The organism is Phenylobacterium sp. (assembly GCF_030693625.1).
GTDB classification, from domain to species: domain Bacteria; phylum Pseudomonadota; class Alphaproteobacteria; order Caulobacterales; family Caulobacteraceae; genus Phenylobacterium; species Phenylobacterium ferrooxidans.
This window is the reverse complement of the sequence record NZ_JAUYAF010000070.1, coordinates 1-110740: the sequence shown is the minus strand read 5'-3', so window position 1 is coordinate 110740 and position 110740 is coordinate 1. Positions and strand designations below refer to the sequence as shown.

The 110740-nt window shown below is 68.9% G+C and carries 108 protein-coding genes and 1 pseudogene (1 of these 109 cut by a window edge); 63 read left to right on the top strand and 46 right to left on the bottom strand.

Annotation, left to right across the window (positions count from 1 at the left end; translation table 11 throughout):
* The 3 genes from Q8N10_RS16040 to Q8N10_RS16030 all read left to right on the top strand — a co-directional run.
* On the top strand, window positions 1–422 hold the 3' end of the coding sequence (locus Q8N10_RS16040; protein WP_304779121.1) for a DUF2336 domain-containing protein. The gene continues 790 nt to the left of window position 1, outside the view; the window shows 422 of its 1212 coding nt (coding positions 791–1212); its start codon lies off the left edge, out of view; it ends in the stop codon at window positions 420–422.
* Window positions 423–711: 289 nt separating this feature from the next.
* Entirely contained in the window at window positions 712–1131 is a 420-nt protein-coding gene (locus Q8N10_RS16035) for a MucR family transcriptional regulator (RefSeq protein WP_215341617.1), read from the top strand.
* Window positions 1132–1337: 206 nt separating this feature from the next.
* Window positions 1338–1832: a PAS domain-containing protein gene (locus Q8N10_RS16030; protein ID WP_304779117.1), complete on the top strand. Its 495-nt coding sequence runs from the start codon at window positions 1338–1340 to the stop codon at window positions 1830–1832.
* Here Q8N10_RS16030 and Q8N10_RS16025 read toward each other — a convergent pair.
* Window positions 1829–2251: a SufE family protein gene (locus Q8N10_RS16025; RefSeq protein WP_304779114.1), complete on the bottom strand. Its 423-nt coding sequence runs from the start codon at window positions 2249–2251 to the stop codon at window positions 1829–1831. The two genes, Q8N10_RS16030 and Q8N10_RS16025, sit on opposite strands and share 4 nt — an antisense overlap.
* A 46-nt stretch (window positions 2252–2297) precedes the next feature.
* Entirely contained in the window at window positions 2298–3083 is a 786-nt protein-coding gene (locus tag Q8N10_RS16020) for a sensor histidine kinase KdpD (protein ID WP_304779112.1), read from the bottom strand.
* Window positions 3084–3278: 195 nt separating this feature from the next.
* Here Q8N10_RS16020 and Q8N10_RS16015 point away from each other — a divergent pair, with 195 nt between their 5' ends.
* Window positions 3279–4949 carry a HAMP domain-containing sensor histidine kinase gene (locus Q8N10_RS16015; protein WP_305339176.1) on the top strand — a complete coding sequence of 557 codons (1671 nt, stop codon included), beginning with the start codon at window positions 3279–3281 and terminating at the stop codon, window positions 4947–4949.
* 40 nt (window positions 4950–4989) lie between these two features.
* On the opposite strand, the gene Q8N10_RS16010 is transcribed toward Q8N10_RS16015, so the two are convergent.
* The gene (locus Q8N10_RS16010; protein ID WP_304779106.1) at window positions 4990–5856 is read right to left on the bottom strand and encodes a hypothetical protein; all 867 of its coding nucleotides are present in this window, start codon (window positions 5854–5856) and stop codon (window positions 4990–4992) included.
* Between the two features lie 136 nt (window positions 5857–5992).
* Here Q8N10_RS16010 and Q8N10_RS16005 point away from each other — a divergent pair, with 136 nt between their 5' ends.
* The 7 genes from Q8N10_RS16005 (at window position 5993) to Q8N10_RS15975 (ending at window position 12694) form a co-directional block, all read left to right on the top strand.
* A complete protein-coding gene (locus Q8N10_RS16005; protein WP_304779104.1) occupies window positions 5993–6325 on the top strand; it encodes a DUF1491 family protein in 333 nt (110 codons plus the stop codon).
* 105 nt (window positions 6326–6430) lie between these two features.
* Window positions 6431–6811 carry a hypothetical protein gene (locus Q8N10_RS16000; protein WP_304779102.1) on the top strand — a complete coding sequence of 127 codons (381 nt, stop codon included), beginning with the start codon at window positions 6431–6433 and terminating at the stop codon, window positions 6809–6811.
* A gap of 54 nt (window positions 6812–6865) precedes the next feature.
* Window positions 6866–7897, top strand: coding sequence for an ATP-dependent DNA ligase (locus tag Q8N10_RS15995; protein ID WP_304779099.1), 1032 nt, complete (start codon window positions 6866–6868; stop codon window positions 7895–7897).
* 32 nt (window positions 7898–7929) lie between these two features.
* Window positions 7930–9531, top strand: a complete 1602-nt coding sequence (locus Q8N10_RS15990; protein ID WP_304779096.1) for a peptide chain release factor 3 — start codon at window positions 7930–7932, stop codon at window positions 9529–9531.
* Window positions 9532–9535: 4 nt separating this feature from the next.
* The gene (locus tag Q8N10_RS15985) at window positions 9536–10432 is read left to right on the top strand and encodes a class I SAM-dependent methyltransferase (protein ID WP_304779092.1); all 897 of its coding nucleotides are present in this window, start codon (window positions 9536–9538) and stop codon (window positions 10430–10432) included.
* Window positions 10429–11163, top strand: coding sequence for a pseudouridine synthase (locus Q8N10_RS15980; protein WP_304779090.1), 735 nt, complete (start codon window positions 10429–10431; stop codon window positions 11161–11163). Before Q8N10_RS15985 ends, Q8N10_RS15980 begins: the two co-directional genes overlap by 4 nt.
* A 157-nt stretch (window positions 11164–11320) precedes the next feature.
* Entirely contained in the window at window positions 11321–12694 is a 1374-nt protein-coding gene (locus tag Q8N10_RS15975) for a hypothetical protein (protein WP_304779087.1), read from the top strand.
* A 10-nt stretch (window positions 12695–12704) separates the two neighbouring features.
* Here Q8N10_RS15975 and Q8N10_RS15970 read toward each other — a convergent pair whose 3' ends face one another.
* The 8 genes from Q8N10_RS15970 to Q8N10_RS15935 all read right to left on the bottom strand — a co-directional run bounded on the left by Q8N10_RS15970 (window position 12705) and on the right by Q8N10_RS15935 (window position 23986).
* Window positions 12705–13802, bottom strand: a complete 1098-nt coding sequence (locus Q8N10_RS15970; protein ID WP_304779084.1) for a DUF2336 domain-containing protein — start codon at window positions 13800–13802, stop codon at window positions 12705–12707.
* 7 nt (window positions 13803–13809) lie between these two features.
* Complete coding sequence (locus tag Q8N10_RS15965) at window positions 13810–14517, bottom strand: hypothetical protein (RefSeq protein ID WP_304779081.1); 708 nt, start codon at window positions 14515–14517, stop codon at window positions 13810–13812.
* A gap of 47 nt (window positions 14518–14564) precedes the next feature.
* Window positions 14565–15332, bottom strand: coding sequence for an ABC transporter permease (locus tag Q8N10_RS15960; protein WP_304779078.1), 768 nt, complete (start codon window positions 15330–15332; stop codon window positions 14565–14567).
* Window positions 15329–16081 carry an ABC transporter ATP-binding protein gene (locus Q8N10_RS15955; RefSeq protein WP_304779075.1) on the bottom strand — a complete coding sequence of 251 codons (753 nt, stop codon included), beginning with the start codon at window positions 16079–16081 and terminating at the stop codon, window positions 15329–15331. Before Q8N10_RS15955 ends, Q8N10_RS15960 begins: the two co-directional genes overlap by 4 nt.
* 1 nt (window position 16082) lies before the next feature.
* Window positions 16083–17096, bottom strand: a complete 1014-nt coding sequence (locus Q8N10_RS15950; RefSeq protein WP_304779073.1) for an ABC transporter substrate-binding protein — start codon at window positions 17094–17096, stop codon at window positions 16083–16085.
* A 162-nt stretch (window positions 17097–17258) separates the two neighbouring features.
* Window positions 17259–19325, bottom strand: coding sequence for an ATP-binding protein (locus Q8N10_RS15945; protein WP_304779071.1), 2067 nt, complete (start codon window positions 19323–19325; stop codon window positions 17259–17261).
* Window positions 19326–19850: 525 nt separating this feature from the next.
* Window positions 19851–21653: an ABC-F family ATP-binding cassette domain-containing protein gene (locus Q8N10_RS15940; protein ID WP_304779069.1), complete on the bottom strand. Its 1803-nt coding sequence runs from the start codon at window positions 21651–21653 to the stop codon at window positions 19851–19853.
* A 119-nt stretch (window positions 21654–21772) separates the two neighbouring features.
* Entirely contained in the window at window positions 21773–23986 is a 2214-nt protein-coding gene (locus tag Q8N10_RS15935) for a transglycosylase domain-containing protein (protein ID WP_305663956.1), read from the bottom strand.
* A 54-nt stretch (window positions 23987–24040) separates the two neighbouring features.
* Between Q8N10_RS15935 and Q8N10_RS15930 the strand changes: the two genes are divergently transcribed.
* The gene (locus Q8N10_RS15930) at window positions 24041–24505 is read left to right on the top strand and encodes a YcgN family cysteine cluster protein (protein WP_304779065.1); all 465 of its coding nucleotides are present in this window, start codon (window positions 24041–24043) and stop codon (window positions 24503–24505) included.
* Here the strand turns inward: Q8N10_RS15930 and Q8N10_RS15925 are convergent.
* A complete protein-coding gene (locus tag Q8N10_RS15925) occupies window positions 24502–24912 on the bottom strand; it encodes a DUF805 domain-containing protein (protein ID WP_304779062.1) in 411 nt (136 codons plus the stop codon). The genes Q8N10_RS15930 and Q8N10_RS15925 overlap by 4 nt on opposite strands.
* 147 nt (window positions 24913–25059) lie before the next feature.
* Between Q8N10_RS15925 and Q8N10_RS15920 the strand changes: the two genes are divergently transcribed.
* Both Q8N10_RS15920 and chrA read left to right on the top strand, forming a co-directional pair.
* Window positions 25060–25992, top strand: coding sequence for a DnaJ C-terminal domain-containing protein (locus Q8N10_RS15920; protein WP_304779060.1), 933 nt, complete (start codon window positions 25060–25062; stop codon window positions 25990–25992).
* 245 nt (window positions 25993–26237) lie between these two features.
* Window positions 26238–27629 carry a chromate efflux transporter gene (chrA, locus tag Q8N10_RS15915; protein ID WP_304779057.1) on the top strand — a complete coding sequence of 464 codons (1392 nt, stop codon included), beginning with the start codon at window positions 26238–26240 and terminating at the stop codon, window positions 27627–27629.
* 39 nt (window positions 27630–27668) lie between these two features.
* On the opposite strand, the gene Q8N10_RS15910 is transcribed toward chrA, so the two are convergent.
* Window positions 27669–28787: a sensor histidine kinase gene (locus tag Q8N10_RS15910; protein ID WP_304779054.1), complete on the bottom strand. Its 1119-nt coding sequence runs from the start codon at window positions 28785–28787 to the stop codon at window positions 27669–27671.
* 209 nt (window positions 28788–28996) lie between these two features.
* Between Q8N10_RS15910 and Q8N10_RS15905 the strand changes: the two genes are divergently transcribed.
* The 4 genes from Q8N10_RS15905 to Q8N10_RS15890 all read left to right on the top strand — a co-directional run bounded on the left by Q8N10_RS15905 (window position 28997) and on the right by Q8N10_RS15890 (window position 32945).
* A complete protein-coding gene (locus Q8N10_RS15905; protein WP_304779051.1) occupies window positions 28997–29332 on the top strand; it encodes a PepSY domain-containing protein in 336 nt (111 codons plus the stop codon).
* A 71-nt stretch (window positions 29333–29403) separates the two neighbouring features.
* On the top strand, window positions 29404–30096 hold the full coding sequence (locus tag Q8N10_RS15900) for a response regulator transcription factor (protein ID WP_304779048.1): 693 nt from the start codon (window positions 29404–29406) through the stop codon (window positions 30094–30096).
* Entirely contained in the window at window positions 30093–31481 is a 1389-nt protein-coding gene (locus tag Q8N10_RS15895) for a sensor histidine kinase (protein WP_304779045.1), read from the top strand. The genes Q8N10_RS15900 and Q8N10_RS15895 overlap by 4 nt, the downstream gene beginning before the upstream one ends.
* 84 nt (window positions 31482–31565) lie before the next feature.
* A complete protein-coding gene (locus Q8N10_RS15890) occupies window positions 31566–32945 on the top strand; it encodes a hypothetical protein (RefSeq protein WP_304779043.1) in 1380 nt (459 codons plus the stop codon).
* 262 nt (window positions 32946–33207) lie between these two features.
* Here the strand turns inward: Q8N10_RS15890 and Q8N10_RS15885 are convergent, their stop codons facing one another.
* Window positions 33208–34803, bottom strand: a complete 1596-nt coding sequence (locus Q8N10_RS15885; RefSeq protein ID WP_304779040.1) for an AbgT family transporter — start codon at window positions 34801–34803, stop codon at window positions 33208–33210.
* Between the two features lie 518 nt (window positions 34804–35321).
* Between Q8N10_RS15885 and ccmI the strand changes: the two genes are divergently transcribed.
* From ccmI to Q8N10_RS15845, 8 genes are all read left to right on the top strand, one after another.
* The gene (gene ccmI / locus Q8N10_RS15880) at window positions 35322–36401 is read left to right on the top strand and encodes a c-type cytochrome biogenesis protein CcmI (protein ID WP_304779037.1); all 1080 of its coding nucleotides are present in this window, start codon (window positions 35322–35324) and stop codon (window positions 36399–36401) included.
* Window positions 36398–36898 carry a cytochrome c maturation protein CcmE gene (gene ccmE, locus Q8N10_RS15875; protein ID WP_304779034.1) on the top strand — a complete coding sequence of 167 codons (501 nt, stop codon included), beginning with the start codon at window positions 36398–36400 and terminating at the stop codon, window positions 36896–36898. The genes ccmI and ccmE overlap by 4 nt, the downstream gene beginning before the upstream one ends.
* The gene (locus tag Q8N10_RS15870) at window positions 36895–38856 is read left to right on the top strand and encodes a heme lyase CcmF/NrfE family subunit (protein WP_304779031.1); all 1962 of its coding nucleotides are present in this window, start codon (window positions 36895–36897) and stop codon (window positions 38854–38856) included. Before ccmE ends, Q8N10_RS15870 begins: the two co-directional genes overlap by 4 nt.
* A complete protein-coding gene (locus Q8N10_RS15865) occupies window positions 38853–39299 on the top strand; it encodes a cytochrome c-type biogenesis protein (RefSeq protein WP_304779028.1) in 447 nt (148 codons plus the stop codon). The genes Q8N10_RS15870 and Q8N10_RS15865 overlap by 4 nt, the downstream gene beginning before the upstream one ends.
* A gap of 137 nt (window positions 39300–39436) precedes the next feature.
* Window positions 39437–40993 carry a Do family serine endopeptidase gene (locus Q8N10_RS15860; RefSeq protein ID WP_304779025.1) on the top strand — a complete coding sequence of 519 codons (1557 nt, stop codon included), beginning with the start codon at window positions 39437–39439 and terminating at the stop codon, window positions 40991–40993.
* A gap of 27 nt (window positions 40994–41020) precedes the next feature.
* On the top strand, window positions 41021–41692 hold the full coding sequence (locus Q8N10_RS15855) for a response regulator transcription factor (protein WP_304779022.1): 672 nt from the start codon (window positions 41021–41023) through the stop codon (window positions 41690–41692).
* A gap of 310 nt (window positions 41693–42002) precedes the next feature.
* On the top strand, window positions 42003–43406 hold the full coding sequence (locus tag Q8N10_RS15850) for a HAMP domain-containing sensor histidine kinase (protein WP_304779193.1): 1404 nt from the start codon (window positions 42003–42005) through the stop codon (window positions 43404–43406).
* 38 nt (window positions 43407–43444) lie between these two features.
* A complete protein-coding gene (locus Q8N10_RS15845; protein WP_304779020.1) occupies window positions 43445–43768 on the top strand; it encodes a hypothetical protein in 324 nt (107 codons plus the stop codon).
* A 308-nt stretch (window positions 43769–44076) separates the two neighbouring features.
* On the opposite strand, the gene Q8N10_RS15840 is transcribed toward Q8N10_RS15845, so the two are convergent.
* On the bottom strand, window positions 44077–44703 hold the full coding sequence (locus Q8N10_RS15840; protein ID WP_304779018.1) for a trans-aconitate 2-methyltransferase: 627 nt from the start codon (window positions 44701–44703) through the stop codon (window positions 44077–44079).
* An 82-nt stretch (window positions 44704–44785) separates the two neighbouring features.
* Between Q8N10_RS15840 and Q8N10_RS15835 the strand changes: the two genes are divergently transcribed.
* Window positions 44786–45466: a metalloregulator ArsR/SmtB family transcription factor gene (locus tag Q8N10_RS15835; protein ID WP_304779190.1), complete on the top strand. Its 681-nt coding sequence runs from the start codon at window positions 44786–44788 to the stop codon at window positions 45464–45466.
* A gap of 215 nt (window positions 45467–45681) precedes the next feature.
* Here Q8N10_RS15835 and Q8N10_RS15830 read toward each other — a convergent pair whose 3' ends face one another.
* Complete coding sequence (locus Q8N10_RS15830; RefSeq protein ID WP_304779016.1) at window positions 45682–46536, bottom strand: FkbM family methyltransferase; 855 nt, start codon at window positions 46534–46536, stop codon at window positions 45682–45684.
* A 135-nt stretch (window positions 46537–46671) separates the two neighbouring features.
* Between Q8N10_RS15830 and vapB the strand changes: the two genes are divergently transcribed.
* Complete coding sequence (gene vapB / locus Q8N10_RS15825) at window positions 46672–46893, top strand: type II toxin-antitoxin system VapB family antitoxin (protein ID WP_304779014.1); 222 nt, start codon at window positions 46672–46674, stop codon at window positions 46891–46893.
* On the top strand, window positions 46893–47303 hold the full coding sequence (gene vapC / locus Q8N10_RS15820; protein WP_304779011.1) for a tRNA(fMet)-specific endonuclease VapC: 411 nt from the start codon (window positions 46893–46895) through the stop codon (window positions 47301–47303). The genes vapB and vapC overlap by 1 nt, the downstream gene beginning before the upstream one ends.
* A gap of 4 nt (window positions 47304–47307) precedes the next feature.
* Here vapC and Q8N10_RS15815 read toward each other — a convergent pair whose 3' ends face one another.
* On the bottom strand, window positions 47308–47982 hold the full coding sequence (locus Q8N10_RS15815; RefSeq protein ID WP_304779008.1) for a DsbA family protein: 675 nt from the start codon (window positions 47980–47982) through the stop codon (window positions 47308–47310).
* A 227-nt stretch (window positions 47983–48209) separates the two neighbouring features.
* Between Q8N10_RS15815 and Q8N10_RS15810 the strand changes: the two genes are divergently transcribed.
* The 5 genes from Q8N10_RS15810 to Q8N10_RS15790 all read left to right on the top strand — a co-directional run bounded on the left by Q8N10_RS15810 (window position 48210) and on the right by Q8N10_RS15790 (window position 53088).
* Window positions 48210–51107 (top strand): bifunctional [glutamine synthetase] adenylyltransferase/[glutamine synthetase]-adenylyl-L-tyrosine phosphorylase, encoded by a 2898-nt coding sequence (locus Q8N10_RS15810; protein ID WP_304779005.1) that lies wholly within the window; start codon window positions 48210–48212, stop codon window positions 51105–51107.
* Between the two features lie 65 nt (window positions 51108–51172).
* A complete protein-coding gene (locus Q8N10_RS15805; protein WP_304779003.1) occupies window positions 51173–51592 on the top strand; it encodes an EF-hand domain-containing protein in 420 nt (139 codons plus the stop codon).
* Window positions 51593–51627: 35 nt separating this feature from the next.
* Window positions 51628–52173 (top strand): RNA polymerase sigma factor, encoded by a 546-nt coding sequence (locus Q8N10_RS15800; protein WP_304779001.1) that lies wholly within the window; start codon window positions 51628–51630, stop codon window positions 52171–52173.
* A gap of 10 nt (window positions 52174–52183) precedes the next feature.
* Window positions 52184–52606, top strand: a complete 423-nt coding sequence (locus tag Q8N10_RS15795; protein WP_304778998.1) for a hypothetical protein — start codon at window positions 52184–52186, stop codon at window positions 52604–52606.
* Window positions 52606–53088: a periplasmic heavy metal sensor gene (locus Q8N10_RS15790; RefSeq protein ID WP_304778995.1), complete on the top strand. Its 483-nt coding sequence runs from the start codon at window positions 52606–52608 to the stop codon at window positions 53086–53088. Before Q8N10_RS15795 ends, Q8N10_RS15790 begins: the two co-directional genes overlap by 1 nt.
* Here the strand turns inward: Q8N10_RS15790 and Q8N10_RS15785 are convergent.
* From Q8N10_RS15785 to pepN, 3 genes are all read right to left on the bottom strand, one after another.
* Window positions 53085–55616, bottom strand: coding sequence for an ATP-binding protein (locus Q8N10_RS15785; protein WP_304778992.1), 2532 nt, complete (start codon window positions 55614–55616; stop codon window positions 53085–53087). The two genes, Q8N10_RS15790 and Q8N10_RS15785, sit on opposite strands and share 4 nt — an antisense overlap.
* A gap of 100 nt (window positions 55617–55716) precedes the next feature.
* The gene (locus Q8N10_RS15780) at window positions 55717–56235 is read right to left on the bottom strand and encodes a response regulator (protein ID WP_304778989.1); all 519 of its coding nucleotides are present in this window, start codon (window positions 56233–56235) and stop codon (window positions 55717–55719) included.
* 109 nt (window positions 56236–56344) lie between these two features.
* Window positions 56345–58963, bottom strand: coding sequence for an aminopeptidase N (gene pepN, locus Q8N10_RS15775; protein WP_304778986.1), 2619 nt, complete (start codon window positions 58961–58963; stop codon window positions 56345–56347).
* Window positions 58964–59158: 195 nt separating this feature from the next.
* Here pepN and Q8N10_RS15770 point away from each other — a divergent pair, with 195 nt between their 5' ends.
* On the top strand, window positions 59159–59806 hold the full coding sequence (locus Q8N10_RS15770; RefSeq protein WP_304778983.1) for an OmpW family protein: 648 nt from the start codon (window positions 59159–59161) through the stop codon (window positions 59804–59806).
* A 4-nt stretch (window positions 59807–59810) separates the two neighbouring features.
* On the opposite strand, the gene Q8N10_RS15765 is transcribed toward Q8N10_RS15770, so the two are convergent.
* Entirely contained in the window at window positions 59811–60386 is a 576-nt protein-coding gene (locus Q8N10_RS15765; RefSeq protein ID WP_304778981.1) for a hypothetical protein, read from the bottom strand.
* 143 nt (window positions 60387–60529) lie between these two features.
* Between Q8N10_RS15765 and Q8N10_RS15760 the strand changes: the two genes are divergently transcribed.
* Window positions 60530–61651, top strand: coding sequence for an acyl-CoA dehydrogenase family protein (locus Q8N10_RS15760; RefSeq protein ID WP_304778978.1), 1122 nt, complete (start codon window positions 60530–60532; stop codon window positions 61649–61651).
* A gap of 13 nt (window positions 61652–61664) precedes the next feature.
* Entirely contained in the window at window positions 61665–62891 is a 1227-nt protein-coding gene (locus tag Q8N10_RS15755; RefSeq protein ID WP_304778975.1) for an acyl-CoA dehydrogenase family protein, read from the top strand.
* On the opposite strand, the gene Q8N10_RS15750 is transcribed toward Q8N10_RS15755, so the two are convergent.
* Together Q8N10_RS15750 and Q8N10_RS15745 are read right to left on the bottom strand one after the other, a co-directional pair.
* On the bottom strand, window positions 62888–64108 hold the full coding sequence (locus Q8N10_RS15750) for a glycosyltransferase (protein WP_304778972.1): 1221 nt from the start codon (window positions 64106–64108) through the stop codon (window positions 62888–62890). The two genes, Q8N10_RS15755 and Q8N10_RS15750, sit on opposite strands and share 4 nt — an antisense overlap.
* A 101-nt stretch (window positions 64109–64209) precedes the next feature.
* Window positions 64210–65916 carry a VWA domain-containing protein gene (locus Q8N10_RS15745; RefSeq protein ID WP_304778969.1) on the bottom strand — a complete coding sequence of 569 codons (1707 nt, stop codon included), beginning with the start codon at window positions 65914–65916 and terminating at the stop codon, window positions 64210–64212.
* Between the two features lie 280 nt (window positions 65917–66196).
* Between Q8N10_RS15745 and Q8N10_RS15740 the strand changes: the two genes are divergently transcribed.
* Together Q8N10_RS15740 and Q8N10_RS15735 are read left to right on the top strand one after the other, a co-directional pair.
* Complete coding sequence (locus Q8N10_RS15740) at window positions 66197–67660, top strand: tetratricopeptide repeat protein (protein ID WP_304778967.1); 1464 nt, start codon at window positions 66197–66199, stop codon at window positions 67658–67660.
* Window positions 67657–69126 (top strand): right-handed parallel beta-helix repeat-containing protein, encoded by a 1470-nt coding sequence (locus Q8N10_RS15735; protein WP_304778964.1) that lies wholly within the window; start codon window positions 67657–67659, stop codon window positions 69124–69126. The genes Q8N10_RS15740 and Q8N10_RS15735 overlap by 4 nt, the downstream gene beginning before the upstream one ends.
* On the opposite strand, the gene Q8N10_RS15730 is transcribed toward Q8N10_RS15735, so the two are convergent.
* Together Q8N10_RS15730 and Q8N10_RS15725 are read right to left on the bottom strand one after the other, a co-directional pair.
* Window positions 69120–69758 (bottom strand): hypothetical protein, encoded by a 639-nt coding sequence (locus Q8N10_RS15730; protein ID WP_370690206.1) that lies wholly within the window; start codon window positions 69756–69758, stop codon window positions 69120–69122. The genes Q8N10_RS15735 and Q8N10_RS15730 overlap by 7 nt on opposite strands.
* A 98-nt stretch (window positions 69759–69856) precedes the next feature.
* Window positions 69857–70039 (bottom strand): CsbD family protein, encoded by a 183-nt coding sequence (locus Q8N10_RS15725; protein ID WP_304778962.1) that lies wholly within the window; start codon window positions 70037–70039, stop codon window positions 69857–69859.
* Window positions 70040–70336: 297 nt separating this feature from the next.
* Here Q8N10_RS15725 and ettA point away from each other — a divergent pair, with 297 nt between their 5' ends.
* The gene (gene ettA / locus Q8N10_RS15720; protein WP_304778960.1) at window positions 70337–72004 is read left to right on the top strand and encodes an energy-dependent translational throttle protein EttA; all 1668 of its coding nucleotides are present in this window, start codon (window positions 70337–70339) and stop codon (window positions 72002–72004) included.
* A gap of 3 nt (window positions 72005–72007) precedes the next feature.
* On the opposite strand, the gene ygiD is transcribed toward ettA, so the two are convergent.
* Window positions 72008–72781 carry a 4,5-DOPA dioxygenase extradiol gene (gene ygiD, locus Q8N10_RS15715; protein ID WP_304778958.1) on the bottom strand — a complete coding sequence of 258 codons (774 nt, stop codon included), beginning with the start codon at window positions 72779–72781 and terminating at the stop codon, window positions 72008–72010.
* Window positions 72782–72894: 113 nt separating this feature from the next.
* Entirely contained in the window at window positions 72895–74007 is a 1113-nt protein-coding gene (locus tag Q8N10_RS15710; RefSeq protein WP_304778955.1) for a saccharopine dehydrogenase family protein, read from the bottom strand.
* Window positions 74008–74100: 93 nt separating this feature from the next.
* Here Q8N10_RS15710 and Q8N10_RS15705 point away from each other — a divergent pair, with 93 nt between their 5' ends.
* Together Q8N10_RS15705 and Q8N10_RS15700 are read left to right on the top strand one after the other, a co-directional pair.
* Window positions 74101–74553, top strand: a complete 453-nt coding sequence (locus tag Q8N10_RS15705; protein ID WP_304778952.1) for an Lrp/AsnC family transcriptional regulator — start codon at window positions 74101–74103, stop codon at window positions 74551–74553.
* A gap of 75 nt (window positions 74554–74628) precedes the next feature.
* Window positions 74629–75972: a cytochrome P450 gene (locus Q8N10_RS15700; protein ID WP_304778949.1), complete on the top strand. Its 1344-nt coding sequence runs from the start codon at window positions 74629–74631 to the stop codon at window positions 75970–75972.
* A gap of 304 nt (window positions 75973–76276) precedes the next feature.
* Here the strand turns inward: Q8N10_RS15700 and Q8N10_RS15695 are convergent, their stop codons facing one another.
* Window positions 76277–78088: a methyl-accepting chemotaxis protein gene (locus Q8N10_RS15695; RefSeq protein WP_304778946.1), complete on the bottom strand. Its 1812-nt coding sequence runs from the start codon at window positions 78086–78088 to the stop codon at window positions 76277–76279.
* 267 nt (window positions 78089–78355) lie between these two features.
* Between Q8N10_RS15695 and Q8N10_RS15690 the strand changes: the two genes are divergently transcribed.
* Window positions 78356–79486 (top strand): carbohydrate porin, encoded by a 1131-nt coding sequence (locus Q8N10_RS15690; RefSeq protein ID WP_304778944.1) that lies wholly within the window; start codon window positions 78356–78358, stop codon window positions 79484–79486.
* A gap of 42 nt (window positions 79487–79528) precedes the next feature.
* On the opposite strand, the pseudogene Q8N10_RS15685 reads toward Q8N10_RS15690, so the two are convergent.
* The 3 genes and pseudogenes from Q8N10_RS15685 to greA form a co-directional block, all read right to left on the bottom strand.
* Window positions 79529–79672, bottom strand: a pseudogene (locus Q8N10_RS15685) (transposase); the annotation flags it as partial.
* A gap of 168 nt (window positions 79673–79840) precedes the next feature.
* Entirely contained in the window at window positions 79841–80326 is a 486-nt protein-coding gene (locus Q8N10_RS15680) for a hypothetical protein (protein ID WP_304778942.1), read from the bottom strand.
* Between the two features lie 161 nt (window positions 80327–80487).
* Window positions 80488–80961 carry a transcription elongation factor GreA gene (gene greA / locus Q8N10_RS15675; RefSeq protein ID WP_304778940.1) on the bottom strand — a complete coding sequence of 158 codons (474 nt, stop codon included), beginning with the start codon at window positions 80959–80961 and terminating at the stop codon, window positions 80488–80490.
* 247 nt (window positions 80962–81208) lie between these two features.
* Here greA and Q8N10_RS15670 point away from each other — a divergent pair, with 247 nt between their 5' ends.
* Window positions 81209–81481 (top strand): hypothetical protein, encoded by a 273-nt coding sequence (locus Q8N10_RS15670; protein WP_304778938.1) that lies wholly within the window; start codon window positions 81209–81211, stop codon window positions 81479–81481.
* Between the two features lie 33 nt (window positions 81482–81514).
* Here Q8N10_RS15670 and Q8N10_RS15665 read toward each other — a convergent pair whose 3' ends face one another.
* The 6 genes from Q8N10_RS15665 to Q8N10_RS15640 form a co-directional block, all read right to left on the bottom strand.
* Complete coding sequence (locus Q8N10_RS15665; protein ID WP_304778934.1) at window positions 81515–82762, bottom strand: MFS transporter; 1248 nt, start codon at window positions 82760–82762, stop codon at window positions 81515–81517.
* A gap of 290 nt (window positions 82763–83052) precedes the next feature.
* The gene (locus Q8N10_RS15660) at window positions 83053–83478 is read right to left on the bottom strand and encodes an OsmC family protein (protein WP_304778931.1); all 426 of its coding nucleotides are present in this window, start codon (window positions 83476–83478) and stop codon (window positions 83053–83055) included.
* A 169-nt stretch (window positions 83479–83647) separates the two neighbouring features.
* Entirely contained in the window at window positions 83648–84376 is a 729-nt protein-coding gene (locus Q8N10_RS15655) for a hypothetical protein (protein ID WP_304778929.1), read from the bottom strand.
* A 22-nt stretch (window positions 84377–84398) separates the two neighbouring features.
* On the bottom strand, window positions 84399–84788 hold the full coding sequence (locus Q8N10_RS15650; RefSeq protein WP_304778926.1) for a hypothetical protein: 390 nt from the start codon (window positions 84786–84788) through the stop codon (window positions 84399–84401).
* A 91-nt stretch (window positions 84789–84879) separates the two neighbouring features.
* The gene (locus Q8N10_RS15645; RefSeq protein ID WP_304778924.1) at window positions 84880–85674 is read right to left on the bottom strand and encodes a Cof-type HAD-IIB family hydrolase; all 795 of its coding nucleotides are present in this window, start codon (window positions 85672–85674) and stop codon (window positions 84880–84882) included.
* A 30-nt stretch (window positions 85675–85704) separates the two neighbouring features.
* Complete coding sequence (locus Q8N10_RS15640; RefSeq protein ID WP_304778921.1) at window positions 85705–86499, bottom strand: trans-aconitate 2-methyltransferase; 795 nt, start codon at window positions 86497–86499, stop codon at window positions 85705–85707.
* An 81-nt stretch (window positions 86500–86580) separates the two neighbouring features.
* Here Q8N10_RS15640 and Q8N10_RS15635 point away from each other — a divergent pair, with 81 nt between their 5' ends.
* Entirely contained in the window at window positions 86581–87858 is a 1278-nt protein-coding gene (locus Q8N10_RS15635) for a C69 family dipeptidase (protein WP_304778918.1), read from the top strand.
* Here the strand turns inward: Q8N10_RS15635 and Q8N10_RS15630 are convergent.
* Entirely contained in the window at window positions 87843–88859 is a 1017-nt protein-coding gene (locus Q8N10_RS15630; RefSeq protein WP_304778915.1) for an aldo/keto reductase, read from the bottom strand. The two genes, Q8N10_RS15635 and Q8N10_RS15630, sit on opposite strands and share 16 nt — an antisense overlap.
* A gap of 145 nt (window positions 88860–89004) precedes the next feature.
* On the opposite strand from Q8N10_RS15630, the gene Q8N10_RS15625 reads away from it, so the two are divergent.
* The 8 genes from Q8N10_RS15625 (at window position 89005) to Q8N10_RS15590 (ending at window position 98361) form a co-directional block, all read left to right on the top strand.
* A complete protein-coding gene (locus Q8N10_RS15625) occupies window positions 89005–90330 on the top strand; it encodes an aspartate aminotransferase family protein (RefSeq protein WP_304778913.1) in 1326 nt (441 codons plus the stop codon).
* A 36-nt stretch (window positions 90331–90366) separates the two neighbouring features.
* On the top strand, window positions 90367–91290 hold the full coding sequence (locus Q8N10_RS15620) for a 2-hydroxyacid dehydrogenase (RefSeq protein WP_304778910.1): 924 nt from the start codon (window positions 90367–90369) through the stop codon (window positions 91288–91290).
* Between the two features lie 88 nt (window positions 91291–91378).
* Window positions 91379–91678, top strand: coding sequence for a VOC family protein (locus Q8N10_RS15615; protein ID WP_370690205.1), 300 nt, complete (start codon window positions 91379–91381; stop codon window positions 91676–91678).
* A gap of 31 nt (window positions 91679–91709) precedes the next feature.
* On the top strand, window positions 91710–92681 hold the full coding sequence (locus Q8N10_RS15610) for a metalloregulator ArsR/SmtB family transcription factor (protein ID WP_304778908.1): 972 nt from the start codon (window positions 91710–91712) through the stop codon (window positions 92679–92681).
* Window positions 92678–93601 carry a methylenetetrahydrofolate reductase [NAD(P)H] gene (gene metF / locus Q8N10_RS15605; RefSeq protein ID WP_304778906.1) on the top strand — a complete coding sequence of 308 codons (924 nt, stop codon included), beginning with the start codon at window positions 92678–92680 and terminating at the stop codon, window positions 93599–93601. Before Q8N10_RS15610 ends, metF begins: the two co-directional genes overlap by 4 nt.
* Entirely contained in the window at window positions 93598–94662 is a 1065-nt protein-coding gene (locus Q8N10_RS15600) for a homocysteine S-methyltransferase family protein (protein ID WP_304778903.1), read from the top strand. Before metF ends, Q8N10_RS15600 begins: the two co-directional genes overlap by 4 nt.
* Window positions 94663–94916: 254 nt before the next feature.
* Entirely contained in the window at window positions 94917–97562 is a 2646-nt protein-coding gene (gene metH, locus Q8N10_RS15595) for a methionine synthase (RefSeq protein WP_304778900.1), read from the top strand.
* A 106-nt stretch (window positions 97563–97668) separates the two neighbouring features.
* Window positions 97669–98361, top strand: a complete 693-nt coding sequence (locus tag Q8N10_RS15590) for a M24 family metallopeptidase (RefSeq protein WP_304778897.1) — start codon at window positions 97669–97671, stop codon at window positions 98359–98361.
* Between the two features lie 72 nt (window positions 98362–98433).
* On the opposite strand, the gene Q8N10_RS15585 is transcribed toward Q8N10_RS15590, so the two are convergent.
* On the bottom strand, window positions 98434–98937 hold the full coding sequence (locus tag Q8N10_RS15585) for an RES family NAD+ phosphorylase (protein ID WP_304778894.1): 504 nt from the start codon (window positions 98935–98937) through the stop codon (window positions 98434–98436).
* A complete protein-coding gene (locus Q8N10_RS15580; RefSeq protein WP_304778891.1) occupies window positions 98934–99722 on the bottom strand; it encodes an antitoxin Xre/MbcA/ParS toxin-binding domain-containing protein in 789 nt (262 codons plus the stop codon). The genes Q8N10_RS15585 and Q8N10_RS15580 overlap by 4 nt, the downstream gene beginning before the upstream one ends.
* Window positions 99723–99937: 215 nt before the next feature.
* Here Q8N10_RS15580 and Q8N10_RS15575 point away from each other — a divergent pair, with 215 nt between their 5' ends.
* Window positions 99938–100720: a hypothetical protein gene (locus Q8N10_RS15575; protein ID WP_304778889.1), complete on the top strand. Its 783-nt coding sequence runs from the start codon at window positions 99938–99940 to the stop codon at window positions 100718–100720.
* A gap of 112 nt (window positions 100721–100832) precedes the next feature.
* Window positions 100833–101729, top strand: coding sequence for a TauD/TfdA family dioxygenase (locus tag Q8N10_RS15570; protein WP_304778886.1), 897 nt, complete (start codon window positions 100833–100835; stop codon window positions 101727–101729).
* Window positions 101730–101750: 21 nt separating this feature from the next.
* Here Q8N10_RS15570 and Q8N10_RS15565 read toward each other — a convergent pair whose 3' ends face one another.
* The gene (locus tag Q8N10_RS15565; protein ID WP_304778883.1) at window positions 101751–102443 is read right to left on the bottom strand and encodes a lysoplasmalogenase family protein; all 693 of its coding nucleotides are present in this window, start codon (window positions 102441–102443) and stop codon (window positions 101751–101753) included.
* A 146-nt stretch (window positions 102444–102589) separates the two neighbouring features.
* On the opposite strand from Q8N10_RS15565, the gene Q8N10_RS15560 reads away from it, so the two are divergent.
* Both Q8N10_RS15560 and Q8N10_RS15555 read left to right on the top strand, forming a co-directional pair.
* A complete protein-coding gene (locus tag Q8N10_RS15560) occupies window positions 102590–102697 on the top strand; it encodes a hypothetical protein (RefSeq protein WP_304778880.1) in 108 nt (35 codons plus the stop codon).
* 7 nt (window positions 102698–102704) lie between these two features.
* Window positions 102705–102953 carry a hypothetical protein gene (locus tag Q8N10_RS15555; protein ID WP_304778877.1) on the top strand — a complete coding sequence of 83 codons (249 nt, stop codon included), beginning with the start codon at window positions 102705–102707 and terminating at the stop codon, window positions 102951–102953.
* A gap of 93 nt (window positions 102954–103046) precedes the next feature.
* Here the strand turns inward: Q8N10_RS15555 and Q8N10_RS15550 are convergent, their stop codons facing one another.
* The 3 genes from Q8N10_RS15550 to Q8N10_RS15540 all read right to left on the bottom strand — a co-directional run bounded on the left by Q8N10_RS15550 (window position 103047) and on the right by Q8N10_RS15540 (window position 104891).
* A complete protein-coding gene (locus Q8N10_RS15550; protein ID WP_304778875.1) occupies window positions 103047–103871 on the bottom strand; it encodes a class I SAM-dependent methyltransferase in 825 nt (274 codons plus the stop codon).
* 169 nt (window positions 103872–104040) lie between these two features.
* Complete coding sequence (locus tag Q8N10_RS15545) at window positions 104041–104505, bottom strand: hypothetical protein (RefSeq protein ID WP_304778872.1); 465 nt, start codon at window positions 104503–104505, stop codon at window positions 104041–104043.
* Entirely contained in the window at window positions 104502–104891 is a 390-nt protein-coding gene (locus tag Q8N10_RS15540; protein ID WP_304778870.1) for a YMGG-like glycine zipper-containing protein, read from the bottom strand. The genes Q8N10_RS15545 and Q8N10_RS15540 overlap by 4 nt, the downstream gene beginning before the upstream one ends.
* A 119-nt stretch (window positions 104892–105010) precedes the next feature.
* On the opposite strand from Q8N10_RS15540, the gene Q8N10_RS15535 reads away from it, so the two are divergent.
* On the top strand, window positions 105011–105403 hold the full coding sequence (locus tag Q8N10_RS15535; RefSeq protein WP_304778867.1) for a hypothetical protein: 393 nt from the start codon (window positions 105011–105013) through the stop codon (window positions 105401–105403).
* Between the two features lie 145 nt (window positions 105404–105548).
* A complete protein-coding gene (locus Q8N10_RS15530) occupies window positions 105549–107000 on the top strand; it encodes a sensor histidine kinase (RefSeq protein WP_304778865.1) in 1452 nt (483 codons plus the stop codon).
* A gap of 175 nt (window positions 107001–107175) precedes the next feature.
* Here the strand turns inward: Q8N10_RS15530 and Q8N10_RS15525 are convergent, their stop codons facing one another.
* Entirely contained in the window at window positions 107176–107562 is a 387-nt protein-coding gene (locus tag Q8N10_RS15525; RefSeq protein WP_304778862.1) for a response regulator, read from the bottom strand.
* 148 nt (window positions 107563–107710) lie between these two features.
* On the opposite strand from Q8N10_RS15525, the gene Q8N10_RS15520 reads away from it, so the two are divergent.
* Window positions 107711–108319, top strand: a complete 609-nt coding sequence (locus tag Q8N10_RS15520; protein ID WP_304778860.1) for a nucleotidyltransferase domain-containing protein — start codon at window positions 107711–107713, stop codon at window positions 108317–108319.
* Window positions 108320–108405: 86 nt separating this feature from the next.
* Here the strand turns inward: Q8N10_RS15520 and Q8N10_RS15515 are convergent, their stop codons facing one another.
* Entirely contained in the window at window positions 108406–108681 is a 276-nt protein-coding gene (locus tag Q8N10_RS15515) for a hypothetical protein (RefSeq protein ID WP_304778857.1), read from the bottom strand.
* 275 nt (window positions 108682–108956) lie between these two features.
* Between Q8N10_RS15515 and Q8N10_RS15510 the strand changes: the two genes are divergently transcribed.
* Genes Q8N10_RS15510 through Q8N10_RS15500 form a run of 3 tightly spaced genes read left to right on the top strand, consistent with a single transcriptional unit; the run spans window position 108957 to window position 110553 of the window.
* A complete protein-coding gene (locus tag Q8N10_RS15510) occupies window positions 108957–109334 on the top strand; it encodes a VOC family protein (protein WP_304778855.1) in 378 nt (125 codons plus the stop codon).
* Window positions 109335–109336: 2 nt separating this feature from the next.
* Window positions 109337–110167 carry a 5'-methylthioadenosine/S-adenosylhomocysteine nucleosidase gene (locus Q8N10_RS15505; RefSeq protein ID WP_304778852.1) on the top strand — a complete coding sequence of 277 codons (831 nt, stop codon included), beginning with the start codon at window positions 109337–109339 and terminating at the stop codon, window positions 110165–110167.
* A gap of 20 nt (window positions 110168–110187) precedes the next feature.
* Entirely contained in the window at window positions 110188–110553 is a 366-nt protein-coding gene (locus tag Q8N10_RS15500) for an EthD domain-containing protein (RefSeq protein ID WP_304778850.1), read from the top strand.
* Window positions 110554–110740 lie beyond the last annotated feature (187 nt).

Here is a 110740-nt window from a genome sequence, read left to right as displayed (position 1 = left end):
CTGCGGCGCAAGGTGGAATGACCCGCGAGACGGCGGAGGAAATCTCCTACCTGTCGGGCCTGAAACCCATGACCGGCGCGAAGATCTTCACCGATCCGGGCGGAGAACCGCTGGCGATCCTGTGCAAGGCCACGGGCCTCCCCAAGCAGGCTGTGCGGGCCCTGTGGCGGGGCCTTCGGCGCCCCGAAACCGCGGCTGACGGAAGCCCCGATCCGAACCTGGATCGGGTGCTGACCACCTACGACATGATCGCGGTTGATCGTGCGCAAACCGTTCTACGTTACTGGAATTGGTCCCTCTCCTCCGCCCTGACTCCGGCATTGCTCAAGGCGATTCGCGACGGCGATGAGGACGGGGCAGACGAATACTCAATTCCACAGCGCGCGGCCATGCTGGCGCTGTCCAAGGAATTCGGCCGCTAGGCGCGGCAGGAGCAAAAGTCTGATTTAATGTTGCTCAGAACCAGCTGCTGATCAACGCTGGCTCTGCGGACTGTCGTGTTCGAGATTATCGCGCCTTCGCTACTGCGGTGCGGCGCCACCTTTGGGCGAAAAACCGATGTTCGTCTTTGCAGCGAACGCGTTCGCCCAAGTTCATCCCGGTTCGCGCCACTTGTGCTTGGCTTGAGTCCCCTATAATGACCCCGTAACTGATGTCGTGAATCAGTCATCCCCCCCACTTGGGTAGTTTCCCAATACGGAATCGAGAATTATGGACGAGAAGTCGGAAGTCATTGAGATGACGGCGGATATTGTCTCCGCTTACGTCGGCAACAATTCGGTCGCGGCCTCGGATTTGCCCGCGCTTATCCAGAGCATCCACCGCGCGCTGTCTGGTATTTCACAGGGTTCTGACGTTCAGGAAGCTGCGCCGAAGGAACCTGCGGTCCCCGTCCGCCGCTCAATCACGCCGGACCATCTGGTGTGCCTGGAGGATGGCCGCAAGTTCAAGTCTCTGAAGCGCCACCTGCGTACGAAATACAATATGAGCCCCGAGGAATACCGGGCCAAGTGGGGTCTGCCGAAGGATTACCCGATGGTCGCGCCGAACTACGCCAAGGCGCGCTCGGACCTCGCCAAGCAGATGGGCCTGGGCCAAGGCGGCCGTCAGGCCCCCCGCAAGCGCAAATAAGGCCTCTCGCTTCTTTCGCGATGAGAGACGGAACGCCCGCCCACCCGGCGGGCGTTTTGCTGTCCGGAGCGTGCCAAACCTGGACCTGCCGCCTGCGGCAAATTCGGATTTCTTGGCCTGCGCCACGATTTCGCCTTGCCGCAGATTCGCGGCTCAGGCGATAAGTGATTCGTCGTGATTCCAAGGGGTTGTTAAGGAATCTGAATATGGCGGCACAGATCGGATCATCAGCAGCGGCCGCCCGCGCCCATGAGGAGCTCTATGCCTACTGGGCGGGACTCCGGAGTGGGCCCAGGTTGCCGGGCCGGGGCGACATCAAGCCCGAGGACTTCAAGCGCCTCCTGCCGACGGTCAGCCTGATCGACGTGCGTCGCGATCCCTTGGACTTCCGCCTGCGCCTGGCCGGCACCGGCCTCTACAGCGTCTATGGCCGGGAGATCACCGGACGCGGCCTCGACGACGTCTACAACAGCGCCGCCGCCGACTACTGGCGGGTCGAATTGGGCAAGATCGTTGAAGATCGGCGGCCAGCGGTGGGGGTCCACAGCCTTTCCTGGCGGGGCGCCTCGCACATGTCGATCCTCTGGTTGCGCCTGCCGCTGGCGACCAACGGCGTCGATGTCGACATGATCCTGGGCTACGACGCGGTGGTCGGCATCCAGGGCCAGACCAGCTCCAGCAGCGGCATCCGCGCGGCTTAAGCCGCCAGCGCCTCGGCGTCGCGCCGGATACGACCCACCATCGAGGCCAAGCCATTCGATCTCTGCGCCGACAGGTGGCCGCTCAGGCCGAGCTGGTCGAAGGCTGACTTGGCGTCAAAATCGCGAATCGCGGCGGCCGCCTTTTCCGAATAGAGCCGCAGCACCACGGCGATCAGGCCCCGCACGATATGGGCGTCGGAATCCCCCCGGAAGGTCACCGTGCCGTCGGCGTGAGGCTCGGTCACCAGCCAGACCTGACTGGCGCAGCCCCGCACCTTGTTGGCCTCGCTGCGTTCGCTGTCGGTCAGCGGCGCAAGGTCTTTCCCCAGGTCGATCACGTAGCGGTAGCGTTCCTCCCAATCCTCCAGGAGGTCGAACTCCGAGACCAGGTCGGCGAGATCGTCTTCGATGGTGCGCATGCTGTCGGCGACTTAAGGGGCCGCAAGCCCGCGCGCAACCGTGGGCTCAGCCCGCCGGCAGGCGAACATTGGCCAGCAGGCCACCCTCGGGGCCGGGGATCAGCTTCAGCCGACCGCCCATGGCCTGGCACAGCAGGTTGACGATGGGCAGGCCCAGGCCCGCCCCCTCGCTGCGGCGAGTCAGGGCGCTGTCGCCTTGCTCGAAGGGGCGCAGCAGGCGGGCGATATCGGCCGGGTCGATGCCGGGACCCTGGTCGAGGACGCGGATGTCGATCTCGTCGCCGTCTCGCGTGGCGGTGATCTCGATGGCCGAGCCCTCCGGCGAGAACACCACGGCGTTGTGGATCAGGTTGGTGAGCACGGTGCGAAGGCCGCGCGGATCGGCCCTCACCGACGGCAGGGATCCTTCCTCGCGCACGATGACCACTGTTTTGCGGTTGGCGATCTCCTCGCGCAGGCCGTCCAGGGCGTCGTCCATCGCGTGGTCCAGGGCCTCGACCCGCAGGTCCAGGTCCATGGCCCGGCCTTCAAGGCGCGCGATTTCCAGAATCTGGTTCACCAGGTTCAGCAGACGCTGGCCGCTGGCGCGGATGATGCCGGCATATTCCTTGTACTGCGGCGCGCCGAGCGGGCCGTAGAGCTCCTGGGAGATGATCTCCGAGAAGCCGAGGATGGAGTTCAGGGGGGTCCGCAGCTCGTGGCTGACCATCCGCAGGAAGGAGCGCTGCTGGTCGTCCAGGGCGGCCTGACGGCGCGCGCGGGCGTTCGACCGCGGCGCAGCCGCGAGCGGCGAGTGGTCGTCATTGTCGGGAAGGGCCGCCGGGTGGGCCATGAAGACGTTCGCGCCTTTGACTGTTGATCCCCAATGTGGGGCGCAGGCGCTTACGATTTCGTTTCTTCCTGAAAGATCATGGGCTTGGACTTCATCCCCCAGGACGCGAGGAGCCTCGCAGGGACTCACCTGCCAGCGTAATGTTCCGCACTGGCGCCGTGTGCGCGCCGATGGGCGGAGGTCCCGAGACTAGACGTGGTCGAGAACGTGTCCACCCGACCCATGGGGACCCCCGGCGGACAACCGCCGCAGGAGCTCATATGGTGGCACGCGACCTGGCTCGCCGTGCTGGGTCTCGGGGTAGGCGTCATGCTTTTCGCCCCGATCCTCCAGACCGCCTCGGCCATGAGCGCCCTGGCGCTGGGCGCCGCGCCCGCCCTGGCCGGCCTCGTGCTCGCCCGGTCACGGCACGTGGCGGCCCACAGCCTGATCCTGTTCAACTGGGGCGCGGGGGGCGTCCTGGCCGCCCTGCTCACCGGCGGCGTCGCCGGTCCCCTGGCCGTATGGCACCTGGCGCCCCTGGCCGCCGCGGCCGCCATGGGGCGGATTGATCGCCTGGCCATGGGGGCGGCGATCAGTCTGGCGGCGATCTGCGTCTCCCTGCTGGCCGGCCTGACCCTCGGCTTGCCGCCCGCGCCGGCCCATGACCTTGCCTCGGGCCTGGGAGCGGTGGCGGTCATCACCACCTCGGTGGGGCTTGGCCTGGCGCTCATCGTCCTGCAGCGGCGGGTGATCCTGGACACACGCCGCCGCGCCCTCATGGAGGTCCGCCTGCGGGAGGCGCTGGGCGATCAGCCGCATCTGCTGTTGATCGTCCAGCCCGGCGGCAAGCTGGTCACCGCGTGGGGGAACGCGCCGCGCGGCCTGAAGGGCCAGGTTTTAGCGGGCCGCCCCCTGGCGCAGCTCGCCACCCCCGCCGATCGTCCCCGCCTGGAGGCGGCCCTGCGCGAGGCGATCCTGGAGGGGCGTTCCGAGGTCGGGTTCGCGCCGGCCGGCGCGCCGGCGCTCTGGCACGAACTTTCCCTGCGGCGGGTGAACCCGCAGCGGCTGACCGGTTCGATCCGCGACGCCGGCGCTCAGCGCGCGCGCGAACAGGCCCTCGATCAGGCCCGCATCGACGCCGAGACCGCCAATGCCGGCAAGTCGCGCTTCCTGGCCAATATGAGCCATGAGCTGCGCACGCCCCTGAACGCCATTATGGGCTTCTCGGACATCATGCGGCAGTCGCTGTTCGGGCCGATGCCCGAGAAGTACGGCGAGTACTCGGCCCTGATCCACGAGTCCGGCGAGCACCTGCTGGAGCTCATCAACGACGTCCTGGACATGTCGAAGATCGAGGCCGAGCGGTTCGAGCTCTATCGCGAGGAATTCGACGCCCGCGACGCCATCTCCGCCGTCATGCGCCTGATGCGAGGCCAGGCCGACCGCGCGGGCGTCAGCCTGCGGGGCCTGATGCCCAAGGAGCCGCTGGAGGTCAACGCCGACCGCCGGGCCATGAAGCAGATCGCCCTGAACCTGATCTCCAACGCGCTCAAGTTCACCCCCAAGGGCGGGACGGTGACGGTGACCGCCCATGCGGAGGGCCCCATGCTGGAGCTCATCGTCGCCGACAGCGGCGTGGGCATCAGCGCGGCCGACCTGCAGCGCCTGGGCAAGCCCTTCGAACAGGCGGGCGGCGCCGACCAACGCGCGGCGGGGACGGGTCTGGGCCTTTCCCTGGTCCGCGCCTTCGCCGAACTGCACGGCGGCGACATGGCCATCGAAAGCCAGCTGGGGGAGGGCGCCACGGTGACGGTGCGCCTGCCGGTGATGGAGCTTGCCGAGATCGAGCCTGCGCCCGAAACGGCCGAAGAGACCGCGACCTAGCCGGTCCCCCTTCCCCGTAGACGGGCGGGAAAGGTGGGGCCTAGCGGCTGGCTGTTTGCAGGAACGCCCGCCCGGCCGCGAAGTCTCCTACCTCGACATAGGCGCGGCGCGCGGCGTCCCCCGCGAACAGGAACTCCACCATCACCGCCTCGCGCGGATCGAGGCCCGACAAGGTGCGTGCGGCCTCCGCCGGAAAGCGGAAGGCCCAGCCGTTCTTCACGTCCTTCGGCAGCAGATCGAGGCCAGCCCGGCTGCGCGCCTCCGCCGGATAGGCGGTCTGAGCGGCGGGTGGCGGCAAGCGGCGAGTCAGGGGAAGGCGGTCGAGGGGCTCGCCCCGGGTGTCGAGATAGGGGCCCAGTGTTAGCGCCGCATCGCGCAGGACCAGACGCGCGGCGTAGGGCTCGGCGCCGTCGGTGAAGGTGGCGACCGCCATCAGCCGGTTCGCGCCGGCCCGGCCGGCCAGGCCGAAAGCCATGCGGCCCCCATCGAAGGGGCCGTCCTGGATGAGGCGCCACCGGGCGCCGGTGGACGAGGAGCTGCGGTCGGCGCGCCAGGCCGAGACATCGCCCGGATAGTCCATCTTGATGAGCTTGGCGTACCCCTCGAAGGCGGTGCGCACCCGGCTGGCGGCCGAGTCGAGGTCGGCGGAGTCGCAGGCCACGGCGCTGGCCTTCTGCGCCGCGCGCCGTTCAACGGCGTTGAGGGTCGCACGGTCGGTCCCGGCGCGCAGGGCCGCGCCGCGGGCCTGGGCCTGGGCGGCCGCCAGGGCCGAGCCCACGGGCCCTGAGAACAGGCCGCATCGCGCGTCCGCCGCGGTCATCACCGTGCGTTCGTAGAAGAGGTCGACGCTGCTCGCGCTCGCCAGTCCGGGCGCGGCGCTGAGCGCCACGGCCAGGGCAGTCCCCATCCACCAACACGCCGGGCGCCGCACTTTGTTGTGCGTTGGGCTCGTCATGCTCTCTCATTGTCCCTTATGGTCGGGACGTTGAGCCCACCCTAGACGCTCGCCCTTTCCGGTCCGTTACGAGAGACCTTGCTGCGACATGATGCTGTCCACGGACATCTGGGTGGCCGCCCTGATCCGCCGCGCCGAACTGGCGGGTGGTTTCGGCATCGTGGCGCGCAAGGGTGACGCCCGGGCCGGCAGCGTGCTGGTCAAGGTGCTGAACCTGGATGACAAGACCACCCGGCTCTATTCCGAGGCCACCCGCGGTGATGGCGAGCGCATCTGGATGCGGCCCGCCTTGTTCGACAACGAGACTGACCTCGACCGCTATATCCAGAAGTCCCTGCGGATCGACCCCGATCTCTGGGTTGTGGACATTGAGGACAAGAAGGGCCGCCATTTCCTGACCGAGCCGGTAGAGGACGCCTGAGCCAGGGTGAACCCGCGATTCATCGCCTTTGTGCACAAGCCCTAAAGTCAGCCATGCGACATTGGCGCTGTGCTCCCCCAAGCCCAGCCCATCGCGTAGTCGCCCATGCTTTTCCTGATGAACGACGTGGTTCTGAACCTCAACGGCCTGAAGATGACGCCGAAGATCACGAACCGCCGGTTTCGTGACCTGCCCTTCAACGCGGTCAGCCGGCTCGGGCAGGAACTCTACGCCGAGAGCCCTCTGTTGCATCACCGCCGGCCCGAGCGGGCCAAGCGCCTGGGTCTGCTGATCATGGCCAAGGCCCCGGCCATCAACGCCGCGCTGTTCGTCGCGCCCCATTTCGGCTGCAACCCCGACGAGGTGACGATGCGCTACGTCAATGTCGACTTCGAGATCATGGCCCGTCTGGCCAAGCGCCAGGACGAGGGCGAGATGGACAAGATCTGGACCGACCGGCAGGTCTGGAAGCGGCTGGCGGCGTAGCCGGAACGACTCGGCGGCCGAGCGGGTTGCGGAGTCTTTCGATCGGAGCCTTGCGTGACCCTCAAAGTCCCCTTCGACCTGCCGCCCATGGAGGCCAAGCTGGTGGCCGCCCTGCCTGACGAGCCGGGCTGGCGGTTCGAGCCCAAGTGGGACGGCTTCCGCTGCCTGGCCTTCAAGGACGGAGGCGACGTCCAGCTGCAGTCCAAGTCCGGTAAGCCCCTGACCCGGTACTTCCCCGAAATGGCGGCGGCCCTGGCCGAGCTACCGATCACGTGTTTCGTGCTGGATGGCGAACTCACCATCTCGGTGGACGGCAAGCTCTCCTTCGACGCCCTGCAGGCGCGCCTGCACCCCGCCGCCAGCCGGGTGGAGAAGCTCAGCCGCGAGACGCCCGCCAAGTTCATCGTCTTCGACTGCCTGGCGGGCGAGGACGGCAAGTCCCTGGTCGGCCAGCCGCTCAGCGCGCGGCGCATGGCGCTCAAGTCCATCGCCGCCAGCTTCAAGGGCGCTGACGCCATCCGCCTCTCTCCGGGGACGGAGGACCGCAAGGCCGCAGAGGACTGGCTGGCCCAATCCGGCGGCGCCCTGGACGGCGTCGTCGCCAAGCGTCTGGACGAGGCCTACCAACCCGGCGAGCGCGCCATGCTGAAGGTCAAGCAGCTGCGCAGCGCCGACTGCGTGGTCGGCGGCTTCCGCTATGAGAAGGACTCCGAATTCGTCGCGTCATTGCTGTTGGGCCTCTATGACGACGCCGGCCTGCTGAACCACGTCGGCTTCACCTCGATGATCAGCGACGCCGAGCGGCCCGACCTGACCCGGAGGCTCGAGGCCCTGGCCGGACCCCCAGGCTTCACCGGCAAGGCGCCGGGCGGACCCAGCCGCTGGACCACCGACCGCAGCGCGCAGTGGTCGCCGCTGCGACCCGAGCTGGTGGTGGAGGTCCGCTACGACCAGGTCACCGGCGCCCGGTTCCGCCACGGGACCCGCCTGCTGCGCTGGCGGCCCGACAAGGCGCCGACCCAGTGCACCATGGAACAGCTGCAGCCGGAGGCCGCGCCGGCCGAGGTGATCGCCGCGATCGGCTAGCTTCGCGGCGCTTGCTGCGCTAGTCCCCGCCCATGAGCAATTCTCCCGCCGCCGAGGCCGCGCGCCGGCGCACCTTCGCCATCATCTCCCACCCGGACGCCGGCAAGACGACCCTGACCGAGAACCTGCTGCTGGCGGGCGGCGCGATCCGCGCGGCCGGCGCGGTGCGGGCCCGTGGCGAGAACCGACGGACCCGGTCCGACTGGATGAAGATCGAGCGCGAGCGCGGCATCTCCGTCTCGGCCAGCGTCATGACCTTCGACCACGACGGCCTGATGTTCAACCTGCTGGACACCCCGGGCCACGAGGACTTCTCGGAAGACACCTACCGGACACTGACGGCCGCCGACGCCGCGGTCATGGTGCTGGACGCCGCCAAGGGGATCGAGCCCCAGACCCTGAAGCTGTTCGAGGTCTGCCGCCTGCGCGACATCCCCATCGTCACCTTCATCAACAAGATGGACCGCGAGGCCCAGGATCCCATCGAGCTGCTCGACGAGATCGCGTCCAAGCTCGCCCTCGATCCGGCGCCGCTGTACTGGCCGGCCGGTTCGGGCGGGCGGTTCAAGGGCATGCTGGACCTGCGCAACCAGCAGTTCCTGCCCTTCGCCAAGAAGACCGCCGACAACAAGGACGAGGGCCACCCCGCCGCCATCGGCTTCGCCGGCAATGCGGTGTCCAGCTATCTCAACCCCGATGAGCGCGCCGAGCTGGAAGAGACCGCCATGCTGGTGGGAGAGGCCTCCAAGCCCTTCGACCCGCAGGCCTTCCTCGAGGGCCACATGACCCCGGTCTTCTTCGGCTCGGCCCTGCGCCACTTTGGTATCGACCAGCTGCTGGCCGGCCTCGGCGCCTACGCCCCGCCGCCCAAGGCGGTGGCCGCGACCAAGGGCGGCGATGCCACCCACATCATCCCGGGCGACCCTGAGGTCACCGGCTTTGTCTTCAAGGTCCAGGCCAACATGGATCCGAACCACCGCGACCGCATCGCCTTCCTGCGCCTGTGCTCGGGCAAGTTCGCCCGCGGCATGAAGCTGAAGGTGCAGAACACTGGCCGCCAGCTGTCGGTCAACGCGCCGATCATGTTCTTCGCCTCGGACCGTGAACTGGCCGAGGAGGCTTTCGCCGGCGACGTCATCGGCATCCCCAACCATGGAGTCCTGCGGGTTGGCGACAGCCTGTCGGAGACCGGGACCATCCGCTTCGCGGGCCTGCCCAACTTCGCCCCGGAAATCCTGCAGCGGGTGCGCGTGAAGGACCCCCTGAAGGCCAAGCACCTGAAGAAGGCCCTGGAAGGCCTGGCCGAGGAGGGGGTGACCCAGCTGTTCCGGCCCCAGTTCGGCGCGGACTTCATCGTCGGCGCCGTGGGGCAACTTCAGTTCGAGGTGATGGCAGATCGGCTCGCCAACGAGTACCAGCTCGACGTCCAGTTCGAGGCCAGCCCCTTCGCCGAGGCCCGCTGGGTCACGGGGACCAAGGCTGAGATCGAGGACTTCACCGCCAAGCACAAGACCGCCATGGCCACCGACATCGACGAACAACCGGTGTTCCTGGCCAAGTCGGCCTGGGAGCTGGGCTATGTGGTCGAGCGCTATCCGACGGTGGCCTTCCACCGCACCCGGGAGCGGGGCTAGGGCCGTGGCCGCCGCGATCGTCTACGGGACCCCGCCCCACAACCTGGTCGATGTGCCGACCGGCGCGCTCCAGGTTTCCCCCATCCTGCCGGGCTCCACGGCCCTGGAGAGCCTGGCCGAGGTCAGCCTGGACGAGGCGGTGGTCGCCGCCCCGCCTGGCACCGCCGAGCGTGACTACGCCCTGGCCCAGGCCCTGCGCGTCCTCAAGCCCGGCGGGCGGCTGACCGCCTTCGCGCCGAAGGACAAGGGCGGTTCGCGCCTGAAGAAGAGTCTCGAGGCCTTCGGCTGCGAGGTCTTCGAGGAGTCCCGCAAGCACAACCGCATCTGCACGGTCGAGCGGCCGCAGACCGTCGCCGGTCTCGACGCGGTCCTGGCCAAGGGCGCGCCCCAGCAGATGGGCCAGCTCTGGAGCCAGCCCGGCGTGTTCAGCTGGGATCGGGTCGATCCAGGCAGCGCCCTGCTGCTCGCCAGCCTTCCGCCGCTGAAGGGTAGGGGCGCCGACTTCGGCGCCGGCATCGGCATCCTGGCCCTCACGGTCCTCGCCAGCCCGGACGTCAAGAGCCTGGTCCTGGTGGACGTCGATCGTCGCGCCGTCGAGGCCGCCACCAGGAACGTCGCCGACCCCCGTGCCACCATCCTCTGGGCCGACGTGCGTCAGGCCGGTCTGACCGATCTGGACTTCGTGGTGATGAACCCACCCTTCCATGACGGCGGGGCGGAAGACCGGGCCCTGGGCGTGGCCTTCATCGAGACCGCGGCCAAGGCCCTGCGCAAGGGCGGGTCCTGCTGGCTTACCGCCAACCGCCACCTGCCCTATGAACGGCCCCTGGCGGCCGCCTTCTCCAAGGTGGAGCTGCGGGCCGAGGCGGGCGGCTACAAGATCTACGAGGCCCGGAAGTGAGCAAGGCCCCGATGGCCCGGCTCGATCGCCTGCTGGCCAATCTCGGCTACGGCTCCCGGCGCGAGGTCAATGCGCTCGTCCGGGCCGGCGGGGTGGTGCTGGACGGCGTGACCCTGAAAGACGCCGGCGCCAAGGTCCCTATCGTCCGCGAGCTGCCGGCGCGCATGACCATCTCCGGCGTCGCGGTCGATCCCCCCGCGCCGCTCACCCTGATCATGCACAAGCCGCTCGGCGTGGTCTGTTCCCATCGCGAGGCTGGCCGCAGCGTCTATGAACTGCTGCCCACCCGCTGGCGCGCCCGCATGCCAGGGCTCTCCACCATCGGGCGCCTGGACAAGGACACCTCGGGCCTGCTGCTGATCACCGACGACGGGGATCTGCTGCACCGGGTGATCTCGCCCCGCGCCCACGTGGCCAAGCGCTACCTGGCCACCCTCGACCGGCCGCTGAGCGGGGAGGAGGGGACGATCTTCGCCGCCGGCGACCTGATGCTGGACAGCGAGGAGACGCCCCTGGCGCCCGCCGAGCTGCAGGTGATCTCGCCCACGCAAGCCGCGCTCACCATCACCGAGGGCCGCTACCATCAGGTCCGCCGCATGTTCGCCGCCGTCGGCAACCATGTGAACGCCCTGCACCGTGACTGCATAGGCGGCCTGGAGTTGCCCGCGGACCTGGCGGCCGGCGAGTGGCGTGTCCTGGACGAGGCCGGCGAGGCGTCGATCTTCGCCTAGCGCCGCAATTCGCCCAAAACGCGAAAATTCGTACTTCGTTAACCATAACGCACTGATTAACCACTTGTTTACGATCTCGGACCCGGCTTTGCTCCTTCCGGTCTGAACCCAAGACAGGCGTCCCGTGTTGAGACGCTAGGGTGATCGGAGCCGCGTCATGTTCGAGTTCGGTCGTGAACTTAAGCGCTTGTTCGGCGCTGAAGGCCTGAACACCCCGCGGGACGGCCTGACCGGCGGCGACTCCTCGCTGCTGGAATTGCTGGACCTGGAACTGCTGAAGACCGAGGCCAAGGCCGCCGATGTCGCCGCCGGCCGTGTCGGCGCCACCGACCGCGCCCAGCGCCGCCTGGAGGCCGCCATCGTCTGGCGCGAGGTCGCCCGTCGCTCCGGCGACGCGGTCGCCCTGCGCAAGGCCGCCGCCACCGCCGAGGCCGCCGCCGATCTCTTCGACCGCAATCGCCGTCCGGACGGCTGGGCGCGCGCCCGCTGCGAACAGGCCTTCTGCGCTATGCTGGGCGCCGAACTGTTCGGCGACGACGGCCTCAACGCCGCCGCCGATCTCGCCTTCCGCGAAGCCCGCGCCGCCGCCCGGGGCGGTCTCGCCCTGCCGCTGGCCGATGTCGGCATCGCCGCCCTTGAGGGCCGGTCCAGGATGGCCGCCGGCGACGCCCAGGCCGCCCGTGTCGTGGCCGCCCGTTTCACCATTCCGATCCAGGGCCTCCAGGTCCTCACCAAGCGCTGCCGCGCCGCCCGACTGCTGGCTGTCGAGGCCCGTCTGGTCCGCGCCGACCTGCTGCTGGGTTGGGGTGCGCGCCTGAAGGACCGCGACCTGCTGCAACAGGCCTTGGACGACGCCGAGACCGCCGTCGACGGCCTGGACGCCGCCTTCGAACCCTTGAGCTGGGCCCGCGCCGCGGCCCTGCGCGGCCAGGCTCTGGCCTTGCTGGGCGACGCCGCCGGTCAGATCGAGAGCGTGGCCGAGGCGGTCAACGCCCTGGCCGACGTGTTGGGCGAGCTCAACCGCGACCACAGCCCGATGGACTGGGCCCGCGTGCAGACCGCCCTGGCCGAAAGCCTCCAGGCGCTCGGCGAGGCAGGCGCCAGCGAGCGGGCCTACGAACAGGCCGTCACCTGCTACGACCGCGCCGCCATGGTGCTGAAGGAGATCCCGGCCCTCGCCCTGAGCGCCGTCAGCGCCTCCAACCGCGCGCTGTGCCTGGCCCGTTCAGCCGAACTCACCGGCGACCTCAATGTGCTGGACGCCGCCGAGACCGCCTTCCGCATCGAGCTCACCGCCATGTCGCCGGGCCGCGATCCCACCGCCTGGGCCCTGCTGCAGGTGAACCTCGCCCGCCTCTATGAAGCCCGCCTGGACATCACCGGCCGCGACCGGGGCGAACGGGCCGCCGCCGCCCACGCCCTCAACGCCGCCCTCGACGTCTTCGCCGAGCAGGGGCTGCGCTCGCTGAGCGTCATCGCGTCGGACGCCCTGGATCGTCTGACCCATACGAGCCCGCGCGCGGCCTACTAGGGCGTCAGGGTCAGGCGGCGGCGACGTCGCCGGTCTGGCGGCGCATGCGCCAGAAGCGGATGGTCCGTTGGGCGGCTTCGCGGGGCAGGTTTTCGTAGAGCTCGCCATATTCGCGGGCCCGGCCCATGGCGTTGGAGTCGCGGTCCAGGATCAGGACGGCGAAGGTCAGGTACAGCGAGCGGTCGAAGCCCGCCGCCTTGCAGACGATGGAGAGCGCGTCCAGCTCGCGGCGTTCCAGGATCCGCCGCGCGGTGTGGAAATCGATGTCGGCCAGTTCGCACAGGGCCACCAGGAACTTGGTGGTCTCGCGGTTGCGCAGGAAGCCCGCCAGCACCGGCGGGGTGATGGCCCCGCGCAGGCGCAGGATGCGCACGGCCTTCTCGGCCTCCACATAGTCGGCGGGCAGGGCGCCGTCGCGGGCGGCCAGCGTCTTGCGGCCGGCGGCCAGGGCCGCGTCCAGCTCGTCGGGATCGATCTCGCGGTTGCGCTCCAGGATCTGGTCGCGCAGGCGGGCCTCCACCACGAAATACATCTCGTTCAGGAGGTCGGCGGGCATCGACTTGCGGGCGACGACAGCGGCGTGCAGGGCCGGGTTCTCGGCGGCGCGGTCCACCACCATCTCGTGGGTCTCGCGCGACATCTCGGCGCCCTGGTTGGCCAGCAGGGTTCCCAGGGTCTCGTCGTCGCCGCGTTCCACGATGGCCTCGGAGACCGCCTCGGAGACGACGGTCCGCTGGCTGATGGCGCGCAGGTGATCCTGGCCGCGGGTACGGGCCACCGACAGCAGGTCGTCCTCGGTGAGCGCCGTGGAGCCCTCCAGCAGCGGACGGGCCACCTCGATGGAGGGGTCGCGCGCCAGGCTGCGGATCAGGCCGGCCGGCGCCGGATCGACGCCCGACATGCGCTGGGCCAGCTCCACGCGGACAGCTTCCTCCATTTCGCCAGCGAGCTGGGTCAGGACATCGTCGAACAGGGACAACTCGCCGGGCGCGCGGGGTTCGTCGGTGGTGAAGAACAGGTCGGTGACGCCGCGCAGCAGTTCACGCCGCCGGGAGCTGGAGGGCTCCTGGGCCAGTTCGATCAGGTCGTGAAGCTTCGTGCGCGTCATCAGGATCTCAGAACGGGCGACCGTCGCCGGCCTTGTCGGAACTGTTGTCGTCGCCGTCGTCGGTCTTCTTGGAGGCGGGCGCATCGGGGGGACCGATGAAGACGTAGCGGTCGCCGCCTTCGACGGTGGGGATCACGTCGGGCTCCAGGCCATAGGCCCGGTGCATCGAATAGAGCTTGGAGGAGCCGCCCACGTGGCGGGCCGTCGCCGAGGCGTCGACCACCTTCTGGCTGGCGGCGACCGCGGCCTGCTCCGGCAGGGGCGGTGGGCCGCCATAGAGGCTGGAGGGCGGCGGCGCATAGATCGGCGGCGAGGAAGAGGTCTGCTGGTCCAGGGAGGGCGCGGGCGAGGGCGCGCTCGGGCGCGGCGCCTGATAGGGGGCCTGGGGGACGAAGGGGGTGTAGGCTGGCGGCTGATAGGTCACGCGGCTGCTCTCGCCGGGGGGCGGGGGCAGGTCCCGATCCTGCGGCGCCGCCTGACGTCCGCGCGTGAACTGGCCGGCCAGGGCCAGGGGCTCGGGGCGCTGCATCATCCCGGGCTGGCCGCCGGTGCTCGGATAGGCGCGCTTGTTGGACCATCCCAGCATCGGGCCGGTGGGCGCGGGGGCCTGCTGCTCATAGGCCGGACGCTCATAGGGCCGGTTCCGGTCATCCTCCTGGGAGCCGGGCGTGATCGCACGGACGACGGCGGCGATAGCGTGGCCGAGGTTCATCATGCGACAACGCTAGCCGCGGTCGCTTAACCCTGAGCTAACGGGCGTCTTTAACGGCCACGCCACCAGGCCAGGCCCGTGCGCTCGGCGCGCTCCAGCAGGGCGTGCAGCACCACCCCCATCAGACCCAGCACCACCAGGGCGGCGATCATGCGCGCGGTCTGCAATTTGTTGCCGGCGTCGAGGATGCGCCAGGCCAGGCCGCGCACCCCGCCTGACCCCGCGCCGAACTCGGCCACCACCGCCCCGATCACCGCCAGGCCCGCGCCAACCTTATGACCTTCCAGCAGAAATGGGACGGCCGACGGCAGGCGCAGGCGCAGGACGCGCTGCAGGCGGCTCGCGCCATAGAGATCAAACAGCCGCTCCAGGTCGGGATCGGCGGCCTTCAGCCCCGTGACCGCGCCGGAGAAGATCGGGAAGAAGGCCACCAGCACGGCCAGGGCCACGATGGCGCGTTCGGGGTGATCAATGCCCGCCCAAATCAGCACCAGGGGCGCGATGGCCACCACCGGCGTCACCTGGAGAACCGAGGCCAATGGCCGCACCGCGCGGTCGATGAGCGGGCTCAGGCCCACCAGCAAGGCGATCGCCTGGGCCAGGATACTGGCGATCATCAGCGAGATCAGCGCCACCGACAGGGTGTTCCAGGCCGCCTGCATCAGGCTGGCGGTGTCCGTGGCCAGGGCCACGGCGACGTCGGAGGGCGCGGGCAGGAAATAGGCCGGCACGCCGGTGACCCGGCAGGCGATCTCCCACCCGGCCAGCAGCAGACCGATGAGAGCGAACGGCGCCAAGACGTCCAGTACGCGGTTCACGCCAAGCTCTCCGAGCCCTTGAGCAGCAGGTCCGACACCGCCTCCGCGGCTTCGCGGAACTCCGGCGTGGCGCGGAAGCCGATCAGGCGGGGCAGGTGGCCGGGCACGTTCACCTCGCCGGCGATGCGGCCGGGCCCCCGGGTCAGCACCGCCACGCGCGCGGCCATATAGGCGGCCTCCTCGACATTGTGGGTGACGAAGACGATAGCGGGCCCTGTCTCGCGCCACAGCTTCAGCACGTCGTCGGCCAGGGACCGCCGGGTGATCTCGTCCAGGGCGGCGAAGGGTTCGTCCAGCAGCAGCAGGCGCGGCTCGGTCACCAGGGCGCGCGCGAGAGAGGCGCGCATGGCCATGCCGCCCGACAGCTGGGCCGGGCGGGCCTGCTCGGCGCCGGCCAGGCCGACCCGGGCCAGGGCCTGGGCGGCGCGCTCACGAGCGGCCTTCTTCGGCACGCCCGCCAGTTCCAGGGGCAGGGCGACATTGGCCTGCGCCGTCATCCAGGGCGCCAGGGTCGGCGCCTGAAACACCACCGAGGTCTCGCCGCGCCCGGCGGTGCGGGTGACCGTTCCTCGGGTCGGCTGTTCCAGGCCCGCCAGCAGGCGCAGGGCCGTGGACTTGCCGCAGCCGGACGGACCCACCAGGGCGACGATCTCTCCCGCCGCGATGCTCAGGCTGAAGGGGCCCAGCGCGCGGCCGCGCTTGGCGTAGTCGACCTCCACGGCCTCAAGGGCGACGACGGGCGGCGGCACGCTACTTCGCGGCCGGGGCCACGAACTGCAGGGTGTAGGCCTTCTTGTAGTCGAGGGTCTTGGGATAGACGCCCTGTTCGGTGGCCATCCTGAAGAACTCGGCCCAACGGACGTCGCTCATCGTGCCGATGCCGGCGGTCTTGGCCTCGCCGCCGTCGACGATGCCGTAGGATTTCATCTTCGCCCGCGCCTGGTCCAGGACGTCCTGCGCCATCTCCGGATTGTCCTTGCGGATCAGGGCGTCGGCGGGCGCCGCGTCGCCGTTGAGATAGTCGTTCCACCCCTTGGCCGAGGCCTCCACGAAGGCCTGCACCGCCGCCGGGTTCTGATCGATCAGGCTCTGGGGAACCAGGATCATGGTGGCGTAGCTGGGATAGCCGTCGTCGGCCAGCAGGAAGACCTTGGCCTTCAGCTTGGCCTCCTTCTCCAGGGTGTAGGGCTCGCTGGTGACGTAGCCCTGCTGGGCCACGCGCTTGTCGGCCAGGAAGGGGGCGGAGTTGAAGGTGTACTTGCGGATCTGGTCGTCGCTGAACCCGTACTTGGACTTCAGCCACACCCAGAAGGCGGTGACCGAGGCGTCCGACAGCAGGATCGGGTGGCCCTTCAGGTCACTGATGCTCTCGATCCCCTGGTCGGGGTGGGCGATCAGGACCTGGGGGTCCTTCTGCATCATGGCCGCGACGGCCCTGACTGGCACGCCCTCCTGGGCCATGTTGAGCGCGATGAAGCTGTTGGAGCCCATGCCGGCCTGGACCGCCCCGGAGGCCAGCAGCTGCGGCACGTTCACACCGGGGCCACCCTGGACGATCTGCACGTCCAGGCCGCGCTTGGCGTACTCCCCGGTGGCCAGCGCCTGATAGAATCCGCCGTGCTCGGCCTGGGCGCGCCAGTCGGTGGCGAACCTGATGACGGTGGGCTGGCCGGCGGCCGGCGCGGTCTCGGCCTTCTTGGCCGGCGAGCAGGCGACGGCGAGAACCGCGAGGGCGGCGAGCGCAAGGCTGCGAAGGGCGTGCATGATCTGTCCCCAACTTCGATCATGGGGAACCTAGGGCGTGACGGCCCCGCTTCCAAGATGGGGGCGTGAACTTAGAGCATGTCAGGCGCAAGTGGGCGCCGGTTCGCCGCCCGGACATGCTCTAGATTCAAGGTCTAAGGTCGAGATGGCCCCCAATTCCGCTCAGGCAGCCGCCTCCCGCGCGTGTTCCAGCCATTTGGCCAGGACCGCATGCAGGGCTTCGATCTGGATCGGCTTGCCGACGGCGTCCACCATGCCGGCCTTCAGGCAGCGCTCCACCATCTCGGGCATGACGTCGGCGCTCATGGCGATGATCGGCACGGCGGCGCAGGGGCCGCCAAGGGCGCGGATCAGGCGGGTGGCTTCCAGCCCGTCCATTCGGGGCATGTGGACGTCCATCAGGATCAGGTCGCAGGTTCCGTCGCGGGCGGCGGCCACGGCCTCCTCGCCGTTCTCGGCCAGCACCACCTCGCAGCCCAGCAGGGTCAGGACTGTGGCGCCCAGTTCGCGGTTCACCGGATGGTCGTCCACCAGCAGCACCTTGGCGCCCAGCTCGCCGATCTTGCGCATGCCGCCCGTGGGGGGCGGAGCCTCGGCGTCGGCCAGGGGGGCGTCGATCTCGAACCAGAAGACCGAGCCGTAGCCGGAGGCGCTGTCCAGGCCGATGCGGCCGCCCATCAGCTCGGTCAGTCCCTTGCAGATGGCGAGGCCCAGGCCGGTGCCGCCGTGGCTGCGGCTGACCGTGGAGTCGGCCTGGCTGAAGCGCTTGAACAGCTTCGTCGCTTGCTCCGTGGGGATGCCGATCCCGGTGTCGGTGACCACGAAGCGCAGGGTGGAGATCGTGCCCTCGACCGTGACCTCCAGGTCCAGGCGGACCCTGCCCCGCTCGGTGAACTTGATGGCGTTGGACAGCAGGTTCAGCAGGATCTGGCGCACCCGCAGGTCGTCGATCATCACCGCGCGCTCGACCTCGCCGCTGGTGTTGAACTGCAGGTCCAGACCCTTGCGGCGGGCCACCTCGGCGACGATGGCCAGGGTGTCCTGGGCCACGGCGCGGGGCTCGACGGGGCGGGGCGACAGGTCCACTTCGCCGGCCTCCATCTTGGAGAAGTCGAGGATGTCGTTGACCACGGTCAGCAGGGAGGAGCCGGCCCGGTCGATCAGGGTCAGCTGCCGGTTCGCCCCCTCGGGCAGGTCGCCGCGCTTCATCAGCACCTCGGTGAAGCCGATGATGCTGTTCATAGGGGTGCGGATCTCGTGGCTCATGGTGGCCAGGAATTCCGACTTGGCCTTGCCCGCCGCGACCGCGCGCGCCTGGGCGGCGCGGGCCACACGCGTGCGGCTGGCCCACAGGCGCTTCAGGCGCTTCTGGTCGGCGATGGCGAGCGCCGTGGCCAGGCTGGTGAAGAAGTTGATCCCGATCAGGAACTGAATGCCCCGGGTCTTCTCCAGCATGGTCCAGGTGGCGCCGGTGTGGGTCTCCTGCGAACCCAGCACCAGGCTGGAGGAGATCGAAGCCAGCATCATCGCCGCCACCGCCGCGCCGCGCGGACCCAGGCGGAAGGCGATCAGGGCCATCATCGGGAAGATGATCACCGGGGTCGGAAACCGCACCGGCACGAAGGCCAGCACGCACACCGCGGCCATCAGGCAATAGAGGCCGAACTGCTCGGGCCACTCGCGATGAAAGTCGCGCACCGTGTCCGAGCGTGCGATCAGCAGGACGGCGGGCAGGGCGATCGCCATGCCCAGGCCGTGCGCGTAGAACCAGGTGCTGAGCACCACATTGAAGCTGCGGTCGAAGAGGGTCAGGACGTCGGCCGCCACCACCGAACTGGCCGCCGTGGCCGGGACGATGGCGAACAGCAGCAGCTGGGCGACCCGCTTGAGGCTGGTGAGGCGCATGGTCTGGCCGCAGGCCTTGCGCGCCAGCCAGGCGGTGGCGAAGGCCTCGGCGAAGTTCAGCATCGGGAAGACCAGGCCGACCCCCAGCGGATTGCCGAGCCACAGGCCCGCCAGCCAGTTGATCAGGAAACAGACGGCGGCGGCCGGGAGGCTCAGGCGCCACGGCAGCAGCAGGAACATGGCCGCCAGGATTCCGTTCGACAGCCAGATGGCGGCCACCCCGGCCTCGCCCTTGGTCAGGGCGAGACTGAACAACGTGGCCGCCACGAAAGTAACGGTCAGGCTGAGGGTCAGAATCAGGTCGCGTGAAGGCTTGGCCAGCATCGAGGATCCCTACGAAGCCGCAGGATCATGCCCCATCCGGATGGGGAAATGTTTAAGCTGTGCCAAGTCGGGACAGAATGCCGCACCAAAATGGGTGATCCCCATAGCAAGAGGGCGGCGCGGCGGTTTCCCGCTGCGTCGCCCTCTCATCCAGATCCGTTGGGGGATCTGTGCCCAAAGGTCAGTTTGCGACTTCGAACGCGGGGTTACCCGCAGGTTTCCGTCGCCGACCGGTGTCCCGCGGAGATGAAGGTCCCGGCTTGCGCCGCTTCCAATCCTCCGAGAACCTTCTGCTCGCTTGGTCGAACCCGTTTCCGTGTCCGTCTGCGCCGCAGTCCCTCTCGACCTCTTGACCTTCCTCCCGAACCCTCTATGAAGCAAGCGCCGCGACTCGCCCCTATGTGAGCGGAGCGCTAAATCTCCGGGGATAACCTGTGGATGGTTTGGGGATTTCGCGGCGTTTTCCCTTAAGATTCAGCGCCAAGATCTATCCACAGCTAACCTGTGGTCGCAGCGAATCAGGCGCTAACGCCCGGCCTCCAGCGCCTCGCGCATCTCTTCCAGGGTCATCCAGTCTTCCTCGGCCTTAACCAGTTCGGCCTGGGCGGCGGCGTGAGCCTTGGTCAGCTTGTCGAAGCCGGTGGGGTCGCGGGCGTAGAGCGCCGGGTCGGCCATGTCGGCCTCCAGCTTGGCGATCTTGGCCGGCAGGCTGGCCATCAGGCCCTCGGCCTCCTTCAGCCGGTGCTGATCCTTGAAGGACAGCTTGGTGGTCTTCTTCGGCTCAGGCGCTTTCGGCGCGGCTTTCGGCGCTGTCGGCGGTGGGGCCGGGCTGGCGATGGCGCCGAAATAGCCGGGGTTCTGGCGCAGGAAGTCCTGCCAACCGCCCGGGGTCTCCACCACGTCGCCGCGGCCGTTCAGGGCGATGGTGGAGGTCGCCAGCCGGTCGATGAAGTCGCGGTCGTGGCTCACCAGGATCAGGGTGCCCTCGAAGTCGGCCAGCAGGTCCTCGAGCAGATCCAGCGTGTCCATGTCCAGGTCGTTGGTGGGTTCGTCCAGGATCAGCAGGTTGGCGGGCGTGGCCAGGGCGCGGGCAAGCAGCAGGCGGTTGCGCTCGCCTCCGGACAGGCTGCGCACCGGCTGGCGGATCTGGGCGTCGGTGAACAGGAAGTCCTTGGCGTAGGCGTTCACGTGCTTGGGCAGGCCGCGCACCATCACCTGGTCGCCCCCCAGCGGGGTCAGCACGTCGCGCAGCATCATGTCGGGCTTCAGGTCGGCCCGGGCCTGGTCGATATAGGCGGTCTCCAGATTGGCCCCCAGCTTCACTGAGCCCTCGTCCGGAGCGATCTCCCCCAGCAGCATCTTCACCAGGGTGGTCTTGCCCGCCCCGTTGGGGCCGACGATGGCCACCCGGTCGCCGCGCAGGATGCGGGTGGAGAAGCTTTTCAGCAGGGTGCGGTCGCCGAAGCCCTTGGCGATCCCGCGGGCCTCGATCACCCGCTGGCCCGACAGGCCGGAGGAGGCGATGCCCATGTTCATCTCGCCGCGCACCTCGCGCAGGCGTTCAACATTCACCTGCCGCAGGTCCATCAGGGCGCGCCGGCGGCCCTCGTTGCGGGCCCGACGGCCGGTGACCCCGCGCTGCAGCCAGTGCTCTTCCTGCTCCAGCTTCTTATCGATCTTGCGCCCTTCCTCGGCCTCGGCGGCCAGGACCTGCTCCACCCACGCGTCGAAGGCGGCGAACCCCTTGTCCAGGCGGCGCACCTTGCGGTGCTCCAGCCAGAAGCAGCGTTGGGTGGTGCGCTCCAGGAAGGCGCGGTCGTGGCTGACGATGACCATGGCCGCCCGGCTGGAGGACAACTCCTGTTCCAGGGTCTCGATGGCCAGGATGTCCAGGTGGTTGGTGGGCTCGTCCAGCAGCAGCAGGTCCGGGTCCTCGGCGAAGGCGCGGGCCAGGGCCACGCGGCGGATTTCCCCGCCCGAGAGGCCCGAGGTCGACTTCTCAGGATCAATGCCGAACTCGGTCAAGGCCGCCTGAGCCCTGTGCTCGGCCGCGCCGCCGGCGGTGCAGTGATCCAGCAGGGTGGCGCCGACGATCTCCGGCTCCTGCGGCACATAGGCGATGCGGGTGGCCGGCTGCACGGCGCGTTCGCCGTCGTCGGGCTGGATCTGGCCGGCCAGCATCTTCAGAAGGGTGGTCTTGCCTGCCCCGTTGCGCCCCACCAGGCAGGCGCGCGACCGTGGCTCCACCGACAGGTCAACGCCGTCGAACAGCATTTTCGGTCCGTCGGCGAGGCGGACGGACTTTAGGGCGAGGATGGGCGGCTTCATGCGGCGTTCGACATAGCGAGGCGCGGGCGCGAAGCAAGCTCTAGAGCGGCATTGAGCCGCGACATCCGCAATCTTATCCCAAACCGCTCATCCCGGCCTTCGCCGGGACGAGCGGAAGACTAGAATGGAATCTCCTCGATCGACGGCGGCTCCACGGGCGGCTTGGGTTCGATGGGCTCAGGCGGGATCGCGGCCTGGGCGTCGCGGGCGGCGGCGGAGAATTCCTCGGCCAGGCCCTCATAGAAGTCGTTGCGCGGATCAGCCTCCAAATCGGGCTCGGGATCGGGCAGCAGCCAGTCGAAGTCGCGGACCGGCAGCTTGTCGTGCGCCACCATCATGAACTCCCGCCAGATGGAGGCCGACATGACCCCGCCGGTGATCTTGTTCATCGGTTTGTCGTCGTCGTTGCCCACCCAGACCCCGGCCACATAGTCGGGCGTGAAGCCCACGAACCAGGCGTCGCGCCAGTTCTGGCTGGTGCCGGTCTTGCCCGCCGCCGGCCGGCCGAAATTGGCCCGGGTGCCGGTGCCGCCGGTGATCACCTTCTTCATCATCTTCACCATCATGCTGGCGCGCGCGATGTCGTATGCGGGCACGGGCGAAGAGGTCTGGTGCAGGAAGACCGACTGGCCGCTGATCGTCTTGATTTCATCGACCATGTACGGGGTGATCCGGGCGCCCCCGGTCTGGAAGACCTGGAAGCCGGAGACCATCTCGATCAGCGGCACCTCGTAGGAGCCGAGCGCCACCGACAGGTTCGGGCTGGCCGGAATGGTGGTGATGCCAAAGCGCCGCGCCAGTTCGGCCACGCCCGGGCCGCCGACCTCCTGGGCCAGTTTCACCGCCACGGTGTTGATGGAGCGGGCCAGCGCAGTGTCGATGGTCACCGCGCCCCGATAGCCGCCGCCGTAGTTCTCGGGCTTCCAGTCGCCGAACTTCACCGGACCGTCGATGCGCACATCGGTGGGCATGACGCCCTTTTCCAGGGCGGCGGCATAGACGAAGGGCTTGAAGGACGAGCCCGGCTGCCGCCTGGCCTGGACCGCGCGGTTGAAGACGCTGGCGTTGTAGTCGAGCCCGCCGACCATGGTGCGGATGGCGCCCTCCGAGGAGATCGCCACCATGCTGGCCTGGGAGGCGCCGGCCGCCTTGCCCTCACCGGCGATGGCCTTGCGCAGGATGTTGGCGGCGGTCGCCTGCAGCTTGGGGTCGATGGTCAGCCGCACCATCAGGTCGGGCGAGTTGGGCCCTACCAGCTTCAGCACCTCGTTGGTGGCGTAGTCCAGCGCGTAGCCCATGTCCCCGTCATTGGCCAAGGCGCTGGGACTGATCAGCGGCGGCCGGGCTGCGGCGGTCGCGGCGTCCTCGGCGGTGGTCCAGCCCTCGCCCACCATGCGCTCCAGCACTAGGCGCTGGCGCTCCAGGGCGCCGGACATGTTGCGGTTCAGCGCCATGCGCGAGGGCGCCTTGGGCAGGCTGGCCAGCAGGGCGGCTTCCGACAGGTTCAGCTGGCTGGCGGGCTTGCCGAAATAGGTGCGCGAGGCGCCGTCGATGCCGAAGGTGTTGGCCCCGAAATAGATGCGGTTGAGGTACAGCTCCAGCACCTCGTCCTTGGTCAGCATCTTCTCCAGGCGCTGGGCCATGACGGCCTCCTGGATCTTCCGCGTCATGGTCTGATCGGGCGTCAGGAACAGGCCCTTGGCCAGCTGCTGTGAGAGGGTCGAGCCGCCCTCGACAACCCGGCCCGCGGCATAGTTGGCCCGCGCGGCGCGCAGGATGGCCCAGGGGTCCACGGCGCCGTGATGGTAGAAACGGCGGTCCTCGGCGGCCAGGAAGGCGCGCGGCACATAGTCGGGCAGCTGGTTCAGCGACACCCGGTCGCCGTACTTGGGCCCGCGCGAGGCGATCAGCACCCCGGTCTTGTCGAAGAACTTGATCGCCGGGGCCCGGTTGATCGCATACAGCGCCTCGCGCTCGGGCAGGGCCGGAATGTCCTTCAGATAGACCTGCTGCACATAGACCGCGCCGCCCAGCACCAGCAGGGCGGTGGCCGCGGCCACCACCACCAGGGTGGTCCACAGCCATTTGAGGTTCCTGGCCTTGCGCGGCCCGCCGCCGCCGCCGAACCCGGAACCGCCTCCGCCGGAGCCGCCGCGCTTGGCCTTGGGCGGCTTTTCCGTCTTCACCTTGGCCTTCTTCGACTTCGGCAGATCGGCCCGGAAGTGTTCGTCGGCCGCCGGTTCAGGCGTGGGCTCGCGCGCCGGCGCGCCCGGCGTCTGCGGGCCGGGCCTGGAGTCCGGGAACTTGTAAGGGTCGAGATTCCAGTCGGGCACGGGTCAAACTAACAAGGGGCGGCAGGGACGCTTTTGGTTTAGGACGCCCATAGCATGGCGACGAGACCTTACTGGGAAACGAAATCACTCCGCCAGATGACGGGGCCGGAGTGGGAAAGCCTATGCGACGGTTGCGGGCTTTGCTGCCTCGTTCGCTTCGAGGATGAGGATTCCGGCGAGATCATCCCCACCCGCGTGCATTGCCGATTGCTCGACGCCGGGACCTGCACCTGCAGTAACTATGTTGGGCGAAAGAAACATGTCCCCGACTGCATAAAACTGACGCCGCAAAACGTCGACCAGCTCCAGTGGATGCCGCTGTCCTGCGCCTACCGGCGGATCAATGAGGGCCGGGGCCTGGCCGACTGGCACCCGCTGATCTCCGGCGATCCGGAGAGTGTCCACCGCGCCGGCGTCTCCGTTCGAGGCGAGACCATCAGCGAGGACGAGCTCGAAGACCCTGAGGACGCCATGGCCTACGTCGCCTACGACCTCATGGAAGAGCGCGGCGACGACTAGGCCTTCGTCTTGGCCAGCCCGATCCACAGGGTCGCGCCCAGGAACGCCGCCACCCCCGCCAGCGGCCCGAAGAATCCGATCATCGTGGTCGGCGCCGGGCCGCGTCCGTCCAGCGCCCCCACCAGGAAGGCCACGCTGGCCAGGCCCGCGATCAGCAGCGCCGCGGGGATCGCCGCCAGGAAGCGGGAGCGCCCGGCGTCCTCCAGCCGCTTGGCCGCCAGGCACAGCCAGACGAACAGGCAAGCCAGCGCCAGGTAGAATCGCATCTGTAACGGATGGATCATCCCGGCCATGTAGTTTGCGAGGTCCGCCGCGAAGGCGGCCAGCAACACCACCAGCAGGCCGCGCCAGAAGCTGAGCCGGCCGATGCGGCCCCGGGGCCAGAGGAAGAGTTTGACGATGCTCATGGCGCCCCGGTCCGGATGGGTGGAGGCTAACGGTTCGGCGCCGGCCCGCGTATGTGGCATTTTTATCACATCCGCTCTTGCGCCTGGGTCCAAACAGCCTAATTGAAGGCCACGCATTCTCCCTGCGAACTGGAAGGTTTTTCTCTCTTGGCTGGCGATCCCTATCAGGAACTTGGCGTGACCCGTGGCGCGAGCGCCGACGAGGTCCGCAAGGCGTTCCGCAAGCTGGCCAAGAAGCATCACCCCGACACCAATCCGGGGGACAAGGCCTCGGAAGAAAAGTTCAAGCGGGTCAGCGCCGCCTTCGACATCGTCGGTGACCCCGACAAGCGCAAGAAGTTCGACGCCGGCGAGATCGACGCCGACGGCCGTGAGACCTCGCGTGGCTTCGGCGGCGGCGGTGGCGGCGGCGGGCCCTGGGGCCAGCCTGGCGGCGGCTGGAGCCCTCGCGGCCAGGCCGAGGGACCCGACGTCGATCTCAACGACATCCTTAGTGAAATCCTCGGCCGCAGCGCGCGCGGCGGCGCCCAGGGCGGGCAGGGCGGCGGCTTCGGCGGCTTCTCCCAGCGCGGCGCCGACGTGCGCGCCAAGCTCGAGATCGACCTGGAAGACACCATCCACGGCCCCAAGAAGCGCATCGCCTTCTCCGACGGCCGCACCATCGATGTCTCTATTCCCAAGGGGGCGGAGGAGGGCCAGACCCTGCGCCTTAAGGGGCAGGGCTCGCCGGGACGGGCAGGGCCGGGCGACGCCTTCATCGAGCTCACCATTCGGCCCCACTCGATCTTCCGGCGCGAGGGCGACAACCTGGTGATGGACCTGCCGGTCTCGATTCCCGACGCCATCCTCGGCGGCAAGGTCCAGGCGCCGACCCCTGACGGCCCCGTCAATGTCTCGGTTCCAAAGGGCGGTGGGTCATCCCTGCGCCTCAAGGGACGGGGCCTGTCGGACGCCAAGGGCAAGCGTGGCGACCTCCTGGCCCGCATCGTCCTGATGCTGCCGGAGGCCATCGACCCTGAGCTGGAGGCCTTCGCCGAGACCTGGCGCGCCGAGCGGCCCTACACCGCGCGGCGGCGCTAGAGGGCGCGTTCCGGCGGCGTCCAAGAGGCAGCCTCCGGTCGATCAGGACCCGTCGCCTCCCACCGGTTGCCATTCGCGTGGCTTTGCCCTAGCCGTGGAAAGACCGGGAGGGAGCGGTGTCCCGGACAGGCCTTGGCCCAACGACCGCGCATCTCCGCAGGGAGCAGGCGCATGGCTTGTGGCCGACCATCATACTTGAGCTTCACCCCTCAGATGACGGCTCTCGCCGTTCCGAGGGCGCCCCGATGAGCGAGACCTCAGTCCGCCCGCCCGCCGTTCCGTTCGGGGAGGCGGTGAAGACCTGGGCGCGCATCGCGGCCCTCAGCTTCGGCGGCCCGGCCGGCCAGATCGCGGTGATGCACCGTATCCTGGTGGAGGAGAAGCGGTGGCTCGGGGAGCGGCGGTTCCTGCACGCCCTCAACTACTGCATGCTGCTTCCGGGGCCCGAGGCCCAGCAGCTCGCCATTTATATCGGCTGGCTGATGCATCGGACGGCGGGGGGCCTGGTGGCCGGCCTGTTGTTCGTGCTGCCGGGCTTCCTGGCGATCATGGCGCTCAGCATCCTCTATGCCCTGTACGGAGGCGCGGGCCCGGTCAGCGCGCTCTTCTTCGGCCTCAAGGCCGCGGTGCTGGTGGTGGTTCTCCAGGCGGTGATCCGGGTCGGCGGCCGGTCGCTCAGGAACCCCGTCATGATCGGGCTCGCGGCCGCGGCGTTCGTCGGCATCTACGCCTTCGACATTCCGTTCCCGGTCATCATCCTGGCTGCGGGACTTATCGGCTTCCTCGGCGGCCGGGCCCGGATGAAGGCGTTCCTCGTCGGCGGCGGCCACGGTCCGAAGGTGACCCATGAGGTGGCGGACGCCGACACCGTCCTGGGCGAGGAGACGCCGGACCACGCGCGACCCCACCTGATCTGGGCGCTTCAGACCGGCGCCGTCCTGGCGCTGCTGTGGCTCACGCCCGTCCTGGGGCTCGGTCTCACCTTCGGATGGGACAACGTCTTTTCCGAGATCGCGGTGTTCTTCTCGAAGATGGCGGTGGTCACCTTCGGCGGCGCCTACGCTGTCCTGGCCTATGTCGCCCAGGAGGCGGTGCAGACCTATGGTTGGCTCAAGCCCGGCGAGATGCTCGACGGCCTGGGCATGGCCGAGACTACGCCGGGCCCCCTGATCATCGTCACCCAGTTCGTGGGCTTCATGGGCGCCTACAGGAACGCCGCCGGCATGGACCCGCTCACCGCGGGCGTGCTGGGGGGCATCCTCACCACCTGGGTGACCTTCGTGCCCTGTTTCCTTTGGATATTCCTCGGCGCCCCCTTCGTCGAAGCCCTGCGGGGCGCCAGGGCGCTCAACGCCGCGCTGGCGGCGATCACCGCGGCTGTGGTGGGGGTGATCCTCAATCTCGCCATCTGGTTTGCGCTCCACGTCCTGTTCGCCCAGGTGGCGTCTGTCCGGATCGGTCCCATGACGCTGGACGTTCCCGACCTGGCGTCGGTGAACCTCCCGGGTCTGCTGCTGTCCCTGGCCGCCGGAGTTGCGGCCTTCCGATTCAAGGTGGGCGTCATTCCCTTGCTGCTGGGCTGCGCCGCGGCGGGTGTGGCCTATTATCTGGCCACCGGCGGGGCGCCGCCCTCCTGAACCGACGCGACAGGGCGACGACGCGGCGCGCCCGAACCCTCAGGCCGCGTCGGCCCAGTCGAAAGTGATCTCCACCTGCATGCCCTTGCCGGGGGACGAGGTGACGTTCATGTGCGCCCGGGCGTTCTGCAGCAGGGAGCGGACGATGAGGGCCGAGAGCTTGCCCTGCTTGGGCCAGACATAGCCCTCGGGCAGGCCCACCCCATCATCAGCCACCAGGACGCGGCAACCTCCGCCGGTCTCGCTGGTGCTGTGCAGGGTGATGGTTCCGCCGTCGCGGCCCTGGAACGCGTGCTTGAGCGTATTGGTCAGCAGTTCGTTGACCACCAGGCCCGTGGGCATGGCGACATCAAGGGAGACCAGCCAGGTGTCCACCTGCATATCGAGGTGGATGCCCTCGACGGCATGGGCGCGCATCACGGCCGATGCGATTTCGCTGAGATAGATGCCGAGATCGACCACGCCCTCACCGGCGGAATCCCCCAGCGCGCGATACAGCAGGCCCAGGGCCTCCACCCGACCGGCCAGACGGTCGAAACCCTCGCCGGTGGAAAGATCGGTGACCCCGCGGGCCTCCACCCGGATCAGGGCGGTGATCATCTGCAGATTGTTCTTCACCCGATGCTGAAGCTCCAGCAGTTGGGTGTCCTTCTCCCTGACCTGCTCCTCCAGGGTGGTGAGCATCGAAGGGTCCCGCTTGGCGGCCGCGATCAGCGCCACCAGCCGGAAGGCGGGCTTGCCTTCGTCGTCCTCAATGATGTTGGACCAGGCGTCCACCATCATCCCGACATCGCTATGCGGCATGTTGAAGGACCCGAGATAGTCGCGCCCCTTGGCGATCGCCTCGCCCATCGACCTCGGGGACTGGGGCGGAGCCGCCTCGCCGGGCAGGCTCTGCCATCCATGGCCGAGCACGGTGGTGTTCAGCTGGCCCGACAGCCGCTCGAACTCCAGATTCGCGTAGATCACCCGTTCGACCGGGTTCAGTTCCGAGACCGCCACCGCGATCGGCACCTGGTCGAGGAACTGCTTGAAACGTTCGTTTCCGAGGGCCGCGGCGAGGTCAGGGCTGTCTAGCAGCTGCTCGATGCTGGTTGGGGGCTCGTCTGTGGGCATCTGGACCGTGGGCCTGCCGGTATGGCGCGCTTCTGCCGACATCTTCTAGGGGGTCTCGCCGGCTTAGGCTATCGGCAGCCATGGGACTGGCCTCCCAAGGGAGCCATCGCGGTGGAACCGGCCAGGTCGGCGGTGGCTCCGCCCCCTTGCGTTCGCCTTCCACGCGGCTTCGGCGTGACAGAGCGCCGCACCGCCTGCATAACCCCTCTCATTCAGGCTGGGTTCAGTCGCGGAGCTCTAAACCTCTGGGCATGAAGCGTTCACTCGCCATAGCCGTCCTTCTCCTGGCGCTCACCCCGGTGGTGTCCCAGGCGCAGGGCTATCCGGACTACGGGCGGCCGTCCTACGGCGCCCGTGGTGACCAGGACCAGGCGCGCGCCGCCGTGCGCGGCGGCCGTCAGGTGCCGTTGTCCCAGGTCATCAGCCGCATCGCCGCGCGCACCCCCGGCCGTCAGCTCAACACCACCATGGGCGACTATTCCGGCCGCCCTGCCTATTTCGTTCAGTGGCAGACCCCCGACGGGCGGGTGATGATCTTCATCGTCGACGCCGAGAGCGGTCAGATTCTGTCGCGCGAAGGCGGCTAGGCTTTTAGTTTGAGCGTGACGGGCGCCGAGACCGGCTTCCACTTTCGGCTGTCACGCTCTGGAGGGACTCCATGCGCATCCTACTGGTCGAAGACGATCCGGACCTCTCGCGGCAACTGAAGTCCGCCCTGGGCGACGCCGGCTACGCCGTCGATCACGCGGGCGACGGCGAGGAAGCCCAGTTCCTTGGCGAGACCGAACCCTATGACGCCGTCATCCTCGATCTCGGCCTGCCCAAGGTGGACGGGGTGTCGGTGCTGGAGCGCTGGCGGCGGGGCAATGTCGCCACCCCGGTGCTGATCCTCACCGCCCGCGGCGCCTGGAGCGAGAAGGTCGCGGGCTTCGACGCCGGCGCCGACGACTATCTCACCAAGCCCTTCCATACCGAGGAGCTGCTGGCCCGCCTGCGGGCCCTGCTGCGCCGCTCCGCCGGCCACGCCGCCCCCAGCCTGTCGGTGGGCGGCCTGCGCCTGGACCCCCGCGCGGCGCGCGCCACGGTCAATGGCGAGCCCCTGCGGCTCACCTCCCTGGAATACCGCCTGCTGCACTATCTGATGATGCATCAGGGCCGGGTGATCAGCCGCACCGAGCTGGTGGAGCACCTCTACGACCAGGACTTCGACCGGGATTCTAACACCATCGAGGTGTTCATCGGCCGGGTTCGCAAGAAGATCGGCGCCGACCGCATCGATACGGTGCGCGGCCTGGGCTACCGCCTGACCGCCCCGCCGGAAGAGCTGGAGGACCAGGCGGCCGGCGCGTGAAATTCGAGTTCCTCCGCCGCCCGTCCCTTGTCCGCCGGCTGGTGATCCTGGCCGCCGGCTGGTCGCTGGCGGTGCTGCTGGTGACGGCCCTGGTGCTCTCCATGCTGTTCCAGCAGGCGGCGATCCGGCGGTTCGACCAGGGCCTGGCCGAGCTGATCGACAACCTCACCGCCGGCGCCACCATCGACCAGGCCACCAAGCGACCGGTCGGTCCGGCCTTCACCGACCTGCGGGCCCTGCGCGCCTATTCCGGCAAGTACTGGCAGATCAGCGAGCCGGTGAACGGGGTGCTGCGGGCCCGCGTCCGCTCCCGCTCCCTGTGGGACAGCGAGCTGAAGTCGCCCCCGGATCTCGCCCTGCGGCTGGCGGCTGACCCCGGCAAGCCGATCTTCTACGACACCCGCGGCCCCCTGAACGAACCCCTGCGCGCCATGGCCACCCGGGCCGAGCTGCCGGGCGGCGAGTCGCCGGTGGTGTTCATGGCCGCCGAGGACCGCAGCCCGGTCGACCGGGATATCCGCAACTTCGTCACCGCAACGTCGGTGGCCTTCCTGCTGCTGGGGATCGGTATGGTGGCCGCCGTGGTGATCCAGGTCCGGGTGGGCCTGAACCCGCTGTTCGCCCTGCGCCACGAGGTGGCCTATGTCCGGCGCGGCAAGCGCGAGCGGATCGAGGGCGCCTATCCCACCGAACTGAAGCCCCTGGCCGATGAGCTCAACGCCCTGATGGCCCACAACCAGGAGGTCGTGGAGCGCCAGCGGACCCACGTCGGCAACCTGGCCCATGCGCTCAAGACCCCGCTGTCGGTGATGCTGGCCGAGTCCCAGGCCCAGCCGGGGCCCCTGGCCGACGTGGTGACCCGCCAGTCGGAGGCCATGCGCCAGCAGGTCGACCACCACCTGCGCCGCGCGCGCGCCGCCGCCCGCACCCAGGGCTCGGGCGAGCGCACCTCCGTCGCCGATGTGTTGGACGAACTCTCGCGGACCCTGGAGCGCATCTTCCAGGACAAGGGCGTCACCATCGACTGGGACGCCGCCGACGACCTCTATTTCCTGGGGGAGCGGCAGGACCTGCTGGAGCTGGCCGGCAACGCCATGGAGAACGCCACCAAATGGTGCAAGGCTCGGGTCCGGGTCCGGGCCGAGATGGTCTCGCCCGAGTGGCTGAGGCTCTCGGTCGAGGACGATGGGCCGGGTCTGACCCCCGCCGAGCGCGAGGCCGCCGTGCAGCGCGGCGCCCGTCTGGACGAAAGCGCGCCAGGCTCCGGCCTCGGGCTCAACATTATGGACGAGCTCGCCCGCGCCTATGGCGGCGCGCTGAAGCTGGACCAAGCCAGGCTGGGCGGCCTTTCGGTGGTTTTGGAGCTGCCTCGGGCCGAGGCTTGATTCCTCAGTCTTTGGAAAGCCTTAACTCGCCTCGAACCATGTTCTCCAGTGACGCGTGCCCCGGATCGCGTCTGGAGCGTTCCCATGTCCGGTCTGTCCGACCGCAAGATCGAAATCGTGCGTCACCTGGTCGAATCCGCCCCCGACAAGATCGTGGGCGGATTGCAGAACGCTTTGGCGTCGGCCTCCGGTGACTCGGTCCTGGCCGGCGTCCGCCGTCTGGTGGAGAGCGAGGTGGCCGACCGCCGCCTGCGCAACGCCGTCCTTTCCCCCATCGCGCCCCTCTGCGTGGCCCGCGCCGCCGAGCCGAACCAGATCATCTTCCCGCCCCGCGTCCTGGCCCTCATCTGGCGCGGCCTGAAGGAGACCTGCCCCACCGAGGTCCTGAAGGCTGAACGGACCCTCACCGACTATCGGGCCGACGAGACCTCCACCGAACCCTTCGACATCCTGGCGGCCGCCGCCGTCGAAGCTCTGCGCGAGCGTCAGCAGCGCGACTTCGCCGCCGCCGCCGACCTGGCCGACGCCAGCCGCGAGAACGGCGCCGAGCTGCTGATCTCCTGCCTGGCCCTCTCGCCCATCATTCGCGAGGCCACCCTGCGGCTGCCCGAATGGATCAGCCGCACCACCGATGAACGCGCCGCAGCCGCCCGCCTGGCCTACAAGGACGCCGTCGCCATCTCCGACGACGCCGGCCCGCGGTTCTTCACGATGCTGGCCGCCCAGCTCGCCGAGCCCTGGACCATCCTGCGCATCGTCTCGGCGGTAATGGACCGTCCCACCGAACACTACCTGGCCGCCTCGGAGTTCTCGGCCTTCGCCGAGCAGCTGATGGACGACATCGACAAGAACCTCATCAAGGTGGCTCAGCTCGACCTGGCCGGCGGGCCCCAGGCCGGCCGCGACGCCGGCGCGGTCGTCGAACTGATCACCCTGCAGATCGCCGAGATCGAGAACTCGGTCGAACTCGGCAAGGAAGGCGGCTGGGGCGGCCGCGTCCAGAAGCAGAAGAAGAGCCTGGCCGGCGTGGTCGAGGGCCGCCTGCGCGAGTGCGACAAGATCATCGGCCAGGCCCTGCCGTCCCACAGCGTGCGCGTCGCCCGCATGATGAAGAGCCTGCCCCGCCTGACCGGCGAGCCCGACGAGAAGGCCGTCACTCGAGCCATCACCCTGCTGACCTTCCTGGAGTCGGTTCGCTCCAGCGCCAACTATGGCGGCTTCGCCTCCACCCGCACCAAGGTGGTGGAGAAGGTTGGCGAGACCATCGACGACTATGTCGAGGAGGTCCTGGCCCTGTTGCGCGAGGGTGAGGTCCCCGATCCCGAGGTGGCCCGCGTCTTCCTGGGCGTGGCGGCCGACTGCTCGACCCTGCTGCGCGACGCGCGCGCCGGCGACGTGATCCGCCGCCGCGCCGCCGCCGCCCTGGGGGCGGTCAAACCCGCCACCGACAGCGCGGCGGCCTAGGGTCGGCTCTCCTGTTTCTCAGATGCTCGCGGGCGCCGAAGACCGCCGAAATGTCGGCTTGCGGCGCCATGGCCCACTTCGCGTCTCGGCCGTCGCGGAGGTTAAGGGCGAAGCTGACCAACTTCGACCTGGGGCTCAAAGCTGACGTTGGAAGAGCCCGCTTTCCGGCATGAACCAAGGCGCCGGCTACGCGCCCCCCCGATCAGGGACAACTGACTCATCGGTGACGTGGACAGAGTCCGCTCAGGGCGACCGGCTGACGTCACTCCACCGGCGGCGTGTAATACACTTGGGCTCCGGGGCCGAGTGGGAGATCGAGGAGCACCCATCCGGCGGTCATCGCGATCCCAGCGATCATGAAGCCCAGGGCGTAGGGCAGCATCAGCGCGAGCAGCGAACCGACCCCGACAGTGTTGTCCCATCGCCTGGCGAAGGCGAGGATGAGCGGGAAGTAGCTCATTAGTGGGGTCATGATGTTGGTGTAGCTGTCCCCCATACGATAGGCGGCCGTCGTCATCTCCGGGCTGACGCCGAGCAGCATGAACATGGGCACGACCACGGGCGAGAGCGCGCTCCACTTGGCCGAGGCTGAGCCGATGAACAGGTCCAGGAAGGAGGAGAGCAGCAGCACGCAGACCAGCAGGACCGCCGGCGACAGGGCCATGCCCTGCAGGGCCGCCGCACCGTTGATCGCGAGGATGGGCCCGATGCCCGACCAGTTGAACATGGCGACAAAGTGCGCCGCGAAGAACACGAAAACGAGATACGGGGCCATGGTCCGAACCCCATGTTGCATCATCTCCATGACGTCGTCGGCGCCTTTCACGGCGCCGACGGCCCGGCCGAACGCGGCGCCCGTGAGGAGAAACAGCAAGAAGAAGCCGGCGATCAAGGACGCGTACAGCGGCTGTAGACGGGCCGGGCCCGCGGCCGCCTCATCGATGAGGGGTGTGTAGCCCGGCCAAAGCGCCAGCGCCGCGAAGCCGCACGTGAGCAGCAGGGCCACAAGGCCAGCGTCGCGTAGTCCCTTTCGCTCTTCCGGCGTGATCCCCGCCTTGTCGAGATCGGCGCGGAGCTCCTCATCGACGACCCCGCCCCACGGGCCGAGGCGCGGCTCGATGACTCGGTCGGTGAGGAACCAGATGATGGGGGTGAACACGCCGACGATCGCGAGAATGTAGTACCAATTGCCGAGCGGGTTCATGGTCCAGTCCGGCTGCACAATCCGGGCGGCTTCCTGGGTGAAGCCCAGGAGCAGGACGTCGATCTGCCCCGGCACGACGTTGCCGGCGTAGCCTCCCGACACCGCGGCGAAGGCGGCCGCCAGACCGGCCAGCGGATGGCGTCCCGCAACGGCGAAGACGATCGCGGCCAAAGGAATGAAGACCACATAGGCAGCGTCCGACGCGTGGTGGGACACCATGCCGATCAGCGCCAGGATGGGCGTGAGCAGGGCCTTGTGGGCGTTGCCGAGCGAGGCGCGGATCAACGCTGAGAACAGCCCGGACCGCTCGGCCACGGCGGCGCCCAGCATGATCGTCAGCACGAGACCGAGCGGCGCGAAACTGGCGTAGGTGCGCGGCATCTCCGTGAACAGACGCGCGATGTTCTCCTCGGAGAACAGATTGGTCGCCCGGTAGGTCAGCACGCCATTCGCGAGTTCGGCGTAAGCAGGCGCCTTATCGCCGCTGTAGGCGAGTGAAGCCTCCCAGCCCCGGCTCGCGCCGAACCAGGAGAGCAACATCAAGACGCCGATGAGATAGAGGAAGATGACGGTTGGGTCCGGCAGCCGGTTGCCCACGCGCTCGATCATGCCCAGGAAGCCGCGCTGTGGACGCCCGGAGGTGTGGCCGGTCATGAGGGTCAGCGCTCCGGTACTTTGCGGCAAGTTGCAGTGAGCTGCGCTCGGGCCGGAACGGACGACGCTTCCCCGCTCGCGACTCTATCCAAGTGTTTAGGCTGAAGCTAGACGGCGCCCTCAACCGCGCGCCTGCAGGCGCGCCACATCGTTCTGTCCCGCCAAGAAGGACCGAAGGGCGCGGGAGTAGGCCTCGGCGGACCTCTGGCGGGCCCGGCTGGATCTCCGTGATCAATGGGGACGTTGGCGAATGTTCGCTGGTGATTTCAAGATCCGCTTCCCGCCGCGCGCCCAACTTCGGCTTCTGGTGCTCGGCGAATGGTCCGGAAATCCTGATGTAGAGAGTGGGGAGGCCGTGCGGACGTCGAGAGGTGAGGTTCGTCGCAACCTCTGCATCGCACCCTCTCGAGCCCTCAAGTCGGTCCTGGTTTCGGCGAACCGGCGCGTGGCGCGTTTCGCGTGGGCTGAGTAGTCTTACGGACCTCGCGCTGATCGCCGGTTTCGTCTAAACGCCGCATATGATCGCCTTCTGGATCGCCGCCGGCCTCATCTCCGCCGCCGCGGCGGGCCTTGTCCTGCACGCCGCCGCGCAAGCCGCGCGCAACGTTGGGTCCCAGGATCCGACGCTGGACCTCTATCGCCGCCAGCTGGGCGAGATCGACGACCTCGCCGACCGCGGCCTGATCGCCGAGGGCGAGCGCAAGGGCGCCCATGCCGAGGCCGCGCGGCGCCTGCTCCACGCCGCCGACGCCACCGCCCGGCCCTGGACCGCCGACACCGGCCTGCGCAAGCCGGTCCTGGCCGTGGCCGCCATCACGCCGCTGATCGCGCTTGGCCTCTATTTCTGGGTCGGCTCTCCGGGCTTCGCCGACCAGACCTTCAAGTCCCGCCTGGCCGCCTGGCGGGCCACGGAGCCGGCCGCGCTCTCGGCGCCGGAGATGGCCGCGGTCCTCCAGACCATGACGATGGAGCGCCCCAAGGACCCCGAGGGCTTCCGCTACCTGGCCATGGCCCACGCCGCCTCCGACAACCCGTCGGCCGCCGCCCGCGCCCTGCGCCGCGCCATCACCCTCGATCCCAAGCGTCCCGACCTCTGGAGCCTGCTGGGGGAGGCGCTGGTGGCCCAGGGCGGCGGCGAGGTCACCCCCCAGGCCCAACGCGCCTTCGAACGCGCCCTGAGCCTCGACCCCAAGGCCGTCACCCCGCGCTTCCACCTGGCCCGCGCCCGCATCGCGGCGGGCGACAAGGCCGGCGGCGTCGCCGCCTGGCGCGCCCTGCAGGCCGACCTGCCGATGACCGACCCCCGCCGCGGCGCCCTGGCCTCGGCCATCTCCCAGGCTGAAAACGCCCCGGCGCCCGCCGCCCCCGCCATGCCGCAGATGGACGCCATCCGCGGCATGGTCGCCGGCCTCGCCGCCAGGCTGGAGGCCAACCCCAGTGACGGCGAGGGCTGGGTGCGGCTGGTGAGGTCCTACGCCGTGCTTGGCGACACCGAGAAGCGCGACACGGCCCTGGCCACCGCCCGCAAGCGGTTCGCCGCTGATCCCGACCTGCTCCAGGCCCTCGACGCGGCCGCCAAGACGGAACCCATGACATGAGCGGCTGGCTGCCCAAGTCCCCCAAGGCGCGCCGCCGCCTGACCCTGCTGGCGGCCATCGCGCCGGTCCTGGCGCTCGCCGTCGGCCTGACCCTGTGGGGCCTCTCGGACTCCATCTCCTTCTTCTACACCCCCAGCCAGGCCGACGCCGCCAAGCCGCCCGCCGGCCGCACCGTCCAGCTGGGCGGGCTGGTGGAGGCGGGCAGCGTGGTCAAGCACCCTGACGGCCGGGTGGAGTTCACGGTCCGCGACTCCCTCGCCGCCGACCGCATCGTCTTCCAGGGCGACCTGCCCGACCTGTTCCGCGAGGGGCAGGGGATCGTCGCCACCGGCGCCTACCGCGAGGACGGCGTCTTCCAGGCCAAGCAGGTCCTGGCCAAGCACGACGAGCGCTACATGCCCCGCGAGGTCTCCAAGGCGTTGAAGGAACAGGGCGAGTGGCGCGGCGACGGCGAAAAGCCCAGCTACGACGCGCCCCGGAAGTCCCCCGTCACATGATCGCCGAGACCGGCGCCTTCGCCCTGATCCTCGCCCTGGTGTTGTCCCTGGCCCAGGTCGTCCTGTCCGTGGCCGGCCGCTGGCGGCGCGCCAGCGTCCTGGCGGGCGCCGGCGCCGGGGCGGCGCTCGCGGCCTTCGCCTGCGTCGCCGTAGCCTTCGCCGCCCTGATGCACGCCTTCGTCACCTCCGACTTCTCGGTGGCCAATGTCGCGGCCAACTCCCACACCGAAAAGCCCATGCTCTACAAGGTGGCCGGAACCTGGGGCAGCCACGAGGGCTCCATGCTGCTCTGGTGCCTGGCCCTGACCGGCTTCGGCGCCGCGGTCGCGGGCTTCCGGCGCGGCCTGCCGCCGGGCCTCAAGGCGGTCACCGTGGCCACCCAGGGCGCCATCGGCACGGTGTTCCTGGCCTATACGGTCTTGGCCTCCAACCCCTTCCAGCGCCTGGCCCAGATCCCCATCGAGGGCCGCTCCCTGAACCCCCTGCTGCAGGACCCGGCCCTCGCCTTCCACCCGCCCGCCCTCTATGCGGGCTATGTCGGCATGTCGGTGGTCTTCTCGCTGGCCGTCGGCGCCCTGGTGGAGGGGCGCGCCGACGCCGCCTGGGCCCGCTGGGTCCGGCCCTGGACCCTGATGGCCTGGAGCCTGCTCACCGTCGGCATCACGCTCGGCGCCTTCTGGGCCTATTACGAGCTCGGCTGGGGCGGCTGGTGGTTCTGGGACCCGGTGGAGAACGCCAGCTTCATGCCCTGGCTGATCGCCACGGCCCTGCTGCATTCGGCCATCGTCACCGAGAAGCGCGGCGCCCTGGCCGGCTGGACCGTCTTCCTGGCGCTGGCGGCCTTCACCTTCTCCATGCTGGGCGCCTTCCTGGTGCGCTCGGGCGTGCTCACCAGCGTCCACGCCTTCGCCGTCGACCCCACCCGTGGCGTCCTGCTGCTGATGATCCTGGGGGTCACCGCCGGCGCGGGCTTCACCCTGTTCGCCTGGCGCGCGCCGGCGCTGAGCCCCGGCGGCGTCTTCGCCCCCGTCAGCCGCGAGAGCGCCCTTGTGCTCAACAACATCCTGCTGGCGGCGGCCACCGTCACCGTCCTGCTGGGCACCCTCTATCCCCTGATCCGCGAGGCCGCGACGGGGGAGGCGATTTCGGTGGGCCCGCCCTTCTTCAACCTCACCTTCACCCCGCTGATGGCCGCCCTGCTGATCCTGCTGCCGGCCGGCCCCCTGCTGGCCTGGAAGCGCGGCGACGCGCTCGGCGTGGCCCAGCGCCTCTGGGTCGCGGCCCTCATCGCCGTCGCCTGCGGCCTGCTGGCCTTCGCCGTGGTCAGCCCTCGCAAGGCCATGGCCAGCGCCGGCCTGGCCATGGGCGCCTGGCTGATCATCGGCGCCCTGGTGGAGCTGGCCGAGCGCACCCGGGCCTTCCGCGGCTCGCGCGCCGAGACCTGGCGGCGGCTCACCGGACTGCCGCGCGGCGCCTGGGGCATGACCTTCGCCCACCTCGGCCTGGGCGTCTTCGTCCTGGGCGCCTGTTTCGAGACCGCCTGGAAGGCCGAGGCCGCCGAGACCCTGGCCATCGGCCAGACCCTCAATGTCGGCGCCTATGAGCTGACCCTGGACCGCATCCAGGGCGTCGATGGCCCCAACTACGACGCCGAGCGCGCCACCATCACCGCGCGGCGCGACGGCGCCCTGGTCTGCACCCCCAGGCCCGAGCGGCGCTTCTACCCCACCGGCGGCCAGACCACCTCGGAGGTCGCCATCTGCACCCAGGGCGCGAGCCACCTCTACGTGGTGCTGGGCGAGCGCCGCCCCGGCGAGGTCTGGCTGGTGCGCGCCTACTGGAACCCCTGGGCCCTGCTGATCTTCCTGGGTCCCGCCATCATGGCGCTGGGCGGCCTCATCTCGATCTCGGACCGCCGCCTGCGGCTGGCCGTGGGACGCCGGGCGGTCGCCGAATGAAAAAGCTGCTGGTCCTGCTCGCCGCCGTCTTCTGCATGGCCGCGGCCTCCGACCCCTCCGAGCGCCTGCCCGATCCCGGCCAGGAGGCCCGCGCCCGGGCCATCTTCGCCGAGGTCCGCTGCCTGGTCTGCCAGAACGAGTCTATCGACGACTCCTCGGCCGAGCTGGCCGCCGACCTGCGCCTCCTGGTCCGCGACCAGATAAGGTCGGGCAAGTCCGACGATCAGGTCCGCACCTATCTCACCGACCGCTACGGCGAGTTCGTCCTGCTGAAGCCGGCCTTTTCCTGGGGCAACGCCGTCCTCTGGGGCGCCCCTTTTGTCGTGGTGATCCTGGGGGTCCTGCTGCTGCTGCGGAACCTTCGCACGCCGCGTCCGTACGCCGAATTGTCCGAGGCCGAGGCCGCCCGCCTCGCCGCTTTCGCTGACAAGGAACAGACGTGACACGATTGCGCCCAATATCGGTCGCCTAGCTGCTGGCGGCGTGACCGAAACGTAACTTGCACGTGGGTTGCGGTCTAAGGCATCGACCCTAGGTTTGTTGGAGCCCGGTACGGGCCCAAATGGAAATTGAAGGCATTATGACCTCGAAGAAGAACGGCTATCTCTGGGGCGCCATCGCCGGCGTCAGCATCGCCACCGCCGCCGTCGCCGGGGCCCGCGTGGGCCAGCCCGACAGCACGCTGGACCGCACCATGCTGCTCAAGACCTCCACCGCCCCGATCTTCGCCCCGCCCCCCGGCGCGCCGTTGTCCTTCGCCGACATCTTCGAGAAGGTGTCCCCGGCGGTGGTCTCCATCAACGTCACCTCCAAGGTCGACGCCTCGGCCCTGCGCCGCCAGATCCCCGGCCTGCCCTTCGACATCGTTCCCCGCGGCGCCCCTGAGGGCGAGGACGGCGACAGCGAAGGCGGCACGACCGGGCGAGGCCAGCCCCGCCTGCCCACCCAGCAATCCTCGGGCTCGGGCTTCTTCATCTCGGCCGACGGCTACATCGTCACTAACAACCACGTCGTGGAGAACGCCGAGGAGATCAAGGTCGTGCTCAAGGACGAGCGCGAACTGGAAGCCGTCGTGGTCGGCCGCGACGAGGGCACCGATCTGGCGGTCCTCAAGGTCAAGGGAAGCAGCTTCCCCTTCGTGAACTTCGAGAATTCCGCCAAGCCCCGGGTCGGCGACTGGGTCATCACCGTCGGCAACCCCTTCGGCCTGGGCGGCACCGCCACGGCGGGCATCATCTCGGCCTATGGCCGTGACATCGGCGAGACCTTCGTCGACTACATCCAGATCGACGCCCCCATCAACCGGGGCAATTCCGGCGGCCCGACCTTCGACGTCTTTGGCCGGGTGATCGGCGTCAACACCGCGATCTTCTCCCCCTCGGGCGGCTCGGTGGGCATCGGCTTCGCCATCCCCTCCGACGTGGCCGACGCCACCACCAAGGCCCTGATCTCGGGCGGCAAGATCACCCGCGGCTATATCGGCGCCTCAATCCAGAATTACACCGCCGAGATGGCCGACGCCCAGGGCCTGCCCGGCCAGAAGGGCGCCATCGTCGCCGACCTGGTCCCCGGCGGCCCCTCGGCCAAGGCCGGCCTGACCCCGGGCGACGTCGTGGTGGCCGTCAACGGCGTCACCGTGAAGACCTCCTCGGAACTGACCCGCGAGGTGGCCAAGGCCCGCGCCGGCGACACCCTGAGCCTCGAAGTGCTCCGCGACGGCAAGCGCCGCACCGTGGACATCCGCTCGGGCGTGCGTCCCACCGAAAAGGAGCTGGCCGCCAACGACAATTCCGGCAGCCCCCGCAGCTCCGGCGGCGCCTCCGGCCCGACCGTCCAGCTTCCCGCCGTCCTGGGCCTCAAGCTCATGCCCCTGGACGCCGCGGCCCGCACCCGCCTGAACATCGACACGCCCCTGCGTGGCGTGGTGGTGGACAGCGTCGACCAGTCCTCCGACGCCGCCCAGCGCGGCCTGCGCAAGAACGACGTCATCACCCAGGCGGGCGGCCGTCCGGTGGCGTCAGCCTCGGACTTCTCCGCGGCGGTCGAGGCCGCCAAACGCAGCGGTCGTCCCAGCATCCTGATCGGCGTCTACCGCGCCGGCCGGACCACCTTCCTGCCGATCAAGGTTTCCGGCTAAGCTCCGGAAACTGATTTGGGGGTTGCGATGCGGATTCTGATCGTCGAGGACGACCTTGAGGCGGCCGAGGCCATGGACCGCGGCCTCACCGAGGGCGGCCACGCCTGTGTCCGCGCCGCCGACGGGGAGGAGGGCCTCAAGGCCGCCCGCGACGGCGAGTTCGACGTGATGATCGTCGACCGCATGATGCCCAAGATGGACGGGGTCACCCTGGTGGAGACCATCCGCCGCGAGGGCGACCAGACCCCGGTCCTCTTCCTCTCGGCGCTCGGCGAGATCAACGACCGCGTCACCGGCCTCCAGGCCGGCGGCGACGACTACCTGGTCAAGCCCTACGCCTTCGCCGAGCTCAGCGCCCGGGTCCAGGCCCTGTCGCGCCGCCGCGAGACCGGCTCGGTCCAGACCCTGCTGCGGGTCGGCGAGCTGGAGATGGACCTCATCGGCCGCTCGGTGCACCGCCAGGGCAAGGAGATCGACCTCCAGCCGCGGGAGTTCCAGCTGCTGGAATTCATGATGCGCCATGCCGGCCAGTCGGTGACCCGCACCATGCTGCTGGAGAAGGTCTGGGAATACCACTTCGACCCCCAGACCAACGTCATCGACGTCCACGTCTCGCGCCTGCGCTCCAAGATCGACAAGGGCTTCGACCGCGCCATGCTGCAGACCGTCCGCGGGGCGGGCTACCGCCTGGAGCCGTAGGGGCGGGTCACCCATGATCTGCGGCGCCCACCCATCCGCTCATCCCGGCGAAGGCCGGGACCCAGATTCATTCTCCGAAGTTCTGTCTGATCCACCGTTCGTCTGGTTCGTGTGGTTCGTGGTTCCAAGTCTTCCGGCCGCGACGCCGCGAGACCCATCAAGACTGTCCACGAACCACACGAACCACACGAACAAGGTCGCGCCATTTCGTCGAACACAACGTGACCCCTCATCCGTCGCGCCGTCGCGCGACACCTTCTTCCGCAAGGGGAGACGGTTCATGGAAACGGCCGCCTAGATGTCCCCCGGCATGCGCCTCCCGCGGCTGTTCCGCACGACGCCCTTCCGGTTGACCCTGCTGTTCCTGGCCCTGTTCGGGGCCGCGGCCAGCGCCTTCCTGGCCTATATCTATGTCGCCACCGCCGGCGAGGCGACGCGCCGCACCGACCAGGAAATCACCCGCGAGATGAACTCCCTGGTCGCGGCCTATGAGCGGGCCGGCGTCGATGCGGTGAACCAGTCCCTGATCGAGCGGGCGGCCAGCGAGCGGCCGTTCCTCTACCTGCTGATGAAGCCGGACGGCACCCGCATCTCCGGCTCCATCGCCGAGTCGCCCCTGGAGGACATCAACGCCGTCCCCGCCCGCGCCAGTTTCTCGGTCACCGACTTCGACGTCGAGGGTCGGCCCATCAAGCATCCGGCCCGTGGCTTCCAGGAGCATCTGCGGGGCGGGGAAATCCTGTTCGTCGGCGCCGACGTCAGCGAGGACCAGGCCTATGTGGGCAAGATCGTCAACGCCCTGCGCGGCGCGGGCACCCTGGTGGTGGTCCTGGGCCTGATGGGCGGGGTGCTGGTCAGCCGTAATGTCAGCCGCTCCATGGCCGGCCTCACCGACGTGGTCACCGCCGTGCGCAACGGCGACCTGGGCGCGCGCGCGCCGGTGCGCGGGACCCGCGACGAGTTCGACGAGCTGGCCGAGGGCCTCAACGAGATGCTCGATCGGCTGGAGCGCTCCATGGCCGGCCACCGCCACGCCGGTGACGCCATCGCGCATGATCTGCGCTCGCCGCTCACCCGCCTTCGCGCCCGGCTGGAGGTGGCCTATCTGGACGTGGAAGCCGGCAAGGGCGACCCCGAACAGGCGCTGGGCCAGGCGCTGGAAGACACCGACGGGGTGCTCAAGACCTTCGGCGCGGTCCTGGCCATCGCCCGGCTGCAGGCCGCGGGCTCGGCGCCGGACCAGGTCCTCTTCGACCCCGCCCAGCTCGCCGCCGACATCGCCGAACTTTACGAGCCCCTCTGCGAGGACGCCGGCCTCGACTTCCAGGCCGAGATGGCCGAGGGGCTGCAGGCGCGCGGCAACCAGGAATTCCTGGCCCAGGCCCTGGCCAACCTGCTCGACAACGCCGTGAAGTACACCCCCTCGGGCGGCGCCATCATGCTGCGCGTGCGCCGCCGCTCCTCGGGCGAGATCGAGTTCTCCATCACCGACACCGGCCCCGGCGTGCCCGAGGAAGACCGCCCCCGCGTGGTCGAACGCTTCGTCCGCCTGGAAAACAGCCGCAGCCAACCCGGCGCCGGCCTCGGCCTCTCCCTGGTCGGCGCCGTCGCCGAAGCCCACGGCGGCCGCCTGGAGCTGGCGGAGGGTCCGGGCAAGGTCGGCGAAATCGGCCCGGGGCTGCGGGTGGCGTTGATCCTGCCGAGGGCGGGGTAGGGACGTGGCGGCAAGCTCGCTGATCTCTTTGGCTGTAGATGTCGGCAGCAGAGCTATTGTTCTTCCTCTCGCTGTCGGTGGTGTCCCTCAACCTCTACCTTTGGGTCCTGGCTCGGGCGAGGGAGGCTGCGCCCGGACGTGGAGGCATTTTCCTGTCCTTGGCCATCTATGCCTCGGTGGTCCCGAGTCTCGTGGCGCAGCTGTACCTGTTCGAACTGACAGGGTTCAAAGGGGGCGACGTTCCCTTCGTGGATGACCACGACCACGCCGTCTACTTCTGGGTCGCTGGGATATTTGGTGGATGGGCGCTCTCGTTTCCGTTCCACAGGCGCACCCTGATCGAGCTCGGCATAATTCGCTGAGCATCTTTGTGTTCCTTCTCCCCTTGCGGGAGAAGGTGGCCGGTCGGAGACCGGTCGGATGAGGGGTCGCATTGCGTTCTCAAGCAAAACACCGCTCATCCCGGCGAAGGCCGGGAACCAGATTTATCCAGAGCGGTTCGAGATGACTTCCAATTCGCAATTGCGGTGACAATTGCGGTGACAGTGCATTCAATTGATATCTAGGTTCTCGGCTCCAACCCGAAATAAGTGCACTGTCACCGAATTCCGCACCGAATTCCGAACCTGCCCTGGTGATCGTACGAAAAGCGCTGTCTCCACCCTAACCGTCAATCGGCCGTCTTGCGGAACAGGCACCAGACGAAGTCCTGAGCCACGCCGCTCGGCGTGATGTGCGTCTCCAAGCTCGTGTCGAGAAGCCGGAAACCGCCGCCCAGCGCCGCCTGAAGGGTCTCTGCCGAGTAGCGCTGCACGGGGAGGCCGCTACAGCGCTCCGGGCCGCTCAGGGCGAACGTCGCGAGGATGAGATAACCGCCGTCCCGCAGGCCCTGATTCAGCGCACGCAGGTAGGCTTGACGATGGATGTCCTCGACCAGGAAATGGAAGACGGCGCGGTCGTGCCAAAGGTCGAAGGCGTGCGGAGGCGGCGACCAGGTGGTGATGTCCTCGACCAGCCAGGCGACCGTGTCGCCGCGCCCGCCGAGGCGCGCCTTGGCCGCCGCCAGGGCTTGGCTCGAGACGTCGAGGACGCTGATCTGCCCGTAGCCCTGCTCCAACAGACGGTCGACCAGGAGCGAGGCCCCGCCGCCCACGTCGATCACTGAGGCGGTCGGCGCGACGCCGGCGGCTGCGAACATGGCGAGCGAGCGCTCAGGTTCACCCTGATACCAACTCACCTGGGTTGACGGGCGGGTGGTATAGACATGCTCCCAGTGCGTTTGCGCTGCGTCGGACATTCTGGACTCCCGGCCACGGCCGCCTTGGATGGGTCTTGACGCGGGGCCGGCGCGCGCGTTCATTCAAGAACTCTCTTGATTGATGGTCAAGCCTGTTTGGAGCTTCAGCCTGTCGGCAAAACTCGACCTCTTCGCCGCCTTCGCCGACATCGCGCGCGCGCTCGGCAACGCCCATCGCCTCGATCTGCTGGAGCACCTCGCCCAGGGCGAGAAGAGCGTGGAGGCGCTGGCCGGGAAGGCCGGGCTTACCGTGGCCAACGCCTCGCAGCATCTGCAGGCCCTGCGCCGCGTCGGACTGGTGGTCGGTGAGCGCCGGGGCAAGCAGGTCGTCTACCGGATCACAGAGGATGACGTCCTCGACCTTGTCGCCGCCCTTCGGAGGGTAGGCGAGCGCCATACCAACGCGGTCAAGGTGGTGGTCGGCGACTACTTCCAGGCCCGCGACTCGCTCGACGCCGTGGGGTTCGCCGCCCTTGAGCAGATGGTGACTGACGGCTTGGCGACGATCCTCGACGTCCGGCCGGCCGATGAGTTCGCGGACGGTCACATCCCCGGCGCGTTGAGTATCCCTTTGACCGAGCTCAAGGTCCGGCTGGACGAAGTGCCGACGGGACTCGAAGTGGTCGCTTACTGCCGCGGCCCCTGGTGCGTCCTGGCGTTTGAAGCCGTCGCCCTGCTGCGGGAACAAGGGCGTCTGGCCAAGCGTCTGGAGGGCGGGCTTCCGGAATGGCGGCGCGCTGGACTGCCCGTCGCGACGCCTTGAGTGCGCCGCCGCGGTGATTCACCGAAATTCCGGCGGTCGGAGTTGACCCACCTGTTCGTGTGGTTCGTGGTTCCAAGTCTTGAGATCGCGCCGCCACAAAGGCCCAATAGATTGGCCACGAACCCCACGACAAGGGCGCGACCGTAGATCTATGGCGCTGATCGGGCCGCGGGCGGGATCAGCGGAATTTGCACAAGGGGCGCCGTGGAAAGCCGTCAGGCTACGGCGTTCACCAGGGCGAGATAGCGCTCGAAGGCGTCCGCCGGGAGCTCGCCACGGGCCGCGAGCAGGGCGATCATCCGGCCGGCGAGGTCGATACTGTAGAAGTTGTGGTGCGCCAGCAGGGCCACGGCCTTCATCAGCTCCGGATCCAGGCCGCCGGGCGCCACGGGGTCGCGCACATAGACGATGTCGGCCTCCAGCAGCTGGTTGAACGGGCTTCGGAAGTCGCCGTCGCGCAGCACCGGGGCGATCGACCATTTCTTCAGGGCCGTGAAGCAGTGCGGAATGAACCCGTGTCCGCGCATCCAGACGTCGATGTCGCCGAAACTGGGCTGGCCCTCGTAGAGCGGAACGAAGGACACCTCGAGCTGGACCATGGCGCAGCGGGCCAGCTTGGCGGTTCCGTGGCGCAGGGCGGCCAGTTCACCACCCTGGATATCCATCTTCAGGAAGTCGAGCTCGGGCAGGTCCTCGATGTCGTCGAGCCGCGTGGTCTCGACGGCCAGTTCGCGCTCCACCTGTCCCAGCCGCTCGAAGCCGTTGAAGAAGGCCAGGTGATCGGTCGAGGGCCGGAACAGCGAGGTCATCCCCGACTGCGGAGCCGCCAGGTAGAGGGTCGCCGGCGCGCCGTCCCCCACCACCTGCGGGAAGATCCTGACCCGATCGCCATAAAGCTGGCGGAGCGCCGCGTGCTGGCGCGGGTCGGCGTCGAAGGCGTTCAGCTGCGCCAGGCCAGCGTCCACCAGCGCCTTGTAGACCGGGGCCTCGCCAAGGTCGGCGGCGCCGATGTCGGCCACCTGCAGGGGCCGCTCAAGGGCGAGCAGTTCGAAAAGGTCGCGGGTCGCCATGAGTCAGATTGAAGCTGATTCTCGCCCGACGGGCCCCGCCTTCGCATGGGATGAGGCGCAGGCGGGGCGATGGCTTGGCCGATATTGTCTCTCGCGAGAATTGGATATACATGTGGCATATCCAGAGAGGTTCGCATGGCTCGCACGACGCTGTTTCTGTCCAACCGCTCCCAGGCCGTGCGCCTGTCGAAGGACGTCGCCTTTCCGGAGGACGTGCGCGCCGTCGTCGTTCTGCGTGACGGAAACCGGCGCGTGATCGTGCCGGCCGACTCCCTGTGGGACGACTTCTTCGACGCGGCCGGACTCGATCTGGGCGCGCGCGATCAGCCGGCCGCCCAGGTCCGCGAAGCGCTCTGATGCTCCGCTACATGCTCGACACCAACCTGTGCATCCGGGTGCTCAGGGATCGGCCGCAATCAGTGCGCGAACGCTTCAACCTTGAAGCCGACGGCCTCTGCATCTCGACGGTCGTGCTCATGGAACTTCTGCACGGGGCGGCGAAGTCGGCCAGGCCGGCGCACAATCGCCAGGGCGTGGAGGCGTTCGCCGCCCGTCTGGAGGTCATCGCCTACGACAGCGCGGCGGCCGACCACTCCGCCGATATCCGCGCGGTCCTGGAACGACGGGGCCTGCCGATCGGCGGCTACGACCTGATGATCGCCGGTCACGCGCGCAGCCGGGGCCTTGTGGTCGTGACGGGTAATCTGCGGGAGTTCGGGCGCGTCGAGGGTCTCCGCTGCGAAGACTGGTTATCCGGGGCCTCGTGAGGCCCTAGCACCAGCTGGCCTGGTCGGCTTGGGGCTCGTGCAGCAGTTCCTGGACATTGGCCTCCAGGATGCGGAAGCCGACATTGCCGTAGAGTTTCTGGCGGCCCTCGTTGAGCACGAAGCTGGGGCTGCCCTGGAGGCGCAGAGCCTCGGCGTCCTGGTGATCCGACGCCAGGGCGGCGAAGGCGCGGCCGTCGGCGATCAGGGCCTCGACGCGGGCGATGTCGGCGCCGGCCCGGGCGCCGACATCGCGCTGGACCTCCCAGGTGGCGATGTCGCGGGCCTCGGCGAAGAAGGCGTGGCGCAGGCCGCGCACCGCGGTCTCGGCCGCGCCCGGCGGGCCGCCGCCGGCCGCCTCGTCCAGCTGCACCGCCTTGAGGAACAGGTGGGCCCCCCAGGAGGAGGCCGGTCGCACGGTCAGCCAGACGGCCGGGTTCAGCTCGATCTCGGGGAAGGCGGCGGCCGACTGACGCAGGTGGGCGTTGAAACCCTCATAGCCGCCCTTGTCGCCCCAGGCGGCGGGGATCTTGCGGGCGGTGTCGCCGAACACCGGGCAGAAGCGGTACTCGATCCGCACCCGGTCGCCGAAGGTCCGCCGCAGCGCGTCGAGCCGCAGCTCGGCGATATAGGCCCAGACGCACAGGACGTCGGTGAAGCAGACGATGGGGACGGGGGTCACTGGCTATCTTCCTCGCGGCTCTGACCCTGGTATAGCCCACCGCGCGCGGCGGGGGAGGGGCTGACGCAGGCTTGAGGATCAACACTTGGCGGGACCCCGACGGTCACTTGTCGGCCTTCGCAGGCGCGCCACGCCCGCCGCAATCCCTTGCGCCCCAAGACCTGGTGGCTGGCTGACCGGCATTTAAACAGCCTTGTCTTCCATCCGTGGCCGCCGACAATGTGCGGATGACTCGCCTGATCGATGGCCTCAAGCCCTGCGGCCCCGTGGCCGACCCCAAGGCCGCCGAGCGCGCCCACAGCGTTGTCCGCGCCGCGGCCGAGGAGGGCGGCTGGACCGACCTCCTGGAACGGGCCTGGCCCGCCCTGGCGCCGGTCTTCGGCGCGTCCCCCTACCTCACCAGCCTGGCCCGCCGCGACCTGCCGCGCCTGCGCGACCTGCTGCAGGCTGACCCCGACGTCCGGTTCGACGACCTGCTGGCCCGCACCGCCGCCCTCGCCGATGTCAGCTACGAGGCCGCCAAGGTAGGCCTGCGCAAGCTCAAGGCCGAGGCCCACCTGCTCATCGCCCTGGCCGATCTGGGCGGGGTCTGGGACCTGGACGCGGTCACCGGCGCCCTGGCCCGCTTCGCCGACGCGGCCCTGACCACGGCCCTGACCGTCGCCGCCCGCAGCGAGGTCGAGGCCGGCCGGCAGATCGCCGTGGGGGAGGGGGCTGCGGGTCCGGTCCCTGGCTATTTCTGCATCGCCATGGGCAAGCACGGCGCCTACGAACTCAACTATTCCAGTGACATAGACATCTCGGTCTTCTACGAGCCCGAGGCCCTGCCCCTGGTCGAAGGCGTTGAATCCCAAGGCTTCGCGGTCCGTCTGACCAACAAGCTGTCCGAGCTGATGCAGGACAAGACCGGCGACGGCTACGTCTTCCGAACCGACCTGCGCCTGCGCCCCGACCCCTCCTCGACGCCCCTGGCCGTGCCGGTCGCCGCGGCCATGGACTACTACGAAAGCGTCGGCCAGAACTGGGAGCGGGCAGCCTTCATCAAGGCCCGCGCCTGCGCCGGCGACACGCCGCGAGGCGAGGCCTTCCTCCAGGAGCTGACCCCCTTCATCTGGCGCAAGAACCTCGACTTCGCGGCCATCGCCGACATCCACTCGATCAAGCGCCAGATCCATGTCCACAAGGTCGACGACCGCCTGCAGGCCAAGGGGATGGACCTTAAGCTGGGGCGCGGCGGCATCCGCGAGATCGAGTTCTACGTCCAGACCCAGCAGCTGATCCTGGGCGGCCGCCACCCCGACCTGCGCTCGCCCCGCACCCTGGACGCCCTGGCCGCCCTCCACGCCGCCGGCCATGTCGCTCCCAAGGCCGCCCAGGAGATGACAGAGGCCTATGGCGTGCTGCGGGCCATCGAACACCGCATCCAGATGCTGGCCGACGAGCAGACCCACAAGCTTCCCGACTCCGATATCGAGCGCGGCCGGGTCGCGGCCCTGGCCGGGTTCGCCAAGCTCAAGGCCTTCGACACCGACATCGAGAAGACGCTGAAGGCCGTCAACCGCCGCTATGGCGAGCTCTTCCCCGACGAGGAGCAGCTGTCGTCCCGGTTCGGCAGCCTGATCTTCACCGGGGTCGACGACGATCCGGAAACCCTCGCAACCCTTGCCCGCATGGGGTTCTCGCAGCCGGCCAAGGTGTCCCAGACCATCCGCGGCTGGCATCACGGCCACATCTCGGCGACCCGCACGGAGCGGGGCCGGGAGCTCTTCACCCGCCTGGCCCCGCGCCTGCTTGAAGCGGCCAACGCCACCGGCGCGCCGGACATCGCCTTCCAACGCTTCAGCGACTTCTTCGGCAAGCTGTCGTCCGGCGTGCAGCTGCAGTCCCTGTTTCTGGCCCAGCCGCAGCTGTTCGAGCTGATCGTCCAGGTGATGGCCTACGCGCCGCGCCTGGCCAGCACCCTGGCGCGGCGGCCCGCCGCCCTGGACGCCATGCTGGACGGCGACTTCTTCTCCGACATCGCCATCGAGGAGGACCGCCGGGTCATGGCAGCGGCCGTGTCACAGTCCGACGGCTTCGAAGGCGCCATGGACGCTGTGCGCCGGGTGCATCGCGAGCAGGCCTTCCGCATAGGCGTCCAGGTGATGAGCGGCTCGGCCACCGCCGAGATCGCCGGCCACGCCTTCGCCGACCTCGCCGACCTCTGCATCGACACCCTGGCGCCGGTGTCCCTGACCGAGGCCGAACGCCTGGGCGGGACCTTCCCCGGCCAGGTCGCCGTCGTGGCCCTGGGCAAGTGCGGGTCGAGGGAGATGAGCGCCGGCTCGGACCTCGACCTGATGACCGTCTACCGCGCCGACGAACCGGCCGCCGTCTCGTCGGTGAAGGAGTGGAGCGCCGACCTCTTCTACGGCCGCTTCACCCAGCGCCTGATCGCCGCTCTCTCGACGCCCACCGGGGAAGGGGAGCTCTACGAGGTGGACATGCAGCTGCGCCCCTCCGGCACCAAGGGGCCGGTGGCGGTGAGCTTCGCCGCCTTCGAGGACTATTACGACCGCGAGGCCGAGACCTGGGAGCTGCTGGCCCTGACCCGCGCCCGGGTGGTCTGGGCAAGTTCGGCGGAGTTCGCCCAGGCCGCGACCCAGGCCATCGACACGGCGTTGCGGCGCCCTCGTGAGGCCGGCAAGACCGCCGCCGAGGTCCGCGAGATGCGCCAGCTGCTGGAACAGGAGCGGCCGCCGAAGGGCGACTGGGACCTGAAACTCTCGCCCGGCGGGCTGGTGGACATCGAGTTCGCCGCCCAGTTCCTGCAGCTGGTGCACGCCCCGGCCGGTGGCCCCCTCGCGCCCAATACCGCCGAGGCCCTGGGCCTGGTCCTGGCGGCCGGCTTGGCGCAGAAGGGTCCCCTCGCCGACCTGCAGGAGGCCTGGCGGCTGCAGCAGAACCTGACCCAGCTCCTGAAGGTGGCCCTGCCCGACGGCGAGGACCCCGGCGAGGAACCTAAGGCTTTCAAGGCCCTGCTGGCCCGGGCCGGAGGCGTCAAGGACTTCAAGGGCCTGCGCGCCAAGCTCGCCCGCGCCCGCGCCGCCGCGCGGCATGCCTACGACATCATTGTGCAAACTTGAGCGACGGATATGGGCCGACGGACCGTTGAACTCGTGACGGTCCGCAAGCTCGTCGAAAGGACCCTATGAAGCGCCTCCTGATCACCGCCGCCTTCCTGGCCATGGCCAGCTCCGCACACGCCCAGATGGGCCGGGGACCTGACCTCGACCTGGACAAGGACGGCAAGGTCACCTTGGCCGAGTTCAAGAAGGTCCAGGCCGACTCCATGCTGGGTCGGCTGGACGGCGACAAGGACGGCAGGATCACCAAGGCGGAAAGCAAGTCCATGGAGGCCCTGGCCGCGCGTTTTGGCGGGGCGAAGGCGGCCTCCCGCATCGCCGAGATGTGGAGCAAGGGCGACGCCAACAAGGACGGCGCACTGTCGCGCGCCGAACTCGACGCCGGCTCCAAGCGTCGCTTCGATCAGGTCGACGCCAATCGTGACGGCTGGCTTAGCAAGGACGAACTGGCCACCATGCGCCAGAACCGGGGCCGTGCTGGATAGCCCGCCCATCACCGCCGCCCGGGGCGAGGTCAGGTTTGGACTCAGATCCGGACGAAGAGCTGCTGGCGCGCGTGGCGCGGGGAGATCCCGCCGCGGTGCGGGCGCTCGCCGCCCGCAAGCTGCCGCGCCTGCTCGCCTTGGCCGGGCGGATGCTCGGCGAAGCATCGGAGGCCGAGGACGTGGCGCAGGAGGCGATGATCCGCGCGTGGCGTCAGGCGCCGACCTGGGCGCCGGGCGCGGCCCGTTTCGACACCTGGCTGCACCGGGTGACCCTCAATCTTTGCTACGACAGGCTGCGTCGCCGCCGAGAAATTCCCACCGAGACGCCACCCGAGCAGTCCGACGAGGGGCCGGCGCCCGACCGGGGGCTGGAGGCCTCAGATGTCGGTCGACGGGTGGCCGCGGCCATGGCTGTCCTGCCGGACCGCCAGCGGGAGGCGGTCGCGCTCTGCCACTATCAGGAGATGACCAATATCGAGGCCGCGGCGGTCATGGGGGTCAGCGTCGAGGCCCTGGAAAGCCTGCTGTCGCGGGGCCGGCGGGCCCTGCGGTCGGCGCTTTCGGATATGATGGCGCCATGAGGGGGCAGGCATGACGCGGGAGCGGTTCCTGGAATTGGCGGAGGCCCATGGCGGGTCGACGGCGCGCTGGCCGGCCGCCGAGCGCGAGGCGGCCGCGGCGCTTATGGCGGCCGCGCCCGATTTCGCCCGCCAGGTTCTCGCCGACGCAGATCGCCTCGACGCGGTCCTGGACGCCTGGGCGCCGTTTAGCGTCCCGCACGGGATGCGCGAGGCCGTGCTCGCGGCGGCGCCGACCGCGCGGTCGCGGTGGAACCTGCGGACCTGGCTGCTGGGCGCTGGTGTGGGGGCCGGCCTGGCCGGGGCCTGCGCGGCGGGCCTGGTGGCTGGAGTCTCGCTGTCGGCGAACCTCTCCTCAGCCACCGACGCACCCGAGGCGCTGAGCGCCGCCATGATCGGCTATGACGATCTCCCAGAGACGAGCGAAGGCGCCTGATGCCCAGCCGACGCACCCTGACCGTGGCCCTGGTGGCGTCGCTCGCCCTCAACCTCTTCGTCATCGGCGCGGTGGTGGGCGGTGTCGTCGTCGGCCACCGGGTGCGGGAAGCGGCGCAGGCCCCCGAGCGTCCCCGCCAGCCACTGTGGAGAGCGGCCGACGCCCTGCCTCCCGAGCGGCAGCGAGCCTATCGTCAGTTGCTGCGGGCCGAGGCCGGTGGGGTGGGCGGCCAGATGCGCGAAGCTCGCCAAGCGCGGCGGGAAGCCTGGGCCGATCTCGGCGCCCAGCCCCTGGACGGCCTCGCCATCTCCAGACGCCTGGCTGAGGCTCGGGCGCTTGAGATGACCGCGCGCGGCGGTGTGGAGGATCGCATCGTGGCCTTCGCAGCCACCCTGCCGCCGGCGGAACGCGCGGAGCTGGCCAAGGGCCTGGCGCGGAGTGGGCCAGGCGGCCGTGGCCCGCGCGAACGCCGGCAACCCTAGGCGGCGGCGACCCCGGCCAGGGCCGCGCCGGTCTGGCGGATCGGCAGGGAGAAGCTGACCATTGTGCCCTCGCCGGGCGCGCTCTGCATATCCAGCGCCCCTCCGTGCATCTCCACCAGGGACTTGGTGAGCGCCAGGCCCAGCCCCGTCCCCTGAGTGGTCTTGGAGTGCTGGTTCTCCACCTGCTCGAAGGGCCGCGCCAGGCGCGCTAGGTCGTCCTCGGCGATTCCGATGCCGGTGTCCTGAACGCTGATGCGGATGCGCTCGCCCAGGGGGTCGTGACGCCCCTCGGCGCGGATGGTCACCCGGCCTCCGCGCGGGGTGAACTTGATGGCGTTGGAGAGCAGGTTCAGCAGGATCTGCTTGACCGCCCGATAGTCGGCCTCGATCTCAGGCAGGTGCTGCGGGAAATCGATGGCCAGGGCCAGGCCGGTCGCCTCGGCGCGATTGCGCACCAGCCGCACAGCGTCCTCGGCCACCTCCTCCAGGGCGATGGGCTCGAACTTCAGGCTCATCTTGCCTGCCTCGATCTTCGACATGTCGAGGATGTCGTTGATCAGGGCCAGCAGGTGCTGGCCCGACGACAGGATGTCCTGTGAGTAGCCCTTGTAGCGCTGGTCGCCCAGCGGACCGAACATCTCCTGGACCATGATCTCGGAGAAGCCGTTGATGGCGTTCAACGGGGTGCGAAGCTCGTGGCTCATATTGGCCAGGAACTCGGACTTGGCCTTGTTGGCCCCCTCGGCCCGGACCTTCTCCATCTCGTACTTGCGCGCCAGCTCGGAGAGCTGTTCCTGGCTGCGTTCCAGGCCGACAACGGCCTTCTGCAGCGCCTCTTCGTTCAGGCGCCGCGCCTCTTCCTGGGTCTTGATGGCGGTGATGTCGGCGGCGCTCATCACCAGGCCGCCCTCGGCGGTTCGGCGCTCGGAGATCTGGATCCAGCGGCCGTCGTTGAGCTCGGCCTCGCGCACGCCCTTGCGGCCGTCCGACGCGTCCATCTCCTGCTTGATGGCCAACTGAGCGAAGCGGTTCACCTGCTCGCGCGACGCGCCGGGCTTCAGCAGCCGAGGCTCCAGCGAGAAGAAGGTCCGGTAGTTCTTGTTGCACATCAGCAGGCGGCCGTTGCGGTCCCAGAGGACGAAGGCCTCCGACACGCTCTCGATGGCGTCGCGCAGGCGGTTCTCGGCGGCCTGCGCGCGGGCCTGGGCCATGCGCTCCTCGGTGACATCCAGGGCGACACCGATGATCCGCGAGTAGCCATCGCGGTCCTTGTCGCCAAAGGCCTGGCCCCGGGCGTCGATCCAGGTGGGCCTTCCGCCCTGCATGGAAGGGACGCGGAACGAGACGTCGAAGCCGCCATAGACCGCGGCGGTGGAGAGCGCCTGGCGCAGGCGGTCGCGGTGGTCGGCCGACACCCGCTCCAGCACCGCCTGGCCATCGACGATGCCGCCGCCGCCCCAGCCGAAGATGGCGCCGGTCACGTCAGACATGAACATCTTGTCGTTGGACAGGTCCCATTCCCAGATTCCGCAGCGCGCCGCCTCCACCGCCAGCCGGAATCGCTGCTCGGAATCGACGAAGGCCTTCTGGGCGTTCTCCACCCGGTTGCTCTGGTTGAGCAGCAGCAGGCCCAACAGGAAGGCCGCGGCCAGCGGGGTCAGCAGCCAGGCCAGTTGCTCCGTGGAGGTCTGGATCTCCATGGGAGCCGAGCTCGCCCCGGCCAGCACATAGAGGCTTCCGCCGAGCGCGGGACGGGCGGCGAGGTCCAGTGAGGCGCCGTCCGGGCCCTGGGCCCGGCTCAGGCCGCCGTCCAGCTTCAGCTCTTCCGGGGTGGTGGCGAAGGCGGCGTTGACGGTGTCGGCCGCGACGACGCCGTTGGCCGGGCTGGCGACGAGGATGCGCCCCTCCGGGGTGGCGACGGCCTCGGGCCTGGTCTTGGAAAGCCAGGCGCCCAGATGGGTCGGATCTCCAGCCGCCACGATCCAGCGCTGGCCCTTGGTGGTGGCCGCCGAGGTGGCGGCGGCCAGGGCCGGGGCGCTCTGGGTGGTGACGCCCTGCCAGACCTCACGCCTGGAGCCCTCTGCGCCCTTGGCCAATTCCTGCCAGTCGAGGCCTCCGGGCGGGCCGGCGATCGCCACGATTTCATCGTCGGAGATCACTGCGATGGCTACGGCGGCGCCCGCTGAGGCGCGCAGGCCGCTCTCGGCGGCGGCCATCGGCTGGTCGCCGTCCCGCTGAAGGGCCTCGCGCGCCGCCAGCAGTCCGCCGCGGAGAGCCGCGGCCTCGGCGTCCAGGTGAGCGGCCACGGCCTCGGCTCGGCTGGGCAGGGCGGCGTTGGCGGCGGTGGTGATCTGCGGCTCGCGCTGGATACGAGCCACTGCGAAGGCCGTGTACACCGCCAGCAGCAGCAGGGTGGAGAGGATGGCGATGCGGGCGAAGGTTTGGGTCGGCAGCGCTCGGACGCCGGGCGCGTTGTCGCGCCCCTGAGGCCGAATGGCCTCGGCGTCCTCACCCCCGCGTCTGGCCAACGCCCGTCGCTCCTAAACCCGAGTCACCCAATGTGCGAGTCTAGGCGAGCGCTCCCCCCGCGTCACGAGAGTCATAGGGTCACAGCGCTGTCGGCGGTCGCTATTTGCGCCTGCGGTCCTTGCGGCGCTCCGGACCCTTGTACTTCGGGTCGTCCACCCGCCGCCGGTCGGGGCCGAAATAGCCGGAGCTTGACCGCACATAGGCGCGCGGATGATCGATCACCGACATGATCCGCTTCATCAGGTCCGCGGGGGTGAAGGGCTTCACGCAAAACTCGTTCACCCCGGAGTCGCGGGCGGCGTAGACCCGCTGGCGGTCAGCATGGCCGGTCAGCATGATGATCGGCACATAGGGCGTCGGGCTGGTGTCTTCGTGGCGCAACCACCGGGCCAGGGTGACCCCTTCTTCCTCGCCCATCATGTAGTCGAGGATGATGATGTCGATCATCGCCGCGCCCGGCAGGGTGCTGGCTTTGATCTTGGCCTTGGCTTCGGTGATGGTCTTGGCTTCCACGACGGAATCCACCCCGAACCCGCGCAGCATCGTCTTGACCAAGTCGATGGCGTGAATGTTGTCGTCCACCACCATGAAATTGATGCGGCTAAGCGAGACGGACATGTACGGCTGTTTCCCTAGGTCAGGCCCGTGGGCGCCAGTCTGCGCCAGCATCGTCCACACGGCTGATTTTCAACAAGATTCGGGTCGGCGGCAATCTCCGATACCGGGCCTACTCCGCGAGGGCCTTGGTCGCCAGCTCATAGACGTTCTTGGATAGGCCTTCGGTCGCGGCGATACGCTGGAGCTCCGCCCTCATCAATGCCCCCAATTCGGGGGCATAGCGACGCCAGCCGCCCAGGGGCTCCACGAACCGCGCGGCGGTCATGGGGTTGAACCCGTCCACCGCCAGGATGATGTCGGCCAGGAAGCGATAACCGGCCCCGCTGGGGTCGTGGAAGCGGGCGGGATTGCCGGTGGCGAAGCCGGAGACCAGGGCCCGCAGGCGGTTGGGGTTCTTCTGGTCGAAAGCGGGGTGGGCGGTGAGACCCATGACCCGACCAAGAGCCTCCTCGGAGGGGTCGCGGCCCTGCAGAGAGAACCATTTGTCGATGACCAGGGGCTCGTTCTTCCAGCGCTCGTAGAAGTCGGCCAGCGCCGCATTGAAGGCCTCGCCGCCCAACAGCATGAGAGCGTTCAGGCCGCCCATGGCGTCGGTCATGTTGATCGCCGCCCGGTAGTGGCCGTCAGCCAGGGTGGCGATCTCGGCTCGGGGGTTTGCGGCCAGCAGGTCCAGTGCGGCGTTGCGCAGGGCGCGGCGCCCTGCGCTCGCGGCGTCGGGTGAGAACTCGCCGAGCTCCTGCAGGCCGATGTGCAGGCGCTTCAGGTCGTCTTCCAGGTGCAGGGCCAGGCGTGTGCGCAGGGCCTCGCGCGCCTCATGGATGGCGGCGGGGTCGGCGGGCTTCATGGCCATGGCCAGGTCAGCCTCGGAAGGCAGGGCGAGCAGCAGCGCCTTGAACGCCGGATCGGCGGCCTGGTCGGCCAGGCCGCGGCCCAGGGCCTCGGCATAGCGTTCCTCGCCCACCTCGTCGGGCCTGCCGGCGGCGCGGCTGGAGATCAGGGCGCGGGCCAGATCCTGACCGGCCTCCCACCGGTTGAACAGGTCCGGGTCGCCGGCGAGCTGGACGTAGCGGTCCTTGGGCTGGGCGTCGGTTTCCAGGGTCACGGGCGCCGAGAAGCCGCGCAGGGCCGAGACCACGGGCGCGGACTCGACGCCGGTGAAGGTGACGCTGGTGGAGGCGCCGTTCAGCACCACCACGGTCTCGTCCAGGGCCGTCCCGTCGCGCAGGAAGGCCTGGGTGCGGCCCTCGCCGTCCAGAAGGCCGATGCGCACCGGTAGCGGCAGGGGGCGCTTGGTGGGTTGGCCAGGCGTCGGCGCGGTGGCCTGGGTCAGGTCGATTTTCAGGGTGCGGGCGTCGGCGTCATAGCTGTGCTTCAAGCTGACGTTCGGCGTGCCGGCCTGCTCGTACCAAGCGAAGAACTCGGTCAGATCCTCACCGGTGACGTCGGCGAAGCAGCGGATGAACTCCTCCACCGTGGTGGCATGGCCGTCCCATCGGTTGAAATAGAGATCCATCCCTTCTCGGAATTTCTCATCCCCGATCAGGGTCTTGAGCATCCGGATCACTTCGGCGCCCTTCTCGTAGATGGTCGCGGTGTAGAAGTTGTCGATCTTCAGATAGCTGCCGGGGCGCACCGGGTGCGCCAGGGGCCCCTGGTCCTCGGAGAACTGCCGGGCGCGCAGGGTCTTCACGTCCTTGATGCGCTGGACCGCCTCGCCGCGCATGTCGGCCGAGAAGCTCTGGTCGCGGAAGACGGTCAAGCCCTCCTTCAGGCACAGCTGGAACCAGTCGCGGCAGGTGATGCGGTCGCCAGTCCAGTTGTGGAAGTACTCGTGGGCCACGACGCTTTCGATGCGCTCATAGTCCAGGTCCGTGGCGGTCGCCGGGTCGGCCAGCAGCAGGGAGGAGTTGAAGATGTTCAGCCCCTTGTTCTCCATGGCCCCGAAGTTGAAGTCGCGTACGGCGACGATCATGAACAGGTCCAGGTCGTATTCGCGGCCGAACACCTCCTCGTCCCACTTCATCGAGCGCTTCAGCGCGTCCATGGCGTAGGCGGCCCTGTCGGACATGCCGGGGTCGACATAGATCTTCAGGTCGACGGTGCGGCCGCTCATGGTCACCAGCTTGTCGGCCAGTTCGTCCAACTCGCCGGCCACCAGGGCGAACAGATAGGCGGGCTTGGGGAAGGGGTCGTTCCAGACGGCGTAGTGACGGCCGCCGGGCATGACGCCGGATTCCATCAGGTTGCCGTTGGAGAGCAGGCGGTGGAAAGCCTTGTCGGCCTCGACCCGCACGGTGAAGCGCGACAGTGCGTCGGGGCGGTCGGCGAACCAGGTGATCTTGCGGAAGCCCTCGGCCTCGCACTGGGTGCAGAAGCGGCCGCCGGACATGTAGAGCCCGTCGAGGGCCTTGTTGGCCTCCGGGTCGATCTCGACCTCGGTTTCCAGCACGAAGCTGTCGGGGACATTGGGCACGGTCAGGTATTCGGCGTCGATGGTGCGCTCACTCTCGTCCAGCACCTTGCCGTCCACGGCCACCGAGATCGGCTTGAGCCGTTCGCCATTCAGCACCAGGGGCTCGGTATGCTCGCCGTTGCGGGTGATCGACAGGCGCGCCTTCACCCGGGTGGCGTCGGGCGCCAAGTCGAAGACCAACTCGGTCGTGTCGATCCGGAAAGCGGGCGGGCGATAGTCGGTGAGCCGGATGGGCTGGGGAGTCTCTGTGCGCATCCCCAAGGATTTAGGCCATCCCGGTCGCCAGGGCGAGCGCCGCGGCTGCGAAAGTCGCGCCGACCGCCGTGTCCCCTGCGCAACGCACAATAGGCGTCAAACGGTTGTTTGAGTTTTGTCAAAGCTGAGCTTGCGAGATGGCGCGATGTCCCCGCCAGCACGGCGCTCCCTCCGTGCCTTGAGGGGAAAAAGAAGATGAAAGTCACCACCTACGCCCTGGCCCTTGGCGCGGCGCTCGCCCTGGCCGGAACCGCCCAGGCCCAGGACTTCCAGGTCAAGGAAAAGGGTCTCCTGATGCTGAACGTCCGCGCCACGGCGATCTCGCCGACGGCCGACGACGCCATCACCACCGCCGCCGGCGCGCCCACCGGCCTGCACGTCGATGTCAAGGACGACTACAAGCCGTCGCTGGGCCTGTCCTACTTCCTCACCGACCACGTCGCGGTCGAGGTGATCGCCACCACCAGCCAGCACACCATCAAGGCGCAGGGGCCGGGAACCGACGTCACCGTGCACAAGACCTGGGTCCTGCCGCCGGTGGTCTCGCTGCAGTATCATTTCGCACCGACCGCCAAGGTCAGCCCCTATGTGGGCGCCGGCGTGAACTACATGCTGTTCCACAGCGGCAAGGATCAGAACGGCTTCAAGGTGAAGCTGGACGACGGCTTCGGCTACGCCCTGCAGGCCGGCGTCGATGTCGCCGTCAAGGGACCGTGGAGCGCCAACGTCGACGTCAAGAAGGTGTTCTTCGAGACCGACGCCAAGATCAATGGTGGCGCGCTGAAGTCCAAGGTGAAGCTTGACCCCTGGGTGCTCTCGGTGGGCTTCGGCTACAAGTTCTAGCCCGCTACTCGGCGGCGTGGGGAGCCGATTCAGCTATCGGCTCATCCACGCTGGCCGGGACCTCCTTGAGGTACTGGTCGATCTTCATCGCCTGCTCGGCGAGGCGCTGCAACTCGGGGGGCGCGCCAGGAGTCTCCTCGATCACCGCCATCAGGCCCCGGGCGACGAACAGCAGGCGGGTTGACGAGGCGATCAGCCGGGCCTGGAACTCGATCTTGTGAGGATCGCGGTCGTACTCGGCGCCCGGTGTGCGCCAGCCGCCCCAATCATTGGCGTCGGTGACCACCACCGGGTAGCTGCCAGGGTAGGGGTGGTGGCGGCAGTTTTCCGGCGTCTGCCACTTGTTGCGGGCGCGCAGCAGCCGCCAGTTGGCGCCGTCCTCGGCCAATGTGTCGTCGGGCTCCTGCTCGGGCTTCAGCTCGTGGGCCTGGAAGTCGCGGCCCAGGCCGACGTCGTAGGTGACCCGTACGGGCTCGTCGAAGCCGCGCGCCCAGACCGGCACCAGCTTCTCGATGACCGCCCAGGCGCCAACGCTCTCGACCCAGACGCGCTGGTTCTTCTGGAATATCGCCTTGGCCATCCGCACGCCCTTCGAGTTCGCCCACAGGGTCCGCATAAGACCCTGAAATCCTTGACGCGAGGTCAATCTTTCCACGGCCCGCGAGGCGCGTATGTTGACGCGCGAGGAAACTTCAACCGGCCGAAATCGGCGGATGGGCGAGCATGAATTTCGATTTTTCGGACGACCAAAAATTCCTGAAGGCCGAGGCGCGCAAGTTCCTGGAGGCCAACTGCCCCACCAGCCGCGCCCGGGGCGTGCTGGAAGGCAGCGCCGCAGGCTATGACGCTGCCCTCTGGAGATCGGTGGCCGCCCAGGGCTGGCTGGGGGCGGCGATCCCCGAGGAATTCGGCGGCCTGGGTCTTGGTCACCTGGAACTCTGCGTGATCGCCGAGGAGCTGGGACGCGCGGTCGCGCCGATCCCGTTCGCCTCCACCGTCTACTTCGTGGCCGAGGCCGTGATGCTGGCCGGCAGCCAGGAGCAGAAGGCCGACCTGCTGCCCAGGATCGCCGCCGGCGAGATCATCGGGGCCATCGCGACCTCGGAAGGCCCCGGCGCGACGACGGCGGCCACGCTTCAGTCTACCGTCACTGAGGGCAAGCTCACCGGGGTGAAGATCCCGGTCACCGATGGCGGCATCGCCGACGTGGCGCTCGTCCTGGCGAAGGAGGGCGGCAAGCCTGGCCTGTTCCTGGTGGAGCTGACCGGCGAGGGTGTCACGCGCGAGGCGGTGAAGACGCTCGATCCCACCCGCGACGCCGCCAAGCTGACCTTCAAGGACGTCCCGGCTCGCCGCGTGGGCGCCGCGGGCGCCGGCATGGAGCTGGTGGAGCAGATCTTCGACCGGGCCGCGGTCCTCATCGCCTTCGAGCAATGCGGCGGATCGGACCGCTGTCTGGAGATGGCCAAGGAATATGCGCTCGAGCGCTACGCCTTCGGTCGGGTCATCGCCTCGTACCAGGCCATCAAGCACAAGCTGGCCGACATGTACGTCAAGAACGAGCTGGCGCGATCCAACGCTTACTACGGGGCCTGGGCGCTCAACACCAATGCGCCCGAGCTGCCGGTGGCGGCCAGCGCCGCCCGCATCGCGGCGTCAGACGCCTATTGGTTCGCCTCGAAGGAAAATATCCAGACCCACGGCGGCATCGGCTTCACCTGGGAGATGGACTGTCACCTGTTCTACCGCCGTTCGCGTCAGCTCAGCCTGGTGGCCGGCGCGCCCCGGGTCTGGAAAGAACGCCTCGTCAGCCATCTCGAACGCCGCAACGCGGCGGCCGCCTAAGGGACCTCGGATCATGGATTTCAACGACAGCCCCGACGAAGCCGCCTATCGCCAGCAGGTCCGCGACTGGCTCGACGCCAACGCCCCCAAGGCCCGCATCGCCGGTGACCCCGAGGGTGGCGACGGCCTTGCCGCCTCTAAGGCCTGGCAGGCCAAGAAGGCCGAAGCCGGCTACGCTTGCATCACCTGGCCCAAGGAGTGGGGCGGGCAGGGCGGAACCCCGGTGCAGAACGTCATCTTCAGCCAGGAGGAGGCCAGATACCCGATCCCAGGCAATCCGTTCCAGATCGGCCTGGGGATGTGCGTCCCCACGGTGATGACTTTCGCCGACGAGGAGACCAAGAAGCGCTTTGTCGGCCCCGCCCTGCGTGGCGAGGAGATCTGGAGCCAGCTGTTCTCGGAACCCTCCGGCGGCTCGGACGTCGCCGCCTCGCGGACCAAGGCTGAACGCGCCCCGGACGGCTCAGGAGACTGGATCATCTCGGGCCAGAAGGTGTGGACGACCGGCGCCCAGTTCTCGGACTTCGGGATCGTCATCACCCGAACCAGCCCGGACAAGCCCAAGCACAAGGGGCTGACCATGTTCTGGATCGACATGAAGGACCCCGGCGTCGAGGTGAAGCCCATCCACCAGATGTCGGGTGGGTCGGGATTCAACGAGGTGTTCTTCACCGACGTCCGGGTCAAGGACAGCCAACGGCTGGGGGCTGTCGACGAGGGCTGGAAGGTCAGCCTGGTGACCCTGATGAACGAGCGGCTGGCGGTGGGCGGTCAGACCGGAGCCGGGTGGCGACAATTCATGGAGGCGGCGCGCAATACGCCCGGCCTTGATGGCGGCTCGGCCCTGCAGGACGGGGCGCTGCGGGAGAAGCTGGCGGACTGGTACGTCCAGGCCGAGGGCCTGAAACACACCCGCAACCGAACGATGACGGCGCTGTCGCGGGGGCAGACGCCGGGGCCGGAGAGTTCGATCGGCAAGATCATCTCGGCGGTTCAGATGCAGGAACTCGGCAATACAGCCATCGAGATGCTGGATCAGTACGGCATCATTGACGATCCGGAACTGGCCTCCTTGAACGGCGCCTTCCACTTCTCGCTGATGTTCGGGCCGGGCCTTCGCATCGCCGGCGGCACCGACGAAATCCTGCGCAACATCATCGCCGAGCGGGTGCTGGGCCTGCCGGGTGACATCCGGGTCGACAAGGACGTGCCCTTCAAGGACATGCCCACCGGCCGTTAGGCGCGCCAGGCGAGGGTTTGCGGCGCCGCGGAGTTCATCACCAGCTCGCCATAGAGCCGGGTAAGGCCTTCGAAGGTCCGCTCCCAACTATGGCGCAGCTCTGCGCGGGCGCGGGCGGCGGCCGACAGCGCGCCCAGGTCGCGGGCGAACAGAGCTTCGATGGCGTCGGCGAGGCCGCCTGGATCGACGTCGTAGGCGAGCTGGCCGACCTCGTTGTCGATCAACTCGGAGACGCCCCCGCGCGAGGGGCCCACCACCGGCAGGCCGGCGGCCAAGGCCTCCAGGATCACCAGGCCGAAGGGCTCGTTCTCGTTGGCGTGGACGCAGGCGTCGCAACTGGCGATCAGGCTGGCCAGAGCGACCGGGTCGGACTCGTAGTCCAGGCTGATGACCCGGGGCGAGATGCGCACATCCTTGCCCGCGCCCACGAGGACCAAGTGGTAGGGCTCGCCCAGGCGCTCGACGGCGCAGACGATGGACTCGATGTTCTTCTCCCGCGCGGGGCGGCCGGCGAAGACCAGGATGCGGGCGTCCCAGGGCAGGCCCAGGCGTTTGCGCAGGCCGCCGGGATCGGCTCTCCGAGGGTGGAAGAGCTCGGTGTCCACGCCAAGCATCTGGACGCTCACCTTTTCCACGCCGGCCTCGGCCAGACGCAGGGCCATGTGGCGGCTGGGCGCCACCACGCGGTCGAAGCGATGATAGATGTCGGCCCAGCGCTTCATCGCCGGAGCCTGCGCCCATTCACCGAAGTGCAGGGCGGCGAGCGCCGCGGCGTCTGTGTGGCAGAAGCCCACGACCGGGACGCCCAGCGCCTCGCCAGCGTCGAGGGCCGCATGACCGGGCACGAAGATGTCGCCGGCTTCGATGATATCGGGCGCCAGCATCCGCAGCACCGTCTCCCACTTCGCCGTGCTGGCCGGCATGCGATAGCCGTCGCCGAAGGGCAGGCGCGCGGCGGCGACCGTGACCACGCCGGGTTCGGCCAGTCCGGTCGCTGCGCCCGGTGTTACCAGGGTGTGGCGAATGTCGGGACGGCGTTTGGCCAGCCATGCCTGCTTGGCGCCCAGGTACCGCTTCACCCCGCCGGAGCGCGGCGCGTACATCATGGTGGTGTCAATCAGGTGGAAGCCCACCCGGCCAGGAGCGCCGAAATAGGGCGCCTCGGAAGGGTCCAGGCGGATCAGGTTGTCCTGGTCTGGAGCGGTGACGTCGTACAAGCGAGCGCCCTTGTCTTGAGGTGGTTCTCGTCAGGCAACGAACGGCGCGACTGTTTGTTGCGGCCGCGCCCGTGTCGAAGGACGAACTCAGTGCGGCCGTCTTAGTTTCCCGATTCGTTGACGGTTTTTGTCTCCCCGGCGGCGCGCGCCAATTGCACGAACTCCGCTCTCAGGCCGTAGGGGTCTGACCCGCGGGCCGTCTGGGCCAGGTCGCCCACCGCCTTCCAGCCGAAGTCGGCCGACAGCCAGGGATCGCCGCGCAGCTTCTGGCCAAACCCGGCGACGGCGAGCGCCCAGCGGGTCGCCTCGGGCGCGTCGAGAACCCGAGCATAGGTGTCGCCGACGCCGATCGGCCGTTCGATCAGCCTGGAGGTCTGACCGCCCGGCAGCTTGTAGCGGACCTTCAGGAAGGCGATCTCGCCACCGGACGCGGCGCGAGGCGCCGGGGCGCCGTAGCGAAGGGGGTCGCTGGAAGGCCGGGCCCCGGCCGGCGTCACCTCATAGAGCGCGGTGACCGACGTGCCGGAGCCCACCTCGCCGGCGTCCACTCGGTCATTGTTGAAGTCCTCGCGGTTCAACAGCCGGGTCTCGTAGCCGATCAGCCGGTACTCGCTGACCGCCCTGGGGTTGAACTCCACCTGAATCTTCACGTCGTCGGCGATGGGGAACAGCGAGCCGGAGAAGTCGTCGCGGAAACTCTTGCGCGCCTCGTTCAGGGTGTCGATGTAGCCGGCGGTCCCGTTGCCGTTCTGAGCCAGGGCCTGCATCAGGGTGTCGTTGTAGTTGCCCTGGCCCAGACCGTAGACAGAGAGGTAGACCCCGCTCTTGCGCTTGGCGGCGACGAAGTCCGTAAGCTTGGCGGGGTCGGCGACGCCGACATTGAAGTCGCCGTCGGTCATCAGGATCACCCGGTTGATCGCCTTGGCGTCGAAGTTCTGCACCGCCAGGTCATAGGCCAGGGCCAAGCCTTGACCGCCGGCGGTGGAACCCCCGGATTCCAGGGCGCCGAGCGCGCAGCGCATCTTCAGCTTCTCCCGCCCGCTGGTCGGGGCCAGCACAGCCCCCGCCGAGCCAGCATAGGCCACCATGGAGACCCGGTCCTGGGGGCGGAGCTGGTCCACCAGCAGGTTCAGGGCCTTCCGCGCCAGGGGCAGCTTGTTCTCGGCCGACATGGAGCCGGACGTGTCGATCAGGAACACCAGGTTGAGCGGCGGCTCCTGGGCGCGAGGGATGTCGTAGCCCTGCAGGCCGATGTGGACGATCTGGCGGTCGGTCGACCAGGGGGAGGGGGTCACCGCGACGAAGGGTTTGAAGGGGACCTGGGCGTCGGTGGGCTTTGCGTAGCCATAGTCGAAATAGTTGATCAGTTCCTCGACCCGCACCGCGTGGCGGGGCGGGCTCTGGCCGTCATTCAGGAACCGACGGACGTTGGCGTAGGCGGCGGTGTCCACATCCACCGAGAAGGTGGAGACCGGCTCCTGGGCCGTCTGCTTGATCGGGTTGGCCTGGGCGTTGGGGTAGCGTTCGGTATTGACCTCGCCAGGCATGGGGCCGGGCCGATAGACGGCGGCGGGCAACATCTCCTGCATAGGAGCGGCCCTGGCGGCCGGATAGGGCGTGGGCGGGGGCGGCGGGGGCGGCGCCATGGCCATCGAGGGTGCGTACATCACGCCGCCGCCAATGCGGCCGCGTCGACTGTAAGAATCACGCCGATCATCGGCCTTGGGGAAGCCCAGGGCCTCGCAGGCGGCAGGTGTGGGCGCCCCGTCTCGAATCGCCGGGGCGGCCATCGGAGCGGCGGGCGCCACTCCGGACGCCAAAACTGTAAGCAAGCAGAGCGAGACGCGACTTAAGTTCCGTGCAGCGGCCATCGTTCTCAGCGCTCCGAATAAGTCCCTCAAGGCGCAGCTTGGCGCGCCATCTGCGGCGAAAACGCGACGAACTGACGGCCTGGCGGAGGCGGCGTTGTTCACTCGCCATTCAGGCGAGTCTTAACAGTTTGAAACGTCACCGTCCCAAGCTTGACAGGGGGTGGGGGCAAGACGCTAGTGGACAGTTCAACTATGGTTAACGCTTAAGGGGGAGCACATGGCCATTTTCCATGAAGCAGCCCTCGGCATGCGTCGCGTCGCCCGGGCGGGCCTGACCTTAGCGGTCCTGGCCGCCATCATCCCGCTCAGCGGCGGCTGCCAGCCCAAGGACAGTCCTGGCGGCGGCGGCCGAAGCGGCGGCTACGCCGTGGGCGGGCCAGCCTGCCCGCGCCCCCAGGCGGCTATCGGCGTGCAGCCGCAATTCAACGCCCAGGAACAGGAGATCCGCGCCCTCCGGCGTCAGGGGTTCCAGGGGGATTTCTTCGCGCAGATCGACCTGGCCCGGCGCTATTCCGGCCGTGACGCCCAGGAGAAGAACCTGGCCGATCCAGTGGAGTCCGCCGTCTGGTACGAGATGGCGCTGTCCAACCCCGACGGCTATGCGCCGATCGTCGCCGGCGTCGATCCCAAGAAGGGCAGCCGTGGCGGCGCGGGCAACAAGCTCAACGACTGCCGCGCGGCGGAACGCCGGGGCGCCTATCTGGCCCTCGACCGCATGCTCGACCGCATGAGTTCCGACGAGCGCCAACAGGTGCGTGACCGAGTGATCTATGTGCTTTCCAGCCAGGGCGCCGCAGGCTTCCGCACCCTGGCGCGCCTGCACGACGCCGCCTTCGGTCCGTTCGGCGATCCGTCCGATGGCTCGCCGGTGGACGCCCGCGACCTGAACCAGGTCAAGCCGCCGGCCGCTGCGACCCTGTTCACCCGCAACGACGTCGACGTCTATCTGTACAACTACCTCGCCGCCCAGGACGGCGACGTCGCGGGCTATGTGATGCTGAAGGACTTCGAGAGGTCTTCGGCCGAGCGCGCCTCCCTGGGATCCGACGCCGAGGCCAAGGCGCGGCGCTGGGTGCCCCCTTACGAGTTCTATCCGCCCCAGGCACCTGATAGCGGTGTGCCCCATTCCGACGAGGCGGCCACCCTGGGCGAGGCCGAGGGCGTGGCCCTGGCTCGTATCGATGAGCTGCCCTTCCAGCACGTGGGCGCGGCCCTGGCCTATCTGCAGGTGATCCCGCAACCGGTCGGGTCTCTGAGCCAGATTTCGCCCGGCGATGTCCAGACCTTCCAAGCCATGCTGGGACGTCCCACCACCGGGGTGTTCACCCCGCAGGAAAAGGTGCGCGCCATCCAGTACGCGGCGGTGAACGGATCGTCGCGGTCACAGCTGGCCCTGGCCGTCATGTACGCCGAGGGCGTGGGTGTGGCGCGGGACTACGCGCGCGCCTTCCACTGGTTCGCGGAGGCTGACCGGCAGGGTAGCGCCGAGGCCAAGTACGCCATGTCGACCTATTTCTCGCTTGGGGTCTCCGGCGTGGCCGACCAGGACAAGGCCGCGGCCGTCTCCTACCAGATCGACGCCGCCCTCGCGGGCTTTAAGCCGTCGGCCCAGCGCCTGCGCGAGGTGCTGGCCCAGGTAGCGCGCACGCCGCGCCGTCCCACAGAAGGAACCTATCGGTGATCGCAACCGCCCTTCGCCGCCTGGCGGGCCTTGGCGCCGCCGCAGCCTGCGTCCTCTGCCTGGGTGTGGCTGGCGAGGCCCAGGCCCTGCCGGACGCCAAGATCGATCAGCAGATCCGGCCGAACTTCGGCATCCTGCTGGCGCCGCCGCTGCGCCACACCTACCGCCCCAGCGCCTGGAAGCCCCGGCGCGGCCAAGGCGGCCACGGCTACGGCCATGGCTCCGGCTATCCTGGCGCCGGCGGCAGCCGTCGACCGCTCTATCTGGACTCCATCACCGTCGACTGCGCTGACGGCAGGGGCGGCGGTTCGCAGCTGGCCGACGCCATCTACAACCTCGCCGACAACGGGGTGCTCTACATCCGCTCGCGCGGCGGCGTTTGCCGCGAGACCCTGGAGATCGATCACCCGGTGATCATCGCCGGCGAGGGACCGCCCGCCTTCGGCAATGTCGGCTCCGGCGTCGCCAAGCTGAGCCCGCCCGATGGGGCCCCCTGCATCCGGATCGCGCCTGGCGTGAAGGGCGTGGAGATCCGCGACCTGGTGATCGAGGCCAACCAGGGCGGCCGCAGCGCCTGTATCGAGGCGCAGGACGCAGACGTGGCCCTGATCCGCTCGTCGGTCCGCTACCAGGGCGACGCCTCGGCGATCTTCGTCCAGGGCGGCAGCCTGATCATGCGCAACAGCGTCGTCGAGGCGCGCACCAATGACGCCGCCATCCTGGCCGACGGCGCGGCGGTGGACATTCTGCAGTCCAAAATCAGCGCCGACGTGCGTGGCCTGGACATCACGCCCGCCCCTGGTCAGAGCCGGCTGGTGCAGGTGGGGGTGACCTCTCCGGGACCCGGCCTGCCGGGTTCGACGGCCATCACGGTGCGTGACCAGCGCAGCGGCGCCGGAAGCCTGCTGATCGCCAACAGCGTCATTCGCAACTGGATCACCGGGGTCTATGTCGACCGGGGCGCCGAGGTGGAGCTGACCCGCAACCGTATCATTCGCGTGCGCCGCGGCGTGCTGTCGGACTACGGCAAGGTGCGCGTGCGCCAGAACGCTATCGCCGCCGATGAGTACGGCGCCTACTTCGCCGGCGGCCGCCCCGAGGTCGCGGGTAATCGCTTCATCGGCGCCGGTGTGAACTATGAGCGCGGCGTTGAGCCGATCACCGAGCCCAACTATGTCTATTCCCCGCAAGGTTGCGACTACCGCATGCCCCCCGGGGCCTATTGCCGGCCGATGATCGAGGCGCCCAGGGCGATCACCGACGAAAGCGGCTTCGACGCGTCAGGCCGCTATGGCTGGGAGGTCGACGGCTACGAACGCGGCTACGCTCGCGATGGCGCCCCAACCGCCTGGCCGCCGATCCCGCGGCGCAAGTCCAGGTTCGGCCGCCCGCCGCCGCCGCCGCCGGCCTATCCTTCGGGGGGCTATCCGAACGCGCCACCGCTGATGGGCGGGCCAGGCTATTGAAGATCGAAGGCTGGCGAGCCGTTGACCGTGGCGGGGAAGGTCGGGGCGCGCCGCGCCTTGGTCGCCTGTTCAAAGGCGTAGCCCAGGGAGAGCAGCCGGGCCTCTGACCAGGCGGTTCCCATGAAGGAAAGCCCCACCGGCAGGCCCTCCACCAAGCCCATGGGCAAGGTAAGGTGCGGATAGCCCGCTACGGCGGGCAGGGTGGAGGGTGAGCCCAGCCACCGGCCCCCGTTGATACGGTCCACCACCGAGGTGGGTCCGCCACTTTCCGCCACCAGCACCTCGACCCTGGCGTCGCTCAGCAGCTTGTCGATGCCCTGGGGACCCGCCAGCCGCTTGGCGTCGGCCTTGGCCTTCAGATAGGCCGGGTCGTCCAGGCCGGGCGACGCCTGGGCTTCCAGAAAGGTTTCCTGGCCGAACAGTGCGGTTTCACGGGGCTCGGCGGCATTGAAGGCGATTAGGTCGGCCAGGGTGCGGGTCTTGAACTGGGCGGGCGCGGTGGAGGCGAGGTAGGCGTTCACGCCCGCCTTGAACTCGACCCTCAGCACCAGGTCCTCCAGGTCGTCGATCACCCTGCCCTCGGGGAGCGTGACCTCCACCAGCACCGCGCCGGTTGGCGGTTGACCAGACATGACGAGGGCCGCGCTCTCATCGAACGCGGCCCTGCATGCGGTTCCGCCGATCCTGGGGGGAGGGGGAGCGAAACCTGTCTTTACATTGGGTTGTCGGCCTACTTCTTCAAGACGTCGCGGGCGGCGTCCTTGAGGTTACCGACGCCCTTTTGAATCTTGCCGGCGGCGCGTTCGCCGGCGCCCTCGGCCTCCAAGCGTTCGTTGCCGGTCAGCTTGCCGGCGGCTTGTTTGATGGAACCGGAGGCGTCCTTGGCGGCGCCCTTGGCGATGTCCTTGTGCATGGCGATCTCCTGACTGATTGCGGCGGGGCGGGGGAACGCCCGTCGCCCTCTCTACGCATGGGCGCGGGAAGTTGTTCCCGTCAGCGCCGCAAGGTGCGCGCGGCCCTCGGTCTTCCGGCCGCTTCTAGCGGCGGAAGCAAGATGAGAGACGCCGATGTCGCCTACTGCAACGCTGGTCCTGAGGGATCGTCGCTCGCCGTTTCTCGGGTTCCACCGCGCCGACATTGCGCAAGACGCCCCCGACCGCTATCTCCGCACCCGAATTCCCCTCTTTCGAAGAGCGAGCGCGGACGCCCCATGGCGCAGCAGTACATTTATCAGATGCAGGGCCTGACCAAGGCCTTCCCCGGCGGCAAGAAGGTGTTCGAGAACATCTGGCTGTCGTTCTATTCCGACGCCAAGATCGGCGTGGTCGGGGTCAACGGCTCGGGCAAGTCCACCCTGCTGAAGATCATCGCCGGGGTGGACAAGGAGTTCAACGGCGAGGCCAAGGCCGCCGACGGCGTCAAGATGGGCTACCTGGAGCAGGAGCCCCACCTCGACGAGCAGCTCAACGTCTGGGGCAACATCATCTCGTGGTGCGAAGAGAAGAAGATCTTCGATCGCTACAATGAGGTCGCCGCCAAGCTGGGCGAGGACTACACCGACGAGCTCATGGAGGAGATGACCGCCCTCCAGGAGAAGATCGACGCCGCCGACATCTGGGACATCGATTCCAAGATCGAGATGGCCGCCGACGCCCTCCGCTGCCCGCCCAACGACTGGTCGGTGGACAATCTGTCGGGCGGTGAGAAGCGCCGCATCGCCCTGGCCCGCCTGCTGCTGTCCAAGCCGGACATGCTGCTGCTGGACGAGCCCACTAACCACCTCGACGCCGAGTCCGTGGCCTGGCTGCAGCACCACCTGGAAGCCTTCCCGGGCTGCGTCATCCTGGTGACCCACGACCGCTACTTCCTGGACCAGGTGACCAAGTGGACCCTGGAACTCGACCGCGGCAAGGGCCTGCCCTACGAGGGCAACTATTCCGGCTGGCTGGAGCAGAAGACCAAGCGGATCGTCCAGGAGCAGTCGGAATCCGAGGCTCGCCAGCGCGCCATGACCCGCGAACTGGAATGGGTGCGCTCGGGCGCCAAGGCCCGCCAGGCCAAGTCCAAGGCCCGCCTGGCGGCCTATGACGAGATGGTCCGCGAGCAGGAGACCTCGCGTCTGGCCCAGACCACCGCCACGATCCAGATCCCGCCCGGCCCGCGCCTGGGCAATGTGGTCCTCGAGGTCGAGAACCTCGAGAAGGCCTATGGCGACAAGGTGCTGTTCAAGGACCTGACCTTCAAGCTGCCGCCCAACGGCATCGTTGGCGTGATCGGGCCGAACGGGGCCGGCAAGTCGACCCTATTCAAGCTGATCACCGGCCAGGAAACCCCGGACGCCGGGACCTTCCGGGTCGGCGAGACCGTGAAGCTGGCCTATGTGGACCAGAGCCGCGACGCGTTGGATCCCACCAAGACCGTCTGGCAGGAGATCTCCGGCGGCCTCGACGTGCTGGCCGTGGGCAAGCGGGAGATCAACACCCGTTCCTATGTCGGCTCGTTCAATTTCCGCGGCGGCGACCAGCAGAAGAAGGTCGGGCAGCTCTCGGGCGGGGAGCGTAACCGCGTTCACCTGGCCAAGACCCTGACCACCGGCGGAAACCTGATCCTACTCGATGAGCCCACCAACGACCTGGACATCGAGACCCTGCAGAACCTGGAAGAGGCGCTGGAAGAGTTCGCCGGCTGCGCCGTGATCATCTCCCACGATCGCTGGTTCCTGGACCGTCTGGCCACCCACATCCTGGCCTTCGAGGGCGACAGCCACGTGGAATGGTTCGAGGGCAACTTCGAGGCCTATGAAGAGGACAAGAAGCGCCGCCTGGGCGCCGACAGCCTCATCCCCCACCGGCTCAAGTTCCAGAAGTTCGCGCGGTAGGGATCAGCCGATCTTCGCGCCCAGCATGCTGATCGCGCCCAGGTCGATGTGGTCGTTGAAGAGGGTGACCGGCTCGCCGGGCTCGCTCGCCCCCAGGACGTAGAGCAGCGGCAGATAGTGCTCGTCGACGGCCATCTCGGCCTCCGGGCCGAGGCCTCTGGGGTCTATCAGGGCGGCGTGGTCCCCGGCCGAGAGCCGTCCGCGCACCACGTCGTGGAAACGCTGGGCCCAGGCCAGCGGCGCGGCGTTCTCCGCGCGAACGGCGGCGCGCAGGTTATGGACCACGTCGCCAGACCCCAGGATCAGCACCCCTTCATCGCGCAGGGGCGCCAGACGTTTGCCGACATCGTAGTGGGCCGACATGGGCTGGCTGAGGTCCATGGCCAGTTGCACGACGGGGACGTCGGCGTCGGGGTACATGTGGGCCAGCACTGACCATGCCCCGTGGTCGAGGCCCCAGTCCTGGTCGGCGCGCACAGCCAGGGGCGCCAGCAGCTCGGCGGCGCGGGCGGCCAGGGCGGCGTCGCCGGGCGCGGGATATCGCATGTCGAACAGGGCCTGCGGGAAGCCGCCGAAGTCGTGGATGGTCTTGGGCGCGGCCATGGCGGTCACCGCGGTCTCGCTCAGACCCCAGTGGGCGGAAATCGCCAGGATCGCCTTGGGACGAGGCAGGTCGGCGGCGACGTCGCGCCAGACCTGGGCGTTGGGGCCGCCGAGGGCGTTCATCGGTGTGCCGTGGCCGACGAAGACCACGGGCATGCGGGAGGAGGTGTTCATGTCCTCCATATGGCTACAGCGAGGGTCACGCCAAGAGCGGGGCCTGAAACGCTGCGCCGGCGCGAGTGCAACGGCCAGGGCGCGGACGGGGGCGGGGACGGCTGGCGGGCTCTTCAGGCGACCTTGGCGATCGGGGTCGTGAGGTCGCCCGGCTGGCGGTAGGCCTTGCCGAAGCGGTTGGCGAGGACGTCGGCGAGCGCGATCTCCTCCTGGCGGACATAGCCCTGGCTGGGCAAGCGGCCAGCGGCGAGCAGGTCGAGGACCGTGCAGATGGCCGCCGCCGTGGTGACCTGGATGGCGCTCCAGAAGCCCGCGCCGTGATGTTCGCCCATGACCTTGCCGGCATAGCTCTCCTGCATCAGCCGGCCGTCCCGCCAGCCTGAGGCGGTGACGAAGAACACCACTACGTCCTGCTCGGTGCCGGGAACCGCGCCCTCCAGGACGTCCTTCAGGAGGTCGCGGCGATGCCGCAGGTCGAGGTCGTTCAGCAGGGTCCGCATCAGGGCGCAGTGGCCTGGATAGCGGACCGATTTGTAGTTCAAATTCCTGGCCTTACCGGCCAGAACCTCGGCCAGGGATCCCAGGCCGCCGGAGGTGTTGAAGGCCTCGTAGTTGACGCCGTCGAGGCTGAAGGTTTCCAGGCCTTCGAGGGCCGGGACCTCCCGCTGCTCGCCCTCCACCAAGGCTTCGCAGGGTTCGCAGTACTCATTGATCACCCCCTCGGTGGACCAGGTGAGATTGTAGCCCAGGCTGTTGGAGGGGTAGCGGGGCAGGGCGCCGACCCGCAGGCGCAACTCGTCGATCCGGTCGAAGCTCCGCGCCAGGTCCGCGCCGGCGATGGAGATGAAGCCGGGAGCCAGGCCGCACTGGGGGATGAAGGCGCCCTTGGCCTGCGCGGCCAGGGCCTTGACCCGGCGGGTGGTGGCCACGTCCTCGGTGAGGTCGAGGTAGTGGCAGCCGACCCGGGCGGCGGCCTCGGCGACCAGGCCCGTCAGGTGGAAGGGGGCGGCGGAGAGGACGGCGAAGGCGCCGGTCAGGGCGGCGTCCAGGGCGCCTGCGTCGGCGACGTCCAGCACACATGGTGACAGCCTTGGATGGAAGACAACGGCCTGCAGCGCGGCCGGTGACCGGTCGATCAGGGTCACGGCGTAGTCGCCGCACTCGGCCAGCATCTGGGCGATGACGCCGCCGATCTTGCCGCCGCCGATGACCACGATCCTGCGCATGCTGTCGCTCCCCGGGTTGGAGCTTGACGATGGGGCGGTTTGGGGGCGATCTGAACAGGCAGAGCGTCGGATATGCGCAGCCGGATAAGCAATATGACCAGTACGGCCGACGATATGAAGCTGGACGCCCGGGACCTGGCCCTGGTCAGGCTGCTGGAGACCGACTCTCGACTGCCCACCTCGACCCTGGCCAAACGGCTCGGCGTGTCGCGTACGACGGTGCAGACCCGCATTGACCGACTTGTGACTGCCGAGGTCATCGCAGGGTTCACCATCCGTCTGGGAAAACCCTTGGAATCCAGGATCGTACGCGGACACGTCCTGGTGACGGCGGCGCCCAAGGCCGCCCGACATATAGAGGCCAGTCTGCGCACCATGCCGCAGGTGGAGGCTCTGCACTCGGTGTCGGGGCCCTTCGACATGATCGTCCAGGTGGCCGCAGCCTCCATCGAGGAGCTGGACCAGGTGCTGGACGACATCGGCCTGATCGACGGGGTGGAGCGCACGACCTCCTCGATCATCCTGTCGACGCGAATTCGCAGGTGACGTGAGGGCGCCGTTTGCGTTGCGTAGGGTCACGCGGCGTAGGAGATTCCCCGCAACACAACCGGAGACGCCGCCATGCTTCTGATCAGTGACACCGTGGACGTCGGCGGCGCCAAGGGCCCCGCGCACAAGCCGGTCTATCCGGCCAGCCCCGTGGAGCTGTGGAACCCAGAGGCCTTCACCAAGGGGCCGCCGATGGGCGCCTTCGCCCAGATGCGCCAGGCCTCCCCCATCGCCTGGATGGACGAGCCCGAGGACCGGCCGGGCTTCTGGGCCCTGACCCGCCACGAGGACGTCATGCGGGTGAACGCCGACTACGAGACCTTCTCCTCGCAGCGCGGCGGCATCCTGATGAGCCACCAGCGCTCCGACATGCAGCTGGCCCGCGCCAGCCTCGACACCATGATCAACATGGACGCGCCCTACCACATGCAGCTGCGCCGCGAGCACATGCCCTATTTCACGCCGGCCTATCTGCGCGGGCTGAACGACCGGGTGGAGGGCGAGGTGACCCGCCTGCTGGACGCCATGGCCAAGCAGGGCCGGGTGGACCTGGTGCAGGCCGTCTCGGCCCACCTGCCGCTGTTCACCCTGTGTGAAATCCTCGGCGTGCCCTTAGAAGACCGGCCCAAGTTCCTGACCTGGATGCATTATCTGGAGCTGGCCAACTCCTTCGCCGCCGAGCGCGCCGGCGGTGGCGGCGGTCTGGAGGCGGCCGCCGCCGAGGTGCCGCCGGAGATGCAGGCCTTCCTCGACGCCTTCAAGAACGCCATCCAGGAGATGTTCGACTACGGCCGGCACATGCTGCACAAGCGCCGCCTGGATCCGCAGGCCGACCTGATGAGCGCCATCGCCAAGGCCCAGGTGGACGGCGACCTGCTGGCCGACGAGTACCTCGACGGCTCCTGGCTGCTGATCGTCTTCGCCGGCAACGACACGACCCGCAACACCATCTCCGGCTCGATGCAGCTGCTCAGCGACTTCCCCGACGAGAAGGCCAAGCTGATCGCCAAGCCCGAGCTGATGCCCAACGCCGTGAACGAGTTCATCCGCATGATCAGCCCGGTGATCTATATGCGCCGCACCGCCACCCGCGACGTGGAGGTGGCCGGCCAGCAGATCGCCGAGGGCGAGAAGGTGATCATGTACTACGGCTCGGCCAACCGTGACGCCGCGGTGTTCGCCGACCCCGACCGCCTGGACGTCACCCGCGCCAACGCCGACAAGCACATCGCCTTCGGCTACGGCCCCCATACCTGCATCGGCAAGCGCGTCGCCCAGTTGCAGCTGGAGGCGGTCTATCGCCAGATGCTGGCGCGGTTCCCCGACATCCACCAGTCGGGGCAGATGGACGTGGCGCCGAACAACTTCGTCTATGCGATCCGCTCGATGCCGGTGGAGTTCACGCCGGAGGGGTAGGGGCGCTTCTCCTCGCCCCTTCAGGGGGAGAGGCAGGGTCAGGGAGCCTCCGCGCACCGGAGGTCTTCCTGCGCCGCGCGGGCGTCGCGGCCGAAAGACTTTGAACCACGAACCACACGAACCCCACGAACGGGGGGGCGGCCCCGGGCGGCGCCAATTTCGTACACTTCACTGTAATTCTGAAGCGCGCTCAGCCGCCCTGGCTGAGTGGAGAGCCGTCATGGGCTAAGGCCAGGCCGGGGTTGGGCGAATTTCGCCCGAACGGAGACGAGTTGACCTTGGACTGACAGCACCGATTGGGTGCTTAGGCGGCGCGGCGCTGATACCCGCCGGCTTCGCCTTCGATCTTGAACTGGGCGATCATGGCGAACAGATCCTCGACCTCCCTGCGCAGGGTCTGGGTGGCGGCGGTGGATTCCTCGACCATGGCGGCGTTCTGTTGGGTCACCTGGTCCATGCCGTTGACGGCGATGTTCACCTGATGGAGTCCGGCCGACTGCTCCACGGCCGAGGCGGCGATGGTGGCTACAAGGCTGTCGATGGTGGCGACCTGGCCGGTGATCCGCTGCAGCGCCTCGCCGGCCTGCCCGACCAGGGTCACGCCATGTTCAACCTGGCTTGAAGACGTGGAGATCAAGGATTTGATTTCCTTGGCGGCTTCCGCCGAGCGCTGGGCGAGCGCCCGGACTTCGGAGGCCACGACCGCGAAGCCCTTGCCGGCGTCGCCGGCCCGGGCGGCTTCGACCCCGGCGTTCAAGGCCAGCAGGTTTGTCTGGAACGCGATCTCGTCGATCACCCCGATGATTTGGGTGATCTGGCGCGAGGAGTCCTCGATCTTGCCCATGGCCGAAACCGCCTCGCCGACGATGACGCCGGAGCGTTCGGCCTCCTGCTTGGAGGCGGTGACCACGCCTTGGGTCTCCTTGGCGCCGGCGGCTGAGGTCTTCACCGTGGCTGTGATCTGGTCGAGCGCCGCGGCTGTCTCTTCCAGACTGGCCGCCTGACGTTCAGTGCGGCGCGACAGGTCGTCCGAGGCGGTGCTGATCTCGCCGGTGGAGCTGCGGATGCCCGAGGCGCTGGCGGCGATGGTGCGCATCGTCTCCTGTAGCTTGGTCATGGCGGCGTTGAAGTCGTTGCGCAGCTTCTCATATTCGGACGCAAAGGGGGCGGGCAGACGATGGGCGAGATCGCCCTGCGCCAGGCGCTCGAGGCCGTTGGCGAGGGCATCAACCACCAGGGTCTGTTCCTTGGCCCGTTCGGCCCGCTCTGCGGCGACGCGCAGTTCAGCTTCGGCCTCGGACATCCGGCGCCGCTCGGCGGCCTCGGCCTCCTGTTGAGTTTTGTCGACGATGACGCCCTGGAAGGCGCGGACCGCGCGCGCGATGTCGCCGACCTCGTCCTTGCGCGTTGCGCCCTTCAGGGCGATCTCGGTGCGGCCGGCGGCCAGCTGGCGCATGTCCTCGGTAAGCTCGCGGATCGGGCCCACCACCGTGCGGCGGGCGAACACGATCAGGGTGATGGCGAACGCGACGCCCAGGCCGAACAAAGCAGTCATGGCCTGCTGGGCGAGCTTGGAGCTGGCCTCGGCCTTCGCCGCGGTGGATTGGGCGCGAGCCTCGATGGTCTCAGTGGCCTTGGCCATGGCCCCTTCGAGTTCAGTGAACTGGGTCAGGAAGCCGGGCATGGCGCCCTGGGCGGCGACCGCGTCTCCGCCGGCCAGGTCCACGATGTGCTCGGCGCCGGTGATATAGACCTCCAGCGAACCCTTCACCCCGTCCAGGGCCTGGCGGGTGGCGGGGTCGGTGGCGAGTTTCTCGTTCGCGGCGATGGCGCTGCGGAAGTTGGCGGCGTGTTCCTTCAGGTCGGCGTGGACCTGGTCCATGGAGACGCCGTTGGCCGGGTTGCTGGCCAGCAGGGCCGAGAACACGTCCGCGCGCAGCGCGTCGTGCATCATGTCGGCTTCCATGTGCTGGCGCAGAACGGTCGAGGATTGCAGCGCCATCTGCAGACCGCCGGTCAGGTCCTTGGCGATCCACATGCCCGCGCCGGCCGTGGCCGCGCAAAGCAGGAGGACGGCGGCGCCCGCGGCCATGACCTTGTGATTGATCGTCTTCACGTCGTGCGCACCACTTCAAATAACGAGCTTGATCGAGTCCATGCCAATTGTGGGGGCAGTTTGGTTAATCAAATTACACTGACCTTTGTGCGACAATATCGCGCAGGATAGACGGAAATTCTATTCTGTGTGGAGTGAACACAATCGCGCGTTGTTTTACGGTTGCTTCAGAACAGTCACGTAGAAGAAGCCCAACAAAAGAGTGGTGGGCTGATCATGTCTCTGATCTCGCGAGGGCGAATCCGCACCTCGTTATTGATACTTGCGATGTCCCTGGCCGTGACGACCGGCGCGGCGCGCGCCGAGGGCGCATGGTCTCATGAAGTCACCTACAAGGCTGATGTCATGGGCCCGATCTCAGGCGGCGTCAGCCCGTCTGGCCGGTTCCTCGACAACCTTGATGTGAAGGGCGATCTCGACCTTTCGAAAGCCGCCGGCTGGAACGGCGCTACGCTTCACGGACACATCCTGAACAACAGCGGCGGCCGGCCCAACGACCTGGCGGGGACCCTGCAGGGCGTCGACAACATCGAGGTCTCCCGCGCCCGCACCCGGCTATACGAGCTGTGGCTGGAACAGGCCTTCGCGGACGGCCACGCCACCGTTCGGGCAGGGCTTTACGACCTGAACAGCGAATTCTACACCACGGCGGCCTCGGGCCTGCTGATCGCGCCGCCGTTCGGGGTCGGGTCGGAATTAGCCGCCACCGGCCCCAACGGTCCGTCGATCTTCCCATCCACGACCTTGGCCATCCGGCTGCGCCTGGAGACCGAGCACGCCTACGCTCAGGCCGCCGTGCTCAACGCCAACGCCTCCACGCTCGGCGATCCCCATGGGGTGGACATGGGCCTCGACCGCGGCGCGCTGACCATCGTCGAGGCGGGCCTGACCGGCTCGACGCGGCTGGCCCTGGGGGTTTGGCGCTACACGGTCAATCAGGACGATATTCGCGACCTGACCCCCGCCGGCGATCCCGTGCGTCGCGCAGCCCAGGGCGCCTATCTCCTGGCCGAGCACGCCTTCACAGCGCAGGACGCGACGGGCCCCTCCGTGCGCGGCTTCCTGCGCGCCGGGATCTCCGACGGCGACACCAGCCCGTTCCGCGGCGGCTGGCAGGCTGGCGTCCTGGTTGAGAAGGTGTTCGTCTCGCGGCCCGACAGCGCCTTCTCGGTGGGCTTGGAGCAGGGCTACCTGTCAAAGAAGCAGCGCGCCAATGACAGGGACGCCGGCAAGAACCCGGCCCATGCCGAGAGCAGCCTGGAGATCACCTATTCCGACAAGCTGACGCCCCGCATCACGCTCCAGCCCAACCTGCAGTATTTCCGCTATCCCGGTGGCGACCGCCAGGCGCGCGACGCGATCACCGCGGGCCTGAGGCTAACCCTCGACCTGAGCTGAGGCGGCCCGGGCCACCGGTGCGACTCGCGCTAGAGTCCGGACTCATTTGGCCCAGTAGCTGACGATGGCTGCGATGAGGACGCCGGCGAGGAAGTTGTCGGCGAGCTTGTCGTAGCGTGTAGCGACACGGCGATAATCCTTGAGCCGTGCCCAGATGCGCTCGACGGTGTTTCGCTGTCGATAGGCGACCGTGTCGGAGGGGAATTACGGTGGCAGTGCACCAAATTCAGCGACCTCGGCTTACCTGCGAAGGCAGGGATTTGAGCGCACCGTCACCGTATGTCGAACATCCGCCTGCGAGCCGAACGCCAGCCCGTCCTGCGTCGCCGTGGCGACGGCGCCATGCGGCCGGGTTCAGCGGCCGACGACGAAGCCTTCGGAAGGATCGACCCAGAGCACGCGCATGTCGAAATCCGGGCGTCGCACGCCGTCGACGCGAACCTGGGCCATGAGGGCGTCGGCGTCAGGAACGTAAGAGGTGCAGATCTCTCGATCGGCGATGGATGAGGTTGTGGTCGCCACCGCCGCCCGCAGGGTCGCCGTCACATCCGCGGACGCCGGGGCGCCGTTGACAGTGAAGGCGCCCGCATCGGGCGAACTGATCTTCCCGCAGACAGCCCCGTCCTTGATCTCGACAGGCGCCATCGATGTCATGACGATCGCCGGCTGGGGGTTCAGCAGCACCACGGCCGTATTCTGGATCGTTCCATCCGCCGCGCGCGCGTAGCGGCCGATAGACTGGCAGGTCTTCTGGTCCCGGTCGGGGTTGTGACACTGCACACGTCCTTGCCAGGCCGGTGCGATCGGATCGACAGGGGCGGCGGCGGCCTGGAGCAGCATGAGCGTCGCAATGAACATGCAGTGGAGTATGGCCGGCCCGCTGCAGCCAAGCTAGACGCGCCGAATGTTCACTTACCGGCTCGATGCGAACTTCTGCTCCTGGCGCATCCAAGACCTCGGCGGTTCGACCGCTCGGATCGACCTACGAAAAGGTCCGGGGATCAGATCCACTCGACCTTGGTGACCTCGTAGGCCGTCAGGCCGCCGGGGCTTTTCACCTCGACGAGGTCGCCGCTCTCCTTGCCGATCATCGCACGCGCGATGGGGGAGGTGATCGAGATGCGGCCCTGCTTCACGTCGGCCTCATGCTCGCCGACGATCTGGTAGCGGGCGGGCTTCTCGGTCTTCTGGTCGATGACGGAGATGGTGGCGCCGAACTTGATCTGGGTTCCCGACAGCTTGCTGACGTCGATGACCTGGGCGCGGGCGATCATGTCGCCGATCTGGACAATCTGTCCTTCGATCCACCCCTGCCGGTCCTTGGCGGAATGGTACTCGGCGTTCTCCTTCAGGTCGCCGTGCAGGCGCGCCTCGCCGATCGCCACGGTCACGGCGGGCCGCTCGATGGTCTTCAGCCGCTTCAAGTCTTCGTCCAGGGCGCGGTAGCCCTGAGCGGTCATCGGCACTTTATCCATGGCGGTGGGTGACCCTGGGGACAATGGTGGACCCGGACGACAGGCGCAGACGTCCGCGGCGGGGGGGGGCGCCTTGAGCGATCGCCGAGGGCCGCGTCCGGTTAGCACGATCACCGCCGGAAGTCCGGTCGCCGATGTCTCAGCCCGAACCTCGGCTCCGCGCGCAAGGTCCGCCGCCGGCGCCCGGAGGGGCTTGCCCGTCGCGGGGCGGAGGCTCATCTTTCCGGCAGCACCCAGGAGGCAGGCCATGAGCGAGGCGGTGGGTCCCGGAGACCTGGTCATCTGCGTCAATGTCGCCCCCAACCACGCCACGGGCCGGCCGACGCCCCTGGTGGCGGGGGAGAGCTACCGGGTGTTCGCGGTCATGGAGTTCGCCTGCCCCTGCGGGCGGTCCGACGCCCTGCTGGATGTCGGGGTCGATTTCGCCTGGTGTCAGACCCGCTTTCGCCTGCTGCCCAAGCCCAAGGCCCAGACCCGGACGCGGCGCGTCACGGCGCCCAAGGAGATGGAGCCGGTCTGAGGGCCTGCCGGCGGCAGAGTCGGCGGGCCGCGGTCACGCCGCGTCCAGCTCGATCCCCTTGACGCGGCGCAGGGCCGGCGAGGTCAGGGCGATGAGCGGTCCCACCGCCAGGCCGGCGGCGGCGACGAACAGGGTTTCGCGGACGCCGATGAGGCCGCCGAGCGCGCCGAGGGCCAGGGCGCCCACCAGCATGGTCCCGCCGCCGACGGCCTTGAAGGCGCCCGCCGCGCGGCCCAGGGTTTCCTGGGGCAGGACCGTCTGGCGCAGGGAGGCCGCGAGGACGTCGTGGATGACGGAGGTGGAGTCTCCCAGCAGCTGGGAGACGATCAGCATCGCCATCCCGAGCGCCGGGGCGGCGGGCGACAGGGGGATCAGCAGGGCGCTGGCGGCGGAGGCCAGGGCCATGATCAGGATGGCGGGGCCTGCCCCCAGGCGCCTGGCCACCGGGGCCGCCAGCCCCGCGCCGATCAGGGCGCCGAGGCCGCCAAAGGCCACGGTGATCCCCAGCATAACGGGCGTCAGCTCGAGGGTGCGCAGAGCAAACAGCACGTAGAGGGCCGCGAAGCCGCCGCCGAACAGGCCGTTGCAGGCGGTCATCACCAGCAGGGGCCGGACGCGGGGCTCGGCCCAGGCGACGCGGAAGCCCTGGGTCAGGTCGGCCACCCAGGGCTGGGGCGCGACGGGCGCAGGCTCGGGCTCGACCTTCCGGATGCCGGCGAGGAAGAGGGCCGAGACCAGATAGGTCACCGCATTGACCGCGATCGCGAAGGGGGCGGTGAGCAGTTGGAAGAGCAGGCCCGCCAGGGCCGGGCCGCCCAGCTCGGCCACCGACTCCGTGGCCGAGAGCCTGGAATTGCCGTCCACCAGCCGCTCGGTTCCGATCAGGGCCGGCAGATAGGCGTGATCGGCCATGTCGAACAGCACGCTGGCGGCCCCCACCAGGGCGGCGGCGGCCAACACCTGCCACAGGGAAAGCCAGCCCATCCAGGCGGCGATAGGCACGGTGATGAGCACGGCGGCCCGGATCAGGTCGGTGGCGATCAGCACCGGGCGGCGGTGGCGGCGGTCCACGAAGCCGCCTCCGAACAGCCCCACGAAGAAGGCCGGGCCATAGGACAGCGCGGCCAGCACGCCGAGTGTCGCGGGGCTGGCCCCCAGGGTCAGGACCGCCGTCATCGGCAGGCCCTCGCGGGTGATGCGGGCGCCGAAGGTGGAGACCGCCTGGGCGGCCCACAGCTTCATGAAATCGCGGTCGCGCGTCAGGGGGACAGGCGGGGGCATTGGGAAAGTCCGTCGAGGTGGCTCGGCCGCGCGGGGCCGCGAACCCGCGGCGCGGTGCGGGCGCTGAGGGCGAGCGCGATATTTGTCAGCCGCCTCGGACGCTTGCCTTGGGGCAGGTTGGCCGGGCGGGGGCGTGAGGTCAAGCTTGTGGGATTTTCCTCCCCTGTGAAGCGGAGCGAAACGGGGGAGGAAAGGTTGACTCCGTAGGTCTCGATCGATCGCACGACGCCGTTGGTCAGGCGCTGAGACCGCTGCGCTGTGTCGAGGGCCGCTTCATCGGCGCTGGGGGACTAGGTCTCAGGCGCCGCGATGGCGGACTTGCGGAGGATCCTGCCGGTGAGGGGGAGGGCGGCGGCGACGGTGTTGGAGATGGTCCCGTACTTCCGCACATTGGTGTGCAGGAGGTCCAGCCGATGGTCGCTCTCGTCGGTGTCGACGATCAGCTCATAGTCGATGGAGACCATCTTCGGCGGGCTGTCCTGTCGCTCGCCGTGCAGGCGCACCTCCACGCCGCGCAGCTCGAAGGCCAGCAGGGGCGTGACCCGCTCCACGCCCTTGATCATGCAGGCGGCGACGGAGGCCAGGAACAGCTCGGCCGGGTTGAAGGCGTCCGGCCGCCCCTTCACGTCGGTGTCGAGCAGGATCTGGGCCTCCTTCGTCGTCGCCAGGCCGCCATGGGCGTCGACCCTGCGGGCCTCGACCCGATATTCCAGCATGGCGGAGTCCTTTGGTGGATGGGGCGCGACGGCGTCGCTCCGGGCCTTGATAGACCCGCCAGGGTCCACCCACCCTGAGCCAGATCAAAGGGGGGCGGCTGCAGAACACGCCAAAAGGCCCCCCGGCATGAGCCGGGGGGCCTGGAGGTCGAGGTCTTGAGGCCTTTGACTAGATGTTCGTGCCGGGGATCGGGGCGGTGATCCCGGCGGGGCGACGCTCGCCATCGGTGTCGAGGCTGTCGTCGCGGCCGTCCTGGTTCATGAAGGAGCGGCTCTCGCCGTAGCGCTGGCGTTCGCGAACGACTTCATCGGCGGTGTAGGGGGCCGCGTCGTGGTCGAAGCGGCTCCAGCCGCTGGCGCGGTAGTCCGATCCCCGCGTCAGGGCGTCGACACCCTGATGCTGGTTGAGGATCTGATCGACGCGGTCGGCGTCCTCGTCCTTGGCCTTGACGCTGACCAGGGTGCCGCCGCGGCGGACGCCCTCGGCATAGACGTGGGCGTCCTCGTCGGAGTGACCAGCGTCCTTCAGGGCGCCGAGCACGCCACCGGTGGCCGCGCCAGCCGCTGCGCCGGCGGCGGCGCCGACGACGGTGGAGACGAGCCAACCGGCGGCGACCACGGGGCCGAGGCCGGGGATGGCCAGCATGCCGAGGCCGGCCAGCAGGCCGCCGCCGGCGCCAAGCAGGCCGCCCTTGGTGGCGCCCTCGGCCGCGCCTTCAGCGGTCTCGTTGTCGTCGTCGAGGTCGGCCTTGTCGTGGCGATGGCCCTCGTGCCAGTTGTCAGCGTTGCTGGCCACCAGGCTGATATCGTTGTGGGAAATGCCCGCGCGTTCCAGTTCGGAGACGGCGGTCATGGCTTCGGTGTGGCTGTTGAATAGACGTGAGACAGTGCGGCTCATGGTGAGCTCCTAAGCTTTGAGGTTAGCGGGCGGTGACGGCGCCCTTGAAGTCGAGCGACACGTCCATGGACTTGCCGTCCTTCATGGCCTTGGCGGTCCAGATGCCGTCGGCGCCCTTCATCAGGCCGGTGACGTCGGTGTAGCCGGCCTTCTCGATGTGGCCCTTGGCCTGGCCTTCGGTGAAGGAGTTGGAGGCCGCCTCGGGGGCGACGTCCGAGGCCGTGGCGCCGGCGTCGACCGCGTCGTTGGCGGCGGGCGGTGAGACAGCGCCTCCGGCGGCCATGGCGTTGGCGCTGGCGTCGCTGGCGGCGGCCGAGGTGTCGGTCGCGGTTTCCGACGCGGGCTTGGAACAGGCCCCCATGAGGGCCAGGGTCAGAGCGGCGCCCGCAAGGGCCCCCATTGCATTTCGCATGAACGTTTCTCCGGAGATTGAGGCCCAACCAGCGCCTCAAACCCGGTGTTCGTTCCGACAGCCCAGCTTGAAATCTACGGGCGGCGTCGCTTCACCCCAGCAGGGTTTCGATCACCTGGGCCACGCCGTCGTCCTCGTTGGCGGCGGTCGTCTCGCGGGCGGCGGCCAGCACCGCGGCGTGAGCGTTGGCGACGGCGACACCGCGGCCGGCGGCCATCAGCATGGGAATGTCGTTGGGCATATCCCCGAAGGCGATGATCTCGTGGGCCTCGATCCCCAGATCGGCGCCCAGGTGGAGCAGGCCGCTGGCCTTGGACACGCCAAGGGCGCCGAACTCCACGAAGGGGGCGCCCGAATGGGTGACGGCCACGCGGTCGCCGGCCAGGGACCGGATCAGGGCGTGCAGATCGTCGATCTCGTGGGCCGGATGGTGGACCAGGATCTTGACCAGGTCCTCGTCGCAGAGGCTGTGGACGGGCTCCACCCGGGGCTCTTGGTGGTGGACGAAGCCGTCGAACATGGAGAGCGGGAAGGCGTCCTCGCGGCCCACCTTGTGGCCGTGCTCGGTGGCGAAACTGAAGTCGGGGTCGGACCGGCGCAGTTCGCCGATCAGCTCCAGGGCCACCGCCGTGGGCAGGGCCTCATGACGCATCACCCGGGCCTCGGTCAGGTCGTAGAGCAGGGCGCCGTTGGAGCAGACCGCCATGCCGGTGATCCCCAGGTCGTCGGCGATGTGGTGGACATCCCGCGGCGGCCGGGCGGTGACGAAGGCCACGGCGATGCCGGCTTCGCGCGCATTGGCGAGGGCTTGCCGCGTGCGCGCCGAGATCGAGCCGTCCCGCCGCAGCAGGGTGCCGTCGAGGTCGGTGGCTATGAGGCGGATCATGGTCGCTTTTGATCGCGCGGCGGGAGTCGGTCAAGCCACGAGAGGTGTGGCGCGGGGCCGCCCCCACCAGAGGGTGCAGGAGATCTCGAAGGTGACCTTGCCGTCCCGGGCATAGGGGGCGACGACGGCGCGCAGGTCGGCGTCGAAGCCCTCGGCGCGGGCGCCCATCTTGGCGCGGGACCAGGTGGCCCGCGAATGCTCGGCCTCGATCAGGTCGTCGACGGCTTGGGTGACGGGGGCGGTGAAGACCTCGGTGGCGGCCAGGTCGAACCAGGGCTGGTGGCCGATGATGCGGGCGGTGTGCGCCGGGTCCTGCCACTGGCCGCCCAACTTGCCGACCCAGTCGACGATGGTCTGGTCCCAGGCCTTGATCCACGGCGCGTCCGCTGGCCCGTCGCCGCCGAGGATGGCCATGACGCCGTCCGAGGCGATGGCGGCGGCGAGGCGGGGGAACAGCCGCGGGGCGTCCATCCAGTGGATGCTGGCGCCGGCGGTGATCAGGTCGAGGCCGGCAGGGAGGGGGAGGTCCTCAGCCAAGGCCTCCGTCCAGGCGATATGCGGGTTGGCGCCGGCGTCCAGGGTCTGGGCCAGGCGCAGCATGGCGGCCGAGGGATCGACGGCCAGGACCTCGGCGAAATGGGGCGCGAGGGTGAGGGTCAGCTTGCCGGGGCCGCAGCCGAGGTCGAGCAGGCGGTCGCGGCCGGGGGTGAGCGCCAGCAGGCGGTCGAACAGGGCGGGCGGATAGGGCGTGCGGTGGACATAGGCCGCCACGACGCCCTCGTCCTCGAATTCGGCGCCGGTGTTCTGGGCTGCTGTCGCGGCCATGTTCGCCTCCCCTGGCTTTGATCTGACCTTGGGGCTTGTTGGGAGGCTGGCAAGTGGGCTGTGCCCCGATAAGCTTACCCGATGTGCGACACCCTGGTAGCCCTGGCCCCCGAGACCCCGCGCGGGAAGCTGCTGTTCGCCAAGAACAGCGACCGGGAGCGCAACGAGGCCCAGGTGCTGGAGATGCATCCGCGGCGGACGGGCGGCGGGGATCTGAAGCTCACCTACATCACCATCCCCGACGTGGCGCAAACCCAGACGGTGTTGATCAGTCGGCCCTGCTGGATGTGGGGGGCGGAGATGGGCGCCAATGAGCATGGGGTGGTGATCGGCAACGAGGCGCTGCATGCCCGCGTCCCGGCCCAGCGCAAACGGGCGCTGACGGGGATGGACCTGGTGCGGCTGGGGCTGGAGCGGGGCGCGAGCGCGGGTGAGGCGCTGGCGGTGATCATCGGCTTGCTGGAGCAGCACGGCCAGGGCGGCGACTGCGGCCACCTGGGGCGGTTTTACTATCACAACGGCTTCATCATCGCAGACCGCGCCGAGGCCTATGTGCTGGAGACGGTGGGGCGCGACTGGGTGGTGGAGAAGGTCGCCGGGCGGCGGTCGTTGTCCAACGCCTATTCGATCGGGGCCGACTGGTCGGCGATCAGTCCGGGGCTGGCGGCGCAGGGGGCCGGGCGGTTCGACGTGGCGGCCCAGCTGATCGACGCGGCGCGCGACGCCATAAGCTTCGGCCGCGGACGCTGCGCGCGGGGGCAGGCGCTGCTGGACGGGGCGGGCGCGGCCCTGACCCCCGGAGCGATGATGGCCATCCTGCGCGACCACGGGGAGACGGCCGACTGGAGCCCGGCCAATACGGTGGGGCGGACAATCTGCATGCACGCCGCGCAAGGGCCGCGCCGCAGCCAGTCGGTGGCCTCGATGGTGTCGGAAGTCGGGAGCGAGCGCGCCGTGCATTGGGTGACCGCCACCTCGGCGCCCTGCACCAGCCTGTTCAAGCCGGTGCTGTTCGAAGCCGGCCCGCCGCCGGTGGGGCCGGCGCCCACCGACACCTATGACAGCGAGAGCCTGTGGTGGCGCCATGAGCGCCTGCACCGGGCGCTGCTGGCCGATCATGCGGCGGGCATGGCGCTGATCGCCGACGAACGGGACGCGCTGGAGGCGGGGTTCCGGGCGCGGATCGACGCGGCCGATGATCTGTCCGCCGCCGTCGCCCACTGCTGGCGGGAGGCCGCCCAGGCCGAGGTCCGCTGGGCGGCGGCGCTCAAGCCTGCTCGGTCGGGCGGCTCAGCCTACGCCCGGAGCTGGGCGCGGCTGAACCGCGTGGCGGCGCTGCCGCGTCAGCCCATCGGGTAGAGGATTTCCTTGGAGATGGCGTCGATCTTCGACAGCACTTCGGCCGACAAGGTGACGTCGGCGGCGGCGAAGATGTCGGGGAGTTGCTCTTCCTTGGAGACGCCGACGATGGTGGAGGCGACGAAGTCGTGCTGCTTGCTCCAGGCGGTGGCCAGCGTCACCGGCGACATCCCGGCCTCGGCGGCGACAGCCGCGAAGCGTTCGGTGGAGGCCAGGGACTTCTCATTGACGAAGCGTTGGGCCATCACCGCCTGGCGGCCGCCGAGCGCGATGTAGCGGGAGAAGCGCGCGCCTTCCGGGGTCGCCCCGCCCTGGTACTTGCCCGACAGCACGCCGCCGGCCAGGGGCGAGAAGGGGATCAGGCTGACGCCCTCCTGGCGGCAGGCCTGAGCCAGCTCGTCCTCAAAGCGGCGGTTGTTGAGGCTGAAGTTGTTCTGGATGGTCTGGTAGCGGGCGACGCCGAGGCGTTCGGAGGTCGCCACGCTCTTCATCAGGCCCCAGGTGGTCTCGTTGCTGCAGCCGATGGTGCGCACCTTGCCCTCGCGGATCAGCTCGTCGAGGGTCTCCATCGTCTCGTCATAGGCGACGCCGTGGTCGGGCCAGTGGGTCTGGTAGAGGTCGATATAGTCGGTGCCCAGGCGCTTGAGGCTGGCCTCGACGGCGCGGGTGATGTTGTGGCGGTCGAGCGCGGTCATGCCGGCCCGCTGGGCGCCCTTAATCCAGCCGTGGCTGGGGCCGCAGACCTTGGTGGCGAGGATCACCTCGTCGCGGCGCTTGGTTTTCAGCCAGCGGCCGACGATCTCCTCGGTGCGGCCGGCCCATTCCTCGCTGGGCGGCACCGGATAGTTCTCGGCGGCGTCGAAGAAGTTGATCCCGGCCTCCAGCGACTTGTCGAGGATGCGGTGGGACTCCGCCTCATCCACCTGGGAGCCGAAGGTCATGGTCCCCATGCAGATCTTGGAGACGACGATGGCGCTCTTGCCGAGGCGATGGGTCTGCATGAATGGGCGTCCTTGAAATAGGCGGCGGCCAACGGCGGCGCTTCAATGGCTTGGCAGATAGGCGCTTGCCCCACGCCTGCGCAAGGCGGCGGCTGGCGGTTGTTGGGCGAACATGATTGCCTGCAGGGGTGATGGGAGACCGAGCATGAGCGCCGACTTCGGAGACAACCACCCGGATTTCGCGGCGTGGTGGATGCCGTTCACCGCCAACCGGCAGTTCAAGGCCGATCCGCGGCTGCTGACGGAGGCTCGCGGCATGTACTACCGCGCCGCCGACGGGCAGGAGGTGTTGGACGGGACCTCGGGGCTGTGGTGCGTCAACGCCGGGCACGGGCGCGCGGAGATCGCCGAGGCGGTTCGGCGCCAACTGATGACGCTGGATTTCGCGCCCTCGTTCCAGATGGGCCATCCGATCGGGTTCGAGTTCGCGCAAGCCCTGACGAAGATCGCGCCGGCCGGGATGGACCGGGTGTTCTTCACCAACTCCGGCTCGGAGTCGGTGGACACCGCGCTGAAGATCGCCATGGCCTATCACCGAGCGCGCGGCGAGGGGCAGCGGGTCAAGCTGATCGGGCGCGAGAAGGGCTATCACGGGGTGGGCTTCGGCGGCCTGTCGGTGGGTGGGCTGGTGAACAACCGGCGCAGCTTCGTGACCCTGCCCGGCGTCGATCACCTGCCATCGACCTATGACCTGGCGCGCAACGCCTTCTCGCGCGGCCTGCCGGTCCATGGGGCGGAAAAGGCCGACGCCCTGGAGGGGCTGATCGCCTTGCACGGGGCCGAGACCATCGCCGCGGTGATCGTCGAGCCGGTGGCGGGGTCGGCCGGCGTGCTGCCGCCGCCGGTGGGCTATCTGGCGCGCCTGAGGGAGATCTGCGACCGGCACGGCATCCTGCTGATCTTCGACGAGGTGATCACCGGGTTCGGGCGGGTCGGCGCGGCCTTCGCATCCCAGGCCTTCGGGGCGACGCCGGACATCATGACCACGGCCAAGGGCCTGACCAACGGAGTTATTCCCATGGGGGCGGTGTTCGTGCGCCGGGCGGTGCACGACGCGGTGGTGCAGGGTCCGGAGGGCGCGATCGAGTTCTTCCACGGCTACACCTATTCCGGCCATCCCGTGGCCTGCGCGGCTGGGCTGGCGGTGCTGGAGATCTATGCCCGCGAGGAGCTGTTCGGCCGGGTCGCGGCCCTCGCGCCGCTGTGGGAGGCGGCGCTGCACGCGCTGCGCGCCGCGCCCCACGTCATCGACATCCGCAATGTGGGCCTGATGGGCGCCATCGAGCTGTCGCCCCGCGACGGAGCGCCCGGCGCGCGGGGCTATGAGGTGCTGGTGAGCGCGCTGAAGGCGGGCCTGCTGGTGCGGGCCACGGGGGACACCATCGCGCTGTCGCCGCCGCTGATCATCTCGCAGGCGGAGATCGACAAGCTGACCGGGATCCTGGGCGGCGTGCTGGCGGCGATCGCCTGAGCACGGCTATAGAAGGGCCGCCCTTCGGAGAGCCCCATGCCCCACACCGTGCTGATCTCCCACCCCATGCTGTCGCTCATGCAGGCGAGGCTGGAGGCGAAGGGCTACCGGGTCGTGCGGCGCTGGGAGATGGCCGACGGGGAGGCCCAGGCGGTGGAGGCCATCGTCCATGCCGGCGAGATCTACCTGACCGCCGACTTTCTGGAGAGCCTGACCAACCTCAAGCTGATCGCCAATGTCAGCGTCGGCTATGACGGGGTCGACGTGCCCTGGTGCCGGGCGCGGGGGATCGAGGTGTCCCACGCCGACGGGCTGAACGCCGAGGACGTGGCCGACCATGCGCTGGGCCTGCTGATCGGCGGCTGGCGCAACATCGTGGCCGGCGACCGGATGCTGCGGGCGGGGCGCTGGAACCATGACCGCCTGGAGATCGGGCCGGGGCTGAAGGGCCAGCGCGTGGGGATCATGGGGCTGGGCCATATCGGCGTGGCGGTGGCCAGGCGGGTGGAGGCCTTCGGCATGACGGTGGCCTGGTGGGGACCCAACGAAAAGCCGGACGCCGCCTGGCCCCGGGCCGAGAGCCTGCTGGCGCTCGCCCAGGACAGTGACATCCTGGTGGTGGCCTGCCGCGCCGATGTGTCCAACCGCCAGGCGGTGAACGCCGAGGTGATCGAGGCGGTGGGTGCCAAGGGGATGATCGTCAATGTCGCGCGGGGCTCGGTGATCGACGAGGACGCCCTGATCGCGGCGCTGAAAGCGGGCCGGCTGGGCCGGGCGGGGCTGGATGTGTTCGCCACCGAGCCGACGCCGACAGAGCGCTGGGAGGGCGTGCCGAACACGGTGCTGACCCCGCACAGCGCCGGGGGCACAGTGGATTCCCTGCCCTCGATGATCGGTCAGACCTTCGAGAACCTGCGCCGCCACTTCGCCGGCGAGGCCCTGCTGAGTCCGGTCGCCTAGGAGGCAGGATCATGGCCAAAGTCCTTGGAATCGGTGGGTTTTCTTCAAAACCTCAGACCCGGCCGCCCTGGCCGCCTGGTACCATCGGGTGCTGGGATTCGGCGGCGGCCCGTGGCCGGGCGCCATGTGGCCCCACGGGGACAAGGGCTACACCCTCTGGTCGCCGTTCGAGGCCGACACCACATATTTCGAGCCCTCGGCCTCGCCGTTCATGATCAATTTCATCGTCGATGATATGGACGGGGTGCTGGCCCGCGCCGCCGCCGAAGGGGTTGAACCCACCGGTCGCGACGACTCCGATCCCAACGGGCGCTTCGCCTGGCTGATGGATCCGGCTGGTCTGAAGATCGAACTCTGGGAGCCGGCGGTCGCCCCTCCCGAGGCTTGACATAAAGACATAAAGATATCTTTATGTGCCAATGAGTCTTTCAGCGATCCAGGCTGTGGAAGTGTTGCGCGCGGCGGGCGAACCGACCCGCCTGCGCATCCTCGCCCTGCTGTCCCACGAGGAACTGGCGGTCCTGGAGCTGTGCAAGGTTCTGGACCAGAGCCAGCCCCGTGTCTCGCGGCACCTGAAGCTGCTGGCCGAGGCCGGTCTGGTGGAGCGGTTCCCGGACGGGGCCTGGGTCTTCTACCGCCTGGTGGCCGGCGGCCTGGCGCGTCGGCTGGCCGACGAGACCTTGGCGGTGGTGGACCTCGCAGACCCCATCCTGGCCCGCGACGCCGAGCGGCTGCAGGCCGTGCGCGCCGAACGCTCCACGGAGGCCGGGGAATACTTCGCCCGCAACGCCGCACGCTGGGACGAGATCCGCTCGCTCTACGTGTCGGAGACCGACGTCGAGGCCGCGGTTCTGGAGGCCGCCGGCCCCGGACCCTTCAAGCGTCTGGTGGACCTGGGTTCCGGCACCGGCCGCATGCTGACCCTGCTGGGGCCGCATGCCCAAGCCGCCGTTGGGCTGGATCTGTCGCAGCAGATGCTGAACATCGCGCGCCGGCATGTCGCCGACGCCGGGCTGGAGCGCTGCGAGCTGCGCCACGGGGACATCTTCGGCACCCGCCTGCCGGGCCAGAGCGCCGATCTGGTGGTGGTCCACCAGGTGCTGCACTATCTGGGCGACCCAGCCGCCGCCGTGCGCGAAGCCGCGCGACTGGTGGCCGAGGACGGCCGACTGATCATTGTCGACTTTGCGCCCCACAGCCTGGAGTTCCTGCGCGAGCAGCACCAGCATCGCCGCCTCGGTTTCGCCGAGGCCGAGATGGAGCGGTGGCTGAACGAGGCGGGCCTGACCAAGGTCCGCGCCGCCGCCCTGCCGCCTGCCCGGGGCGAGGGTCTGACCGTCAAGATCTGGACCGCCGAGCGCGTCCGAAAAGCTGTAAGGAGCGCCGCATGAGTCCGCTGGAAACCGCGCTGGGACCGGTGGCGCGCGCCGGCGCCGGCCTGGCCAAGCGCCCCTCCGTCTCCTTCGAATTTTCGCCGCCCAAGGGGCCCAAGAGCGAGGAGAGCCTGTGGGAGGCCATCCGGCGGCTCGAGCCCCTGAACCCGTCCTTCGTGTCGGTGACCTACGGCGCCGGCGGTTCGACCCGGGACCGCACCCACCGCACGGTGGTCCGGATGCTGCACGAGACCACCCTGCGCCCCGCCGCCCACCTGACCTGCGTGGAAGCCTCCCGCGCCGAGGTGGACGAGGTGATCCAGGACTATTGGGACGCGGGGATCCGGCACATCGTGGCCCTGCGCGGCGACCCGCCGGGATCGCTGGGCGGAGCCTATACGCCCCGCGCCGATGGCTATCAGAACGCCACGGAGCTGACCGCCGGCATCCGTGCGATCGGCGACTTCGACGTCAGCGTCGGGGTCTATCCGCAGATCCACCCGGAAAGCCCGTCGGTGGACCATGACATCGACGTGCTGAAAGCCAAGATCGACGCCGGGGCCACCCGGGCGATCAGCAACTTCTTCTTCGACATCGACGGCTACCTGCGGTTCGTCGAGAAGATCCGCAAGGCTGGCGTCACCATCCCGATCCTGCCGGGCGTCATGCCGGTGAGCGGCTATGAGGGGCTGAAGAACATGTCCCAGCGCATCGGCGTCACCTTGCCGGGCTGGCTGGGCAATCTGTTCGAGGGGCTCGACGACGACGTCGAGACCCGCAAGCTGCTCGCCTGCTCCGTCGCCGCCGAGATGTGCGCGCGGCTGGTGGAGGAGGGGTTCTCAGACCTGCATTTCTATACCCTGAACAGGGCCGACCTCGTTTACGCCATCTGCCGGGTGCTGGGCGTGCGGGAAGAGCCGACGGAGAAAGCCGCATGAGCCCGCGCTCGGAACGTATTGAAAAGCTGAAGCAAATATCGCGTGAGCGCGTGTTGATTCTGGACGGCTCCTGGGGGGTGATGTTCCAGAAGCGCAAGCTGGACGAGGCCGACTACCGGGGCGAGCGGTTCCAGGACCATCCCGGCCAGCTGAAGGGCAACAACGACATCCTGTGTCTGACACGGCCCGATATCGTCGGCGACCTGCACGACCAGTACTACGCCGCCGGCGCCGACATCAGCGAGACCAACACCTTCTCGGCGACCACGATCGCCCAGGCCGACTACGAGCTGGAGAGCGCGGTCCGCGACATCAATTTCGAGGGCGCGCGGATCGCCCGCGAACGGGCCGACGCCTGGACCGCCAGGGAGCCGCACAAGCCGCGCTTCGTGGCCGGCTCGGTGGGGCCGCTGAACAAGATGCTGTCGATGTCCTCGGACGTGAACGATCCGGGCGCGCGGCTGGTGACCTTCGACGAGGTCTACACCGCCTATCGCGAACAGATGATCGCCCTGCACGACGGCGGGGTGGACATGTTCCTGATCGAGACCATCACCGACACCTTGAACTGCAAGGCCGCCATCAAGGTGATCCTGGACATGGAGGATGAGGGCTACGAGCCCCTGCCGATCTGGATCTCCGGAACCATCACCGACCGGTCGGGCCGCACGCTATCGGGCCAGACGGTGGAGGCTTTCTGGAACTCGGTGAAGCACGCCAAGCCCTTCGCCATCGGCCTGAACTGCGCGCTGGGCGCCGACCTGATGCGGCCGCACATCGCCGAGCTCAGCCGCGTCGCCGACACCCTGGTGAGCGCCTATCCCAACGCCGGCCTGCCCAACGCCTTTGGGGAGTATGACGAGGAAGCCCACCAGACGGCGCACGAGCTGCACGAGTGGGCCTCGCGCGGCCTGGTCAACATCCTGGGCGGCTGCTGCGGCACCACGCCCGACCACATTCGCCACGTCGCCGAGGCGGTGAAGGGTGTTAAGCCCCGGCAGATTCCGGAACGCCCCAAGGCCATGCGGCTGGCCGGGCTGGAGCCCTTCGAACTGGCGTAAGAGTTTCGCGTCCTTCTCCCCTTGCGGGAGAAGGTGGCCTGCGACAGCAGGTCGGATGAGGGGTTGCACCGACCCATCCGCCGACCGCCGTCGAACACCTGGATAGTTTTGAGAGACCCCTCATCCGACCCCGCGCCGCGGGGCCACCGTCGAGAGCGAGCCGGACATGTCCGGCCATGCGGATCGCAAGAGCGAGCCGCCGCTCTCAACCCCACAAGGGGCGAAGGACGAGAGGGGACAAGAGAGCGGAATCGATGCGACCTATCTTCATAAATGTCGGCGAGCGGACCAACGTCACCGGCTCGGCCAAATTCCGTAAGCTGGTCGCCGAGGGGGACTATCCGGCGGCGCTGAGCGTGGCGCGCCAGCAGGTGGACGCCGGCGCCTCGGTGATCGACATCAACATGGACGAGGGGCTGCTGGACAGCGTCGCGGCCATGAAGACGTTCCTCAACCTGATCGCCGCAGAGCCGGACATCGCCCGGGTGCCGATCATGATCGACTCTTCCAAGTGGGAGGTGATCGAGGCGGGCCTGAAGTGCGTCCAGGGCAAGGCCATCGTCAATTCGATCTCCATGAAGGAGGGCGAGGACAAGTTCCGCGAACAGGCCAAGGCCTGCCTCCGCTATGGCGCGGCCGTGGTGGTGATGGCCTTCGACGAGGTCGGCCAGGCCGACACGGCGCAGCGCAAGATCGAGATCTGCACCCGGGCCTATCGCATCCTGGTGGACGAGGTCGGCTTCCCGGCCGAGGACATCATCTTCGACCCCAACATCTTCGCCGTGGCGACGGGGATCGACGAGCACAACAACTACGCGGTCGACTTCATCGAGGCGGTGCGGGTCATCAAGCAGACCCTGCCGTTGGCCCGGATCTCGGGCGGGGTGTCCAACGTCTCGTTCAGCTTCCGCGGCAACGAGCCGGTGCGGCGCGCGATCCACGGGGTGTTCCTCTACCACGCCATCGCCGCGGGCATGGACATGGGCATCGTCAACGCCGGCGACCTGCCGGTCTATGACGACATTCCCGAGGAGCTGCGCGAGGCCGTCGAGGACGTGATCCTCAACCGCCCGCAGCGGACCAACATCTCCAACACCGAGCGGCTGGTGGAGCTGGCGCCCAAGTACAAGGGCGGCAAGTCGGAGGCCAAGGGCCCCAACCTGGCCTGGCGCGAACTGCCGGTGGAAAAGCGGCTGGCCCATGCCCTGGTCAACGGCCTGACCGACTTCATCGAGGCCGACACCGAGGAGGTGCGCCTGTCGGTGGAGCGGCCGCTGCACGTCATCGAAGGTCCGCTGATGGACGGGATGAACGTGGTGGGCGACCTGTTCGGCTCGGGGAAGATGTTCCTGCCGCAGGTGGTGAAGTCGGCCCGGGTGATGAAGCAGGCCGTGGCCTATCTCATGCCGTTCATGGAGGCCGAGAAGGAGGGCAAGCCGCGGGAGAACGCCGGCAAGATCCTGATGGCCACCGTCAAGGGCGACGTCCACGACATCGGCAAGAACATCGTCGGCGTGGTCCTGCAGTGCAACAATTACGAGGTCATCGACCTGGGCGTCATGGTGGCCTGTGACCGCATCCTGGACGAGGCCATCGCCCACAATGTCGACATCGTCGGCCTGTCGGGCCTGATCACGCCGAGCCTCGACGAAATGGTCTATGTGGCCAGCGAGATGGAGCGGCGCGGCTTCACCATCCCGCTGCTGATCGGCGGCGCCACCACCAGCAAGACCCACACGGCGGTGAAGATCGAGCCCGGCTATCAGGGCGGCTCCACCACCTATGTGCTGGACGCCAGCCGCGCCGTCGGCGTGGTCTCGGGCCTGCTGTCGAAGACCGAACGCGACCGGATCCAGGCCGAGACCCGGGCCGACTACGCCAAGGTCCGCGAGCAGTTCGCCCGCGGCAACACCAACCGCGCCCGCGCCACCCTGGCCGACGCCCGGGCCAACGCCTTCAAGGTCTCCGGCTGGCAGGCGACGCCCCCCAGCTTCATCGGGACCCGCACCTTCACGGCCTATGATCTCGGCGATCTCGCCAAGCACATCGACTGGACGCCGTTCTTCGCGTCCTGGGAGCTGGTGGGCCACTACCCCGCCATCCTGGAGGACGACGTGGTGGGTCAGGCCGCCACCGATCTCTTCAAGGACGCCCAGGTCATGCTCAAGCAGATCGTGGACGAGAAGTGGTTCGAGGCGCGCGGGGTGGTGGGCTTCTGGCCGGCCAATTCCGACGGCGACGACGTGGTGGTCTGGACCGACGAGACCCGCAGCGTCGAGCTGACCCGCCTGCACACCCTGCGCCAGCAGATGTCCAAGGGGGAGGGCGGCCGGGCCAATGTGGCGCTCTCTGACTTCGTGGCTCCCATGGGCGAGCGCGACTGGATCGGCGGCTTCGCGGTGACCGCCGGTCACGGCGAGCCCGAGATCGCCAAGGCCTTCAAGGACAGGGGCGACGACTATTCGGCCATCCTGGCCGCGGCCCTGGCCGACCGCCTGGCCGAGGCCTTCGCCGAGGCCATGCACCGCAAGGTGCGCACCGAGCTGTGGGGTTACGCCCCCGACGAGCCCTTCGATATCGAGGCGCTGATCGGCGAGAAGTATCGCGGCATCCGCCCGGCCGCGGGCTACCCCGCCCAGCCCGACCACACCGAGAAGGCCGAGCTGTTCCGCATCCTGGACGCGCCCGCCCAGACCGGCATGCAACTCACCGAGAGCTTCGCCATGAACCCGCCGGCCTCGGTCTCGGGGCTCTATTTCGGCCACCCGGAGGCGCACTATTTCGGCGTCGGGCGGATCGAGAAGGACCAGGTCGAGGACTATGCGCGGCGCAAGGGCTGGGACCTGAAGACCGCCGAGCGCTGGCTGGCCCCGATCCTGAATTACGAGCGGGGGAAGTAGGGCGGCGAGTTCGGGCTTGTCCTGAGGACCCATCCCTCGGCCGCACGACGGTGGGGTTCTGAAGACTGGAACCACGAACCACACGAACCACACGAACGGCGACCCGATGACCACCTTTGACGAACCCGCTCGCCTGGCGAGCCTGCACGCCGCCCAAGGCCGCGCGGGGGCCCTGTTCGCCGCCATCGAGGCGAACGGCCTGGTGCGCGCGGGCCTGCGGGAGAGCCAGCTTTCCAACGAGATCCATGCTCTGGCCGCCGGGCAGTTCGGGGTCGAGGCCCACTGGCACAAGCGGGTGGTGCGGGCCGGCGCCAACAGCGTCACCACCTATCATGACGACCCCGCCGACCTGGTGATCGCCGCCGACGACATCCTGTTCGTGGACCTCGGCCCGGTGTTCGACGACTGGGAGGCCGACTTCGGGCGCACCTTCGTGCTGGGGGAAGATCCGGTGAAGCAGGCCCTGCGCCGGGACCTGCCCCTGGTGTGGGCGGAGCTGCGGGCCTTCTACGAGGCCGATGCCGACATGACCGGCGCGGCCCTCTATGCGCAGGCGCACCGGACTGCCGAGCAGCGCGGCTGGACATTCGGAGGCAATATCGCCGGCCACTTGGTGGGGGAGTTCCCGCACACGGCCTTCCCTGGCGAGCGGTCGGTCTCCCTGGTGGCGCCGGGCAATGACATGCGGATGCGCGCGCCGGATGCCGATGGGCGCGAACGCTACTGGATACTCGAGGTCCACCTGGTGGAGCCGCAGGGGCGGTTCGGCGGGTTCACCGAGGAACTGCTGAGCCGGTAGGGTCGGGGTCAGAGTTCACAAACCTCGAGGCCCCTGTGGGGGGCGCCTGTCCCGCACGTGCAATCCGGACGCTCAGGTCGGGGGATGGAGCCTGGTGTCCAAGGCGAAGGGCTCCTGCAAGACCACGTCATAGCCGCCACTCGCCACCGTGGCGACGAACACCAGATTCCAGCTGTGGACCGAAACGGCGCTTGGAATAGCCATGAAAGCGTGTGCGCTGAGGAGGTCGTCTCCGAACCTCTGTTGGCCAGCACTCGGTACGCCGGGGCGCATCCAGTTCGGATTAGGAACATCTTCGGGCGGAACAATCCGGACGGACATAGGGTCCCTGATGCGGAGGGCGGTCAGGACGTGGGGAACGGTGTCCAGCGTCCTGAAGCCCTTGTGCACAGCCACTTCAAGAATGGCCGTTGACGGGTCGAGCGCACAGTAGACAGCTCGAACGCCTTTGCTGTTCCAGCGTCCGCCAAAGAGGTATCCGCCTTCCCCGCTGTCCCAACTTGGCGCGAAGCGAGCCTCATCCAGCCGCCAGGCGATGACCTCAGGCGCCCCCAAGGGGGAGGGCAGCGGTGTCACGCGTAGACGCCGTACTCAAGACGTCCAAGGTGCTCCTCGACGGCCTCGATCCCTGCGGCTGTGGAGAGCAGGTCGAGGGGCTTTCGCTGGTTCAGGCCCATGGCGGGATGCTGTAGCCACTGCTCCGCCTCCAACTGCGAGCCGAACACCGCCGTCGCCTTCGCAAGGACTTCAGCGAACTTCCACGTCCGTCCGCCCTGCTCAGGGTTCAGCGGCCGATGAAGCTCCTCCCGTCGCCGTTGAAGCGTGCGTTGACTCATACCGACAGCCTTCTCGAATTGATCGGGGGAACGGAGCAGTCGTACGTGATCAACGAGGTGCGTCAGCGCCCGCGCGGGCAGGCCGGCCTGAAGCAGCTCGTGCGCGTCGAGGGGGCCGTCCACGTCGCGACGCAGGATGTCTCTGCCGCCCAGGAGGGCCGAGACGCGCGTCCAGATTCCGGAGAGCCGGGCGCTCTCCGCGACGGCCATGTTCGCGTGTAAATTGGCTTCCCCGACTGACTGCGCGTAGGCAATCTGGAGCTCATGGCCGCGATCCAGCGCCGCCATCGCCTGATCCGCGGGCTCCCCGACGTGTCCGAAGTCGGGAGATGCCTCGGGTTCTATCTCGTCGAGGATGGCCCTGTTTAGCCATTCGCCAAGCGATATGCCGGAACGGCGCGCTTGGCTTTCCGCCATCTCGCGAGCTTCGGGATCAATCCCTTTCACACTCCACAGGTCCGCTCCCGTCGAATAGCCGCCGCCGATCCTCACCTTGTCACGGGGGCTATGAGGCTTGGTCGCCACGTTTGGTTCCTATATCTATTCCGCATCTTGCGTCAGGTGTCATATTCTAAAGTGACAGCTGTCGCCGGGGATTTCAAGGCGCCGACCCTGCGAAAATCGGGCCCTCACCGTCCGCTGAGTGCTAACCAAGAGAATAGATGTTCATGATTTGTTCTTGACGGATCGCCCCGTCCGTGAGAGGCTGCGAGCCTCCCCAAGTCATCGCCCAGGTGTCCATGTCGTCGCGGCCGCCGCCGTTCGGGCGTCCCGATCGCCGTCCGCAGGTGCGGTACTCCCCCGAGCTCGGCAAGCTGATCTGCGACAAGATCGCGGCGGGGCAGAGCGAGGCGTCCCTGGGGCGCGAGCCCGGGATGCCCTCGGTGCAGGCGATCTACAAGTGGCGGGCGCGGGAGCCCGGGTTCGCGGCGGCCTATGAGGCGGCGCAGGACCAGGCGCGGCGCGACCGGCGGGCCCGGGACCGGGCGGAGGATGAGGACCGGCGCTGGCGCCAGGCCCTGCGGCCGCGCCAGGACGGGCGCAGGGGGCGGGTCTCGACCTATACCGACGAACTGGGCGGGGTGATCCTGCGGCGGATCGCGGCCGGGGAGACGGTCCTGTCCATCGGGGCCGACGCCGACATGCCGTGCGCCTCGACCATCTATCACTGGATCCGGGCCGACGACGGCTTCCACGACGCCTATCTGAAGGCCAAGGCCGTCGCCGCCGACATCTTCGCCGACGCCATGCTGGAGATCGCCCTGGAGTCCACCGAGAGCACGGCGCGGGGCGACGCCCTGCGCATCAAGACCCTGCGCTGGACGGCCGCGATGCTGGCGCCGAAGAAGTACGGCGCGCGGCGGGCCCTCGCGCCCGAGCCGGAAGAGGAGGCGCAGCAGCCCATCGTGGTGGTGATCCGCAAGTTCGGCATGAGCCACGACGAGGCGCTGGCGACGGTCGGGCGCGGGCCGTTGGCGGAGACGCCGGAGCCGGAGCGCGATTGGTGGAGTACGCCCAGCTGAGGCGGGCGCCGGTCCGGGCGCCGCCGGTCAGGGCCCGGTTGCCCGGCTGACGCCCCTGATCTAGGCTTTCGGCGGAGACAGGCGCCGCCCCAAGAGCGCCCGGAGGAAGCCCATGGCCGTCGCCACCCTTTCCAAGCACGTCCCCATCGCGGGCGAGCGTCGCACGCAATACGGGACCTTGCGGGTGACTCCGATCTCGCCCCACATCGGCGCGGAGGTCGAAGGCGTCGATCTCTCCGGGCCGCTGTCGGCCGAGCAGCTGCGGGACATCCGCGCGGCCTGGGCCGACTGGATGGTGCTGGTGTTTCGCGACCAGCATCTCGACCGGGAGGCGCACAAGGCCTTCGGCCGGCATTTCGGCCGCCTGCACGTGCACCCCATGAACCACGGCCGTCCCGGCCAGGACTCCGAGGTGCTGGTCGTCAAGACCAACGCCCAGTCGGCCTATACGGCGGGCGAGGGCTGGCACACCGATGTCACCTGCGACGAGATCCCGCCGCTGGGCTCGATGCTGTACATCACCGAGACGCCGGAATGCGGCGGCGGCGATACGCTGTTCGCCGACATGTACATGGCCTATGAGATGCTCTCGCCGCCGATGAAGGCCTTCCTCGAGGGCCTGACGGCGGTGCACGACGGCGCCCTGCCCTATATCGGCAACTACCAGTCCAAGCCGCCGGAGGGGGGCTATCCCCGTCACGAGCATCCCGTGGTCATCCGGCATCCGGACACCGGGCGGAAAGTGCTGAACGTCAATTCGGGCTTCACCACCCACATCGTCGGGCTGCAGCGCTGGGAGAGCCGGGCGCTGCTGGACAGCCTGTTCGCTCTGCTGCCGCGCGAACCCAAGCTGCACTGCCGGGTGCGGTGGGAGCCCAACACCCTGACCTTCTGGGACAATCGCTGCACGCAGCACCACTCGGTGTGGGATTACTTCCCCCACTCCCGATACGGCGAGCGGGTTTCGATTGTCGGCGAGCGCGCTCCGGGCGCGGCGTCCGCCGGCTGAGGCCGCCGGGCGCAAGGCGGCTCAGGCGCGGGCGGGGACGGATGGCGAGGGCGCGGCCTGCGGGGCCCGCCGCGCCAACGTCCCCACGACCCCCAGGCAGATTCGGAGCTGGCCGGCGAAGTAGAGCGCCCAGACGCCGAAGCCGACCCAGGGGTTGTGCTCCAGGGGGCCGGCGCGGGCGAAGATCAGCAGGTCGGAGGCCACGAACATCAGGGCGCCGAGGCCCACGCTCATGCGCGGGAAGCGGCTGATCCAGGCGGCGGCGGCCATGAGGGCCAGGCCCGTGGAATAGAAGGCGACGCCCGGCGCGCCGGCGCGGTCGGCGGGCAGCAGGTAGGCGATGATCACCGTGGCCGGCACGATGAGGATGGCCAGCAGGCGCTGGCTGGGTTCCAGGGCCGGGCGGCGGTTGCGGAGATAGAGGGCGATGGCCACCAGGTGGCCGGCCAGGAAGGCCACGGCGCCGGTGACCAGGCCGTGGGTCTCCAGCAGCACGTCGCCGGTGGCGCCGAGCGCCATGACAAGGGCCAGCAGCCAGCCGTCGGGGGTCTTGGCGCGGGTGGCGGCGTAGAGGGCCAGCAGGGCGACGCCCGAGCCCTTCCAGACAATGGTCGCGGCCTCGGGCAGGGCGAAGCGGTTGGCGGCCAGGAAGCTGACGCCTGCGAGGATGGCCAGGGCCAGGATGAGTTTCGATGCGAGGCTCGGCCGGTCCATGTGGTGTTCTTTCCCTGCGTCTCGCAGTCTAGGTCGGTTGACGCGCCGGCGCCCAGAGGCGGCGCTGAATTCCCCGGGAACGCGGGGACAATGTGCTAGGCTGAGATGGAATCTCGCCCCGCTCCGGGGGCCAAAGGAACACCGCCATGGCCAAGGGTCAGAAGAAGAGCAACAAGGAAGTCCGCAAACCGAAGGCCGAGAAGCCCAAGGCGACCGCGCCGGCCGGCTGGACCCCCAACGTCCTGAAGAAGTAGGCGGCGCGTGGCGATCGAGACCGTCCACCTGGTCCAGTCCTATATCGCCGGCAAGGGCAAGGCGCTGAAGGCCGAGCCCGTCGTGATCTGCAAGTCGGCGGAAGAGGCGCGGCGCAAGGCCGACCGGCTGTCCGACACCCGGCTGGGGGTGGTGGCCTTCTCCGCCTCGGCCGACGCCGAGCTGGGGGACTATGACGAGAACCCGGTGATCCTGTTCAAGTCGGGGCAATTGCCGCCGCCGTTTGACGAGGCTTGAGCCTCGTCAAACGAGTCCTTTTGAAGCGGGATGCGGGCGGAAAACCGCTGGGCACTTTTCCTCATCCCGCTCGTGACGAAGCCTGAGGCTTCGTCAAACGAGTCTCTGCGCCGGTGGTGACGGGTCCCTGGGCCGCAGCACGGCGATGGCCTGGGTGGGAAAGTCCACACCGCCCTCGATGATCGCGGCCACGGTGAAGTCGGCCTCGGCGAGCGCCCGGAAATGGGCGCGGCGGGTCCAGGCCGACAGGTAGTTGCTGCCCTCCAGGGCGTTGTTCCAGACGACATAGGCCTGCGTGGCGAGGCGCTCGGCGACCTGGGGCGGCCCCCAGGCCTGGGCGTAGGTCTCGTCGTGGAAGGTGAGGATGGCGCAGCCGCCGGGCTTCAGCAGGCGGCGCAGTTCGGCCAGCCAGGCGCGCGCGGTGTCCTCCGTCAGGTGGGTGAGGACCGAGTGGGAATAGACCAGGTCCAGGCTGGCCGGCGCGAGCGGCAGGGGCGGGCGAAGGTCGTTGCGCAGGTAGCGGCCGGGCAGGGCGCCCGCGCACCAGGCCACCAGCTTGGGATGGATGTCGCAGCCGAGGAACTGTCCCCCGGCGGCGGTGACGTCGGCCGCCAGCCAGCGGGCGATGCGGCCGCAGCCGACCCCCCAGTCGAGCACGGTGCGGGGCTGGGTGAGGTCGATCCCCTGTTCGAGGGCGAGCGCCCGGAACTGCGCGGCGTCCTCGCGGCCGCGCTCGGAATACCAGGCCTGGCCCGCCGCGCCCGAGACCAGGGTCAGCAGGGCGGGCGGGGGCATGGGCAGGCCGTCGTCCACCGGATCGCTGACGATGGCGGCCAGGCGAGCCTCGCGCCAGCGGTAGTAGGGGCCGATCAGGCCGGTGGCCTCCAGCCCCCGGCGCAGCTGCGTCTTCCAGCTCATTGCGCCACCTTGGCGAGGCGCCAGGCGCGCAAGGCGCTGAGCGGCAGGGTGGGGCGCGGGCCGGACATAAGCTGGCCTGATGCATAGAGCAGCAGGGCCACCTTGTCACCGAGCCGGTCCGGTGCAGCGAGAGCGCCCTTCCCCCATCGCGGGGGAAGGGCGTCCAGGCCTAGCCCTTGACGGGCGGCGGCGGGTCGCAGCGGCCGGCGCGGGCCTGGACGACGAAGAACAGGGCGCGGTTGGCCGCGAAGTTGCGGTGTTCGGCGATGGCGCTGGTGGGTTCGCCGGTGACCAGGCTGATGGCGTCGGAGGGGCCGGCCGGGCCCGACAGCGACGCCTGGTTCCAGGCCGACAGCGCCGAGCTGCAGGCCGCGATGGTCGCCTCGGCCACCACCTCGGCGGAGTCCTTGGCCCCGGCCAGGCTGTAGGCCCAGCGATGCAGGCAGTCCTCCACCGGACCGGCGCCGTCCGCCACGGCGGCGGGGCCCAGGGCCGGCACGCCGGCCGTGGTGGTGGTGGCGGCCGGGGTGGCGGCGAAGGGGGTGCAGATCCCCTTGGCGACCTTGACGTCGTCAGTGTCGCTGCAGGCGGTGAGCGACAGGGCGGCCATCAGGGCCAGGCCCGCGGCCCTCATTGGCCGCACACGCGGGTCTGATGATAGCTGACCCGGCCGCGGTCGTCGTAGTAGGGGCGGCTGACCACGCGGCACTCGGCCGACGCTTGGCGGTAGTTGCTGTTGCGCGCGGTCGTGCGGTTGCTGGCGCGGGTATAGGTCCTGCCGGTGTCGCACTTGACGCGGGCGAGCTGGTTGCCCACCACCGCGCCGCCAACCCCGCCGATGATGGCGCCCTTGCCGTCACCCACGGCGTTGCCGATCAGGGCGCCGCCGACGGCGCCGAGCACGGTGCCGGTCACCTTGCGGTCGTGGGCGCGTTGGTCGCAGGCGGTGCGCGCGCTGGCCAGGGTGGGCGCAGCGGCGGCGGCCACCACCAGTCCCGTAATCAAAACCAGATGTCTCATAGCCAAGCCTCCTAAGTCCCTAAGCCGACACAACGCGCCGATGGGGGGATGGATGCGCCCGCCATTCTGAAGCCTTGTTTGCCCCCAAGAACCACCGGCCAATCAGACGGAGAGACCGAGTGCGTAGAGTCTGGATCCTGGCCGCCGCGGCGGTGCTGGCGAGCTGCAGTCCCAAGGCGCAGACCGGAGCCGAGGCGAAGTATGGCGGCCTGGACGAGGCGATCCTGGCCTGGCGCCAGCAGATCGTGAAGACCGACGCCGTGTGCCTGGCCAAGACCGAGGGGTGCCAGGGCTTCGAGGTGCGCTGCAAGGGCGAGCGCGAGATCACCGCCACCGACCAGGCCAAGGGCGTCACCGCCAAGCTGGTGGTGGCGATGAACTGGGAAGGCTGGGACGCCGTGCGCAGCGAGTACCGGTCGCAGTCGGGGTTCTCGGAGTTCACCAAGGTCGAGGGCGGCTGGCTGCGGGCGGCGACCGCCCCGGTCAATATGAGCAGTTGCGTGAGTGGGTAGGTGTTTCCCATTCCGGAACTCGACCGAAAGCCAAGCGTAATCCGGCCATGTTTGGTATCAGGCATTTTCGCCGGCGCACGGCGATGCAAGAGAAGCAGAGCCGGTGACCGAGGCGCATAGCAGGGAGGCCCGGGTCCGGTCGCTCATGGCGACGGGAATCCTGGATACAGGGGCGGAGACCGCCTTCGACGACGTGGTGCGCCTGGCCGCCCTGGTCTGCAAGGCGCCCATCGCGGTGGTGAGCTTCGTCGACGCCGAGCGTCAGTGGTTCAAGGCCAGGATCGGGCTGGAGGTCAGCGAGACCCCGGTGGAGATGGCGATCTGCCGTCACGTCCTGGTGTGCGATGACCTCGAGGTGTTTCCGGACCTGACCGCCGACCCGCGAACCGCCGACAATCCCCTGGTGACCGGCACGCCGTTCCTGCGGTTCTACGCTGGCGCCCGGGTCGACAGCCCCGACGGCGTGCCGATCGGCTCGGTGGCGGTGATCGACACCGTGGCCCGGCCGCAGGGGCTGAGCGCCGACGAGTCCGAGACCCTGCTGGCCCTGGCGCGCCAGGTGATGGCGCAGCTGGCCATGCGCGCCCAGACCGTCCGCCTTAAGGATGGGGAAGACCGGTTCCGGGCCATCGCCGACTCCATGCCGCAGATGGTCTGGTCGACCCTGCCGGACGGCTATCACGACTATTACAACGCCCGCTGGTACGAGTTCACCGGGACGCCCGCCGGCTCGACCGACGGCGAAGCCTGGAACAACATGTTCCACCCCGACGACCAGGAGCAGGCCCGGGCCCTTTGGAGCCACAGCCTGGCGACCGGCGACCCCTATGAGATCGAGTACCGGTTGCGACACCACTCCGGCGCCTATCGCTGGACCCTGGGACGCGCCCTGCCGATCCGTGACGAGGCGGGCCAGATCACCCGCTGGTTCGGCACCTGCACCGACATCGACGACGCCAAGCGGCTGGCCGAGGAGCGGGAGCTGGTCAGCCAGGAGCTGAGCCACCGGATCAAGAACATCTTCGCGGTGATCTCGGGCCTGATCTCGCTGTCGGCGCGGACCCATCCGGAGTCCAAGGCCTATGCCATGGCCCTACGCGACCGGGTCATGGCGCTCGGCCGGGCGCATGATTTCGTGCGGCCCCACAGCAAGGTGTCGCAGCCCAACGCCCGGGCCGCGACCGCCTTCGCCCTGCTGACCGAACTTTTCGCCCCCTATGACGGCGCCGGGGGCCTGCGGATCAGCCTGGCCGGTGACGACATCTCCATCGATGACCGCGCGGCCACCCCGCTGGCGCTGATCTTTCATGAGCTGGCCACCAACGCGGCCAAGTACGGGGCGCTGTCGGCGCCAGAGGGACGTGTGGCCATCACCGCCGAACGAGTCGGCGATGACTACCGCCTGAGCTGGCGTGAGAGCGGCGGTCCGGCCGTGGCGGGGCCGCCGGCCTCGGACGGCTTTGGATCGACGCTCTCGAAGGTGTCGGTGGAGGGCCAGCTGGGCGGGACCCTGACCCGGGAATGGCTGCCCGAGGGGTTGGTGGTCACCATGACCGCGCCGGCGCGTTCCTTCACGCGGCCTAGCCGGGTGAACTGACATTCCCTCCTTCTCCCCTTGCGGGAGAAGGTGGCCCTGCGGAGCAGGGTCGGATGAGGGGTCGATAGACGTCTCGGGTTACGGCGTTGCAGGATCAGCTGAGAGGGGAGCGTAACCCCTCATCCGACCGGTCGTCGAGCGGCCACCTTCTCCCGCAAGGGGAGAAGGGCATTCTCTACGCGAACAGCCGCAGTTCGCCGGGGGGCGAGAGCAGGGGGCTGCGTCGGCCAGCGTATTCCACGACATCGGCGACGGCCTTGCGGGTGGCGGGCTTGGGCAGGACGCCGATCGTGCCGGCGACGCCGTCGCGCAGCAGGCCGGGATTGGCGGTGACGAAGATCACGGCGGCGCGGCGGTCGGCCAGGGCGCGGCCGATGTCCACGCCGGTCTCGCCGTCGCGGAGGTTCAGGTCCACGAGGGCGACGTCGATCTCCTCGGCCGCGAAGGCCTCGAAGGTGCGCCGGTCCGGAGCGATGCCCACGACGGTATGGCCCAGGTCGTTGAGGGTCTCCTCAAGTTCCATGGCGACCAGAATCTCGTCTTCGACAATCAGAATACGCACGATCCAACTCCGGACTCCGGCGTCTTCGCCGTCACGTCTGAATGCGGTCACCGTCAGATGGTTGCGAGGAGAAGTGTCGCCTATCCGACATCTGGCCTCAGCGTGGGTTTCGAGACACACTGAGTCCTTTCAAACACGCGAGGCCGCCATGACGCCCCACTGGGACGGCCCGCCGCTGGAAGCCTGGGACGCCTGGACCCCGGAGGAGGCGACCGCCCGGCTGGCCGGCGTCGCCGCGCCCTGGTGCGTGGTGGGCGGCTGGGCCCTGGACATCTGGCTGGGTCGCGAGAGCCGGGTCCATGAAGACCTGGAGATCGCGGTCCCCAAGCCGTTCCTCCCGCAGATGCGGGCGCAGCTGGCGGGACTTGATCTCTATTCGGTGGGGGACGGCGAGGTTCTCTCCCTGGCGCCCGGGGCCGAGCCGCCGGAAGACAAGCACCAGATCTGGGGGGCGGAGGGTGGCGCCTGGCGGCTGGACGTGATGGCTGAGCCGGGAGACGCGGAGACCTGGGTGTTCCGCCGGGACGAGAGCGTGAAAGCCCCAAGGGCGCAGATGATGGGGCGGTCGCCGACCGGCGTGCCCTATCTGAAGCCGGAGGGGGCGCTGCTCTACAAGGCCGCCAAGCTCCGGCCGAAGGACGAAGCGGACTTCGCCCTGTTCGCGCCGCTGCTGGACGCCGGGGCCAAGGCCTGGCTGGAGGCTGTGGTGTCCCGGCTCTATCCTGGCCACAGGTGGCTGGGGCGTCTGGCGCCATAGAAAAGGGCCCCGGCCGCCTGAGGAGGCGATCGGAGCCCGATCTGTAAACCTTCGCCGGACGCCGCAAGGCGTCCCAGGTCGGGTCTTTAGTTCTTGGAGGCGTCGGCGGCCGCTTCGACCTTGTCGTCGGTGGCTTCACCGGCGGCCTTCATGGCGTCTTCGGCCTTGTCGCCGGCTTCCTTGGCGGCGTCGGTGGCGGTGTCGGCGGCGTCCACCGCGGCGTCGGCGGCGGTGTCGGCGGCGGCGGCGGCCTGATCGGCGGTGGCGTCAGCGGCGACCGGGGTCGTGGCTTCTTCCTTCTTGGTGCAAGCGGCGGCGGCGAGGCCGAGGGCGGCAACAGTCATCAGGGTGGCAAAACGCATGGTCGTCTCCGAATATCTGGGGGAGTTTGGCTTGAGCTGACCGCCACCCCCGCGTGGCGCTCAGTGCTCCCGCCAGGGCCGGAGCCTCACCATAACGCTGCGATCACAACCTCGTTCCCGGTTCCATCACGAATTCGTGCCAAGCCTGTGCATATTCCCAGGTGGGGGCCGCGAGGCGGTCGAAGTCGGTGCTCATGGCGTATCTCCTTTTTCCAAAGGACGAAGCTGGGCGACGCGATCCGTCAGGCTAGGATGCCGCCCAGGGAGACGAAAAGATGGCCCGGATCCGCGAGATCGTCGTCGACAGCCTGCATCCGGCGGCCCTGGCCCGGTTCTGGGCCGGGGTGCTGGAGGGCTATGAGGTGCGCGCCTATGACGCCGCCGAGATCGCGCGGCTGGCGGGTCTGGGCCTGACGCCGGAGACGGATCCCTCGGTGATGGTGGACGGACCAGGGCCGATGCTCTGCTTTCAGCATGTGGCGGCGCTGACGCCCGGGCGCCGGATGCACCTGGACATCGTCGGCGGGCCTCGGCGCGAGGAGGTGGCGCGGATTGTCGCCCTGGGGGGGACGGTGCGTGATACCCATGACACTCACACAGTGATGCTCGATCCGGAGGGCGCGGCCTTCTGCGTGCAGGACACTCGGGAGTAGGCATGCTGGACGACACCCCCCGGATCGCGGTGCTGGGCGCCATGGCGAGCGAGCTGAGCGCCCTGCGCAAGGTCCTCAACGACACCACTGAGCATGGGGTGGCCGGTGCGGCCTTCACCACCGGCACGCTGGCGGGCAAGGCGGTGGTGCTGGTCTGCTGCGGGGTGTCGATGGTCAATGCGGCCATGATGGCTCAGCGCACCCTGGACCTGTTTAACGTGACCCATCTGGTGGTGAGCGGCTGCGCGGGCGGGGTCGATCCTGAGCTGAAGGTGGGCGACGTCTTCGTGGCCAGCCAGTGGGGCCAGTACCTTGAGGTGGTGATGGGCCGCGAAGGCCCCTCGGGCTTCGAGCCGGCCTCGGGCATCCCCAGCGGCTATGGCAATTTCGGGATGATGTTCCCCAAGCCGGTGATGGTGACCGGTCCCGATGGGGAGACCGAGCGGCGGTTCTGGTTCCCCGTAGGGCCGGCTATGCTGGCGGCGGCGCGCAAGCTTTCGGCGGCGGTGGTGCTGTCGAAGGGCGCCGGCGCGGCCCAGTTGGACAAGGCGCCCAAGGTGGTGGTCGGCGGCAATGGCGTGTCGGGCGCGGCCTTCGTCAACAACACCGAGCTGCGGGACTATGTCTTCGCCACCTTCGAGGCCGGGGTGCTGGACTGCGAGAGCGCGGCGGTGGCCCATGTGGCCTGGTGCAACGCCAGGCCGTTCGTGGCGGTCCGCGGCCTGTCGAGCCTGGCTGGCGCGGGGGATGGGGACAAGCTCTACACCGCCTTCAACCAGCTGGCCTCGGACAATGCGGCCCTGGTGACGATGGGGATCCTGCGGGCGCTATAGTCGCCAAAGAGGAGACACCGATGATCAAGCTCACCTTCGCCCTGGTGCGCCTCCCGAGCCTGAGCCGGGAGGATTTCCAGGCCTATTGGCATGGGACCCATGGGCCCCTGGTGACCAGCGTGCGCGAGGTGCTGGGCATCCAGCGCTATGTCCAGATGCACAGCCTGCCCGACCAATTCTCCGAGCCGGTGCGGGCCAGCCGCGATGCGCCTGCGCCCTACGACGGGGTGGCGCAGCTCTGGTACGAGAGCCTTGAGGCGCTGGGCGCGCTGATGACGAAACCCGAGGCCCAGGCGGCGGCGCGGCTGCTGCTGGAGGACGAGCGCAAGTTCATCGACCATGCCCGCTCGCCCCTCTGGTGGGGTCAGGAGCGGGTGATCTTCTGATTTCAGAATCCTTCTCCCCTCGCGGGAGAAGGTGGCCGGTCGGGGACCGGTCGGATGAGCAACCATGTTAAGTGGGTTGTCTAATCCAGGGCTGTTGCCGGCTGAGGACGAGGTTTGCGGCCTCGATGAGTTTTCTCATGACGGCGACGACGACGAGCTTTGCGGGCTTGCCTCGTGCGACGAGCTG

What these genes read in the sequence shown, in the direction of transcription:
- Q8N10_RS16035 (WP_215341617.1), top strand. Translation starts at nt 712, where the DNA reads ATGGACGAGAAGTCGGAAGTCATTGAGATGACGGCGGATATTGTCTCC.
- Q8N10_RS16030 (WP_304779117.1), top strand. Translation starts at nt 1,338, where the DNA reads ATGGCGGCACAGATCGGATCATCAGCAGCGGCCGCCCGCGCCCATGAG.
- Q8N10_RS16025 (WP_304779114.1), bottom strand. Translation starts at nt 2,251, where the DNA reads ATGCGCACCATCGAAGACGATCTCGCCGACCTGGTCTCGGAGTTCGAC.
- Q8N10_RS16020 (WP_304779112.1), bottom strand. Translation starts at nt 3,083, where the DNA reads ATGGCCCACCCGGCGGCCCTTCCCGACAATGACGACCACTCGCCGCTC.
- Q8N10_RS16010 (WP_304779106.1), bottom strand. Translation starts at nt 5,856, where the DNA reads ATGGGGACTGCCCTGGCCGTGGCGCTCAGCGCCGCGCCCGGACTGGCG.
- Q8N10_RS16005 (WP_304779104.1), top strand. Translation starts at nt 5,993, where the DNA reads ATGATGCTGTCCACGGACATCTGGGTGGCCGCCCTGATCCGCCGCGCC.
- Q8N10_RS16000 (WP_304779102.1), top strand. Translation starts at nt 6,431, where the DNA reads ATGCTTTTCCTGATGAACGACGTGGTTCTGAACCTCAACGGCCTGAAG.
- Q8N10_RS15990 (WP_304779096.1), top strand. Translation starts at nt 7,930, where the DNA reads ATGAGCAATTCTCCCGCCGCCGAGGCCGCGCGCCGGCGCACCTTCGCC.
- Q8N10_RS15975 (WP_304779087.1), top strand. Translation starts at nt 11,321, where the DNA reads ATGTTCGAGTTCGGTCGTGAACTTAAGCGCTTGTTCGGCGCTGAAGGC.
- Q8N10_RS15970 (WP_304779084.1), bottom strand. Translation starts at nt 13,802, where the DNA reads ATGACGCGCACGAAGCTTCACGACCTGATCGAACTGGCCCAGGAGCCC.
- Q8N10_RS15965 (WP_304779081.1), bottom strand. Translation starts at nt 14,517, where the DNA reads ATGATGAACCTCGGCCACGCTATCGCCGCCGTCGTCCGTGCGATCACG.
- Q8N10_RS15950 (WP_304779073.1), bottom strand. Translation starts at nt 17,096, where the DNA reads ATGCACGCCCTTCGCAGCCTTGCGCTCGCCGCCCTCGCGGTTCTCGCC.
- Q8N10_RS15945 (WP_304779071.1), bottom strand. Translation starts at nt 19,325, where the DNA reads ATGCTGGCCAAGCCTTCACGCGACCTGATTCTGACCCTCAGCCTGACC.
- Q8N10_RS15940 (WP_304779069.1), bottom strand. Translation starts at nt 21,653, where the DNA reads ATGAAGCCGCCCATCCTCGCCCTAAAGTCCGTCCGCCTCGCCGACGGA.
- Q8N10_RS15930 (WP_304779065.1), top strand. Translation starts at nt 24,041, where the DNA reads ATGGCGACGAGACCTTACTGGGAAACGAAATCACTCCGCCAGATGACG.
- Q8N10_RS15925 (WP_304779062.1), bottom strand. Translation starts at nt 24,912, where the DNA reads ATGAGCATCGTCAAACTCTTCCTCTGGCCCCGGGGCCGCATCGGCCGG.
- chrA (WP_304779057.1), top strand. Translation starts at nt 26,238, where the DNA reads ATGAGCGAGACCTCAGTCCGCCCGCCCGCCGTTCCGTTCGGGGAGGCG.
- Q8N10_RS15910 (WP_304779054.1), bottom strand. Translation starts at nt 28,787, where the DNA reads ATGTCGGCAGAAGCGCGCCATACCGGCAGGCCCACGGTCCAGATGCCC.
- Q8N10_RS15905 (WP_304779051.1), top strand. Translation starts at nt 28,997, where the DNA reads ATGAAGCGTTCACTCGCCATAGCCGTCCTTCTCCTGGCGCTCACCCCG.
- Q8N10_RS15900 (WP_304779048.1), top strand. Translation starts at nt 29,404, where the DNA reads ATGCGCATCCTACTGGTCGAAGACGATCCGGACCTCTCGCGGCAACTG.
- Q8N10_RS15890 (WP_304779043.1), top strand. Translation starts at nt 31,566, where the DNA reads ATGTCCGGTCTGTCCGACCGCAAGATCGAAATCGTGCGTCACCTGGTC.
- Q8N10_RS15885 (WP_304779040.1), bottom strand. Translation starts at nt 34,803, where the DNA reads ATGACCGGCCACACCTCCGGGCGTCCACAGCGCGGCTTCCTGGGCATG.
- ccmI (WP_304779037.1), top strand. Translation starts at nt 35,322, where the DNA reads ATGATCGCCTTCTGGATCGCCGCCGGCCTCATCTCCGCCGCCGCGGCG.
- ccmE (WP_304779034.1), top strand. Translation starts at nt 36,398, where the DNA reads ATGAGCGGCTGGCTGCCCAAGTCCCCCAAGGCGCGCCGCCGCCTGACC.
- Q8N10_RS15870 (WP_304779031.1), top strand. Translation starts at nt 36,895, where the DNA reads ATGATCGCCGAGACCGGCGCCTTCGCCCTGATCCTCGCCCTGGTGTTG.
- Q8N10_RS15865 (WP_304779028.1), top strand. Translation starts at nt 38,853, where the DNA reads ATGAAAAAGCTGCTGGTCCTGCTCGCCGCCGTCTTCTGCATGGCCGCG.
- Q8N10_RS15860 (WP_304779025.1), top strand. Translation starts at nt 39,437, where the DNA reads ATGACCTCGAAGAAGAACGGCTATCTCTGGGGCGCCATCGCCGGCGTC.
- Q8N10_RS15855 (WP_304779022.1), top strand. Translation starts at nt 41,021, where the DNA reads ATGCGGATTCTGATCGTCGAGGACGACCTTGAGGCGGCCGAGGCCATG.
- Q8N10_RS15850 (WP_304779193.1), top strand. Translation starts at nt 42,003, where the DNA reads ATGCGCCTCCCGCGGCTGTTCCGCACGACGCCCTTCCGGTTGACCCTG.
- Q8N10_RS15845 (WP_304779020.1), top strand. Translation starts at nt 43,445, where the DNA reads ATGTCGGCAGCAGAGCTATTGTTCTTCCTCTCGCTGTCGGTGGTGTCC.
- Q8N10_RS15840 (WP_304779018.1), bottom strand. Translation starts at nt 44,703, where the DNA reads ATGTCCGACGCAGCGCAAACGCACTGGGAGCATGTCTATACCACCCGC.
- Q8N10_RS15835 (WP_304779190.1), top strand. Translation starts at nt 44,786, where the DNA reads ATGGTCAAGCCTGTTTGGAGCTTCAGCCTGTCGGCAAAACTCGACCTC.
- Q8N10_RS15830 (WP_304779016.1), bottom strand. Translation starts at nt 46,536, where the DNA reads ATGGCGACCCGCGACCTTTTCGAACTGCTCGCCCTTGAGCGGCCCCTG.
- vapB (WP_304779014.1), top strand. Translation starts at nt 46,672, where the DNA reads ATGGCTCGCACGACGCTGTTTCTGTCCAACCGCTCCCAGGCCGTGCGC.
- vapC (WP_304779011.1), top strand. Translation starts at nt 46,893, where the DNA reads ATGCTCCGCTACATGCTCGACACCAACCTGTGCATCCGGGTGCTCAGG.
- Q8N10_RS15810 (WP_304779005.1), top strand. Translation starts at nt 48,210, where the DNA reads ATGACTCGCCTGATCGATGGCCTCAAGCCCTGCGGCCCCGTGGCCGAC.
- Q8N10_RS15805 (WP_304779003.1), top strand. Translation starts at nt 51,173, where the DNA reads ATGAAGCGCCTCCTGATCACCGCCGCCTTCCTGGCCATGGCCAGCTCC.
- Q8N10_RS15795 (WP_304778998.1), top strand. Translation starts at nt 52,184, where the DNA reads ATGACGCGGGAGCGGTTCCTGGAATTGGCGGAGGCCCATGGCGGGTCG.
- Q8N10_RS15790 (WP_304778995.1), top strand. Translation starts at nt 52,606, where the DNA reads ATGCCCAGCCGACGCACCCTGACCGTGGCCCTGGTGGCGTCGCTCGCC.
- Q8N10_RS15780 (WP_304778989.1), bottom strand. Translation starts at nt 56,235, where the DNA reads ATGTCCGTCTCGCTTAGCCGCATCAATTTCATGGTGGTGGACGACAAC.
- pepN (WP_304778986.1), bottom strand. Translation starts at nt 58,963, where the DNA reads ATGCGCACAGAGACTCCCCAGCCCATCCGGCTCACCGACTATCGCCCG.
- Q8N10_RS15770 (WP_304778983.1), top strand. Translation starts at nt 59,159, where the DNA reads ATGAAAGTCACCACCTACGCCCTGGCCCTTGGCGCGGCGCTCGCCCTG.
- Q8N10_RS15765 (WP_304778981.1), bottom strand. Translation starts at nt 60,386, where the DNA reads ATGGCCAAGGCGATATTCCAGAAGAACCAGCGCGTCTGGGTCGAGAGC.
- Q8N10_RS15760 (WP_304778978.1), top strand. Translation starts at nt 60,530, where the DNA reads ATGAATTTCGATTTTTCGGACGACCAAAAATTCCTGAAGGCCGAGGCG.
- Q8N10_RS15755 (WP_304778975.1), top strand. Translation starts at nt 61,665, where the DNA reads ATGGATTTCAACGACAGCCCCGACGAAGCCGCCTATCGCCAGCAGGTC.
- Q8N10_RS15740 (WP_304778967.1), top strand. Translation starts at nt 66,197, where the DNA reads ATGGCCATTTTCCATGAAGCAGCCCTCGGCATGCGTCGCGTCGCCCGG.
- Q8N10_RS15730 (WP_370690206.1), bottom strand. Translation starts at nt 69,758, where the DNA reads ATGTCTGGTCAACCGCCAACCGGCGCGGTGCTGGTGGAGGTCACGCTC.
- Q8N10_RS15725 (WP_304778962.1), bottom strand. Translation starts at nt 70,039, where the DNA reads ATGCACAAGGACATCGCCAAGGGCGCCGCCAAGGACGCCTCCGGTTCC.
- ettA (WP_304778960.1), top strand. Translation starts at nt 70,337, where the DNA reads ATGGCGCAGCAGTACATTTATCAGATGCAGGGCCTGACCAAGGCCTTC.
- ygiD (WP_304778958.1), bottom strand. Translation starts at nt 72,781, where the DNA reads ATGAACACCTCCTCCCGCATGCCCGTGGTCTTCGTCGGCCACGGCACA.
- Q8N10_RS15710 (WP_304778955.1), bottom strand. Translation starts at nt 74,007, where the DNA reads ATGCGCAGGATCGTGGTCATCGGCGGCGGCAAGATCGGCGGCGTCATC.
- Q8N10_RS15705 (WP_304778952.1), top strand. Translation starts at nt 74,101, where the DNA reads ATGACCAGTACGGCCGACGATATGAAGCTGGACGCCCGGGACCTGGCC.
- Q8N10_RS15700 (WP_304778949.1), top strand. Translation starts at nt 74,629, where the DNA reads ATGCTTCTGATCAGTGACACCGTGGACGTCGGCGGCGCCAAGGGCCCC.
- Q8N10_RS15690 (WP_304778944.1), top strand. Translation starts at nt 78,356, where the DNA reads ATGTCCCTGGCCGTGACGACCGGCGCGGCGCGCGCCGAGGGCGCATGG.
- Q8N10_RS15680 (WP_304778942.1), bottom strand. Translation starts at nt 80,326, where the DNA reads ATGCTGCTCCAGGCCGCCGCCGCCCCTGTCGATCCGATCGCACCGGCC.
- greA (WP_304778940.1), bottom strand. Translation starts at nt 80,961, where the DNA reads ATGGATAAAGTGCCGATGACCGCTCAGGGCTACCGCGCCCTGGACGAA.
- Q8N10_RS15670 (WP_304778938.1), top strand. Translation starts at nt 81,209, where the DNA reads ATGAGCGAGGCGGTGGGTCCCGGAGACCTGGTCATCTGCGTCAATGTC.
- Q8N10_RS15665 (WP_304778934.1), bottom strand. Translation starts at nt 82,762, where the DNA reads ATGCCCCCGCCTGTCCCCCTGACGCGCGACCGCGATTTCATGAAGCTG.
- Q8N10_RS15660 (WP_304778931.1), bottom strand. Translation starts at nt 83,478, where the DNA reads ATGCTGGAATATCGGGTCGAGGCCCGCAGGGTCGACGCCCATGGCGGC.
- Q8N10_RS15655 (WP_304778929.1), bottom strand. Translation starts at nt 84,376, where the DNA reads ATGAGCCGCACTGTCTCACGTCTATTCAACAGCCACACCGAAGCCATG.
- Q8N10_RS15650 (WP_304778926.1), bottom strand. Translation starts at nt 84,788, where the DNA reads ATGCGAAATGCAATGGGGGCCCTTGCGGGCGCCGCTCTGACCCTGGCC.
- Q8N10_RS15645 (WP_304778924.1), bottom strand. Translation starts at nt 85,674, where the DNA reads ATGATCCGCCTCATAGCCACCGACCTCGACGGCACCCTGCTGCGGCGG.
- Q8N10_RS15640 (WP_304778921.1), bottom strand. Translation starts at nt 86,499, where the DNA reads ATGGCCGCGACAGCAGCCCAGAACACCGGCGCCGAATTCGAGGACGAG.
- Q8N10_RS15635 (WP_304778918.1), top strand. Translation starts at nt 86,581, where the DNA reads ATGTGCGACACCCTGGTAGCCCTGGCCCCCGAGACCCCGCGCGGGAAG.
- Q8N10_RS15630 (WP_304778915.1), bottom strand. Translation starts at nt 88,859, where the DNA reads ATGCAGACCCATCGCCTCGGCAAGAGCGCCATCGTCGTCTCCAAGATC.
- Q8N10_RS15625 (WP_304778913.1), top strand. Translation starts at nt 89,005, where the DNA reads ATGAGCGCCGACTTCGGAGACAACCACCCGGATTTCGCGGCGTGGTGG.
- Q8N10_RS15620 (WP_304778910.1), top strand. Translation starts at nt 90,367, where the DNA reads ATGCCCCACACCGTGCTGATCTCCCACCCCATGCTGTCGCTCATGCAG.
- Q8N10_RS15610 (WP_304778908.1), top strand. Translation starts at nt 91,710, where the DNA reads ATGAGTCTTTCAGCGATCCAGGCTGTGGAAGTGTTGCGCGCGGCGGGC.
- metF (WP_304778906.1), top strand. Translation starts at nt 92,678, where the DNA reads ATGAGTCCGCTGGAAACCGCGCTGGGACCGGTGGCGCGCGCCGGCGCC.
- Q8N10_RS15600 (WP_304778903.1), top strand. Translation starts at nt 93,598, where the DNA reads ATGAGCCCGCGCTCGGAACGTATTGAAAAGCTGAAGCAAATATCGCGT.
- metH (WP_304778900.1), top strand. Translation starts at nt 94,917, where the DNA reads ATGCGACCTATCTTCATAAATGTCGGCGAGCGGACCAACGTCACCGGC.
- Q8N10_RS15590 (WP_304778897.1), top strand. Translation starts at nt 97,669, where the DNA reads ATGACCACCTTTGACGAACCCGCTCGCCTGGCGAGCCTGCACGCCGCC.
- Q8N10_RS15575 (WP_304778889.1), top strand. Translation starts at nt 99,938, where the DNA reads ATGTCGTCGCGGCCGCCGCCGTTCGGGCGTCCCGATCGCCGTCCGCAG.
- Q8N10_RS15570 (WP_304778886.1), top strand. Translation starts at nt 100,833, where the DNA reads ATGGCCGTCGCCACCCTTTCCAAGCACGTCCCCATCGCGGGCGAGCGT.
- Q8N10_RS15565 (WP_304778883.1), bottom strand. Translation starts at nt 102,443, where the DNA reads ATGGACCGGCCGAGCCTCGCATCGAAACTCATCCTGGCCCTGGCCATC.
- Q8N10_RS15560 (WP_304778880.1), top strand. Translation starts at nt 102,590, where the DNA reads ATGGCCAAGGGTCAGAAGAAGAGCAACAAGGAAGTCCGCAAACCGAAG.
- Q8N10_RS15550 (WP_304778875.1), bottom strand. Translation starts at nt 103,871, where the DNA reads ATGAGCTGGAAGACGCAGCTGCGCCGGGGGCTGGAGGCCACCGGCCTG.
- Q8N10_RS15545 (WP_304778872.1), bottom strand. Translation starts at nt 104,505, where the DNA reads ATGAGGGCCGCGGGCCTGGCCCTGATGGCCGCCCTGTCGCTCACCGCC.
- Q8N10_RS15540 (WP_304778870.1), bottom strand. Translation starts at nt 104,891, where the DNA reads ATGAGACATCTGGTTTTGATTACGGGACTGGTGGTGGCCGCCGCCGCT.
- Q8N10_RS15530 (WP_304778865.1), top strand. Translation starts at nt 105,549, where the DNA reads ATGGCGACGGGAATCCTGGATACAGGGGCGGAGACCGCCTTCGACGAC.
- Q8N10_RS15520 (WP_304778860.1), top strand. Translation starts at nt 107,711, where the DNA reads ATGACGCCCCACTGGGACGGCCCGCCGCTGGAAGCCTGGGACGCCTGG.
- Q8N10_RS15515 (WP_304778857.1), bottom strand. Translation starts at nt 108,681, where the DNA reads ATGCGTTTTGCCACCCTGATGACTGTTGCCGCCCTCGGCCTCGCCGCC.
- Q8N10_RS15510 (WP_304778855.1), top strand. Translation starts at nt 108,957, where the DNA reads ATGGCCCGGATCCGCGAGATCGTCGTCGACAGCCTGCATCCGGCGGCC.
- Q8N10_RS15505 (WP_304778852.1), top strand. Translation starts at nt 109,337, where the DNA reads ATGCTGGACGACACCCCCCGGATCGCGGTGCTGGGCGCCATGGCGAGC.
- Q8N10_RS15500 (WP_304778850.1), top strand. Translation starts at nt 110,188, where the DNA reads ATGATCAAGCTCACCTTCGCCCTGGTGCGCCTCCCGAGCCTGAGCCGG.